Source organism: Pantoea sp. PSNIH1, assembly GCF_007680655.1.
Taxonomy (GTDB): Bacteria; Pseudomonadota; Gammaproteobacteria; order Enterobacterales; family Enterobacteriaceae; genus Pantoea; species Pantoea eucrina.
The window spans coordinates 1-115,343 of sequence record NZ_VEIP01000002.1 but is presented as its reverse complement, the minus strand read 5'-3'; the positions used below and the strand labels follow the sequence as shown (position 1 = coordinate 115,343).

The 115,343-nt window shown below is 57.3% G+C and carries 99 protein-coding genes and 1 riboswitch (1 of these 100 running past the window's edge); of the genes, 31 read left to right on the top strand and 68 right to left on the bottom strand.

Annotated elements, in window-relative coordinates; genetic code table 11:
- Positions 1–817, top strand: the 3' portion of a protein-coding gene (locus FS690_RS08100; RefSeq protein ID WP_145339374.1) for a nucleoside-specific channel-forming protein Tsx. 47 nt of this gene lie to the left of the window's left edge; the window shows 817 of its 864 coding nt (coding positions 48–864); its start codon lies beyond the left edge, outside the window; it ends in the stop codon at positions 815–817.
- Between the two features lie 54 nt (positions 818–871).
- On the opposite strand, the gene yjdN is transcribed toward FS690_RS08100, so the two are convergent.
- The 4 genes from yjdN to FS690_RS08080 form a co-directional block, all read right to left on the bottom strand.
- Complete coding sequence (gene yjdN, locus FS690_RS08095; protein ID WP_039382083.1) at positions 872–1,309, bottom strand: VOC family metalloprotein YjdN; 438 nt, start codon at positions 1,307–1,309, stop codon at positions 872–874.
- A 162-nt stretch (positions 1,310–1,471) separates the two neighbouring features.
- The gene (locus FS690_RS08090; RefSeq protein WP_039382082.1) at positions 1,472–2,788 is read right to left on the bottom strand and encodes a cytochrome c; all 1,317 of its coding nucleotides are present in this window, start codon (positions 2,786–2,788) and stop codon (positions 1,472–1,474) included.
- Positions 2,789–2,799: 11 nt separating this feature from the next.
- Entirely contained in the window at positions 2,800–4,584 is a 1,785-nt protein-coding gene (locus tag FS690_RS08085; RefSeq protein WP_071668433.1) for a GMC family oxidoreductase, read from the bottom strand.
- Between the two features lie 2 nt (positions 4,585–4,586).
- Positions 4,587–5,315, bottom strand: coding sequence for a gluconate 2-dehydrogenase subunit 3 family protein (locus FS690_RS08080; protein ID WP_094111316.1), 729 nt, complete (start codon positions 5,313–5,315; stop codon positions 4,587–4,589).
- Between the two features lie 296 nt (positions 5,316–5,611).
- Between FS690_RS08080 and sbmA the strand changes: the two genes are divergently transcribed.
- Complete coding sequence (sbmA, locus tag FS690_RS08075; protein ID WP_039382072.1) at positions 5,612–6,862, top strand: peptide antibiotic transporter SbmA; 1,251 nt, start codon at positions 5,612–5,614, stop codon at positions 6,860–6,862.
- 75 nt (positions 6,863–6,937) lie between these two features.
- Here sbmA and FS690_RS08070 read toward each other — a convergent pair whose 3' ends face one another.
- Both FS690_RS08070 and FS690_RS08065 read right to left on the bottom strand, forming a co-directional pair.
- Positions 6,938–8,578, bottom strand: a complete 1,641-nt coding sequence (locus tag FS690_RS08070) for a dihydroxyacetone kinase subunit DhaK (protein ID WP_094111314.1) — start codon at positions 8,576–8,578, stop codon at positions 6,938–6,940.
- 131 nt (positions 8,579–8,709) lie between these two features.
- The gene (locus FS690_RS08065) at positions 8,710–9,897 is read right to left on the bottom strand and encodes an MFS transporter (RefSeq protein WP_094111313.1); all 1,188 of its coding nucleotides are present in this window, start codon (positions 9,895–9,897) and stop codon (positions 8,710–8,712) included.
- 105 nt (positions 9,898–10,002) lie between these two features.
- Here FS690_RS08065 and FS690_RS08060 point away from each other — a divergent pair, with 105 nt between their 5' ends.
- Positions 10,003–10,959 (top strand): AraC family transcriptional regulator, encoded by a 957-nt coding sequence (locus tag FS690_RS08060; protein ID WP_094111312.1) that lies wholly within the window; start codon positions 10,003–10,005, stop codon positions 10,957–10,959.
- A 3-nt stretch (positions 10,960–10,962) separates the two neighbouring features.
- On the opposite strand, the gene FS690_RS08055 is transcribed toward FS690_RS08060, so the two are convergent.
- The 4 genes from FS690_RS08055 to gltP all read right to left on the bottom strand — a co-directional run bounded on the left by FS690_RS08055 (position 10,963) and on the right by gltP (position 16,550).
- Positions 10,963–12,507: a PAS domain-containing methyl-accepting chemotaxis protein gene (locus FS690_RS08055; protein WP_094111311.1), complete on the bottom strand. Its 1,545-nt coding sequence runs from the start codon at positions 12,505–12,507 to the stop codon at positions 10,963–10,965.
- A gap of 247 nt (positions 12,508–12,754) precedes the next feature.
- Positions 12,755–14,188: a PTS N-acetylmuramic acid transporter subunit IIBC gene (gene murP, locus FS690_RS08050; protein ID WP_071668439.1), complete on the bottom strand. Its 1,434-nt coding sequence runs from the start codon at positions 14,186–14,188 to the stop codon at positions 12,755–12,757.
- Complete coding sequence (gene murQ / locus FS690_RS08045; protein WP_094111310.1) at positions 14,188–15,099, bottom strand: N-acetylmuramic acid 6-phosphate etherase; 912 nt, start codon at positions 15,097–15,099, stop codon at positions 14,188–14,190. Before murQ ends, murP begins: the two co-directional genes overlap by 1 nt.
- A gap of 149 nt (positions 15,100–15,248) precedes the next feature.
- Positions 15,249–16,550: a glutamate/aspartate:proton symporter GltP gene (gene gltP, locus FS690_RS08040; protein WP_071668440.1), complete on the bottom strand. Its 1,302-nt coding sequence runs from the start codon at positions 16,548–16,550 to the stop codon at positions 15,249–15,251.
- A 579-nt stretch (positions 16,551–17,129) separates the two neighbouring features.
- Here gltP and acs point away from each other — a divergent pair.
- The 3 genes from acs to FS690_RS08025 all read left to right on the top strand — a co-directional run bounded on the left by acs (position 17,130) and on the right by FS690_RS08025 (position 21,237).
- On the top strand, positions 17,130–19,085 hold the full coding sequence (gene acs / locus FS690_RS08035; protein WP_145339372.1) for an acetate--CoA ligase: 1,956 nt from the start codon (positions 17,130–17,132) through the stop codon (positions 19,083–19,085).
- 173 nt (positions 19,086–19,258) lie between these two features.
- Positions 19,259–19,588, top strand: coding sequence for a DUF485 domain-containing protein (locus tag FS690_RS08030; protein WP_094111309.1), 330 nt, complete (start codon positions 19,259–19,261; stop codon positions 19,586–19,588).
- Positions 19,585–21,237: a cation acetate symporter gene (locus tag FS690_RS08025; RefSeq protein ID WP_104085609.1), complete on the top strand. Its 1,653-nt coding sequence runs from the start codon at positions 19,585–19,587 to the stop codon at positions 21,235–21,237. The genes FS690_RS08030 and FS690_RS08025 overlap by 4 nt, the downstream gene beginning before the upstream one ends.
- 530 nt (positions 21,238–21,767) lie before the next feature.
- On the opposite strand, the gene FS690_RS08020 is transcribed toward FS690_RS08025, so the two are convergent.
- The 3 genes from FS690_RS08020 to FS690_RS08010 all read right to left on the bottom strand — a co-directional run bounded on the left by FS690_RS08020 (position 21,768) and on the right by FS690_RS08010 (position 23,554).
- Positions 21,768–22,313 (bottom strand): YfaZ family outer membrane protein, encoded by a 546-nt coding sequence (locus tag FS690_RS08020; protein ID WP_039382044.1) that lies wholly within the window; start codon positions 22,311–22,313, stop codon positions 21,768–21,770.
- A 130-nt stretch (positions 22,314–22,443) separates the two neighbouring features.
- Positions 22,444–23,139 (bottom strand): LrgB family protein, encoded by a 696-nt coding sequence (locus FS690_RS08015; protein ID WP_104085610.1) that lies wholly within the window; start codon positions 23,137–23,139, stop codon positions 22,444–22,446.
- Positions 23,132–23,554 carry a CidA/LrgA family protein gene (locus FS690_RS08010; protein ID WP_145339370.1) on the bottom strand — a complete coding sequence of 141 codons (423 nt, stop codon included), beginning with the start codon at positions 23,552–23,554 and terminating at the stop codon, positions 23,132–23,134. The genes FS690_RS08015 and FS690_RS08010 overlap by 8 nt, the downstream gene beginning before the upstream one ends.
- 102 nt (positions 23,555–23,656) lie before the next feature.
- On the opposite strand from FS690_RS08010, the gene FS690_RS08005 reads away from it, so the two are divergent.
- On the top strand, positions 23,657–24,559 hold the full coding sequence (locus tag FS690_RS08005) for a LysR family transcriptional regulator (RefSeq protein ID WP_071668445.1): 903 nt from the start codon (positions 23,657–23,659) through the stop codon (positions 24,557–24,559).
- 23 nt (positions 24,560–24,582) lie between these two features.
- Here FS690_RS08005 and FS690_RS08000 read toward each other — a convergent pair whose 3' ends face one another.
- From FS690_RS08000 to soxR, 4 genes are all read right to left on the bottom strand, one after another.
- Positions 24,583–26,232, bottom strand: coding sequence for a Na+/H+ antiporter (locus FS690_RS08000; RefSeq protein WP_039382034.1), 1,650 nt, complete (start codon positions 26,230–26,232; stop codon positions 24,583–24,585).
- A gap of 141 nt (positions 26,233–26,373) precedes the next feature.
- Positions 26,374–27,723, bottom strand: coding sequence for an NCS2 family permease (locus tag FS690_RS07995; protein ID WP_145339368.1), 1,350 nt, complete (start codon positions 27,721–27,723; stop codon positions 26,374–26,376).
- An 883-nt stretch (positions 27,724–28,606) separates the two neighbouring features.
- Positions 28,607–29,272: a glutathione S-transferase family protein gene (locus FS690_RS07990; protein WP_039385684.1), complete on the bottom strand. Its 666-nt coding sequence runs from the start codon at positions 29,270–29,272 to the stop codon at positions 28,607–28,609.
- A gap of 43 nt (positions 29,273–29,315) precedes the next feature.
- On the bottom strand, positions 29,316–29,795 hold the full coding sequence (gene soxR, locus FS690_RS07985; RefSeq protein ID WP_039382028.1) for a redox-sensitive transcriptional activator SoxR: 480 nt from the start codon (positions 29,793–29,795) through the stop codon (positions 29,316–29,318).
- Positions 29,796–29,891: 96 nt separating this feature from the next.
- On the opposite strand from soxR, the gene soxS reads away from it, so the two are divergent.
- Positions 29,892–30,320, top strand: coding sequence for a superoxide response transcriptional regulator SoxS (soxS, locus tag FS690_RS07980; protein WP_039382026.1), 429 nt, complete (start codon positions 29,892–29,894; stop codon positions 30,318–30,320).
- A gap of 217 nt (positions 30,321–30,537) precedes the next feature.
- A complete protein-coding gene (locus FS690_RS07975) occupies positions 30,538–30,819 on the top strand; it encodes a YjcB family protein (RefSeq protein WP_039382023.1) in 282 nt (93 codons plus the stop codon).
- A 52-nt stretch (positions 30,820–30,871) separates the two neighbouring features.
- Here FS690_RS07975 and FS690_RS07970 read toward each other — a convergent pair whose 3' ends face one another.
- Together FS690_RS07970 and FS690_RS07965 are read right to left on the bottom strand one after the other, a co-directional pair.
- Positions 30,872–31,822, bottom strand: a complete 951-nt coding sequence (locus FS690_RS07970; protein ID WP_039382021.1) for an ATP-grasp fold amidoligase family protein — start codon at positions 31,820–31,822, stop codon at positions 30,872–30,874.
- A gap of 8 nt (positions 31,823–31,830) precedes the next feature.
- Positions 31,831–33,087 carry a polysaccharide biosynthesis C-terminal domain-containing protein gene (locus FS690_RS07965; protein ID WP_039382019.1) on the bottom strand — a complete coding sequence of 419 codons (1,257 nt, stop codon included), beginning with the start codon at positions 33,085–33,087 and terminating at the stop codon, positions 31,831–31,833.
- Between the two features lie 527 nt (positions 33,088–33,614).
- Here FS690_RS07965 and FS690_RS07960 point away from each other — a divergent pair.
- Complete coding sequence (locus FS690_RS07960) at positions 33,615–34,010, top strand: transposase (RefSeq protein WP_039382017.1); 396 nt, start codon at positions 33,615–33,617, stop codon at positions 34,008–34,010.
- A gap of 1,208 nt (positions 34,011–35,218) precedes the next feature.
- Here the strand turns inward: FS690_RS07960 and FS690_RS07955 are convergent.
- Positions 35,219–35,779: a single-stranded DNA-binding protein gene (locus tag FS690_RS07955; RefSeq protein WP_039382009.1), complete on the bottom strand. Its 561-nt coding sequence runs from the start codon at positions 35,777–35,779 to the stop codon at positions 35,219–35,221.
- A 226-nt stretch (positions 35,780–36,005) separates the two neighbouring features.
- Between FS690_RS07955 and uvrA the strand changes: the two genes are divergently transcribed.
- Positions 36,006–38,834 (top strand): excinuclease ABC subunit UvrA, encoded by a 2,829-nt coding sequence (gene uvrA / locus FS690_RS07950; RefSeq protein WP_145339367.1) that lies wholly within the window; start codon positions 36,006–36,008, stop codon positions 38,832–38,834.
- A gap of 258 nt (positions 38,835–39,092) precedes the next feature.
- On the top strand, positions 39,093–40,157 hold the full coding sequence (locus tag FS690_RS07945; protein WP_039382002.1) for an NAD(P)-dependent alcohol dehydrogenase: 1,065 nt from the start codon (positions 39,093–39,095) through the stop codon (positions 40,155–40,157).
- 4 nt (positions 40,158–40,161) lie between these two features.
- Here FS690_RS07945 and FS690_RS07940 read toward each other — a convergent pair whose 3' ends face one another.
- The 6 genes from FS690_RS07940 to dnaB form a co-directional block, all read right to left on the bottom strand.
- On the bottom strand, positions 40,162–40,512 hold the full coding sequence (locus FS690_RS07940) for an MmcQ/YjbR family DNA-binding protein (protein ID WP_039381999.1): 351 nt from the start codon (positions 40,510–40,512) through the stop codon (positions 40,162–40,164).
- 3 nt (positions 40,513–40,515) lie between these two features.
- A complete protein-coding gene (locus FS690_RS07935; protein WP_071668448.1) occupies positions 40,516–40,932 on the bottom strand; it encodes a secondary thiamine-phosphate synthase enzyme YjbQ in 417 nt (138 codons plus the stop codon).
- 150 nt (positions 40,933–41,082) lie between these two features.
- On the bottom strand, positions 41,083–42,276 hold the full coding sequence (locus FS690_RS07930; protein WP_108570134.1) for an amino acid aminotransferase: 1,194 nt from the start codon (positions 42,274–42,276) through the stop codon (positions 41,083–41,085).
- A gap of 47 nt (positions 42,277–42,323) precedes the next feature.
- Entirely contained in the window at positions 42,324–42,938 is a 615-nt protein-coding gene (locus FS690_RS07925; protein ID WP_039381991.1) for a YitT family protein, read from the bottom strand.
- Between the two features lie 228 nt (positions 42,939–43,166).
- The gene (locus FS690_RS07920; RefSeq protein WP_039381989.1) at positions 43,167–43,658 is read right to left on the bottom strand and encodes an Lrp/AsnC family transcriptional regulator; all 492 of its coding nucleotides are present in this window, start codon (positions 43,656–43,658) and stop codon (positions 43,167–43,169) included.
- A gap of 128 nt (positions 43,659–43,786) precedes the next feature.
- Positions 43,787–45,193: a replicative DNA helicase gene (gene dnaB / locus FS690_RS07915; RefSeq protein WP_039381986.1), complete on the bottom strand. Its 1,407-nt coding sequence runs from the start codon at positions 45,191–45,193 to the stop codon at positions 43,787–43,789.
- A 73-nt stretch (positions 45,194–45,266) separates the two neighbouring features.
- Between dnaB and FS690_RS07910 the strand changes: the two genes are divergently transcribed.
- Positions 45,267–46,250 (top strand): quinone oxidoreductase, encoded by a 984-nt coding sequence (locus FS690_RS07910; protein WP_039381983.1) that lies wholly within the window; start codon positions 45,267–45,269, stop codon positions 46,248–46,250.
- Between the two features lie 180 nt (positions 46,251–46,430).
- Here FS690_RS07910 and pspG read toward each other — a convergent pair whose 3' ends face one another.
- The 3 genes from pspG to FS690_RS07895 form a co-directional block, all read right to left on the bottom strand.
- On the bottom strand, positions 46,431–46,694 hold the full coding sequence (gene pspG, locus FS690_RS07905) for an envelope stress response protein PspG (protein WP_039381981.1): 264 nt from the start codon (positions 46,692–46,694) through the stop codon (positions 46,431–46,433).
- Between the two features lie 181 nt (positions 46,695–46,875).
- Entirely contained in the window at positions 46,876–47,871 is a 996-nt protein-coding gene (gene dusA / locus FS690_RS07900; protein WP_071668450.1) for a tRNA dihydrouridine(20/20a) synthase DusA, read from the bottom strand.
- A gap of 90 nt (positions 47,872–47,961) precedes the next feature.
- Positions 47,962–49,224 carry a conjugal transfer protein TraF gene (locus FS690_RS07895; protein WP_166714333.1) on the bottom strand — a complete coding sequence of 421 codons (1,263 nt, stop codon included), beginning with the start codon at positions 49,222–49,224 and terminating at the stop codon, positions 47,962–47,964.
- Positions 49,225–49,612: 388 nt separating this feature from the next.
- Here FS690_RS07895 and zur point away from each other — a divergent pair, with 388 nt between their 5' ends.
- A complete protein-coding gene (gene zur, locus FS690_RS07890) occupies positions 49,613–50,134 on the top strand; it encodes a zinc uptake transcriptional repressor Zur (RefSeq protein ID WP_071668451.1) in 522 nt (173 codons plus the stop codon).
- Positions 50,135–50,184: 50 nt separating this feature from the next.
- Here the strand turns inward: zur and FS690_RS07885 are convergent, their stop codons facing one another.
- The 4 genes from FS690_RS07885 to FS690_RS07870 form a co-directional block, all read right to left on the bottom strand.
- Positions 50,185–50,397 (bottom strand): CsbD family protein, encoded by a 213-nt coding sequence (locus tag FS690_RS07885; RefSeq protein ID WP_071668452.1) that lies wholly within the window; start codon positions 50,395–50,397, stop codon positions 50,185–50,187.
- A 145-nt stretch (positions 50,398–50,542) separates the two neighbouring features.
- The gene (gene dinF / locus FS690_RS07880; RefSeq protein ID WP_039381969.1) at positions 50,543–51,865 is read right to left on the bottom strand and encodes an MATE family efflux transporter DinF; all 1,323 of its coding nucleotides are present in this window, start codon (positions 51,863–51,865) and stop codon (positions 50,543–50,545) included.
- A gap of 129 nt (positions 51,866–51,994) precedes the next feature.
- Positions 51,995–52,609: a transcriptional repressor LexA gene (lexA, locus tag FS690_RS07875; protein WP_039381966.1), complete on the bottom strand. Its 615-nt coding sequence runs from the start codon at positions 52,607–52,609 to the stop codon at positions 51,995–51,997.
- Positions 52,610–52,717: 108 nt separating this feature from the next.
- Entirely contained in the window at positions 52,718–53,083 is a 366-nt protein-coding gene (locus FS690_RS07870; RefSeq protein ID WP_104085617.1) for a diacylglycerol kinase, read from the bottom strand.
- 127 nt (positions 53,084–53,210) lie between these two features.
- Here FS690_RS07870 and plsB point away from each other — a divergent pair, with 127 nt between their 5' ends.
- On the top strand, positions 53,211–55,634 hold the full coding sequence (gene plsB / locus FS690_RS07865; RefSeq protein WP_039381961.1) for a glycerol-3-phosphate 1-O-acyltransferase PlsB: 2,424 nt from the start codon (positions 53,211–53,213) through the stop codon (positions 55,632–55,634).
- A 35-nt stretch (positions 55,635–55,669) separates the two neighbouring features.
- Here the strand turns inward: plsB and ubiA are convergent, their stop codons facing one another.
- From ubiA to psiE, 3 genes are all read right to left on the bottom strand, one after another.
- The gene (gene ubiA, locus FS690_RS07860; protein WP_211049635.1) at positions 55,670–56,563 is read right to left on the bottom strand and encodes a 4-hydroxybenzoate octaprenyltransferase; all 894 of its coding nucleotides are present in this window, start codon (positions 56,561–56,563) and stop codon (positions 55,670–55,672) included.
- On the bottom strand, positions 56,560–57,075 hold the full coding sequence (gene ubiC / locus FS690_RS07855) for a chorismate lyase (protein ID WP_039381957.1): 516 nt from the start codon (positions 57,073–57,075) through the stop codon (positions 56,560–56,562). Before ubiC ends, ubiA begins: the two co-directional genes overlap by 4 nt.
- A gap of 88 nt (positions 57,076–57,163) precedes the next feature.
- Positions 57,164–57,574, bottom strand: a complete 411-nt coding sequence (gene psiE, locus FS690_RS07850; protein WP_039381954.1) for a phosphate-starvation-inducible protein PsiE — start codon at positions 57,572–57,574, stop codon at positions 57,164–57,166.
- A 285-nt stretch (positions 57,575–57,859) separates the two neighbouring features.
- Here psiE and FS690_RS07845 point away from each other — a divergent pair, with 285 nt between their 5' ends.
- Positions 57,860–59,485 carry a Na/Pi cotransporter family protein gene (locus tag FS690_RS07845; RefSeq protein ID WP_039381952.1) on the top strand — a complete coding sequence of 542 codons (1,626 nt, stop codon included), beginning with the start codon at positions 57,860–57,862 and terminating at the stop codon, positions 59,483–59,485.
- 155 nt (positions 59,486–59,640) lie between these two features.
- On the opposite strand, the gene gntU is transcribed toward FS690_RS07845, so the two are convergent.
- From gntU to ggt, 4 genes are all read right to left on the bottom strand, one after another.
- Positions 59,641–60,981, bottom strand: coding sequence for a gluconate transporter (gene gntU / locus FS690_RS07840; protein WP_039381950.1), 1,341 nt, complete (start codon positions 60,979–60,981; stop codon positions 59,641–59,643).
- Positions 60,981–61,520 carry a gluconokinase gene (gene gntK / locus FS690_RS07835; RefSeq protein WP_039381948.1) on the bottom strand — a complete coding sequence of 180 codons (540 nt, stop codon included), beginning with the start codon at positions 61,518–61,520 and terminating at the stop codon, positions 60,981–60,983. Before gntK ends, gntU begins: the two co-directional genes overlap by 1 nt.
- A gap of 141 nt (positions 61,521–61,661) precedes the next feature.
- Positions 61,662–62,657 (bottom strand): gluconate operon transcriptional repressor GntR, encoded by a 996-nt coding sequence (gene gntR / locus FS690_RS07830; protein WP_145339365.1) that lies wholly within the window; start codon positions 62,655–62,657, stop codon positions 61,662–61,664.
- Between the two features lie 160 nt (positions 62,658–62,817).
- Positions 62,818–64,569: a gamma-glutamyltransferase gene (ggt, locus tag FS690_RS07825; protein ID WP_104085620.1), complete on the bottom strand. Its 1,752-nt coding sequence runs from the start codon at positions 64,567–64,569 to the stop codon at positions 62,818–62,820.
- A 201-nt stretch (positions 64,570–64,770) separates the two neighbouring features.
- On the opposite strand from ggt, the gene FS690_RS07820 reads away from it, so the two are divergent.
- Complete coding sequence (locus FS690_RS07820) at positions 64,771–65,067, top strand: DUF2756 domain-containing protein (protein WP_039381941.1); 297 nt, start codon at positions 64,771–64,773, stop codon at positions 65,065–65,067.
- Here FS690_RS07820 and ugpQ read toward each other — a convergent pair.
- The 10 genes from ugpQ to FS690_RS07770 all read right to left on the bottom strand — a co-directional run bounded on the left by ugpQ (position 65,064) and on the right by FS690_RS07770 (position 75,159).
- On the bottom strand, positions 65,064–65,807 hold the full coding sequence (gene ugpQ, locus FS690_RS07815) for a glycerophosphodiester phosphodiesterase (protein ID WP_108570121.1): 744 nt from the start codon (positions 65,805–65,807) through the stop codon (positions 65,064–65,066). The two genes, FS690_RS07820 and ugpQ, sit on opposite strands and share 4 nt — an antisense overlap.
- On the bottom strand, positions 65,804–66,877 hold the full coding sequence (locus FS690_RS07810) for a sn-glycerol-3-phosphate import ATP-binding protein UgpC (protein WP_145339363.1): 1,074 nt from the start codon (positions 66,875–66,877) through the stop codon (positions 65,804–65,806). Before FS690_RS07810 ends, ugpQ begins: the two co-directional genes overlap by 4 nt.
- Complete coding sequence (gene ugpE, locus FS690_RS07805; protein WP_039381934.1) at positions 66,878–67,720, bottom strand: sn-glycerol-3-phosphate ABC transporter permease UgpE; 843 nt, start codon at positions 67,718–67,720, stop codon at positions 66,878–66,880.
- Entirely contained in the window at positions 67,717–68,607 is an 891-nt protein-coding gene (ugpA, locus tag FS690_RS07800; protein WP_039381930.1) for a sn-glycerol-3-phosphate ABC transporter permease UgpA, read from the bottom strand. The genes ugpE and ugpA overlap by 4 nt, the downstream gene beginning before the upstream one ends.
- 55 nt (positions 68,608–68,662) lie before the next feature.
- On the bottom strand, positions 68,663–69,979 hold the full coding sequence (ugpB, locus tag FS690_RS07795) for a sn-glycerol-3-phosphate ABC transporter substrate-binding protein UgpB (protein WP_071668456.1): 1,317 nt from the start codon (positions 69,977–69,979) through the stop codon (positions 68,663–68,665).
- 223 nt (positions 69,980–70,202) lie between these two features.
- Positions 70,203–70,916: a high-affinity branched-chain amino acid ABC transporter ATP-binding protein LivF gene (gene livF / locus FS690_RS07790; RefSeq protein ID WP_039381926.1), complete on the bottom strand. Its 714-nt coding sequence runs from the start codon at positions 70,914–70,916 to the stop codon at positions 70,203–70,205.
- A 1-nt stretch (position 70,917) separates the two neighbouring features.
- Positions 70,918–71,685, bottom strand: coding sequence for a high-affinity branched-chain amino acid ABC transporter ATP-binding protein LivG (gene livG, locus FS690_RS07785; protein WP_039381923.1), 768 nt, complete (start codon positions 71,683–71,685; stop codon positions 70,918–70,920).
- Positions 71,682–72,953: a high-affinity branched-chain amino acid ABC transporter permease LivM gene (locus tag FS690_RS07780; protein ID WP_039381921.1), complete on the bottom strand. Its 1,272-nt coding sequence runs from the start codon at positions 72,951–72,953 to the stop codon at positions 71,682–71,684. The genes livG and FS690_RS07780 overlap by 4 nt, the downstream gene beginning before the upstream one ends.
- Positions 72,950–73,876 (bottom strand): high-affinity branched-chain amino acid ABC transporter permease LivH, encoded by a 927-nt coding sequence (gene livH / locus FS690_RS07775; RefSeq protein ID WP_071668458.1) that lies wholly within the window; start codon positions 73,874–73,876, stop codon positions 72,950–72,952. Before livH ends, FS690_RS07780 begins: the two co-directional genes overlap by 4 nt.
- A gap of 155 nt (positions 73,877–74,031) precedes the next feature.
- On the bottom strand, positions 74,032–75,159 hold the full coding sequence (locus tag FS690_RS07770) for a branched-chain amino acid ABC transporter substrate-binding protein (protein ID WP_071668459.1): 1,128 nt from the start codon (positions 75,157–75,159) through the stop codon (positions 74,032–74,034).
- Between the two features lie 401 nt (positions 75,160–75,560).
- Here FS690_RS07770 and panM point away from each other — a divergent pair, with 401 nt between their 5' ends.
- A complete protein-coding gene (gene panM, locus FS690_RS07765; protein WP_039381914.1) occupies positions 75,561–75,956 on the top strand; it encodes an aspartate 1-decarboxylase autocleavage activator PanM in 396 nt (131 codons plus the stop codon).
- A 71-nt stretch (positions 75,957–76,027) separates the two neighbouring features.
- On the opposite strand, the gene rpoH is transcribed toward panM, so the two are convergent.
- From rpoH to ftsY, 4 genes are all read right to left on the bottom strand, one after another.
- A complete protein-coding gene (gene rpoH, locus FS690_RS07760) occupies positions 76,028–76,885 on the bottom strand; it encodes an RNA polymerase sigma factor RpoH (RefSeq protein ID WP_039381911.1) in 858 nt (285 codons plus the stop codon).
- A gap of 240 nt (positions 76,886–77,125) precedes the next feature.
- Entirely contained in the window at positions 77,126–78,121 is a 996-nt protein-coding gene (gene ftsX, locus FS690_RS07755; RefSeq protein WP_104085623.1) for a permease-like cell division protein FtsX, read from the bottom strand.
- Positions 78,111–78,779 (bottom strand): cell division ATP-binding protein FtsE, encoded by a 669-nt coding sequence (ftsE, locus tag FS690_RS07750; RefSeq protein ID WP_065650521.1) that lies wholly within the window; start codon positions 78,777–78,779, stop codon positions 78,111–78,113. The genes ftsX and ftsE overlap by 11 nt, the downstream gene beginning before the upstream one ends.
- Before the next feature lie 5 nt (positions 78,780–78,784).
- Positions 78,785–80,437, bottom strand: a complete 1,653-nt coding sequence (ftsY, locus tag FS690_RS07745; protein ID WP_145339361.1) for a signal recognition particle-docking protein FtsY — start codon at positions 80,435–80,437, stop codon at positions 78,785–78,787.
- A gap of 228 nt (positions 80,438–80,665) precedes the next feature.
- On the opposite strand from ftsY, the gene rsmD reads away from it, so the two are divergent.
- Together rsmD and FS690_RS07735 are read left to right on the top strand one after the other, a co-directional pair.
- Positions 80,666–81,265, top strand: coding sequence for a 16S rRNA (guanine(966)-N(2))-methyltransferase (gene rsmD / locus FS690_RS07740; RefSeq protein ID WP_145339359.1), 600 nt, complete (start codon positions 80,666–80,668; stop codon positions 81,263–81,265).
- Entirely contained in the window at positions 81,255–81,524 is a 270-nt protein-coding gene (locus tag FS690_RS07735) for a DUF1145 family protein (RefSeq protein ID WP_039331733.1), read from the top strand. Before rsmD ends, FS690_RS07735 begins: the two co-directional genes overlap by 11 nt.
- 39 nt (positions 81,525–81,563) lie before the next feature.
- On the opposite strand, the gene FS690_RS07730 is transcribed toward FS690_RS07735, so the two are convergent.
- Positions 81,564–81,920, bottom strand: a complete 357-nt coding sequence (locus FS690_RS07730) for a DUF2500 domain-containing protein (RefSeq protein ID WP_039381903.1) — start codon at positions 81,918–81,920, stop codon at positions 81,564–81,566.
- 159 nt (positions 81,921–82,079) lie between these two features.
- On the opposite strand from FS690_RS07730, the gene FS690_RS07725 reads away from it, so the two are divergent.
- Positions 82,080–82,709: a lysoplasmalogenase gene (locus tag FS690_RS07725; RefSeq protein WP_039381901.1), complete on the top strand. Its 630-nt coding sequence runs from the start codon at positions 82,080–82,082 to the stop codon at positions 82,707–82,709.
- Between the two features lie 92 nt (positions 82,710–82,801).
- Positions 82,802–85,084, top strand: coding sequence for a zinc/cadmium/mercury/lead-transporting ATPase (locus FS690_RS07720; RefSeq protein WP_145339357.1), 2,283 nt, complete (start codon positions 82,802–82,804; stop codon positions 85,082–85,084).
- Here the strand turns inward: FS690_RS07720 and tusA are convergent.
- Positions 85,062–85,313 (bottom strand): sulfurtransferase TusA, encoded by a 252-nt coding sequence (gene tusA / locus FS690_RS07715; RefSeq protein WP_039381895.1) that lies wholly within the window; start codon positions 85,311–85,313, stop codon positions 85,062–85,064. The genes FS690_RS07720 and tusA overlap by 23 nt on opposite strands.
- Before the next feature lie 248 nt (positions 85,314–85,561).
- Between tusA and FS690_RS07710 the strand changes: the two genes are divergently transcribed.
- Positions 85,562–86,227: a 7-cyano-7-deazaguanine/7-aminomethyl-7-deazaguanine transporter gene (locus tag FS690_RS07710; RefSeq protein ID WP_039381893.1), complete on the top strand. Its 666-nt coding sequence runs from the start codon at positions 85,562–85,564 to the stop codon at positions 86,225–86,227.
- A 113-nt stretch (positions 86,228–86,340) separates the two neighbouring features.
- Positions 86,341–86,895 carry a DcrB family lipoprotein gene (locus tag FS690_RS07705; RefSeq protein WP_039381890.1) on the top strand — a complete coding sequence of 185 codons (555 nt, stop codon included), beginning with the start codon at positions 86,341–86,343 and terminating at the stop codon, positions 86,893–86,895.
- 70 nt (positions 86,896–86,965) lie between these two features.
- On the opposite strand, the gene glgP is transcribed toward FS690_RS07705, so the two are convergent.
- The 6 genes from glgP to asd all read right to left on the bottom strand — a co-directional run bounded on the left by glgP (position 86,966) and on the right by asd (position 97,868).
- Positions 86,966–89,413 carry a glycogen phosphorylase gene (glgP, locus tag FS690_RS07700; RefSeq protein WP_039381888.1) on the bottom strand — a complete coding sequence of 816 codons (2,448 nt, stop codon included), beginning with the start codon at positions 89,411–89,413 and terminating at the stop codon, positions 86,966–86,968.
- A gap of 22 nt (positions 89,414–89,435) precedes the next feature.
- Positions 89,436–90,869 (bottom strand): glycogen synthase GlgA, encoded by a 1,434-nt coding sequence (gene glgA, locus FS690_RS07695; protein WP_094112166.1) that lies wholly within the window; start codon positions 90,867–90,869, stop codon positions 89,436–89,438.
- Between the two features lie 65 nt (positions 90,870–90,934).
- Positions 90,935–92,227, bottom strand: a complete 1,293-nt coding sequence (gene glgC, locus FS690_RS07690; RefSeq protein ID WP_094112167.1) for a glucose-1-phosphate adenylyltransferase — start codon at positions 92,225–92,227, stop codon at positions 90,935–90,937.
- Positions 92,228–92,237: 10 nt separating this feature from the next.
- Complete coding sequence (glgX, locus tag FS690_RS07685) at positions 92,238–94,217, bottom strand: glycogen debranching protein GlgX (protein ID WP_039381885.1); 1,980 nt, start codon at positions 94,215–94,217, stop codon at positions 92,238–92,240.
- Positions 94,217–96,403, bottom strand: a complete 2,187-nt coding sequence (gene glgB / locus FS690_RS07680; RefSeq protein ID WP_145339355.1) for a 1,4-alpha-glucan branching enzyme — start codon at positions 96,401–96,403, stop codon at positions 94,217–94,219. Before glgB ends, glgX begins: the two co-directional genes overlap by 1 nt.
- Positions 96,404–96,758: 355 nt before the next feature.
- Positions 96,759–97,868, bottom strand: coding sequence for an aspartate-semialdehyde dehydrogenase (asd, locus tag FS690_RS07675; RefSeq protein ID WP_108570113.1), 1,110 nt, complete (start codon positions 97,866–97,868; stop codon positions 96,759–96,761).
- A 220-nt stretch (positions 97,869–98,088) separates the two neighbouring features.
- On the opposite strand from asd, the gene FS690_RS07670 reads away from it, so the two are divergent.
- On the top strand, positions 98,089–98,682 hold the full coding sequence (locus tag FS690_RS07670) for a YhgN family NAAT transporter (RefSeq protein WP_108570112.1): 594 nt from the start codon (positions 98,089–98,091) through the stop codon (positions 98,680–98,682).
- Between the two features lie 46 nt (positions 98,683–98,728).
- Here the strand turns inward: FS690_RS07670 and panS are convergent, their stop codons facing one another.
- Both panS and lysC read right to left on the bottom strand, forming a co-directional pair.
- Complete coding sequence (gene panS / locus FS690_RS07665) at positions 98,729–99,649, bottom strand: ketopantoate/pantoate/pantothenate transporter PanS (RefSeq protein ID WP_108570111.1); 921 nt, start codon at positions 99,647–99,649, stop codon at positions 98,729–98,731.
- A 295-nt stretch (positions 99,650–99,944) separates the two neighbouring features.
- Positions 99,945–101,300, bottom strand: a complete 1,356-nt coding sequence (gene lysC / locus FS690_RS07660; RefSeq protein ID WP_094112172.1) for a lysine-sensitive aspartokinase 3 — start codon at positions 101,298–101,300, stop codon at positions 99,945–99,947.
- A 112-nt stretch (positions 101,301–101,412) separates the two neighbouring features.
- Positions 101,413–101,607: riboswitch (Lysine riboswitch) on the bottom strand.
- Between the two features lie 454 nt (positions 101,608–102,061).
- On the opposite strand from lysC, the gene pgi reads away from it, so the two are divergent.
- The 6 genes from pgi to iclR all read left to right on the top strand — a co-directional run bounded on the left by pgi (position 102,062) and on the right by iclR (position 109,044).
- Positions 102,062–103,708 carry a glucose-6-phosphate isomerase gene (gene pgi / locus FS690_RS07655; RefSeq protein WP_065650404.1) on the top strand — a complete coding sequence of 549 codons (1,647 nt, stop codon included), beginning with the start codon at positions 102,062–102,064 and terminating at the stop codon, positions 103,706–103,708.
- 508 nt (positions 103,709–104,216) lie between these two features.
- Positions 104,217–104,471: an exopolysaccharide production protein YjbE gene (gene yjbE / locus FS690_RS07650; protein WP_039381876.1), complete on the top strand. Its 255-nt coding sequence runs from the start codon at positions 104,217–104,219 to the stop codon at positions 104,469–104,471.
- 75 nt (positions 104,472–104,546) lie between these two features.
- Positions 104,547–105,194, top strand: a complete 648-nt coding sequence (locus FS690_RS07645) for a YjbF family lipoprotein (protein ID WP_094112274.1) — start codon at positions 104,547–104,549, stop codon at positions 105,192–105,194.
- Positions 105,191–105,928, top strand: a complete 738-nt coding sequence (locus FS690_RS07640; protein WP_039381872.1) for a capsule biosynthesis GfcC family protein — start codon at positions 105,191–105,193, stop codon at positions 105,926–105,928. Before FS690_RS07645 ends, FS690_RS07640 begins: the two co-directional genes overlap by 4 nt.
- Entirely contained in the window at positions 105,928–108,018 is a 2,091-nt protein-coding gene (locus FS690_RS07635) for a YjbH domain-containing protein (protein ID WP_104085632.1), read from the top strand. Before FS690_RS07640 ends, FS690_RS07635 begins: the two co-directional genes overlap by 1 nt.
- A 192-nt stretch (positions 108,019–108,210) precedes the next feature.
- Positions 108,211–109,044 (top strand): glyoxylate bypass operon transcriptional repressor IclR, encoded by an 834-nt coding sequence (gene iclR / locus FS690_RS07630; protein WP_039381868.1) that lies wholly within the window; start codon positions 108,211–108,213, stop codon positions 109,042–109,044.
- Here iclR and aceK read toward each other — a convergent pair.
- The 4 genes from aceK to metA all read right to left on the bottom strand — a co-directional run bounded on the left by aceK (position 109,041) and on the right by metA (position 114,952).
- Positions 109,041–110,777 carry a bifunctional isocitrate dehydrogenase kinase/phosphatase gene (aceK, locus tag FS690_RS07625; protein ID WP_108570109.1) on the bottom strand — a complete coding sequence of 579 codons (1,737 nt, stop codon included), beginning with the start codon at positions 110,775–110,777 and terminating at the stop codon, positions 109,041–109,043. The two genes, iclR and aceK, sit on opposite strands and share 4 nt — an antisense overlap.
- 67 nt (positions 110,778–110,844) lie before the next feature.
- Positions 110,845–112,146 (bottom strand): isocitrate lyase, encoded by a 1,302-nt coding sequence (aceA, locus tag FS690_RS07620; RefSeq protein WP_039381861.1) that lies wholly within the window; start codon positions 112,144–112,146, stop codon positions 110,845–110,847.
- A gap of 17 nt (positions 112,147–112,163) precedes the next feature.
- Entirely contained in the window at positions 112,164–113,762 is a 1,599-nt protein-coding gene (gene aceB, locus FS690_RS07615) for a malate synthase A (protein WP_039381859.1), read from the bottom strand.
- A 260-nt stretch (positions 113,763–114,022) separates the two neighbouring features.
- Complete coding sequence (metA, locus tag FS690_RS07610) at positions 114,023–114,952, bottom strand: homoserine O-succinyltransferase (protein ID WP_108570107.1); 930 nt, start codon at positions 114,950–114,952, stop codon at positions 114,023–114,025.
- Positions 114,953–115,343: the final 391 nt, after the last annotated feature.

The window sequence follows — 115,343 nt, the reverse complement described above, 5'->3', positions numbered from 1 at the left end:
AATGGGCGCAGCGCAGGCAGAGAGCGACACGCAATATCTGTCTGACTGGTGGCATCAGAGCGTAAACGTGGTGGGCAGCACCCATACCCGTTTCGGGCCGCAGTTTAATAACGACGTCTACCTGGAATATGAAGCCTTTACCAAACAGGAGTGGTTCGATTTTTACGGCTACATCGATTTGCCAAACTTCTTCGGTGCGGGCAACAGCAACGCCAATGGCATCTTCGATCACGGCACGCCGCTGTTTATGGAAATTGAGCCGCGCCTGTCGCTCGACAAGCTGGCGGGCACCAGCCTGGCATTCGGTCCGTTTAAAGAGTGGTTCTTTGCCAACAACTATATCTACGATATGGGCCGCAACAGCGACAACCGGCAGAACACCTGGTATATGGGTCTCGGTACCGATATCGACACCCACAGCGATGTCGGCCTCTCGCTTAACGTTTACGCCAAATATCAGTGGGAAAACTACGGCGCGGCCAACGAGAACAGCTGGGATGGTTACCGCTTCAAGGTAAAATACTTTGTGCCAATTACCGACCTGTGGGGCGGCAAGCTTAGCTATATCGGCTTCACCAACTTTGACTGGGGCTCCGATCTGCGCGATAAATCTGACCGCTCGCGCACCAGTAACTCTGTTGCCTCAAGTCATATTTTATCACTGAACTACGACCACTGGCACGTCTCTGCCGTTGCGCGTTATTTCCATAACGGCGGTCAGTGGGCGGATGGTCAGGAGCTGAATTTCGGCAATGGTCCGTTTGAAGTGAAATCAACCGGCTGGGGTTACTATCTGGTGGCAGGTTACAACTTCTAAGCATGGCAGTTTTGCCCCGCCGGATGCAGCACCGGAGGGGCAAAAACAGAGGCGTTAATCCTGCGACTTCACGACGTTGATACGCCACGGAATGTTGAACTTATCGATAAACATGCCGAAGCCGTCTGACCAGAATGTCTTCTGCCATTCGGTCGTGATTTTGCCGCCAGCAGAGAGTTTATCAAACCACTCTTTGCCCTCTTTCTCGTCAGTGGTTGCCAGGCTTACCGCATAACCCGCGTGCTCAGACGCCGGTGGCTTGCTGGTATCGCCGTCGCTCAGCATCAGCTCGCCCTGACCAATCTGCAGATGTGCATGCATGATTTTTTCCGGTGGCAGCGGCGGTGCGGATTTATCGCCCACCTGCTCTCCCTGCTCCGGATTATCGCCGAAGGTCATTTTTTGCAGCACTTTGCCGCCGGTGGCCTGCAGGTAAAATTCGATGGCTTCTTCACAGCGACCATACAGAAACAAATAAGGACTTACTTGCATCGTTCCCTCCGCTTATCAGTTAGTGAGCTTTTGCACTCACCACTAAGTGTAGACGATCGCGTTCAGCCCCCGCCCGCGCTGGCTTTGGCTGATCCGTCGCTGTTTTTCGCCCATAAAAAATCCGGGCACCAGGCCCGGATAATTAACGCTCCGCAGGCACGCTTACTTCTCTAATGCGTGGATATCCGCGCTGCCCTGATAAGGCTGTACCGTTTTATCCTTACGCTGCTTCGCCACGTCGCCAGCCGTTACGCGGGTGGTAACGCCGTTGCCCCAGCTGCTGCGAATAAAGTTCACCACATCCGCAACCTGCTGGTCGCTGAGACGCCAGCCAAATGCCGGCATGGTGATGGCCGTCGGCGCGCCTTTCACGCCTGGGAGCGTACCGCCCACCAGCACAATGTGGATCAGCGAAGCCGGATCGTCAGCCATCACGACCGGGTTGCCGCGCAGCGCCGGATAGAAGCGCTGATAGCCTGAACCGTCAGTTTTATGGCAGGCAGCACAGCTGTCTACGTAGACTGACGCGCCCGGCTGGCTGTCATCGCCGTGCCACAGCGCTTTCGCTACCGTATCATCCGGGGTAAATACCGCCTGCTGCGGATCTTTGGCGCCCAGCGACTTCAGATACTTCGCAATCGCGCTGATATCCTCATCGCTGAGATGCTGCAGGCTGTGTTCCACCACCTCGGTCATACCGCCAAACGCCGCGGTGTGATCGTTACGGCCAAAGCGCAGGAACTGCTTCAGCTCCTCTTCGCTCCAGCGGCCCAGCCCGTCACGGTTGTCACCGCGCAGATTGCTGGCGGTCCAGCCATCAATCGGTGCGTTGCTGCCGGCAAGGTAGTCGCTGCCGTCACCGTTGTTCAGCGCTTTCTCCTGCATCGTAATGCTGCGCGGCGTATGGCACGCTCCGCAGTGTCCGAGCCCTTCAACCAGATAGCGTCCGCGCGCCAGCGCCGGATCTTCCTGTGCGGCAGGCTGGAACGCTTTCACGTCCGGTGCAAAGATGCCGCGCCAGATCGCCAGCGGCCAGCGCATGGAGAGCGGCCAGGGAATGTCGCTCTCTTTGTTCGCCTGGCTGACCGGCGCCACGCCGTGCATAAAATAAGCGTAAAGCGCTTTCATATCCTCGTCGCTGACAACCGCATAGGAGGGATAAGGCATCGCCGGATAGAGCGTATCGCCATTTTTCGCTACGCCATGACGCACTGCTTTCTGAAAGTCGTCATAGCTGTAGTCACCAATGCCGGTCGCTTTATCAGGTGTGATATTGGTGGAGTAGATGGTGCCAATCGGCGTCGCCATTGCCAGTCCGCCTGCAAACGGCTTGCCGCCGGCCGCGCTATGGCAGGCCACGCAGTCCCCGGCGCGCGCCAGATATTCACCGCGTTTGATCAGTGATTCGGCGGCCACATCGTCAGCCAGCGCGCTGAACGTCAGGGTGCCCAGCATCAGGGCCAAAACTGATTTCATCATCGTCATGTTCCTTATGCCTGTACCAGCGGACCCGGGTTTTTCAGATACTGTTCGCGGATCGCTTTCGCTGACCAGTAGCTCAGTGCAGCGACCATACCGGTCGGGTTATAGCCCAGCCCCTGCGGGAAAGCTGACGCCCCCGGCACAAAGACGTTGGGCACATCCCAGCTCTGCAGATAGCGGTTGACCGCGCTGGTCTGCGGATCTTCACCCATGATCGCACCGCCGCTCATATGTGTGGTCTGATAGGAGGTCGTATCAAAATGGGTTCCCGGCGCTTTGGCGGAGCCGATAATGGTTTTCGGGTTCATCGCCTCGGTGATCTTGCGCATCTTGCCAATCATAAACTGCGCCATTTTGATGTCGTTATCCTGCCAGTCAAAGGTCATACGCAGCAGCGGCTGGCCGTACGCATCTTTATAGTTGGGATCGAGATCGAGATAGTTAGCGCGATAGGACTGGTGCGCACCGTGCGCATCCATGGAAACATGGTGCGTATAGGTATCGGCTACCGCCGCTTTCCACTGGCTGCCCCAGCCTGGCGTACCGGCTGGCACCGGCACGCCGGAGATAGGCTTTGTGCCGGCCTGGTTAACCCAGAAAGGAGACCCGCCAACAAAACCGTGCGGCCCGTGATCAAAGTTGTCCGCGTTAAAATCATCTACCGCCACACCCGCCCCGCCTGCGCCGATAAACGGGTTGGTGGTGGTGTTTTTATCAAACAGCGCTTTCAGCGTGGAGAGGTTCTGATAGGCGAAGTTGCGCCCCACCACGCCCTCATTAGTGATCGGATTGTAAGGTTTGCCGATCCCGGAGAGCAGCATCAGGTGAACATTGTGGAACTGGAACGCGGAGAGGATCACCAGATCGGCCGGCTGCACCACTTCACGTCCCTGACCATCAAGGTAGGTCACGCCGGTAGCGCGCTTTTTATCATCGGTCAGATTGACGCGCAGAACGTATGAATTGTTGCGCAGCTCAAACTTCGGCTCCTGACGCAGTGCCGGCAGGATATTGACGTTAGGCGACGCTTTGGAATACATGTAGCATGCGTAGCCGCTGCAGAAGCCGCAGAAGTTGCACGGCCCCATCTGTGCACCGTAGGTATTAGTATAGGGTCCGGAGGTGTTCGCTGACGGCATATCATAAGGGTGATAGCCAACCGACTCCGCCGCCTGCGCAAACAGCTGCGCAGAGTAAGTACGCTTCTGTGCCGGCAGCGGAAAGTCGCTGGAGCGATCCGGCGCAAACGGGTTGCCGCCGTGTGCGTTATTGACCACTTTGCCCTTGATTGACCAGGCGCTGCCGGAGGTGCCAAACACCTTTTCGGCTTTGTCGAAGAACGGTTCCAGCTCATCGTAGCTGACGCCAAAATCCTGAATGGTCATGCCTTCCGGAATAAAGCTTTTACCGTAGCGCTGCTCATAGTGGCTGCGCAGATTCAGCTCAACCGGATCGACGCGGAAATGCACGCCGGACCAGTGCAGGCCCGCACCGCCGGTGCCGGTGCCGGGCAGAAAAGCGGCCAGCTGGCGATAAGGTACCGCGGTCTGCGACGCATCGTGACGGATAGTCACGGTGCTTTTAGAGAGGTCCTGAAACAGCTTTTTGCGAACGTTGTAGGTCAGTTCATCAATCGACTGCGGATAAGAGCCGTCCGGATAGGTGTCGCGATGCGGACCGCGCTCCAGCGCAACGACGTTAAGACCCGCTTCGGTCAGCTCTTTTGCCATAATGGCGCCCGCCCAGCCAAAGCCCACAATCACTGCATCAACTTGTTTTAATTCGTTTGCCACGCTTACGCCCTCGCTCCGCGAATGTCGACTGACGGGAACGGATAACGTTCACCGCGCTCTACCCAATCCATAAAGTCGGCGCGGGCGCCCGGGAAGCCAATCAGCTTCCAGCCCACCATGCCCTGGTTGCCGCCATGAATCGGGTCGCAGAAAAAGCCTTCGCGGGTATTCTGCAGCAGGTAAGAGAAAAAGGTTTTTGCCGGCAGCTGGGCAAACTCAGCCTTACCGGTTTCGAAGGCGCTCAGCAGCGCATCCTGCTGTTCGCCGCTCAGGCTGGCGAACACCTTGCCATGCTGTTTCTGACTCCAGGCATTGGCGTCGGCAATGCCTAAGCGATAAATCTGCTGCGGCACCAGCGGCAGCTGGTAGCCCAGCTCTTTCGGCATATCCGGGTGAAAAGGTCCCTGCATATACCAGTTGCTGCCGGTGGCGTAGGGCGTATTCATCTGACGATCGATAAATTCCGGTACGCCTGCTTCCAGCGCGCCTGGCCCGCGCTCGTCGCTGGGGATCAGCCGCGCCACGGCGGCGGTGATGAAGGCAAACTCTTCGGCGGTAAACCAGCCTGGCTGATAGTCGCGTGCCGGCTGCGCTGGCGCTGCTGCATCGCTGGCAGCAGCAGGCGCGACCAGCACGCCCATGGCGGTTGAACCGACCGCCATAGCGGGTGCGAGGGTGATCGTCCTCAGCAGGAAATCACGACGTGAATGACCCTTTTTTTGTTCTGACATGACATTGCCTCAGTACCGCATATAATGCGGCATGGAAGGTTAAGTAGTTGCGTTGTAATGGTTTTTATTCTTGACTTAAGGGATACAGCACGTTTGTTACCGGTAACAAGATGACAATTGTAACACCGAAACGGTAACGAATTTAGTTTTCCGAAACAATTACGCACAAAATACTTAACATTTTCCCGCGCTGGTTTACATTCCGGCGACGGAATTGTCATGCCCGGAAACAACCCACTACAGACAGATAAACAGAAATAGCGGTATAAACGTGTCTACACCACAGCGGAGTGCTTATGTTTAAATCCTTTTTTCCGCGGCCCGGCGCATTTTTCAGCTCGGCAGCGATTTGGAGCGTGCTTGTTATTTTTGCCTGGTTTGGCTTTTTCAGCGACCTGCCGGCGCGCTGGCCCGCACTGCAGGCCGCGATGCAGCAGCCGCTGCCTACCAATGCCAGCCGGTTTATTCACGCCAGCCAGCTCTGGTTTTACGGCTACTACTGGTCTGCGGTTGCGCTGTTTGCCCTGGCGTGGATGATAATCGATCGCCATCCGTGGCAGCGCTGGTCGGTCTGGGGCACGGCGCTCATCATCTTTGTCACCTGGTTCAACGTTCAGGTCAACGTGGCGGTCAACGCCTGGTATGAGCCGTTTTACGATCTGATCCAGAAAGCGCTGACCAAAGCGGGTGCCGTACAGATAACCCAGTTTTATAGCGAAATCAGCGACTTTCTCGGTATAGCGCTTATCGCCGTGACGATTCTGGTCGCCAACGTCTTTTTCATCAGCCACTGGATTTTCCGCTGGCGTACCGCGATGAACAGCTACTACATGCACAACTGGCAGCGTCTGCGGCATGTGGAGGGGGCGGCACAGCGTGTGCAGGAAGATACGATGCGTTTCTCCACCACGCTGGAGGACTGGGGCGTCAGCTTTATTAAGGCGATCATGACGCTGGTAGCGTTCCTGCCGGTGCTGCTGGCGCTGTCGAAACATGTGAAAGATATACCGATTCTCGGTTCGATACCCTATGGCCTGGTGATCGCCGCTATTCTCTGGTCGGTGTTCGGCACCGCGCTGCTGGCGCTGGTCGGCATTAAGCTGCCGGGACTGGAGTTCCGCAATCAGCGGGTGGAAGCGGCCTACCGTAAAGAGCTGGTCTATGGCGAAGACGATCCGTCGCGCGCGTCACCGCCCACGGTGCAGGCGCTGTTCAGCCGGGTGCGCTACAACTATTTCCGGCTCTACTTCCACTACCTCTATTTCAACGTCACGCGTTTTCTCTATCTGCAGGTAGATAATGTCTTTGGCGTGTTTCTGCTGTTTCCGGCGATCGTGGCCGGTGCGCTGACGCTGGGCCTGATGAATCAGATCCTCAACGTGTTTGACCAGGTACGCTCCTCCTTCCAGTATCTGATCACCTCCTGGTCGACGCTGGTCGAGCTGATGTCTATCTACAAGCGTCTGCGCAGCTTTGAGCAGATCCTGCAGGATATCCCGCATCAGGAGATGCTGCGCGAGGCGGCGAAAGAGCCAGCCGGCGAGTAACGGCATCCTGCGCCCGCCTTCTGCATGGCCGGGAAGGCGGGCGCAGCCTGGTGCGGTGTCACCCTGGCAGGCAACTCACCCTGCCATCACCTGAAACACTTTCTCTACCGCATACGCACCGGGATCTTTTACCCCATCCAGACTCTGCTGGTTGAGATAGGCTGAGCGTCCCGCTTTCGCACTGTTCATCTGCGCCGTAGCCTCTGCGCCCTGCGCCGCCGCCTGCGCGGCCGCCGTCAGCGATTCGCCCGCCACCAGTTTTTCCAGCGCCGGCTGCAGCGCATCAATCAGCGTGCGATCGCCCGGCTGCGCGCCGCCATAGTGCTTCATGCGCTCCAGCCCCTGCATCAGCGCCTCCGGCAGTGAGCTGCCCTCTTCCAGATGCTGTCCGGCGGAGGTAAACAGAATCGACATCAGTACGCCGCTGGAGCCGCCCATCGCCCCTGCCAGCTGCTCGCCAATCAGCGCGATCAGCGTCGGCAGCTCGTTCAGCGGCAGCTGCTTCTCCTGCAGCGCGCGCTGAATACGCTTTGCACCCGCAGCAAACGTGGAGCCGGTATCACCATCGCCGACCTTTGCGTCCAGCGCATTCAGTTCACTCTCCAGATCGATGAGCGTCTGCGTAACGCGCGTGATCCAGCCCGCCACCTCATCATTTTCAGAGGGATCGAAGTCGAGCGCGCTACTGACTTTCTCTGCCGTCTGCAGATTGATGGGCGCAAACTCATAGGGCGCAACCCAGCCCTGCACCTGAACCGGTGCCTGCAGCGCCAGCAGGAACGGCTCTTCCAGCGCCAGCACGGAGAGTGAAAAGCCTTTCATATCCAGCGCGCTGACCAGCGTAGCGGGACCGATAAGATGGGTAATACGCGCGGCCAGCGGCGTGCGCAGGACTTCACGCGTCAGCAGCGCCAGCTCCAGCTGCGAAAAACCGCCTAAATTGTTGATAAGCAATAGCGCCAGCTTACCGTCCGGCAGCGCCTGCGCCAGTTTATCCGTCATCAGAGCGGTGATTTTTCCGCTGTCCTGCGTATCCAGCGTAATGACCCCCGGCTCGCCGTGGATCCCCATACCGAGTTCACTGTGGCCTGGCGCCACGCGCGCTTCGCGCTTCTCACCCGGAAGATGGCAGGTCGCAAACGCCAGACCAATAGAGAAAACAGACTCAATCGCCCGCTGCGCCAGCGCCTTCACCTCCTGCAGTGAATGCCCGTGCTCAGCCGCGTAGCCCGCAATCTTATGCACCAGTGCGGTGCCGGCGAGACCGCGCGGCTGCGGGTTTTCAGGCAGCGCAATATCATCCTCGACCATGACCAGTTCTACGTGATAGCCCAGGTTTTTGGCTTTCTCAGCCGCCAGACCAAAATTAAGGCGATCGCCGGTATAGTTTTTAACGATCAGCAGACAGCCCGCGTCACCGGTCACGTTGATAATGGCGTTAAGCACCGCCTCCACGCTGGGCGATGCGAAAATATCACCGCAGACGGCCGCAGTCAGCATCCCTTTGCCGACGAACCCGGCGTGCGCCGGCTCATGGCCCGATCCGCCACCTGAGATCAGCGCCACCCGGCTTTTATCCCAGTCTGAACGCACCACAACGCGGATATCATCGCCCAAATCGAGACGACGCAGGTTACGCCACGGCGTGCTGAGTAAAATACCTTCGATGGCTTCGTTAATCAGATCGTTCTTTTCATGCATAAAAAACTGGCTCATCGCTTTTTTCCCCCTGGTGTAGTTGTCACTAAAGGTAGCGCATCTGTGCAGAAAACCGTCAAAGCAACGCGCGGAAATGCAAAGGGCGGCACACGCCGCCCCTGAATCAGAAAAAGCCCTGCCGCTGCACCTTAGCCATGCTGCCTGACGCGCGTATAGATGGTTACCGCCGCCAGCAGCATCATGACGCCGCTTGCCATAAAGACGCCGCCCGCGCCCTGCAGGTCAAACATCCAGCCGCCGGCCGCCGCGCCCGCCGTGATCGCCAGCTGAATGGTCGCCACCAGCAGTCCGCCGCCCGACTCTGCATCATCAGGCACGGCACGCGAAATCCATGCTGACCAGCCGGTGGGCATGGAGCCAAATGCCAGTCCCCATAGCGCCACGCCGGCTCCCACCAGCCACGGCAGCTGCGCCATTGCGGAGAGTACCACCGCCGTCACGCTCATCAGCAGCGCCATGCCGGTCAGCGTCAGCGAGACGCTGCGCGTAACCAGCACGCCCGCCAGCGAGGTGCCAAAGAAGTTAGCTATTCCAAACGCCAGCAGCGCGAGCGACAGCTGATTAACGTTAAGCTGCGCGCTGCCCTCCAGATAAGGTCGCAGGTAGGTAAAGAAAGCAAAATGTCCGGTAAACATCAGGATCACCGCCAGCATGCCCCAGCGCATGACGCCCTGGCGCAGCAGATCAAGCACGCCGCCGCTTTGCGTCCGGTTTTCCGGCGGCATTGCCGGCAGCGTGAAGAACTGCCACAGCAGCGCCAGCACGCCCAGCAGCCCCGTCATCAGAAAAATGTTGCGCCAGCCAATCACATCGCCGAGATAGCTGCCGAGCGGTGCCGCAATAATTGTCGCCAGCGAGATGCCGCTAAAGACAATTGATAGCGCGCGCGGCACCTGCTCCGCCGGCACCAGTCGCATGGTAATGGCGGTTGACAGCGTCCAGAAGCCGCCAATCGCCATACCCAGCAGCACACGTGCCAGCAGGATCATCGGCAGACTGTCCGCCAGCGCCACCAGCAGCGCCGAGGCGATAAGCAGCAGGGTAAATGCCAGCATCACCAGACGACGATCAAACCGCCGCGTAAGCGTGCCGATCACCAGACTGGTGAGCAGCGCAACCAGCGCGGTTACCGTCACCGTCTGCCCCGCCTGACCTTCGCTGACCTGCAGCGACGCGGCTATCGGCGTCAGCAGGCTAACCGGCAGGAACTCAGCGGTGATCAGGCCAAACACGCCAAATGCCATGGCAAATACCGCGCCCCACGCGGGTTTTTCTGCCACCGCACGGGCAGCTGTCAGTTCAGTTTCCAGACTCATTTGCGATCCCCATCACAAAAAAATAGTTTCGCTAAGGATAGAGCGCTGCGGTAAGACGATCTATGATACAGAAAGTTTATTAGTTGATAATTCGTCTGGATTGCGATGAGCCGTTATGAAGATTTAACCAGCGAGCTGCTGATGGGCATGCGCCTGTACGGCGTAAAATATCAGCGTATTGCGCTGCATGCGCCTTTTGGCCTGCAGTATGACGACGCGCCTGGCCGGGCGCAGCTGCATTTTGTCGGGCGCGGTACGCTGCTGCTGCGCGCCGCTTCTGGTACGATCTATCCGCTGCAGGCGGGCGATGCGTTACTGATCCCGCACGGAAAAGCGCATGCGCTGATCTCAGATGAGACGGCGCACTGTGAACCGATCACCACGTTTAACAGTAAGCCCATCTGCCCCAGCGTCTGCGCGATCAACGATGCGGCAGATGCCGATCTCTGTCCGGCGGATAGCGATGTGATCCTGTTCAGCGCCTGCATGGCGTTTGAACTGGGCGGTATGCAGCCGCTGGTACACACCATGCCGGATGTCATGCTGGTCAGCACCCTGCTGGGACAGTATCCGGAAATCCAGCCGATTCTGGACGCGATGGAGCGGGAAACCCGCCAGCGCAAAGCGGGCTTCGCCGGTATTCTGTCGCGGCTGGCGGATGTGGTGGCCGCGCAGATCGTGCGCGGCTGGGTAGAGAACGGCTGCGGCGCCGGCAGCGGTCTGGTCCAGGCGCTGCGCGATCCGCGCCTGAGCCTGGCGATGGCGGCGATGCACCGTGCGCCGGGAGAAAACTGGACGGTGGAGCGGCTGGCGCGTGCGTCCGGCAGCTCGCGCTCGGTGTTTGCTGCCCGCTTTCAGAACGCCACCGGCATGACGCCGCTGCGCTATCTTACCGAACTGCGTATGCGGCTGGCGAAAGAGCGTATCGTTGATCAGGGCGAGGCGGTAGAGAGCGTTGCGTTTGAGCTTGGCTACGGATCGCTGGCTGCGTTCAGCCGCGCCTTTAAACGGATTACGGGCACGTCACCCGGCGCGCTGCGCGCCGGGCGGGAAGTGGCATAAGCGTTAGCGAAAGACGCTAATCGCCTCAACCAGGCGGTTCGCCTGATGCGCCATGCGGGTTGAGGCTTCTGCGCCTTCAGCCACGCGCGCGGCGTTTTGATGGGTGATATCATCCAGATCTTCTACCGCCGTGCTGACCTCGCTCAGCGCCGTGGCCTGCTCGGCGGTGGCTGCGCTGATCTGCGCAATCAGCGTCGTCACGTTCTGCACCTGGCTGACAATATCCTGCATGGTGCGGCCGGCGGCTGCCGCATAGTCGTTGCCTGACGCTACGCGGCTGGCGCTGGTCTCTACCAGCGTTTTGATTTCGCTGGCGGCTTTTGCGCTGCGCTGCGCGAGATTGCGCACTTCACCCGCGACTACGGCAAACCCTTTACCCTGCTCACCGGCCCGCGCCGCCTCTACCGCCGCATTGAGCGCGAGGATATTGGTCTGAAAGGCGATGCTGTCGATCACGCTGGTGATGCTGGCGATGCGTTTCGCGCTGTCGGCAATATCGCCCATCATGCCTGCCATCTCCTGCATCACCTCGCCACCTTTGATAGCAGCGTGGCTGGTGGTGCCCGACAGCGCATTGACCTCGCTGGCGGTTTCCGTGTTGCTCTTCACGGTGGCCGTCATCTCATTCATGGTGGCGGCCGTCTGCTGCACGTTAGCGGCTGCCTGTTCAGTCCGGCGGGAGAGCTCACTGTTACTGCGCGCCATCGCATCACTGGCACTGAGGACGTTGATCGCCTGGCCGCTGACGTCATCCACCAGCCAGCGGAACATCAGCCCCAGCTGGCCGATGGCGCGCAGCGTCATGCCGATTTCATCCACGCGGTCGGGCTGATCGACTTTATGGCTGTTGCCGGTCGCCACGCTCAGCGCCTGCTGGCACATCCGCTCGATGGGGCGTGAAATTTGCTGCTCCAGCCAGAGGCTCGCCAGCAGCAGGCAGAGGGCCGTCGCAACGCTGAAGCCGCCGAGTGCCAGCGCCGTCAGGCCTGCCCCCCAGGCGCTGCCCGCTATCAGCGGCAGCAGCAGCGCCAGCGCTGAACGAATGCGCCAGCGCAGCGGCAGCGTTTTCAGCAGTGAGGTGGCGCGACGCCAGCCGCTGCCGATAATCAATCCTTTGTAAAAACAGCGTCCTTTGCTGCGCCCTTCGCGAAAATCGCGGTACAGGGTTTCAGCCTGCTGCACTTCCGCTGCTGAAGGTTTGGTCCGCACCGACATATAGCCGCGCACGCATCCTTCGCGTACCACCGGCACCGCATTGGCCCGCACCCAGTAGTGATCGCCATTCTTACGCCGGTTTTTCACCAGCGCGCTCCAGGGCTGCCCCTGCTTCAGGGTATGCCACATATCGGCAAAGGCTTCGGGCGGCATATCCGGATGGCGCACCATGTTGTGGGGCTGACCGTTTACCTCTTCCGGCGTGAAGCCGCTGACCTCAATAAAAGCGTCGTTGGCGTAGGTAATATGGCTGCTGAGATCGGTAGTCGACATCAGCGTCGCATCGTCATTGAAAACGAATTCACGCTGTGTCACGGGCTGGTTATTGCGCATACAGAGATCCCTGGTCAATTCAGGCTGATAAACATTATTCCGGATCTATCGGCTGATTAGCGGAACGACTTAAGCGCTGATGATTTATTTCTTGCTGCTAAAAAAGAGCAATTTTTATAAATAACTGTATTGAAGGGTAAAAACTGAAAGATGAAAACAGGATTATGCGTTGCGGCTCACACCATTATTTAGCCAGAATGGAGGAAACGGTAAATATTTACGGGCGCAGCAGCGCCCGCAGCGGGCGTTAACCCAAATCGATATTTTTCATGCCCCACCACCAGGTGAAGAGAAACCCGCCCGTCCAGGCGACCAGCAGACCGGCAAGATAGACCGCCATGCCGGCAAAAATGCCCTGTGCTGACGTCATCAGCGGCAGCGTCACCAGGCCGGAGGGGCCAAACACCGTATTCATCCCCACCGGCAGGCCGAGCCAGGCCACCAGACCGATAAAGAAGCCGCCCAGTGCACCCCCGCAGCAGGCGGTGATAAAAGGCTTGAGGCGCGGTAGCGTGACCCCGTAAATCAGCGGTTCCCCCACGCCCAGCAGCCCCGGCACAATAGCTCCTTTGATCTGGCTGCGCAGCAGCGACGCTTTTCCGGCTTTGCACCACAGCGCCAGCGAGGCACCGACCTGCCCCGCTCCCGCCATAGCCAGTATGGGAAACAGCGAATTAAAGCCCTGCGTCTCCATCAGCGCGAAATAGACCGGAATAAAGCCCTGATGGATACCAAACATCACCGCAATTAAAAACAGCCCGGCCAGAATGGCACAGCCAAACGGATTGTTATTGAGGTGAATAAACAGCCACGACATTCCTTTAAACAGCTCCCCCCCCACCGGCATAATGAGCAGAAATGTCACGGCGCCGGTAATAAGCAGCGTCAGCAGCGAGGTGAGGATCATATCCAGGTTATCGGGAATGATTTTACGCAGCTGCTTCTCTGTCCAGGCACCAAATATCGCGGCCAGCAGCACGCCGATAATGTTGCCGCGCGGATCGATCGTCAGCCCGAAAAAGTTCTCCATCCCGCTGTAGTACCCGACGGTGGCTTCCGGGCTGTAGCCAAGCACAAACAGCGAGGCGATAATCGCGCCGTTGACGCCGGTGCCGCCAAACGCTTTCTGCGCGTTATAGCCGATCAGAATGCTGAGAAAGGTAAACAGTCCTTTGCCAAACACTTTCATGTAGGCCACGGTCGCCAGCAGCCACGGGGCGTGCTCACCCGGCTGATTAAGGTGAAACAGCTGCTCGGTCAGGGTGGCAAAACCGAGCAGCAGGCCAGCTCCGATAAATCCCGGAATAAGCGGCGTAAAGATGGTGGCAAAGCAGGCGAGAAAGCGGTGCAGCGCACTGCTCTGTTTCGCTTTTAACTGCTGCTTTTGCGCCTGGGCGATCGCCTGCAGATCCTGCGCCGGAGTGCCGTCATTGAGCAATAGCTGCATCTTTTCCGCCGCGGTTTGCGCCTTGCCCGGCCCCAGAACAATCTGCAGCTGGGCGTCGCTGACAATCACGCCCAGTACGCCCGGCAGCTGTTTCAGCTGCGGGCTATCCGCCAGCGCAGCATTCACCAGCGTCAGGCGCAGGCGGGTCATGCAATTGCCGCACATCGCTACGTTACCCGGCCCGCCCACGGCCCGCAGAATATCGCGCAGCAGCGTTTCAGTGATTGCGGCCATCAGCGTACTCCTGAGTCACGTAATGCGGCGCGGATAAACCCGCGGTTCTGATCCAGCAGCGCGCGCGCCTCCTCCGCCGTCAGGCCCGCCAGCACCATGACGATAGCGGTTTTGCAGTGGCCGCCGCACGCCGTCAGCGCCTGCTGTGCCGTGGCGTCGTCGCATTCGGTGGCCTGCTTAACAATGTTTATCTGACGCTGAACCAGTTTCTGGTTGGTGGCTTCCACATCTACCATCAGGTTGCCATACACCTTGCCGCTGCGGATCATCGCGCCGGTGCTCAGCATATTCAGCACCAGCTTCTGTGCCGTGCCCGCCTTCATGCGCGACGATCCGGTGACGATCTCCGGCCCCACAACCGGCGTCAGCGCGACATCAGCCGCCTGCGCCATCGCGCTGTCGGGATTGCAGGTCAGCGCGGCGGTAAACGCGCCCTGTTCGCGTGCGTAAGCGAGCGCGCCCAGCACATAGGGGGTGCGGCCGCTGGCCGCAATTCCGACCAGCACGTCCCGGGGGCTGAAACCGATATCCGCCAGATCCTGTGCGCCCTGTCCGGCGTTATCTTCCGCGTTCTCAACCGCCTGCAGGATCGCCGTATGCCCGCCGGCAATCAGCCCCACCACCTGACCGCGCGGCGTACCAAAAGTAGGCGGGCACTCACTGGCATCCAGGATACCGAGCCGGCCGGAGGTACCGGCGCCGCAGTAAATTAGTCGCCCGCCCTGGCTAAAGGCGTGCGCAATCGCCTCCGTAACCTGTGCGATCTGCGGCACAATCGCCTCTACCGCCAGCGCCACTTTTTTATCTTCGTCATTAATGACGCGCAGCATCGCTTCCGTGCTGAGCTCGTCAATATTCTGGCTGGCCGGATTGCGGCTCTCGGTGATCATCTTGTTGAGATCAAGGGTCATAATACGCTCCTGCAAATGAATAATTTATTCTGAAAAACTTATATCACAAAGAATTGTTAATTCATGTGCAGCGGCGCAGAATTTTTTTATTTTTACTGCAGGCATAAAAAAACCCGCCAGCGGCGGGTTTTGTTCTGCTTAGTAGCAGATCAGGTGGCGCTTTGCATACGCAGCTGCAGCTCGTAGGCGGCGGCCTGCTTAGCATCAAACTGATTTTCCCAGCGTGCAATGACCAGCACAGCGAGCGCATTTCCCACCACGTTCAGCGCCGTACGCGCCATATCCATGATGCGGTCAACGCCTGCGATAAACGCCAGCCCTTCAAGCGGGATCCCCACACTGCCCAGCGTCGCCAGCAGCACCACGAAGGAGACGCCCGGAACACCGGCAATCCCTTTTGAGGTTACCATCAGCGTCAGCACCAGGATGATCTCATCGGTCAGCGACAGGTCAATGCCGTAAAGCTGGGCAATAAAGATGGCGGCAATACTCTGATAGAGCGTAGAGCCATCCAGGTTGAAGGAGTAGCCGGTAGGCACCACAAAGCTGGTGATCGCTTTCGGCGCACCATACGCCTCCATCTTCTGCATAATGCGCGGCAGCACCGTCTCTGAACTGGAGGTAGAGTAAGCCAGAATCAGCTCATCCTTCAGAATACGCATCAGGGTCGTAATACGCAGCTTGCAGAAGCGCGCGACCGCACCGAGCACGACAAAGGCGAAAAACAGGATGGCGGCATAAACCAGCAGTACCAGTTTCGCCAGCGGGTAGAGCGATGCAAAACCGAAGTTCGCAATGGTCACCGCAATCAGTGCAAATACGCCCACCGGCGCATACCGCATGATCATATGAGTCACTTTGAACATGGTTTCTGATACCGAGCGGAACAGGCCGACCAGCGGATCGCGATGTTCCGACGGCAGCGCCGACAGACCCAGGCCAAACAGCACTGAGAAGAAAATAATCGGCAACATATCGCCTTTGACCAGCGAGGCGAAGATGTTCTGCGGGATCAGTGACAGGATGGTACTGACCAGGCCATGAGGAGCGCCCTGAACCGCTTCGGTGGTAGCTTCATATTTAGAGATGTCCACCGTTGCCAGCGTTGACATATCAATGCCGCTGCCGGGTTGGAATACGTTAGCCAGCGTGATGCCGACCACAATGGCAATGGTGGTGATCACTTCAAAATAGATAATGGTTTTCACCCCGATACGCCCGAGTTTTTTCGCGTCCCCGACGCCGGCAATGCCAACAATCAGCGAGGAAATAACAATCGGCACCACAATCATCTTGATCAGATGAATGAAGATATCACCGGCAGGAGTAAGAATATTGGTGATTAACCATTCACGATCGTCTGGCTGATTATGCAGCACGGTTCCTGCGATAATGCCGAGGATCAGGGCAATCAGGATCTGCCAGGCGAGGGTGAGTTTAAAACCTTTCATAACGCGTTATTTCCTCAGTTAAAACCCCTTTGCTCTGCTGCGAAGGTGCAGGAGATGGTACACACAGGGAAGTGAGCAAAAGCCCGATAAAATAGAGGGTTATAATGGGCTGTATTCCGCTTTGTTCTGCCGGCGGTTTGCGCCAGCGCAAGGATACAGCCTGAGTTGATACCTGCTGAACAGCGGCCAGATAAGTACCATTTTCACTACGGTAAATGCAACCCCCGGCGCGATAGCTTAAATCGTGCGCAGCTCAGTAGCATAAAATGCTGCTGTTATCCTGTGGCTATAACCCGCTGTTATGAAAAGCGTTAATTCGATAATTTTCCGCATAGCTATTCAGATCTGACGATTTTATCGCCCGGCGCGTTTGCTTAACATTTAATCACAAAACCCTCTGTTGCCTGCTGACAGCCGCTTTCAGCACGCTGCTTTTTTGCCGCAAAAAGCGCCGTTTTTGCGCGCTTTAGCGCATGCCGGCAGGCCGTGATCCAGACTGCAAAACCGAAACAAAGCCCCTGTCCCCTCTTCAATTAACCTTTGATTGACATATGATTAACATCTTCAAGGAGGTCAGCCATGAGCCAAATTCACAAGCATCCTGTACCCGCTGCCATCGCAGCGAACGCCCTGATTAATGCCGACGAGTATGCGGCGCGCTATCAGCAGTCCGTGGACGATCCTGAAGCCTTCTGGGGTGAGCAGGGAAAGATTCTCGACTGGATCACGCCTTACAGCACGGTGAAAAATACCTCGTTTGCGCCGGGCAATATCTCTATTCGCTGGTATGAAGATGGCACGCTGAATCTTGCGGCTAACTGCCTGGATCGCCATCTGGCGACGCGGGGCGATCGCCCGGCCATTATCTGGGAAGGGGATGACGCCAGTGAAAGTAAAACGCTGACTTTCCGGGAGCTGCACGCTGACGTCTGCCGCATGGCAAATGTATTAACGCAGCTTGAGATTAAAAAAGGCGACGTGGTGGCCATTTATATGCCGATGGTGCCGGAGGCCGCTGTCGCCATGCTGGCCTGCGCGCGTATTGGTGCCGTGCATTCAGTGATTTTTGGCGGCTTTTCGCCGGAAGCCGTGGCGGGACGCGTGGTCGACAGCAACGCGAAGCTGGTGATCACGGCGGATGAGGGTATCCGCGCCGGACGTGCCATTCCGCTGAAAAAGAATGTTGATGACGCGCTGGCAAATCCGCTGGTGACCAGCGTGAAGCAGGTGATCGTATTTAAGCGCACCGGAAAAACCACGGAGTGGCATGAGGGACGCGATCTCTGGTGGCACGATCTGGTCAGCCAGGCCAGCGCAGAGCACGAAGCGGTGGCGGTTGAAGCGGAACACCCGCTGTTTATTCTGTACACCTCCGGTTCGACCGGCAAGCCAAAAGGCGTATTGCATACCACCGGCGGCTATCTGGTCTATGCGGCCAGCACCTTTAAATATGTCTTTGATTACCATGACGACGACGTTTACTGGTGCACCGCAGACGTCGGCTGGATCACCGGTCACAGCTATCTGCTCTACGGGCCGCTGGCCTGTGGCGCAACCACGCTGATGTTTGAAGGGGTGCCCAACTGGCCGAAGCCGAGCCGGATGGCGGAAGTCGTCGACAAGCATAACGTTACCCTGCTCTACACGGCGCCCACCGCGATTCGCGCGCTGATGGCGGAAGGCGATCGGGCGATTGAAGGCACCCGGCGCAGCAGCCTGCGCATCATGGGCTCCGTGGGTGAACCGATCAATCCGGAAGCCTGGGAGTGGTATTACAAAAAGATTGGCGACAGCCGCTGCCCCATCGTCGATACCTGGTGGCAGACTGAAACCGGCGGCTTTATGATCACGCCGCTGCCGGGCGCAACCGAGCTGAAAGCGGGCTCGGCCACCAAACCCTTCTTTGGCGTACAGCCGGCGCTGGTGGACAACGAAGGCAATCAGCTTGAGGGCGCAACCGAGGGTAACCTGGTTATTAATGACTCCTGGCCTGGTCAGGCGCGCACGCTGTTTGGCGATCATGAACGCTTTGAACAGACCTACTTCTCCACGTTTAAGCATCGCTACTTCAGCGGTGACGGCGCGCGGCGCGATGAAGATGGCTACTACTGGATCACCGGACGCGTGGATGATGTCCTGAACGTTTCCGGACATCGTCTGGGCACGGCAGAGATTGAGTCCGCGCTGGTTTCACATCCGAAAATTGCTGAAGCGGCCGTGGTCGGTATTCCGCACAGCATTAAAGGGCAGGCCATTTACGCCTATATCACCCTGAATCAGGGCGAAGAGCCGTCAGCGGAGCTGTATACGGAAGTGCGCAACTGGGTACGCAAAGAGATCGGCCCTATCGCCACGCCGGACGTGCTGCACTGGACCGACTCGCTGCCGAAAACCCGCTCCGGTAAAATTATGCGGCGTATTCTGCGCAAAATTGCAGCGGGCGATACCAGCAACTTTGGCGATACCTCTACGCTGGCCGATCCAGGTGTAGTAGAGAAATTACTGGAGGAGAAGCAGTCGATCGCCATGCCGTAATCGTTGCCCTTATCAGCGGAGAGCATCAGCCTGTCCCCGGCAGGCTTCTCTCCGTTAGTTCACCTTACGCCGTATGCTGTTCACCATCGCACAACCCTGATAACCAGAATATTCAATCCGTTAAATCACATTAATGTGAGATTTCCGTCTGCTTTGCCTCTGGAGAAACTGTGATGAATGACACCCTGAATCAACAGGAAGCCGTCTGGCAACAAATAGAAAATAACCCCCGTTTTCAGGAGCTGGTCCATAAGCGCCAGTCTTTTGCGCTGCTGCTGAGCATTATTATGCTGGTCCTGTATGTCGGGTTTATCCTGCTGATCGCGTTTGCGCCCGGCTGGCTCGGCACGCCGCTGCATGCCGGTACCAATGTGACGCGCGGTATTCCGATTGGCGTGGGCCTGATTGTGGTCTCTTTTCTGCTTACCGGCGTCTATGTCTGGCGCGCAAATGGCGAGTTTGATCGCCTGACTAAACAGATCGTCAGCGAGGTAAAATCATGAAGCGCGCGCTCCCGATTCTGCTGGCGCTGGCGCCAGCGGGCGTACTGGCGGCCGATGCGCTGACCGGCGACGTCCAGCAGCAGGCGACCAACTATGAAGCGATAATCATGTTTGTGGTGTTTGTCGCGTTCACGCTGGGTATTACCTGGTGGGCATCAAAGCGCACCCGCTCACGCAGCGACTACTACACCGCAGGCGGCAATATTACCGGCTTCCAGAATGGCCTGGCGATGGCGGGCGATTTTATGTCCGCCGCCTCATTTCTCGGTATTTCGGCGCTGGTCTATACCTCGGGCTATGACGGGCTGATCTATTCGCTCGGCTTTCTGGTCGGCTGGCCGATGATCCTGTTTCTGATCGCTGAGCGGCTGCGCAATCTCGGACGCTATACCTTTGCCGATGTGGCCTCCTACCGGCTGCAGCAGAAGCCGATCCGCACCCTCTCTGCCTGCGGTTCGCTGGTGGTGGTTGCGCTCTATCTGATTGCGCAGATGGTGGGGGCCGGCAAGCTTATCCAGCTGCTGTTCGGCCTTGATTATCATATCGCCGTGGTACTGGTTGGCATTCTGATGGTGCTCTATGTTCTGTTCGGCGGCATGCTCGCGACCACCTGGGTGCAGATCATCAAAGCGGTGCTGCTGCTGTTTGGTGCCAGCTTCATGGCGATTATGGTAATGAAAGCTACCGGTTTCAGCTTTAACGCGCTGTTTACGGAGGCGATGGCGGTCCATCCTAAAGGCGCGGCGATTATGCAGCCCGGCGGACTGGTGAAAGATCCTATCTCCGCCCTGTCGCTGGGGCTGGGGCTGATGTTTGGTACAGCGGGACTGCCACACATTCTGATGCGCTTCTTTACCGTGGCGGATGCGCGCGAGGCGCGTAAAAGCGTGTTCTGGGCCACCGGCTTTATGGGTTACTTCTATTTCCTGACCTTTATTATCGGCTTTGGTGCGATTCTGCTGGTGGGTGCAAACCCGCTGTTTAAAGACGCCAGCGGCGCCCTGATTGGCGGCACCAATATGGCAGCGGTGCATCTATCGAATGCGGTAGGCGGCAGCCTGTTCCTCGGCTTTATCTCGGCGGTAGCTTTCGCCACGATTCTGGCCGTTGTCGCCGGGCTGACGCTGGCGGGCGCGTCGGCAGTGTCGCACGATCTCTACGCCAGCGTGATCCGCAAAGGTCAGGCAACGGAGCGTGAAGAGCTGCGCGTCTCTAAAATTACCGTGCTGGTGCTGGGTGTGGTTGCCATTGCGCTGGGGATCCTGTTTGAGAAGCAGAACATCGCCTTTATGGTCGGTCTGGCCTTCTCTATTGCAGCCAGCTGCAATTTCCCGATTATTTTGCTCTCCATGTACTGGTCGAAGCTCACCACACGCGGCGCGATGGTGGGCGGCTGGCTGGGACTGCTGACGGCGGTGGTGCTGATGATTCTGGGCCCTACCGTCTGGGTTCAGGTGCTGGGTCACGCTACCCCGGTCTATCCTTACGAGTACCCGGCGCTGTTCTCCATGCTGGTCGCTTTTGTCTGCACCTGGTTCTTTTCTATCACCGATCACTCCGCTCAGGGTGCACAGGAGCGTGCACGGTTCCGCGGACAGTTTATTCGTTCGCAAACCGGTATCGGTATTTCACAGGGGAAATCGCACTGATCGCAGCCGCACCGGGTTCGACACGGTCGCCATAAATGGCGTCATCGGATCCGGTGCGGGAATTGACCAGGGCGCCATTAATGCGCCCCCTGGTTTATTGCGTGCACCGCATCAACCGCCATAAATCGCGCTATTCAGTCACGTGCGGGAATTAACACGGGCGCCATTAATGGCGCCCCTACGGGATGACGTAGGGGGCGCATTTATGCGCCCCTGGTTTATTGCGCGCGCGATATCAACCGCCATAAATCGCGCTATTCAATCACGGGCGGACATCACCCCCGTAGGGGCGCCATTAATGGCGCCCCTACGGGGGTGATGTGGGGGGCGCATTTATGCGCCCCTGGTTTATTACGCGCACCGCATCGACCGCCATAAATCGCGTCATTCAGTCACGGGCGGGAATCGGCCAGGGCGTCATTAATGATGTCATCGGAACCGGGGCGGATATCAACCAGGGCGCCATTAATGGCGCCCCTGCGAGGTGATGTAGGGGGCGCATTTATGCGCCCCTGGTTTGCAGCGGCAGATCAGAAGCGGAGTGAGGCACCTACGTATGGGCCATCTACCAGCACGTTATCTTTGCGGCTGCCTTTATTGTTCAGCTCGATATACTGGTAGCCCACGCGCAGGTTCAGCAGTGAAACTGGCGTAAAGCTCAGGCCGCCTGACGCTTCCTGATAGCTGTCCAGACGATCGGAAAACGCCTCTGGCGCATAGTAATATTCACCATACAGGCCCCACATGCTGTTGAAGCTGTACTGTGCACCTGCACCCACGGCGATGGTGAAGCCATCACGGCCATCTTCCGGGTGCGTAAACAGCGCTTTTGCCGTCGGCGCGACGCGCAGATCGCCAACATCGATGTTATAGCCCAGACCTGCACCGTAGGTGCTGCCGTCATGGTCGCTGCGCAGCCAGTTACCTTTCAGAAACAGACCCGGAGAGGTAGTACCGAGGCCAAGGTTCAGGTTGGTGCTGTGCTCACCCACGTCAACACTGCCCTCAATCGCCTGTACGCTACCGCTCAGCAGTGCAAGGCCCAAAACGCTTCCGGTAACAAGTTGCTTGATCATGCTAATCCACTCCATGAAGTAAAAAATAAGTCGGCGCAAAGAGTAGTTAGCATAGTCGTCAGACACAACTTTTATTGGAAACCTTTACGTAAAATTAAATTACAATGGGAACGATTTATCGATAAACGTGTCATGCCTGCCACAACAGATGGCTCAGAAGCGGCGCCAGCAGAACCGTGACGACGCCCGAAAGCATCATCACCAGGCTGGATACCACCCCCTCCTGCTGACCAATCTGATAGGCGCGCGCAGTTCCGGCACCGTGAGAGGCCGCACCCAGCCCGGCGCCTTTCGCCACCCCCTGTTTTATCGCGATGCGCAGAAAAAGAATATCCCCTGCCGCCATGCCAAACACGCCTGTGATCACCACAAACAGCGCGACCAGATCGGGCTGTCCGCCCATCGGACCGGCGGCGGCCAGCGCAAATGGCGTGGTGATTGAACGCACGGCCAGACTACGCTGAATACTCTCCGGCAGCGCCAGTAATCGCGCCAGCCAGACTGAGCTACACACGGCAACCGTGGTAGCGCACAGAACCCCCGCACTCAGCGACAGCCAGTGACGCCGGATGAGCGCCATGTTTTCATACACCGGCACGGCAAACGCCAGCGTGGCGGGTCCCAGCAGCCAGAGCAGCCAGTGACTCTCCGCAATATAGTTTTGCCAGCTGACATGCGTAATCAGCAGCAGCCCGACCAGTATCAGCGGCGTCAGCACCAGCGGCATCAGCATCAGCCGCCGCCAGCGCCGGTAGAGACGCTTGTTGAGGTAATAGACCAGCAGGGTGAGTGCCAGACAGAGCAGACTGATGATGGCGTTACTCATGGATATCCTGCCTGCGTGCCGCACGCGCCATTTCAAACCGGTAGAGGCGATCAACCACCAGCGATGTGGCCGCCAGCACCAGCAGCGTGCTGATCGCAATCACGATAAAAATACGCCATCCCTCACTGCGCAGCAGATCGCTGTAATTGACCACCGCCACCACCGCCGGAATAAAAAACAGCAGCATTTCAGCCAGCAGCCAGTTTGCCCCGGCCCGGACCCAGCCCAGCGGCAATACGCGCAAAACAATCAATAACAGCAGCATAACCATGCCGAGTACATTTGCCGGTAGCGGCAGGTGCAGCCAGCGCACCAGAAGATCGCAGACGCTGAATAGCCCGATATAAAGCAGCAGCTGCAGCGGCAGTATCAGATGTTGTAACAGACGGGGGCGCGGATTAATGGCGGCAACCATGGCGATCTCCGGTAAGGAATGTGAGAAACGCAGTATAAATCTGCCGCTAACCGTGAAAGAAATGAATTAAAATCATCCGGACTATGCCATTAAGGAATGATCATGGATATACGTGCCCTGCGCTACTTTGTCGCCGTAGTACAGCAGCAGAGCTTTACCCGTGCAGCAGAGCAGCTTTATGTTACGCAGCCCACCATCAGCAAAATGGTGCGCCAGCTGGAAGAGGAGCTGGGGTGCGCGCTGCTGCGGCGGGAGGGACGCCGTCTGCATCTCACCGACAGCGGTCAGGCGGTCTACCAGCGCGGTCTCGCGATCCTGCAGGAGTTTCATCAGTTGGAGGCGCAGATTGGTGATATCAATCAGCTGAAAACCGGTGAGCTGCGCCTGGGTATTCCGCCGATGGTGGGCATGCAGATTGCCGGCTCAATTTCAGCATTTCAGCGCCGCTATCCCGGCGTGCAGCTGCATATTGCAGAATCAGGCGGGCTGACCGCACAGCAGGCGGTGCTGAGCGGCGCGCTGGATATTGCGCTTACCGCCCTGCCGGTTGAGCCCGATTTACCGCTTAACACGCTGGAGCTGATGCGCCATCCGCTCTGCGTGCTGGTGTCGCGCAGCGCGGCCTGGCACGCCCGCCCGCATCTGACGTTGACAGAACTGGCGCAGCATCCGCTGCTGATCCTGAATGAAGAGTTTGCCCTTAACCGCCAGCTGATGCAGGCATTTCAGCGTGAAGGCGTAACGCCTCAGATTGCGCTGCGCAGCGGTCAGTGGGATTTTCTGGCTGCGATGGTGCAGGCGGGGATGGGCGTAGCCGTACTGCCGGAACCTATCTGTCAGCGGCTGGATCCGCAGTCGCTGGCGTGGCTGCCGCTGGCATCTGCGCTGGAGTGGCGTATCGGGTTGATCTGGCGTGAAGGGAGCTATCTGTCGCGCAGTGCGGAAGCCTGGATCAGCTGCTGTCGCACACACTGGCCGGATGATGCGCCGCGTCTGCAGGTGTGAGACGCGGCGGCATGCAAAGGAGGTTACTCCTCTTTCTCGATCAGTAGCGCTTCCAGCAGATCGAGATCGCGCAGCAGGCGCTGCATCGTTTCATTGGAAATCTGCTGCGTTGCGCGCAGGTGATACACTTCAGCACGTTCGGCGCGCAGCGCGGTCAGACGGAAACGACGCTCCAGGTTCTCAGCAAACAGCGCCTGATCCACGTCATCCTTGCCATCCACGCGGCGGCGCAGGTTGCCAATCACCCGCAGGCTGACCTCTTTAAGCAGCTCCGGATCGATATTCTCTTCGGTATCACTCTCCAGCCGCTGCTCCATCTTATGCAGGCTTTCAATCGCCACACCCGCCATCGCGGCTCGCGCATGCTGCAGTTCATGACGGTGGCCTGCTTTATCATGGCTGTCGATACCGCGCAGCAGGAGAGGCAGCAGGATAACGCCAACAAACAGCGAGAAGAGGATCACGCCGGTGGCGATGAATACCAGTTCATAACGCGCCGGGAAGGGCTCGCCATTACTGAGAAACAGCGGAATAGAGAGCACGCCCGCCAGCGTAATCGCACCGCGTACGCCCGCAAAAGAGGCAATCAGCAGCTCGCGCAGCGAGTAGTTTGAGAATTCCAGCGGTTTTTTCTTCAGCAGGCGCATGCTGGCGCGCTTCATGATCCAGAGCCAGCCAAAACGCACAATCATCAGCGCCGCATACACCAGCGCGACATCGGTAAACAGCATCCACAGCTCGACGTTGGGATCGGCATTCGCCTGCTCAACGGACGTCGCAAGGATATCCGGCAGCTGCAGGCCGAGCATCAGGAACACCATGCCGTTGAACACAAACTCCAGCATCTGCCAGACGCTGTTTGCACGCAGGCGCATCGCCAGCGGCGCCTGACGGATGATGCCGGAGCGCGTGATGGTCATCCCGGCCGCGACGGCGGCAAGGATACCGGAGACGCCGAGATGTTCAGCAATCAGGTAGGAGGCAAACGGCAGCAGCAGCAGCAGCACGGTCTGCGTCGCCGGATCGTCTCCGCTCCAGCGGCTCAGCAGGCGCAGCGAGCGGCCATAGAGCCAGCAAACGGCCACGCCGGCAATCAGTCCGCCAATGGCCACTTTAAGAAACTCCACGCTGGCGCCGCCCCAGGTAAAGACCATGGTGCCCATCGCCACGGCGACCGCAAATTTCAGCGATACCAGGCCAGAGGCGTCGTTCATCAGCGCCTCACCCTGCACAATCGACATGATTTTCTTTGGGATGCGCCCTTCGCCAACGATACCCGACAGCGCCACGGCGTCGGTCGGTGACAGCACGGCTGCCAGTGCAAAAGCCGGGATCAGCGGAATACCCGGCACCAGCCAGTAGATCAGGTAGCCGATACCGACCACGGTGATGAGCACCAGTACCAGCGCCAGCCCGAGGATCTCGCGACCGTGGCTCAGAAACTCATTGATAGGCGTCTTCCAGCCGTCAGCAAACAGCAGCGGCGGGATAAACAGCACCAGAAAGAGTTCCGGATCGAAATCGACATGCAGGCCAAACGTGGGCCAGGCAAGTAAGGCACCCGCTGCGATCTGCACCAGCGGCAGCGGAATTTGAAACGGCAGGATTCTTGCCGCGACGCCGGAGAGTGACACCACCAGCGTCATAATGAGAATAGTAAAAAAGATTTCCATGCTTTCCTTAGGCGAATCGAAATGGTTAAAAGCGAGGGTGGTTACGCTAAAAAGTGTAAAACAAAACGCCGCACATAGGGGGACCCGATGTGCGGCGCTGGCAAAGTCAGGGGATTATCTGAAAATTACTGGAACCTGTGGTCAGATAGCCCAGCCTGCCGCATAAAAGGTGACCAGTGCAACAGCGATCGCTACCGTCCCCACGTTGAGTTTGCGCCACTCCCCGGCAAACAGACGGCCAATCACCAGCGAGGCGAAGCCCAGCATAATGCCGGTCACGATGTTACAGGTCAGCACAATAAACACCGCGGTCAGCAGGCCTGACATGGCATCTACAAAATCGCTGAAATCAATTTTTGCCACGTTGCTCAGCATCAGTAGCCCGACATACATCAGCGCCGGCGCGGTCGCATAGGCCGGCACCAGACCGGCAAGCGGCGACATGAACAGCATCAGCAGAAACAGTACGCCCACGACGATAGCGGTTAAGCCGGTTTTGCCACCCGCTGCCGTACCGGCTGCTGATTCAATATAGACTGCTGCCGGAGACGCACCGACCAGGCCGGCAAACAGGCTGCTGAGGGAGTCGCTGGTCAGCGCCCGGCCGCCATTGAGGATCTGCCCTTCTTTATCCAGCAGATTGGCCTGCCCGGCAACCGCACGAATGGTGCCGGTCGCATCGAATACCGCTGTCATAACCAGCGCCAGAACGCTGGGCTGTACGGCTGGCTGCAGCGCGCCTGCGATATCCAGACTGAACATCGCTGACTGACCGCTGGCATCCTTCAGGCTTGGCATCGCAAACAGCCCCTGCCAGGTCACCGCCGGATCAAACACAAGCCCAATTAGTGAGATAGCCAGTATAGTCAGCAGGATGCCGCCAGGTATGCGGCGTTTTTCCAGGCCAAAGATTGCCGCCAGACCCACCAGCGACATGATGACCGGAAACGCGGTAAAATCGCCCAGCGCCACCGGCAAGCCTGCGGCCGGGTTTTTTACCACCAGGCCAATACCGTCTGCTGCAATCAGCAGTAAAAACAGGCCGATACCAACCCCGGTACCGTGCGCCACGCCCATCGGCAGATTGCGTAAGATCCAGGCGCGGATACCGGTTACCGAGATAAACGTAAACAGTAATCCCATCAGGAATACGGCGCCCAGCGCGACCGGTACGCTGATGTGCTGCCCAAGTACCAGGCTGAATGCAGTGAAGGCGGTCAGCGAGATAGCACAGCCGATAGCCAGCGGCAGATTGGCCCAGAGTCCCATCAGCAGGGAGCCAAACCCGGCGACCAGGCAGGTGGCAACAAATACCGCCGTAGGGGAAAAGCCCGCTTTACCAAGCATGCCCGGTACCACAATAACCGAGTAGACCATGGCCAAAAAGGTGGTAAGCCCCGCCAGCACTTCCTGCCGCACGTTGCTGCCGCGTGCTGAAATGTGGAACCAGGCGTCCAGTTTTCCACTGGCCGGGCGTGAGTCGCCAGACATAATTATTCCTCTGCATATTTTAGATGTAAGTCGCCGCACAGCTGCCGCTTACGCATCACCCTGGTGGGGATTTCTCAAAGAGAAAAGAGGCGCAAACGATTACGCAGCTATGTACTTCCCGTCAAAGAGGGGGAGATAAAATGGCAGGCGATTATCTGGCGTTTGGGGTAACGTTTTCAACTGTTAATCGTCACCGGACTGGAGAAAGCACGCCTGCGGTGACGGCGGACCAATTCGGGGCGCATTAATGCGCCCCCTACGATTACCGGATTCCGGGCCGCAACGGTTTTGTAGGGGCGCCATTAATGGCGCCCTGATCCGCGTGGTTATTCGATCCGGGGCGCATTAATGCGCCCCCTACGGTTATCGGATTCCGGGCCGCATACGGTTTGTGTAGGGGCGCCATTAATGGCGCCCTGATCCGCGTGGTTATTCGATCCGGGGCGCATTAATGCGCCCCCTACGGCGGCATCGTCGCCCTGGCCCGCGCGGTTATCGGATTCGGGCCGCATGCGGTTTTGTAGGGGCGCCATTAATGGCGCCCTGGCCCGCGCGGTTATTCGATCCGGGGCGCATTAATGCGCCCCCTACGATTACCGGATTCCGGGCCGCATACGGTTTTTGTAGGGGCGCCATTAATGGCGCCCTGGTTCGCGCGGTTATTCGATCCGGGGCGCATTAATGCGCCCCCTACGGTTATCGGATTCCGGGCCGCAACGGTTTTGTAGGGGCGCCATTAATGGCGCCCTGGCCCGCGGTGGTTATTCGATCCGGGGCGCATTAATGCGCCCCCTACGGTTATCGGATTCCGGGCCGCAGGCGGTTTTTGTAGGGGCGCCATTAATGGCGCCCTGGCCCACCATTACCGGATTCCGGGCCGGCGTCAGTCGCTGAATTTAATCGGGCCGCCCTGCTTCAGCGCCCGCTGCCAGGCGGCGCGCTGCTGCATCTCTTCCAGCCAGCGGGTGGTGGCAGGCAGATCGTGCAGGCCGCCACGCATCTGAAGCGCCAGCAGCGGAAAACTCATCTGAACATCAGCGATGCTGAAACGCGAACCGGCAAAAAACGCATGCTGACTTAAATGCTGTTCAATCACGCGGGTATGCAACGCCAGCTGCTTATTCAGCCAGGCTTTCTCCATTCCTTTACGCATGGCGCCACCGATCGGGCGCAGCAGCCAGGGAACCGGTTTTTTGCTTAGCTGCGCAAAAACCAGCTTGATGATCAGCAGCGGCATCAGCGATCCCTCGGCATAATGCAGCCAGTAGCGTCCCTGAATCTGTTCATCTTCATTGCTCAGCGTCAGCTGCTGCTCGCTGTCATACTTCAGCTGCAGATACTCCAGAATGGCGCCGGATTCAGCAATAACGCGGTTGCCATCGGTTATTACCGGTGATTTCCCCAGCGGATGCACCTTTTTCAGCTCATCGGGTGCCAGCATCGTATTTTCCCGCTGATAACGTTTGATCTGATACGGCACCGCCAGCTCTTCCAGCAGCCATAACACACGATGCGAACGGGAGTTTTCCAGATGATGAACGGTGATCATGTACAGCTCCTTGCTGATAAAGGTATCGCACCAGTATAGCGGATTAACGCCCCTGCTCATCCTGCTCCGGGTCAAGCAGCACGGCGCCTGAACCCTGCTGCGCCAGCCGGTCGCCGGGGTTGCGTAACGGACAGTCGCGCATCGACAAACAGCCACAGCCAATACATCCGTCCAGATCGTTCCGCAGCCGCGTCAGCGTCTCAATGCGTTTATCCAGCTCCTCACGCCAGTGCTGCGTCAGTGCATCCCACTCCTGCGTCGACATCCGTTTATTCGCCGGGACATGCATCAGGCTCTCACTCACCGTCGCCAGCGGAATACCGATACGCTGCGCAATTTTAATAATCGCCACGCGGCGCAGTACATCACGGCTGTAGCGTCGCTGATTGCCATTATTACGGGTGCTGGAGATCAATCCTTTGGTTTCATAAAAGTGCAGTGCCGAGACCGCTACGCCGCTACGTTTTGCCACTTCTCCTGGCGTCAGCACCGGCTTTGGATAGTTACGCTCTTTTTTTACCATCAGCCTTTACCTCAAGTTAACTTGAGGAACTATACTCGCTCACCATCAAAAGTACGAATTTCTCACCGGGTAATACCCCTTCAGAAGGATGAGGCTATGATGCAACAGGAAATCATTCATTCACTGACTAACTGGATCGATCAGAATCTGGATAAAGCACTGTCGATTGATGATGTGGCAGCAAAATCGGGTTACTCAAAATGGCACCTGCAGCGTATGTTCCGTACCGTGACGAAACAGACGCTGGGTGGCTATATTCGTGAACGGCGTCTGACGATGGCGGCAGAAGCGCTGCTGCAGACGCAGCGACCGGTTTTTGATATCGCTATGCAGTATGGTTACGATTCGCAGCAAACCTTTTCGCGCGTGTTCCGCCGGCAGTTTTCGCAGACGCCTACGGCCTATCGTCACGCCATGCGTCGTCAGGCGATTGCGCAACGGCCTCGCCTGCTTAGCTTTGACTGCAGCGACAATATGAACAGCTTCGCCCAGCGCACCACCGGTGAATGCTGCCCTGTCCGGTAATCAGCGCGCCTGCTTCAGGCGCTCTCTTCCAGCTTTAGCCGCGCGTCCCAGCCCGCCTTCGCGGGTACAAAATTTGTTCAAAAATTCAAATCCGCTGATATAATGTGATCCAAATCACACTCAATCCGACGTGAGAGCGTTTCCTGACGCGCTCTTTGCCGTCAGTGATGTCCGGTTAATGTCAGGGATATCACTGATTCGAAGAGGTTTTGCGTTAATGGCTACGTTAACAACCAGTTTACTGGTAATGCGCTGGGGTATTCTGAGCGCCGTTCTGATGTTTCTCGCCAGCTCAATGAAAATAAAACTGCGGCAAAAGAGCCATCCGATTATGGCGCTGCTGTGTGGCGGTCTGGGCGTGGGGATGTCGTGCTGGTTTGTGACCGGACTGCTGGGTATTACGCTGAGCATGGAGAACGTGCACAACTTTATGCAGATTGGCAAACAGGCTTTTATCGATGTGATGAGTCAGGCGCCGACTGAGTGGCCAATTCCCTGAATAGTATGCATAAAAAACCCCGCGCTGCGGGGTTCTTTATATTGCTGTGCGATCAAATTTTCTTCAACACGGCGGGAATACCGACTTCCGCAACCGAAACGCCCGGTCTCTTCGTACCGCGACGATCCTGAATCCACATATCACCCATCATCTGGTCCAGCCCGCGGTCCAGACCCGTTACCAGTCCGGCACCCGGCGTGAAGGTCAGCTCACCAAAGTAGATCTCTTCACCGTGGATATACCAGTCAACGCGGACATAGTCGAAATCGCTGGCCAGCGTCTTGCTCAGCGCCAGCGCCTTCTGCAGCTGCGGCAGAATAGGCTCAACATCCAGACCGGTATCGCGGATTTTATGATACGCCTCGTTCAGATTGTTGACGTAAAAGTTCATCGACAACAGCGGGTTGCAGCGGTTGTAGATCACCTGCAGCACATATTCAAAACTGCCATCGCGCTTATTGAACATGTGAAATTTGTAGTCAATCGGCGCACTTTTGCCATCGCCAATGTACTGCTCTACCAGAATCCGCGGCTTGATGTAGCGATAGTGGATCTCACGCGCTTCATTAGCGAAGTCCGTTTTCAGCCAGCGATGACAGTCGCTGATGATCTGCTGCTTCTTCAGCGCATCCGGCTCTTCCAGCAGGATCTCAACCATGTTGGAACCATGGTTAGGCTTGATCACAGTATTCTTCCACTGCGACAGCGTGTGAAGCGAATGCGGATCGCTGGTCTCGTAAACCAGCGGGATCAGATACTCACTGCCTACCTTCTCAGCAATGTATTCGCGTACTGAATACTTGTCCGACAGGCGACCATAGATTTGATAGTCGCCATACACAAATTTGCGATACAGCACCTTCTCGTTAAACACCTTTGGCTCGCGCAGATTAGGCAGCTTACGGAATTTACGGAAGTAGTAGATGCGATCCTGCGTAGCCCAGGGCATCTTCTTGATAAAATACTGAACGCTTCTTCTGAGTTCTTCTTTCAACCTGAGCATATCTGACCTCATTTGTAGGTTTTGTAGTTGAGTGAGGAAACCTGAATTTTTTGAATGACGCCGTTTTTAAAGAAGTAATTCATTACGGTAAGGGAGAGCAGCTCAGTGATGAAGACGCTCCAGGCGGCACCCATAATGCCGTACCCCTGGATCAGCCACCATGAGAGCGGCAGGCTGATAACCATCAGGCAGAGGATCTTCTTCAGCAGATAGTTAAACCCGCCCTCTTTGACCATGTAGCGGTAAGCTACGGTCCCCATTGCCGAAAAGCAGGTTGCTAACGACAGTAACGTAACGAGACTTCCCGATTGTGTGTACTCGTGACCATATAACGCGATGATGATCTTCTCGCCAAACATGGCGATCACCGCCAATAACAGCAATGAAACTCCCATGACATAGCCGTTCAGCCGCGCGGTGAGTTTGATTGCGGCTGCTCCACGCTCACGGAAAATTTCCGAAAAGCAGGAAGTGATGATGGCAACCGGGATAAAAATCCAGGAAGCCGAAATGGTGTTAGCCGCGGCGAACAGGCCCAGATCGCGGGCGGAAGCGATACCGGCCAGAAACATCTGCGCCGCTTTTACCTGCACGGAGATAAAAATGCTGGAGATAGCGAGCGGCAGACCGGCATACATCAGGTAGCGCAGATAGGTAGTGCGTTTCTGCTGCGGCGGCGCAATGTCCTGATGCTCACGGTAAAAATTGATGCGCTTGATGAGATAAGGCACCAGCGTTACCGCCACGATGGATACGGTCAGCCACAGCGGATTGAGATGCAGCCACGCGATGGTAAAGCTCAGCGCGAAGCCAAGCAGCAGTCCCACTGAGTTAGCCAGCGTATTGAGCCGCGACGCGAGACGCGCATTGTTGTAGACGCTAAAAGTGTCCTGCGTTACAAATACCGAGGAGATAAATGAGGCCAGTGCAAATGCGAGAAAATTCTCCTGCATGTTGTACCAGACCCAAATCAAGACCGGAATGGAGGTCAGCAGCAGCAGCGCGAGGCGCATGGTGCGCGCCACGGCCATCAGACGCAGACCTTTAGGCGCACTTTTGCTTATGCGCTTAAACAGGATGGTTTCGGTACCGAAAATCGCCACGGTCTGCACCATGGAGAATAGCGAAGCTGAAAATGCCATCTGGCCAAATATGGTCGGGCCAAACGATTTTGCCACATAGGAGGTGACAAAGATGACGCCGAACACCGAGACGACTTTTTCAGACATCATCCAGACGGCATTAGACATTACGCTCAATTTCATTGACTGGTCCTTAGTATTACTTACAGCAACTGCCTTGCGGTAAAACGTCCTTGAAATGAATTAACAAGCGCTCAGTGGGCCTGACAAAAATTAATAACTTCAAACCAGGCTGGTCCGAAAAATGAGACTCGCGTCAGGATTTAGAAGAGAAATTCAGGAAAATTCTGATTAAATCTGGTGCGAATTTCAGCGGATGTAAACGATTTCAACCCGAATTCGAGACAAAAGTTTACTGGCACGCCCTCTCTTTTTTGCAAGAAAGCTGTACCGAATATCCAATGTTTGTCGTATTTTTCTGCATTTGGGATGGAATGAATCTATATCAAAAAGCCAATGCCAGGAAGATGTTCATTGGCATTCATAATAAAATAAGATTTATCCCATGATGATATTTATTCTAAATATCTTAATTTATCCCTCGCAATTCAAATCGCGCACTTTAATACTGCATTAATACCGTTTTTGCAGTACCAGATATTAATACAGTAATTCTCATCCACTAATTGATAAGAAAGGTAAGAGCATTTATGAGAAAGTCACGATATAGCGAAGAGCAAATCACAAATGCCATTAAAGCTTCTGAAACAGGAGTAAAAGTCAGGGAGATTTGTGAAGAGCTCGGCATTTCAGAGGCTACCTTCTACAGCTGGAAGAAGAAATTTTCAGGCCTTTCTTCTGAAGAAGGAAGAAAGATCAAAGAGTTAGAGGACAAACTACAGAACCTTACCCGCGAACTGCAAACGCTGAGTTCCGATAAAGAGATGCTGCAGAGCGTGCTCAAAAACTTCTTTACCACCAATGAAAAGCGTCAGGCAGTCAACTTTTTGCAGACAACCTTTGATATTGGAACCCGCCGCAGCTGTCGTTTGCTCGACATCAGCCGCAGCGTTTACCACTATCCGTCAGGTTCGGAAAATCGCTAATAGTTGTAAGGCCGCTGTTATTTGACTAAATGCTGAGATTTGTTCTTACCAGAAGAGATGAAGATCATTTAATCCGGCGTTCACAATATAACAATTCGCACCTCTTTTTCCTGATGAGTAATGGCAGGAAAATGCTTCTTTTTTTGCGGTAAAATTGATTCACACCAGCAAAAGTCTTGTAGTTTAAGCCATTTAGACGTTGCCCAATCTCATTGCGGTGAGATTGGCGCTTCGTTTATTGCATTAATGCCGCTGTTGCTGGCCTTAAATCACAGTTGTTTTTAGTTAGCACAACTGAACATCTCCTCCGGCTGCACCACTTTTCCCCTCTCATTTATCCTGGCCCTGACGGTTGCGCTTAAAAATCGGCGCGTCGCGTGGGATAAACAATTTATGATTTAATTTCTCCAGGAATTTTCCCGCCCAAAAACGTAATGAGCTTTAAACTATGTAAGATAAAAAGCGATATGATCGATAAATAACATTCGGTTATTTGTCGCTGGTTTTAATATTTTTATGCGGAATGTGACCGGGATCATTCTTAACCGCAGCGCTCTCGCTTGATACCTGAATGGTTTTTCTTACCATTAAACAGGGCCATTCTCTGATTAAAACCGGGGGCAGCAGAGCGGTTCCAGCCAATTTTTATTCTCATTTCGTCTCATCAATATGCAACTGCTGCTCTGTTTTGCATAAAAAACAGACGTCCTGACACATTTATCATCGGGGTAAGCACGCCATAGCAGCCGGGCTTTATGTCAAAAGGTGATTAAAAGACAACCTGTCTGCCTGCTCAGGAGCATATAGCAGCGGATGTGCAGGCGATAAGGCGGGTAAATCAGGCAAAAGCGGGTGGGCTAAATTCTTAAAAACGCCGGTATAACGCTACAAATCAACGCCGGTTGGACATCGCTGGCCGTGGTCACAGAATGAGGAGGCATGAACGCCAGCAACCTCAGCAAAAGCTGTTAGCGGCATAATAAGCAGAGCAACATCGGCACAGCTTTGGCTGTAAAAAGCGCGTCACGGCTGACAAGCTACCCCGCAGCGTAAACCTGCCGGGCTGACGCTACGGCACCGTGCTAAACGCCCGTCATCTTCAGGCTAAGAATGCGCTGCAGTCAGAGCACTCTGCTGCATGGCAAAGGTTGCTGCATTTCATCAAAAAAAAAGCCTCGCAGGCGAGGCTTTTTTAACGAAACAGAGAATCAGAACGGGATATCGTCGTCGAAATCCATTGGCGGTTCGTTGTTCGCCGGTGCGCTCTGCTGCTGTGGACGCTGCTGCGCGCCGCCGCTGAACTGATTGCCGCCCTGAGACTGCTGCTGCTGCGGCTGCTGTGGCTGACCCCAGCCGTTGTTATTTCCGCCGCCGCTCTGGCCGCCCATCGGTGCGCCACCTGCATTCGCACCGCCCTGCTGACGTCCGCCCAGCATCTGCATGGTGCCGCCTACGTTGACAACAACCTCGGTGGTATATTTTTCCTGACCGCTCTGATCCTGCCACTTGCGCGTACGCAGCTGACCTTCAATATAGACCTGTGAGCCTTTACGCAGATATTCGCCGGCAACTTCAGCCAGTTTGCCAAACAGCACAACGCGGTGCCATTCGGTGTTCTCTTTGTTTTCACCGGTCTGCTTGTCACGCCAGCTTTCAGACGTGGCCAGCGTGAAGTTGGCTACAGCGCCACCGTTTGGCATGAAACGCACTTCCGGATCCTGACCCAGATTCCCGACAAGAATCACTTTGTTTACGCCACGACTGGCCATGTTGCTCTCTCCCGATGAGTTGATGCTATAAGTCTAAACGACAAAGTTTAACACGTCCTGATCTATGATGGATACTTTGGAGCGTGCTTCCAGTTTTGCGTCTCTAGTGTACCAAAGGATAAAACTACTGGATATTTATTCAGGTTATTTTTTGTGCCATAATGATGCGTTTCTATCCGTTATGCTTTGCTGGCATAGCGGGTGTAGTTCAATCCGGGAAAGGTGAATGGATAAGATCGAAGTCCGCGGTGCTCGCACCCACAATCTGAAAAATATTAACCTGATCATTCCACGCGATAAGCTGATCGTTGTCACCGGTCTCTCAGGTTCCGGGAAGTCATCGCTGGCGTTTGATACGCTCTATGCCGAAGGTCAGCGGCGCTATGTAGAGTCCCTCTCTGCTTACGCGCGCCAGTTTCTCTCGCTGATGGAGAAGCCGGATGTCGATCACATCGAAGGCCTGTCGCCCGCCATTTCCATTGAGCAGAAATCGACTTCGCATAACCCGCGCTCGACGGTGGGTACTATTACTGAAATCCACGACTACCTGCGCCTGCTGTTTGCCCGCGTGGGTGAGCCGCGCTGTCCCGATCACGACGTCGCGCTTGCGGCGCAGACCGTAAGCCAGATGGTGGATCAGGTGCTGGCGCAGGAAGAGGGTCGCCGCCTGATGCTGCTGGCACCGGTGGTGAAAGATCGCAAAGGTGAGCACACCAAAACGCTGGAAAACCTGGCGGCGCAGGGTTACATCCGTGCCCGCATCGATGGCGAAGTGTGCGATCTCTCCGATCCGCCGAAACTTGAGCTGCAGAAAAAGCACACTATTGAAGTCGTCATCGATCGTTTTCGCGTGCGCGACGATCTCGCGACACGTCTGGCGGAGTCGTTTGAAACCACGCTTGAACTCAGCGGCGGCACCGCGATCGTGGCGGACATGGACGATCCTGACAGCGAAGAGATGCTCTTCTCCGCCAACTTCGCCTGCCCGATCTGCGGCTACAGCATGCGTGAGCTGGAACCGCGCCTGTTTTCGTTCAACAACCCGGCCGGCGCCTGTCCGACCTGTGACGGCCTTGGCGTGCAGCAATACTTCGATTCCGATCGCGTGGTGCAGAACCCTGAGCTGTCGCTGGCGGGCGGTGCGATTCGCGGCTGGGATCGCCGCAACTTCTACTATTTCCAGATGCTGCGCTCGCTCGCTGAGCATCTCGATTTTGACGTAGAGGCGCCGTTCAGCAGCCTGAGCGACAAAGCGCGTCAGGTGATCCTGTATGGCTCGGGCAAAGAGAATATTGAATTCAAATATATCAACGATCGCGGTGACACTTCCGTGCGGCGTCATCCGTTTGAAGGGGTGCTGCATAATATGGAGCGCCGTTATAAAGAGACGGAGTCCAATGCGGTGCGCGAAGAGCTGGCGAAGTTTATCAGCAACCGCGCCTGCACCAGCTGTCACGGTACCCGCCTGCGCCGCGAAGCGCGCCACGTATTTGTTGAAGATACCAATCTGCCTACCATCTCTGAAATGAGTATTGGTCATGCGATGGAGTTTTTCACCAACCTTAAATTGAGCGGCCAGCGCGCAAAAATTGCTGAGAAAGTCCTGAAAGAGATCGGCGATAGGCTGAGTTTCCTGGTCAACGTCGGCCTGAACTATCTCTCCATGTCACGTTCGGCTGAAACGCTCTCCGGCGGCGAGGCGCAGCGTATTCGTCTGGCCAGCCAGATTGGCGCGGGCCTGGTTGGCGTCATGTACGTTCTTGATGAGCCCTCTATCGGGTTACACCAGCGCGATAACGAACGCCTGCTCTCGACCCTGATCCACCTGCGCGATCTCGGCAATACCGTGATTGTGGTAGAGCATGACGAAGACGCGATCAGAGCGGCTGACCATATCATTGATATCGGTCCGGGCGCGGGCGTGCACGGCGGACAGATAGTGGCTGAAGGTGATGTACACGCCATTATGGCGCATGAAGAGTCGCTGACCGGCCAGTTCCTGAGCGGCAAGCGCGAAATCGCAGTGCCGGCCGAGCGGGTGAAAGGCGATCCGGCTAAAGTGCTGAAGCTCACCGGCGCGCACGGCAATAACCTGAAGGATGTGACGCTGACGCTGCCGGTTGGCCTGTTTACCTGCATCACCGGCGTCTCCGGCTCCGGGAAATCAACGCTTATCAACGATACGCTTTTCCCGATCGCGCAGCAGCAGCTTAACGGTGCAACCAGCGGTGAAGCGGCACCTTATCGTGAGATCGCCGGCCTTGAACACTTCGATAAAGTGATCGACATCGATCAAAGCCCGATCGGGCGTACGCCACGATCTAACCCGGCGACCTATACCGGCATTTTTACGCCGGTGCGTGAACTCTTTGCCGGTGTGCCGGAGTCGCGCTCGCGCGGCTACAATCCGGGCCGCTTCAGCTTTAACGTGCGCGGCGGACGCTGTGAAGCGTGCCAGGGCGATGGCGTGATCAAAGTGGAAATGCACTTCCTGCCCGACATCTATGTGCCGTGCGATCAGTGTAAAGGCAAGCGCTATAACCGCGAAACGCTGGAGATCAAGTACAAAGGCAAAAGCATTCACGAAGTGCTGGAGATGACGATTGAAGAAGCGCGCGACTTCTTTGAAGCGGTCCCGGCGCTGGCACGCAAGCTGCAGACGCTGATGGATGTCGGCCTCTCCTATATCCGTCTCGGCCAGTCCGCCACCACGCTCTCCGGTGGTGAGGCGCAGCGCGTCAAGCTGGCGCGTGAGCTGTCGAAGCGCGGTACCGGACAGACGCTCTATATTCTGGATGAGCCGACCACCGGCCTGCACTTTGCCGATATTGCGCAGCTGCTGGAAGTCCTGCATCAGCTGCGTAATCAGGGCAATACCATTGTGGTGATTGAGCATAATCTGGATGTGATTAAAACCGCAGACTGGATCGTGGATCTGGGTCCCGAAGGCGGCAGCGGCGGCGGTGAGATCCTGGTCGCCGGTACGCCGGAAACCGTGGCAGAGTGTGAAAAGTCACATACCGCACGCTTCCTGAAACCGATGCTGAAGAAGTAAGCCTTTTCTGTCTGCGCCTTTACCATTATCAGGCCGCCCTCCGGGGCGGCTTTTTATTTGCCGGTTATTCAGACGTGCCTGATTACGCAACAAAATGCAGAAACAGGCAAGAATCAGACAACTTCAGGCATGGTCGCATCCAGGCGAGCTGACTACGCTTATAGCGGTCTGCTTGCAACGCTGCCTCAGCGTTGCGGCCTTTCGAACTCCGTAAGGCGTTTGCATACCCTACTCACGACACATCCGACTGGAGACACCATGAATATTACCCATGCCTGGGCTGCACAGGACGCCAAATCAAAACTCGCCCCGTTCGACTACAAACCGCGCGAACTGCGTGAGCATGATGTGGAGATTGAAGTGCTCTATTGCGGCGTCTGCCACTCCGATCTGCACCAGGCGCGCAACGAATGGAACAACACAATTTTTCCGGTCGTACCGGGCCATGAAATTGTCGGTCGCGTAACCGCCGTGGGCGCGCACAGCCATAAATATCAGCCCGGTGACCTGGTGGGCGTTGGCTGTATGGTTGACTCCTGCCGCAGCTGTCCGAGCTGTCAGGAAGGGCTGGAGCAGTATTGCGAAGAGGGCATGACAGGCACCTACAACGGCCAGGATCGCGAAACCGGCGCGGTCACCTACGGTGGCTACTCCACCAGCATGGTGGTCAACGAAGATTTTGTGCTGCGCGTGCCGGAAAACCTCGACCTGGCAGGCGTTGCGCCGCTGCTGTGCGCGGGGATCACCACCTATTCGCCGCTGCGCCACTGGAATGTCGGGCCGGGCAAAAAAGTGGGTATCGTAGGCCTCGGCGGCCTGGGCCATATGGGGGTGAAAATTGCCCATGCGATGGGCGCGCAGGTCGTGCTGTTTACGACATCGCCATCAAAAGTCGAAGATGGCAAACGTCTTGGCGCTGATGAAGTGGTGATATCTAAAGATGCCGATCAGATGGCGGCCCACGCTAACAGTTTCGATTTTATTCTGAACACGGTAGCCGCACAGCACGATCTCAACCCGTTTATCACCCTGCTGAAGCGTGATGGCAATATGACGCTGGTCGGTGTGCCCGAGCACGATCATCCGGCACCTCAGGTGGTTAACCTGATTTTCAAACGCCGCAGTGTCTCTGGCTCGCTGATCGGCGGCATCGCTGAAACGCAGGAGATGCTCGATTTCTGTGGCAAGCACGGCATCACCTCAGACATTGAACTGATTGCCATGGATCAAATTAATGAGGCGTATGAGCGCATGCTGAAAAGCGATGTAAAATATCGCTTTGTCATCGATATCAATACCCTGCGCGATACGCCTGCGGCGTAACGGCTCAGGCGTTGTGCTGGCTGGCGCCCGCCGCGTGCGTGGCGTCGGCCTGCTGGTAAGAGGCGTCAACCAGATAGTAAATCTGCGAATCCTTCAGCGATCCATCCAGCCACAGCGTGCTCCAGCAGGATTTATTCAGGTATTCGCTGGGAAAGACGTCGCTGTGCTCTTCACGCAACAGTTCAGCCAGTGCGGGAGAGGTTTTCAGCGTCACCGCCGGCCGCCCTGCTTTCTCATAAAGCATGGCAAACAGCACACCGTGGCTCTTAATCTGCGTTGCATCCCACGCCTCTTTAATGTCCTGTTCTGCGGCGGGTTTGCTCATGCAGTAGGTCAATAGCTCAGAAATCGTCATTGGTTATTCCCCTTGTAAAGTCGCGACGATGCGTCTGGCACCGCCCTGTATGCGATGTTCGCCCAGCCAGATGCCCTGCCAGGTCCCCAGCATCAGCCGCCCGCGACTGACCGGCAGCAGCAGTGAAACGCCCAGCAGTGACGACTTGATATGGGCAGGCATATCGTCTGCGCCTTCATAATCGTGCTGCCACCCTGCGTTTTCAGGCACCTGGCGTAAGAAATGCTGCTCCATGTCGCTGCGCACGGTGGGATCGCAGTTTTCATTCAGCGTCAGCGACGCGGAGGTATGCTGTAACAGCAGATGCAGCTGGCCGATGCGCACGCCATTGAGGCCGTTAAGCTGGCTTAAGATCTCATCGGTAATGAGGTGAAACCCGCGCGCTTTTGCGCTCAGGGTGAGGGTCTGTTGCTGCCACATAGCAAAGTCCTAAAAAAACAGGTCTCTTAAGTGTGCAGCATGTTGGCGAAAGGTAAACCCTGCCGCAGGAAAAAGCATCAGCCTGCCTGGCAGACGCAAAAAAAAACCATCCGCATTAAAACGGATGGTTCGTGGTGTCGCGTCCGACGGTTACATAACGGCAGCAAACGCCTCTGCAACGCGTTTAACGTTACTGCGGTTCAGACCAGCAACGCACATACGCCCGCTGGCGATAAGATAGATCCCGAACTCATCGCGCAGGCGATCAACCTGCTGTGCGCTGAGACCGGTGTAGCTGAACATACCGCGCTGCTTCAGCAGATAGTCGACATTTTTACCCGGCAGAATTGCCTGCAGCTCGCTGACCAGCGCCTGGCGCATCTCCGCAATACGCAGGCGCATCGCTTCAACTTCTGCCAGCCACATGTTCAGTAATGCGGCATCATTCAGCACGCAGGAGACTACCTGCGCACCAAAATTTGGCGGACTGGAGTAGTTGCGGCGCACGGTGGCTTTCAGCTGACCCAGCACCCGTCCCGCTTCTTCAGCGCTGTCGCAGACCACAGAGAGCCCGCCCACGCGCTCGCCATAGAGCGAGAAAATCTTGGAAAATGAGTTGCTCACCAGCGCCGGCAGACCCGCGGCTGCGATAGCGCGAATGGCGTAAGCATCCTCTTCCATTCCTGCACCAAAGCCCTGATAGGCGATATCGAGGAACGGGATCAGCTCCTGCGCTTTCAGCACGGCGGTGGTCTCATCCCACTGGGCGTCAGTGAGATCGGCGCCGGTCGGGTTATGGCAGCAGGGATGCAGCAGCACAATGGCATGCTTCGGCAGCGATTTCAGGCAGCGGATAAATGCGTCAAACTTAACGCCGTTGGTCTCAGCATCGTACCAGGGGTAGGTGTTTACCGCGAAGCCCGCGCCGTTAAAAATCGCTACGTGATTTTCCCAGGTCGGATCGCTGACCCAGACCTCTGAGTGCGGAAAATAGCGCTTCAGAAAATCAGCCCCCACTTTCAGCGCACCGGAACCACCCAGCGTCTGAATAGACGCGATGCGTCCCGCTTTCAGCACCGGGTGTTCGTGACCAAACAGCAGCGGCGCAATGGCGTTGCGGTAAGGGCCTAAACCTTCCATCGGCAGATAGAGTGATGCCTGATGCGGCTGCGCCTGCAGACGCTCTTCAGCTGCCGCAACGGCCTGCAGCTGCGGAACGATCCCTGCTTCGTTGTAGAACAGGCCGATACTGAGATTGACTTTATGCGCGCGCGGATCTTGTTTGTAGGTTTCCATCAGCGACAGAATCGGATCGCCGGCGTAGGCATCAACGTTTTGAAACACGGTGCAGATCTCCATAAAAATGCATGAGTAAGCGTAAGACGGCGCTTTTATACCTGATAGCGGCCAGGACGATGGTTCAGCGCAATGATAAGGTTGAGGATCGCCGCGCCCGCAACAGAGGCCAGCAGCATCGGTAGCGGTACGACAAACAGCGAGGCGCATACCACACAGGTATCAACCATCATCTGTAGCTTCCCGGCACGCAGACCGGTGCGATCCTGCAGCCAGAGCGCCAGAATATTGATACCACCCAGGCTGGCTTTGTGACGAAACAACACTATAAACCCGATCCCCATGACCACGTTACCGAACAGTGTCGCATAAAAAGGATTTAATGCCGAAAAGTGGATAAACAGCGGATGCAGCTGTGTGAACAGGGAAACCAGCGCCACGGCACCAAAGGTTTTGCAGGTAAACTCCCACCCCATGCGGCGTATCGCCAGCCAGTAAAACGGCAGATTGATGGCAAAAAAGGCGGCGCCGAAAGAGGAGGATGAAAGGTAGCTGATTAAAAACGCGATACCGGCCGTTCCGCCGGTCAGCGCGCCCGCCTGCTTCAGCAGCATGACGCCAAATGAGACCATCAGCGTTCCCAGCACGATAGCCAGCGCATCTTCGATACGGGAGTGAGGAGCCGCCACTGGCTGAGCGATGTTGTCCATCAGGAGTTCTCTGTGCAAATAAAAGCGATATAGCTGCAAAAAACGCACCACTCCGGCCTCGCTGCTGCTTAGCCGGAGGGTGCCAGCGAATATCCCATTGATATCTAAGGCGCTTTATTGCACAGTTTTATGCATGAATCAGAATAAAACCGTTGATTCATGCACAAATTCGGTCTTAATCGCGAGAAATAAGCAGAGAGAGGGAGTCTGATGCACTTTTATGGCGCATTATGCACCTTTATGGCGCACTTTGTGCGCAGGCTTCATCATCAGGCCATTCTCTTTCAGCCGGTTGAGTACCACCGCCGTTTTAACGTGCGACACGCTCTGATGGCCCGCCACCAGCTGGCTGATCAGCGCGCTCAGCGAGGCGAGATCGGCCACCGCCACTTTCAGCAGATAGTCAGCGTCTCCGGTGGTTTTAAACGCGTCAACAATGGCGGGTTCTGCTTCTACCATCTGCAAAAAGTTATCTTCGTAATCGGGCGTATGGTTTTTCAGCCGCACTTCAATCAGTCCGACCATGCCGAGACCCACCGCATCAGGCGACAGCCGGGCATGATAGCCAAGGATTAAATTCGCCTGTTCAAGGTTGATGCGGCGGCGTGAGCATTGTGATGCGGATAACCCCACCAGATCGCTCAGTTCCTGATTGGTAAGACGGCCGTTAGATTGTAATAGCGTCAATATCTTAAGATCGTAATCATCTACCTGCGTCATTCTGATCCCACAGCGTTGTCACATTCGCTTTGGCACAGATAACCTGATAGCGGGTCGCCTTGTCCAACACTATTTTCTGATGACGTGAGATGCATGCACAAAACGTGCATGCAGTGGCAGGCAAAGGCTTATTCGTCGTCGTATTGCGGGCCGGCGTAGTTGTCAAAGCGCGACCACTGGCCGTTGAAGGTAAGACGCACGGTACCGATCGGCCCGTTACGCTGCTTGCCGATGATGATCTCAGCGATGCCTTTCAGATCGCTGTTTTCGTGATAAACCTCATCGCGGTAGATAAACATGATCAGGTCAGCATCCTGCTCGATCGATCCTGATTCACGCAGATCGGAGTTAACCGGACGTTTGTCGGCGCGCTGCTCCAGTGAACGGTTTAGCTGCGACAGCGCCACGACCGGCACATTCAGCTCTTTGGCCAGCGCTTTCAATGAACGCGAAATTTCGGCGATCTCCAGCGTACGGTTCTCGGAGTGCGACGGCACGCGCATCAGCTGCAGATAGTCGATCATGATCATGCTCAGACCGCCATTTTCGCGGAACACGCGGCGGGCACGCGAGCGTACTTCGGTTGGCGTCAGGCCGGAAGAGTCATCAATAAAGATGTTTTTCTTCTCCAGCAGAATACCCATCGTGGCGGAGATGCGCGCCCAGTCCTCATCTTCCAGCTGGCCGGTACGAATACGCGTCTGGTCCACGCGCGACAGGGATGCCAGCATACGCATCATCAGCTGCTCGCTGGGCATCTCCAGACTGAAGATCAGCACCGGTTTCTCATTGAGCATCGCGGCGTTTTCGCACAGGTTCATGGCGAACGTGGTTTTACCCATTGAGGGACGCGCCGCCACGATAATCAGATCGGACCCCTGCAGGCCGGCCGTTTTTTTGTTCAGATCCTGATAGCCGGTATCTACGCCGGTTACGCCATCGTGCGGCGTTGAGACCAGCGCTTCAATACGGGACACGGTGGCTTCAAGGATCTGCTCAATGTTCTGCGGGCCGTCATCTTTATTCGCGCGCTGCTCGGCGATTTTAAAGACGTTGGATTCGGCAAAGTCGAGCAGATCTTCACTGCTCCGCCCCTGCGGATCGTAACCGGCGTCGGCAATCTGATTGGCAACCGCGATCATCTCACGCACTACCGCACGTTCGCGCACGATATCTGCATAGGCGCCGATGTTAGCCGCACTTGGCGTATTTTTCGCGAGTTCGGCCAGATAGGCAAAGCCGCCCGCCATCTCCAGCTCGCCGCGCGTTTCCAGCGACTCTGACAGCGTGATCAGGTCGATAGGCTGGCCCAGCTCCAGCAGCCGCTGCATCTCAGCAAAAATCATGCGGTGTGAGCGGTTAAAAAAATCGTCTGCGACAACGCGCTCAGAGACGTTGTCCCAGCGCTCGTTGTCCAGCATCAACCCACCCAGCACCGACTGCTCCGCTTCTATGGAGTGCGGCGGCATTTTTACGCCTTCCAGCTGCCGATCGCGGGGTTCGTTCGATTTGTTGGTGGGTTTGTTTCCTGCCATAGTGAATGCATTACCGATCGTGAAAGGGACGCGCAAGTATACCGCCCCCGGATGAACATTCACAGGAGTCAGCATGGCAAAGCGTATTCAGTTCAGTCAGCACGGTGGCCCGGAGGTTTTGCAGTGGGCAGATTTTGATCCTGCCGATCCGGCTGAGCATGAGGTGCAGGTAGAAAACCGGGCGATAGGCATCAACTATATCGACACCTATGTGCGCAGCGGGCTCTACCCGGTTTCAGCCTTTCCTTCCGGACTCGGTACCGAAGCGGCAGGCGTGGTCAGCAAAGTGGGCGCAGCGGTCACGCGTTTTCAGCCTGGCGATCGGGTGGTTTACTGTCAGGCCGCTCTGGGCGCTTACAGTGAACTTCACAACGTTGCGGAAGAGCGGCTGGCGCTGCTGCCGGAGAGTATCTCTTTTGAAACGGCGGCTGCCTCATTTCTCAAAGGGCTGACGGTCCAGTATCTGCTGCGACAAACCTGGAAAGTCAAAGCGGATGAGACGTTTCTGTTTCATGCTGCCGCAGGCGGTGTGGGTCTGATTGCCTGCCAGTGGGCCAAAGCGCTGGGTGCACATCTTATCGGCACGGTGGGTTCTGCCGAAAAAGCGCAGATTGCCAAAGCGGCTGGCGCATGGGCCACCATCAACTATCGCGAAGAGGATATTGCACAGCGCGTCAGCGAACTGACGCAGGGGAAAAAAGTGGCCGTGGTGTATGACTCTGTCGGTAAGGATACCTGGGAACCATCGCTCGACTCTCTGCAGCGCCACGGGCTGCTGGTCAGCTTTGGCAACGCTTCCGGCCCGGTAACCGGCGTGGATTTAGGAATTCTTAATAAGAAAGGCTCTCTGTTTGTCACCCGCCCGTCGCTGTTTGGCTATATCACAAACCGTGAGGAGCTGGAGCAGGCGAGCAGTGAACTCTTTTCCCTGATAGCCAGCCGCGCCATTCAGGTAAACGTACCGGAGCAGCAGAAGTTCCCGCTGCGCGATGCCATGCGCGCGCATCAGATACTGGAGAGTCGTGCGACCCAGGGTTCCAGCCTGCTGCTGCCCTGATGCAGGCAAAAAAAGAGGGCTTCCTGAAGGAAGCCCCTGATTCTTTTTTTAGTTCGCGCTGGTGTAGGGACAGCGGTACTGAATCTGTATACGTATAGTGGCAGAAAACATAAGTAAAAAATATGTTTACGTTTTATTTAGCGCCAGCGGAATTCAGCGCTGTGATCTGAGCCGCATTTTTTACCAGCCGCGTCGCTCCATCCTGCTGATTTTTCTCCTGAGCCGGTTCAGTCTGGTGCTGCTACCCGGTGTGGTAACGCTGCGCCAGACCCAGACGGCGACCACGGCCAGCAGCAGCCAGGGTAACAGTTTTATAACAAAGGCAAACAGGCCGGTTAAAAACATCAGCGCGGTGGCAACGGCTAAAGCCGCAATCACCCCCAGCAGGGAAACGCCGGTCAGCAACAGCATTAAAAAGAACCCAAGCACAAATACAATTTCCACGTCTATTCTCCTCTGTCAGGACTCTGCTGACAGATACAATTTTCGTGCCAGAACGGTTAATTTATAAGATATTGATTTAAAAGTATTTATTCAGGGCACTGCGGTAGAAGTGGTGAAAAAAACCAGGTTTCAGGCAAAATAAAACCGCACCATTTCTGCTGCGGTTTTCAGAGCGCGCTGATTACGCTTCCTGGGGGATGCGATCGGCCACCAGCGCCAGCGCGGCTTCCAGCACCCGCACATCAGCACCCGGTTTATGGGCATTTTCGCTCAGATACCGTCGCCACTGACGGGCACCCGGAATACCCTGAAACAGCCCCAGCATATGCCGGGTGACGTGCCCCAGATAAGTGCCCTGCGTCAGTTCCGCTTCGATATAGGGATACATTGAACGCACAACGGCGACCAGATCCACTGCCGGCGTTGTGCGGCCAAAAAGCTCGCGGTCAACCTGCGCCAGCACGGAAGGATTTTGATACGCTTCGCGGCCCATCATCACGCCATCCAGATGCATCAGGTGCGTCTTGGCCTCTTCCAGCGTTTTTACCCCGCCGTTGATCGCCATGGTCAGCGCCGGAAAATCACGTTTTAGCTGATAAACGCGCGGATAGTCCAGCGGCGGGATCTCCCGGTTCTCTTTGGGGCTCAGGCCTGACAGCCAGGCTTTGCGAGCGTGAATGATAAAGGTGTCGCAGCCGCCCCGCTCTGCCACGGTGCCGGTAAAGTCGCGCAGAAACGCGTAGCTGTCCTGCTCATCAATACCGATGCGGGTTTTTACCGTGACCGGAATAGAAACCACATCGCGCATCGCTTTAATGCAGTCAGCCACCAGGTTCGCATCCGCCATCAGGCAGGCACCAAAACGACCGTTCTGTACGCGGTCGGAAGGACAGCCCACGTTAAGGTTGATCTGATCGTAACCGCGCGCTTCAGCCAGTCGGGCACACTGCGCCAGCGCCGCCGGATCGCTGCCGCCCAGCTGCAGCGCAACCGGATGCTCCTCTTCGCTATAGGCAAGGTAATCGCCTTTGCCATGAATAATCGCGCCGGTCGTCACCATTTCGGTATAGAGCAGCGTATCGCCGGTCAGCTTGCGATGAAAATAGCGGCAGTGACGATCGGTCCAGTCGAGCATCGGCGCGATAGAGAAGCGTTGCGAAGAGAAGTTATCAGTCATGAAGCGCAGTAGATCCGGAGTTAAATGATGAGAAACTGCGCAATGATACCACAGCCGTCACGGACGACACAGCCGCCCGTGACAGACCCGTCAGAAGTTAAAGCCGAGCTGTACCATCGCACCCCAGGTACGATCTTTACCGGCGGAGCCCGCGAGATCCAGATGCACCGCATTATTAAACGGCGACAGCCCGAGGCCGGCTGTAACCACATTAACGTCATTTGATTTCAGATCGGCGCGATAGCCTGCCCGCAGTGCCAGCCAGTCGAGCACGCGATATTCCGCGCCTGCGCCCGCATACTGGCTGCTCTCCTGCGACTTAAAGCGTTTGGTTTCCGTCAGGTCCACATCGCCGGTCAGGGTAACCGGCCCGCGCTCCCATGCCAGTCCGGTTGTCACCAGCGGACGGATTTGATAGGTATCGCGATAGCCATTGACGACTTTGGTTTCCAGATCGCGTGAGATCAGGTTCTGCCCGGTCAGACCAAACGTCCAGTTTTCAGCAAACGCGGTTGCGAGACCGGCATCAACGTTAAAGCCGGTGTCTGAACTGCGATAGCGTCCGTTTTTAAGATCGTTTTTATCGTAGTTATAGACGCTGGCGCTGTAGTTATAGAGCCAGGTCTTCTGCAGCTTGGGCGTAATACCGAGCGAGACCGGATGACCGGCAACCGTGAACTCATGCGCCATGGCGATACCATAATCGGTGACCAGCGCTGCCAGTCCGTTCGCGCTGGAGCGCAGGTTATCCTGATCGCCCGGCTGCGGAAACGCCCCGTTTGCCAGACTATCCAGATAATCGATATCGCTCTGAGCCACATTGGCCCGGATATGGGCGGTGCCATAGGCTTTGGTAATAAAAGCAAACGGCAGCGTCGCATTGGGAACGGTGACGGCCAGCGCAACGCCAGCGGTGGCATCCGCTTTGTTACCTTTAAGCCCGCGCAGCTGATCGGCCATATCACCGGCTGCGGCACGCAGTTGCGGTACCGCATTGATGGCGGCAAACGGATCCGAGATGAGATTCGCGTTGATGTTATCAATCACGTCGCGATAGCGATCAACCGTATCGGTGATGTCATCAATGCGATCGACCAGCTTGTCTTTATCCGTCACCTGTAACCCGGCAGAGGGAAAAATAATGCCGGCGTTCTCTTCCGGCTGCGCGCGTGTCATCAGCGCGGGGTTAGCCAGCACGGCAGAGCTCCAGTGCGACGATGCGACACCGGTTCCGCCCATCGCATCATTGCGCGCATCATACCAGGTTCCCGCGGCCAGCGCTGAAGAGGAAACCAGCAGCGCGTTTAAACCAGCAAAATAAGCCACCCGGGCCAGCGTAAAGCGTGTTGTCATCATGAGGCTGCTATCACCTTAAAAAATTATTGAGTGTCGCGTAGGCGAAATAATGGTGTTAACCGCTATTCTGAATGGCGGCTAACGCTTCATTGCTGTGAACTGAAAGGGATAAGCACTGCTGTTCGCAGAATTGGACACAATTGCGTCACACTGCGCTTTTTTTAGCCACTCAGGCGAATTATTGCTCTTATAAGGCCAGTGATAACTTTAGCCTGCCTGAACCATATCGGGAATCTGGTCACTTGCAAAGCAAAAATAGCGCGCTAAACACGCTTAAAATTGCCGGATAAGTGTGATCGACAGCACGCTTCGGCCTGGGCAGGCAAAAACAGCATGGGCGGATGGAGTGTGATAAAATAACATCACCTGTTAGCCGGAGAACATTATGTCAACTCTTACCCCAGCGCAGCTGCTGACCCAGGTCGAGGCGCTCTGTCTCGATCGCGGCGTGCGTCTTACGCCACAGCGTGCCGAAGTACTGCGCCTGATGGCTGAGCAGAAAGGTTCTGTCAGCGCCTACGATCTGCTGGATCAGCTGCGTATGAGTGAGCCTCAGGCGAAGCCGCCCACGATTTACCGCGCCCTCGACTTTTTGCTGGAGCAGGGATTTATCCACCGCGTGGAGTCCAACAACAGCTATGTGGTCTGCCATCATTTCAATGAGCCGGCCCACAGCTCTGTCATGCTGGTTTGCGACAGCTGTGCCGCAGTGAGTGAACAGCAGGCGCACGGCGTGGAAAAAATCATTGCGGGACTGGCTGACCAGGCAAACTTCAGCCTGCGCCATACGGTAATTGAAGCGCACGGCCTGTGCGAAAACTGTGCGGAAATTGCCGCCTGTACACAGCACGCCAGCTGCGCGCACGATCATGAAGCGATGAGTAAAAAACGCGGCAAAAAGGGCTGAGCGCACGCCTGAAGGCATGCGGGCGGGTTATGCTCTGAAGCGGGGTGGCACTAGCTGTGTGGATCGTTGTGCCGGCTTTCCCATTCGTTTACTTCGCGCTCCGCTTCTGCTCTGGCATAGCCGTAGCGCTCCTGAATTTTGCCGATCAGCTGCTCGCGTCTGCCTTCGATCACGCTCAGGTCATCATCGGTCAGCTTGCCCCACTGCTCTTTGCATTTTCCTTTAAACTGTTTCCAGCTGCCACTCGCTTCATCTCTGTTCATTGCATCTCTCCCCGGTTTGCTGAGCCAGACGGTATGCCACCACAGCGCGGGCTGAACCGCCATATAACCCGCGTGCTGTCACGTTAAGGTTAACCGCTGCAGCACAAACTGCCAGTTTTGTGGGCTACCGCCTGACCGGCTGCTATCACACGCTGAACCAGCTGTCGCGCTGCCAGTGATGACGCCAGATCAGCCCGAGCGTAATGCCTCTCAGCGCGAGAAATACGGTAATAGCCAGCCATAAACCATGATTCCCGAGCCACGGCAGCGTCAGCAGCGTCAGCGCATAGCCCAGCGCCGCCAGCAGCATGCTGTTGCGCATATCCCGGCCGCGCGTGGCTCCGATAAACATCCCATCCAGCAGATAGCACCAGACGCCAGCCAGCGGCAGGATCACCTGCCAGATCAGATAGCGGTCAGCCGCCTCACGCAGCGACTCAATCGAGGTCAGCAGCGCGATAATTGCCGGACCGCAGAGGGCGTAAATCACAGCGAACAGCAGCGCCACAATGCCCGCCTGCCGGCAGGCGGCATACCAGATCAGCCGCAGCCGGCTGCGATCGCCTGCGCCGGTCGCCTCACCGGAGCAGGCTTCCACCGCATACGCAAAACCATCCAGCGCATAGGCAGTAAAAGTCAGGAACATCAGCAATACCGCATTGACGGCGACCACGTCAGCGCCGAGTCGCGCGCCCAGTAGCGTCAGCGAGGCGAAGCAGAGCTGCAGCAGCAGCGAACGCAGCATGATGTCGCGGTTAAGCCGGAACAGGCGCGCGGCGTCGCCGCGCCAGCTGGCTTTAAGCAGCGAAAATGATATGCCGCGCAGCGCCAGCACCCGCGCCACCATCCATAGCCCCACGGCCAGCGTCACATAGTCCGCGACGGCGGTGGCCGCTGCGGCACCCGCCACGCCCCAGTGCCACTGCAGAACAAACAGCAGATCGAGCAGGATATTCACGACGTTGCCGGTAATAAGCAGCACCATCGGCGCGCGCGCATACTGTACGCCGAGCAGCCAGCCGAGGATCACCAGATTTGCCAGCGTGGCAGGCGCGCTGAGCCAGCGGATAGCGATAAAGGTTTGTGCCTGCTGCTGCACCGCCTCGCTGCCGCCCATCAGCGCGGCTGCCAGCTCGCTGACCGGCGTTCGTAGCGCAATGAACAGCACGCCTGCCGTCAGCGCAATCAGCATCGGCTGGATCAGCGCCCGCGCCAGCGCTGGCTTATCGCGGGCGCCGAACGCCTGCGCCGTCAGGCCAGTGGTGCTCATCCGCAAAAAGAGCAGCAGCATAAAGACAAAGCTGGTGGCCGTTGCACCCACGGCTACGCCGCCGAGGTAAACCGGGCTGTCGAGGTGGCCAATGATAGCCGTATCCACAATGCCCAGCAGCGGTACGCTGATGTTAGAGAGGATCATGGGCAGCGCCAGGCGCCAGAGCGTGCGATCAGAAGAGGTAAACAGCGGCATCAGCCAGTCCTGTTATTGCGGGCAACGCGCCTCATGCAGCTGCACGGCGCCACGGTTGGAAGCAGAGGGGTAATATAGCAGACCGCGGCCTGTGCAAGCACAGACCGCAGCGGGGGGACTAACCAGGTATTACAGCCATTCACCGGTACGGACAATACCGACAGCCAGACCTTCAACGGTCAGAGACTGCTGGCGCGTATCCACTTCGATAGGCTGAAAATCGCTGTTTTCCGGCAGCAGATGCACGATAGCACCCTGCTTTTTCCAGCGTTTTACGGTGACCTCGTCGTCAATGCGCGCCACCACGACCTGGCCATTACGCACATCCTGGGTTTTATGCACGGCAAGCAGATCGCCATCCATAATCCCGATATCTTTCATCGACATGCCGCTAACGCGCAGCAGAAAATCCGCGCTCGGCTTGAACAGGTTAGCATCGACCTGATAGTGGGTCTCGATGTGCTCCTGAGCCAGCAGCGGCTCGCCGGCAGCGACACGCCCGATTAACGGCAGTCCGCCGCTTGTCTCTTCTTCCATCAGCAAGCGAATGCCGCGCGAGGCGCCAGAGACAATCTCAATGACCCCTTTACGCGCCAGCGCTTTCAGGTGCTCTTCAGCTGCATTGGGTGAGCGGAAGCCCAGCTGTGAAGCGATTTCAGCACGCGTTGGCGGCATGCCGGTTGTATTAATATGGTCGCGAATCAGGTCATAGACCTGCTGCTGCCTGCTGGTTAACGCTTTCATCCCGCCCCCTGGTTGTTTATACAGTCGCTGTGAGTATATACAGGTATTGGCGAAATGAAAACCGCAGCTGCGGCAAAAATCAGCGATATATCGGTACGGGCGGCCTTATTATGCGTGCGGCCAGAGCAGCGTTATCCAGACAAACAGCGCGAGAAGGATCGTCAGCAGTACGGCGGCAGAACCCATATCCTTAGCGCGGCCCGCCAGCGGATGACGCTCCTGGCCGATTCGGTCGACCACCGCCTCAATCGCGCTGTTGAGGATCTCCACCACCACCACCAGTATCACCGAACCAATTAGCAGCACGCGCGTCACTGCGTCCACATCCAGCCAGCAGGCGACAACTACCGCAATCACCGCTGCAACGGCTTCCTGACGAAAGGCCGCTTCATGTTGCCAGGCTGCGCGTATTCCCTGCCAGGAGTAGCCCGCCGCTTTGATGATACGCAGCAGGCCGGTAACGTTATTTGCCATGAATAGGGAACCCTTGAGTAATTTTGGCGTCAATGAGTGCGCAGCGTGCGATGGCACAGCCACAGATCTCCGCTGCACTTTCTGGTATGCTTGCCGCGCTTTGCTAACAAGAGGCTTCAAGTTGTCTATGTCAGGTTGGCGTAAACTCTATTACAAATTATTGAATTTACCACTCTCTATTTTGGTAAAAAGTAAGGTCATACCGACCGATCCGGTTTCGGAGCACGGTATCGATCCCACTCGTCCCGTGATGTATGTTTTGCCTTATGATTCAAAGGCGGACCTGCTTACATTACGCAACCAGTGTCTGCGGCTTGATCTGCCCGATCCGCTCGCGCCGCTGGAGATTGACGGCACGCTGCTGCCGCGCCATGTGTTTATCCATGATGGCCCGCGTGTCTTTCCTTACTACGTGGCGAACCCGGAGTCAGTGAAACTGTTTCACGACTATCTGGATCTGCATCGTAATAACCCGCAGCTGGATGTCCAGATGCTGCCGGTGGCGGTGATGTTTGGCCGTGCGCCGGGTCGTGAAATTCAGGGCGAGCCTACGCCGCATCTGCGCGTACTGAATGGCGTACAGAAGTTTTTCGCCATTCTCTGGCACGGTCGCGACAGCTTTGTCCGCTTCTCTTCCACCGTCTCGCTGCGCCAGATGGCGACCGAACACGGCACGGATAAGTCGATTGCGCAGAAGCTGGCGCGCGTGGCGCGTATTCACTTTGCCCGCCAGCGTCTCGCCGCGGTAGGACCAAGCCTGCCCGCCCGTCAGGATCTGTTCAACAAGCTGCTGCAGTCGAAGGCGATTGAAAAAGCGGTTGAAGATGAAGCGCGCAGCAAAAAGATTTCGCATGAAAAAGCGCAGCAAAACGCCGTTGAGATGATGGAAGAGATCGCGGCAGACTTCTCATATGAGGCGATCCGCGTTACCGACCGCATCATGGGCTGGCTCTGGAGCCGCCTCTATCAGGGCATTAGCGTCAACGGCGGCGAGCGCGTGCGTCAGCTGGCGCAGGATGGTCATGAAATAGTCTATGTGCCCTGCCACCGCAGCCATATGGATTATCTGCTGCTCTCCTACGTGCTTTATCATCAGGGGCTGGTGCCGCCGCACATCGCTGCCGGTATCAATCTTAACTTCTGGCCAGCCGGGCCCATTTTCCGCCGGCTGGGGGCCTTCTTTATTCGCCGTACCTTTAAGGGCAATAAACTCTACTCCACCGTATTCCGCGAATATCTGGGCGAGCTGTTCAGCCGCGGCTACTCGGTTGAGTACTTTGTTGAGGGCGGACGCTCGCGCACCGGTCGCCTGCTCGATCCCAAAACCGGCACGCTTTCAATGACGCTGCAGGCGCTGCTGCGCGGCGGCAGCCGTCCGATTACGTTTGTACCGATCTACATCGGCTATGAGCACGTAATGGAAGTGGGTACTTACGCCAAAGAGCTGCGCGGCGCAGCGAAAGAGAAAGAGGGCTTTGTGCAGATGGTGCGCGGCCTGCGTAAGCTGCGCAATCTCGGTCAGGGCTACGTTAACTTTGGCGAACCGCTGCCGCTGGTTAACTACCTGAACAAGCATATTCCCGAGTGGCGCGAGGCGATCGACCCGATCGATCCGCAGCGCCCCGCGTGGATGACGCCAGCGGTAAACGATATCGCTGCCCGCCTGATGGTGCGCATTAACGAAGCGGGTGCGGCCAACGCCATGAATCTGTGTGTGACCGCGCTGCTTGCGTCCCGTCAGCGCTCGCTGACGCGTGAGCAGCTGACGGAGCAGCTGGAGTGCTACACCCAGCTGCTGCGCAACGTGCCCTATTCACCGGAAGCGACGGTGCCCGATCTGAGCGCCGAAGCGCTGCTGGATCACGCGATGGGCATGAATAAGTTTGAAACCGAGCAGGACAGCATCGGCGATATCATTATTCTGCCGCGCGAGCAGGCCGTGCTGATGACCTACTACCGGAATAACATTCAGCACATGCTGGTGATGCCGTCGCTGATTGCCGCGATTGTGCAGCAGCACCGCGAAATCAGCGAAGCAGAGCTTCTGCGTCAGGTAAGCCTGGTCTACCCGATGCTGAAAAGTGAACTGTTCCTGCGCTGGGAAAGTGCCGAACTGCCGGCGCTGCTTAGCGCGCTGTGCGCGGAGATGGCGCGACAGGGGCTGGTAACGCAGCTGGATGGGCAGATTAAGCTGAGCGCCGCGCGCTATCGCACGCTGCAGCTGCTGGCAGCCGGTATTCGCGAAACGCTGCAGCGCTTTGCGATCACTTTCGCCATTCTCAGTGCCAAACCGACGATCAACCGCGGCACGCTGGAGAAAGAGAGCCGCACGCTGGCGCAGCGTCTGTCAGTGCTGCACGGTATCAATGCGCCGGAGTTCTTTGATAAGGCGGTATTTACCACGCTAGTGCTGACGCTGCGCGATGAGCGCTATATCAGCGACTCAGGTGATGCCGATGCGGAGCGCACGCACGCGATGTGGCAGATGCTGGCGGAGCTGGTCACCAGCGATGTGCGTCTGACAATTGAGAGTGCAGTCGCACACGAGTAAGGCAAGGCAGGGACGCAGGATGCGTCCCTGCCGGTTCAGAACAGCGCCAGAAACGGCTGCGTATTCAGCAGCACGCCAGCAAACAGCACCAGTCCCACATAGTTGTTATTCAGAAAGGCCTGAAAGCAGGCGTCGCGTTCGCGGCGGGCGATCAGGCTCTGCTGATAGACAAACAGCGCGCCGGCAGCCAGCAGTGACCAGTAGAATGCCCCGTTCAGATTCAGCATACTTCCCACCAGCGCCATCAGCCCCAGCGTGGCCAGCTGCAGCAGGCCAATAATCAGCTTGTCAAAACGACCAAACAGAATCGCCGTAGATTTAACGCCTATCTTCAAATCGTCATCGCGATCCACCATGGCGTACTGGGTATCGTAGGCCACCGTCCAGCAGATGTTAGCGAAGAACACCAGCCAGCAGACTAAAGGTAAGGACTCACTTACTGCAGCCCACCCCATCGGGATCGCCCAGCCAAAGGCTGCGCCGAGCACCACCTGCGGCAGATGGGTATAGCGTTTCATAAAGGGGTAGACCCAAGCCAGCGCCAGCCCGCCGAAAGAGAGCAGGATGGTCATGCGATTCATGGTCAGCACCAGCATAAACGCCAGCAGGCCCAGCGCAGCAAACAGCAGCTTTGCCTCTTTCTCTGAAACCGCCCCGCTCGCCAGCGGCCGGCCGGCGGTGCGTTTGACGTGACCATCCACTTTGCGATCGGCGTAATCATTGATGACGCAGCCGGCAGCGCGCATAACGATGACGCCAAGCACAAACACAATCAGCACCGGCAGCGGCGGCACCGCCATGCCAGCCAGCCACAGCGCCCAGAGCGTAGGCCACATCAGCAGCAGCGTGCCGATAGGTTTGTCGATGCGCATCAGGCGGCTGTAAGCCTGCCATTTGCTTACGGATAATGATTTTTGCACGGGTCTCATCCTTGCTGCAGCGCGCGGTAAAGCGGCGATGCCGGTAAAAAAAGTTCAGTTAACAGAAGGGGCTTATCCGACAGGCGCAGGCGCGAACGCCGTCCCCACAGATCGCCGGCCTGGCCGGGATGAATAAAATCGCGGCTCAGCGCTGAAGAGGCAAAAAGATAGCGCCCCAGCGGGCGTGTGCCAAGTTGCTGCAGCATCTGCTCCGGTCCCTGCAGCGTACTCTCGGGCACTACGGTGCGGCCCAGCAGCCACGGCTCGCCGTCGCCGCACAGCACGATTTCGCGCAGCCAGAAGCGCGTATCGTTCGGCAGAAAAGCCGCTTCTGCTGCGACCTCCGCCGCGCTGACAAAGCCTTCACGGATGGGTTGAACGGTAACCTGCCGGCAGTGCTGCTCAAAACGGCGCGTCATGGAATCTTCTTCCATCAGCCAGTCGGTCAGCGGTGCGGGCAGCAGCGAGGAGGCGGGTAACCACTGCAAGGCATATAACTGGCGCAGCGCATCGTGCGACATCAGGCGATCTCCGGCAAAAAAGTTGCCTTAGTTTACCGCAGAGCGCGGCCGCTGGCACGGCCGCGAGCGCCGGAGATGATAAGGGACGTTATTCGCGCTTCAGCCGGTTGCTGTTTGCCAGCCACAGCGTGACCACCAGAATCAGGATCGCAGCGGAATAGCAGAGCGTGTCGAACGGGTTTTTGTGGTCAACGATAATCAGCCGGATAATGGCGGTGATCCCGATATAAACAAAGTAGCGCAGCGGAAAGTGATAGCCCGACTGAAAATATTTCACAATCAGCGCGATAAATTCAAAGTAGAGAAAGTAGATCACAATGCCTTCAATCAGCAGATAGGATGACGCTTGTTCACCGGTGCTGAACAGCACGTTAGCCAGATGAATCGTCTCCTTGCCGAGAAACACCACCAGGATCACGGCCAGGATTAACAGGCCGAGGTTAAGTACCCACTGCAGCACCGTCGCGATGAGCTGACCGGCGGCTGATTTATCTGTCATTGCTGCGTCCTTAATGCGCAAATGAGAAGAGCGCTATCATGCTGCAATGTGATCTGAATCACAATATGACGTTAAGGTGGCGGTTCTCCGGCAGGGGCAGCGTAAACGCCGTGGATATCTCATCGCAGTGAACCGGATTCAGCTACAGTTAACAGGTCGACGCCGCTTCAGGTTATTTATATCTAACGAAAAATTCATGCGGTGCGCTACCGGTCTTCCCCCGCTGCCGTGTTTGCCAGGCAGGCAGCTGGCTGCTTTTTGCCTGGCATACAGGAGCCTGCGACCGTGCTAACTCTGCTTAATCTGCTTTCTGCTGTCGCACTGCTGGTCTGGGGCACCCACATTGTGCGTACCGGCATCATGCGCGTGTACGGCGCCGATCTGCGCCGGGTACTGAGCCGCAGCGTGGAAAAAAAACCGATGGCTTTTCTGGCCGGCATTGGCGTTACCGCTCTGGTACAGAGCAGCAACGCCACTACGCTGCTGGTCACCTCGTTTGTGGCGCAAAACCTGGTCAGCCTGACACCTGCCCTGGTGGTGGTACTGGGGGCTGACGTCGGCACGGCCATTATGGCGCGCGTGCTGACCTTCGATCTCTCCTGGCTCTCCCCGCTGTTTATCTTTTTTGGCGTGGTCTTTTTTCTCAGCCGCAAACAGACGCGCGTCGGACAGATGGGCCGTGCTGCCATTGGTCTCGGGCTGATCCTGCTGGCGCTGCAGCTGATTGTCACCGCAGCACGTCCGATAACGCAGGCTTCGGGCGTGCAGGTGCTCTTCTCCACCCTGACCGGCGATACGCTGCTGGACGCCCTGATTGGCGCCGTTTTTGCCATCATCAGCTACTCGAGCCTGGCGGCGGTGCTGATCACCGCGACCCTGACGGCCGCCGGGGTGATCTCATTTAAGGTGGCGCTCTGTCTGGTCATTGGTGCCAACCTCGGCAGCGGCCTGCTGGCGATGATCAACGCCAGCGGTTCTAATGCGGCTGGCAAGCGGGTGGCGCTCGGCAGCCTGCTGTTCAAGCTTATCGGCAGCATTGCGGTACTGCCGTTTGTTGATTTTATTGCTGAGCTGCTGGATCGGCTGCCGGTGAATGATGAAGAGCTGGTGATCTTTTTCCACGTTTTCTACAACCTGGCACGCTGCCTGATCATGGTGCCGTTTGCGGCACCGATGGCGCGACTCTGCCAGCGTATGATTTCTGACGATGCAGAGCATCAGGCGCATCTCAAGCCCAGACATCTGGATAAAAGCGCGCTGGATACGCCTGCGCTGGCGCTGGTCAATGCCGCGCGTGAGACCCTGCGCATGGGCGACGTGCTGGAGCAGATGCTGGAGTCGTTCAGCCGCGTAGTCCGGGGCGAACTGCGTGAATCGCACCGGGTGCGGCAGCTGGATGATGATGTTGACGTGCTCTATACCGCGATCAAACTCTATCTGGCCCGCATGCCGCGCGAAGATCTGGCAGAGGAGGATGCGCGGCGCTGGGCTGAAATTATTGAGATGGCGCTGAATCTTGAACAGGCGGGTGACATCATTGAGCGCATGAGCGGTGACGTTGCGGATAAATCGTTGCAGGCGCGGCGGGCCTTTTCGGCAGAAGGGCTGGAAGAGCTGAATACACTGCAGGAGCAGGTGCTGAATAACCTGCGCCTGAGCCTCTCGGTATTTCTGTCGCATGATATCACCAGCGCGAAACGTCTGCGGCGGGCCAAACATCGCTTCCGTATTCTGATCCGCCGTTTCTCTCACTCGCACGTGGAGCGGCTGCATCTGAATAATGTGCAGAGCATTGAGACCAGTTCGCTGCATCTGGGGCTGCTGGGAGATATGAAGCGCCTTAATTCGCTGTTCTGCGCGGTGGCTTACACCGTTCTCGACCAGCCAGATGATGAGCGGGAAGTAGATTAAGGTAAGCACGCAGAGGCGCATTTATACGCCCCTGGTTTAGGGTGTGCACGGTATCAATCGCCATAAATGATTCGGTGCGGGCATCGGCCAGGGCGTCATTAATGACGCCCCTACGAGGGCGATGTAGGGGGCGCATTTATGCGCCCCTGGTTTATTTACGATAACAAACTAAACGCAATCATGCCGACGATGGCGCCGGTGGTGCCGAGGATGGTCTCCATCAGCGTCCAGGTCTTTAGCGTCTCGCCCTCGGTGGCACCGGTAAAGCGGCCAAACAGCCAGAAGCCGGCATCGTTGACGTGGCTGATAATAATTGAGCCACCGCCGATACAGATTGAGAGCGCCGCGAGCTGCGCGCCGCTGTAGTGCAGCGGTTCGATCACCGGCATCACCAGCCCTACGGTGGTCAGACAGGCCACGGTTGCAGAGCCCTGAATAACCCGGATAGCGCCCGCCAGAATAAAGCAGGCCAGCGCGATCGGCATACCGGCGCCGGTCAGCGCGTGACCCAGCACCGGCCCCACGCCAGAGTCAACCAGCACCTGCTTAAAGACGCCGCCGGCACCGATAACCAGCAGAATAATGCCGGCGGGCTGCAGCGCGCTGCCGCACACCTGCATCACCTTCTCTTTATCCATGCCCTGCCGGTACGCCAGGCCATAGATCGCCACCAGCAGCGCCAGCAGAATCGCGGTAAACGGATGGCCAATAAATTCCAGCCATTCGTAAAGCCGGGTATCCGGCGTGGTAAAGCGCGCACCGATGGTTTTCAGCCCGACCAGCAGCAGCGGAAACAGGATCAGAGAGAGGCTGAAACCAAATGAGGGCAGCCTGCCCTCGTCCACATCCGGCTGATGATCTTCCGGCGGCGCGCTGAAGCTGACGTGGCGGGCGATCAGGCTGCCAAACAGCGGCCCGGCGATCAGCATCCCCGGAATGGCTGCGCAGAGTCCCAGCAGGATCATCCAGCCAAAATCAGCGTGCATTTGTGCCGCCAGCAGCATCGGCGCAGGTCCCGGCAGCAGAAACGCCGCCGCCGCCGCTACGCCGGCAAACAGCGGGATCACCAGCTTCACCAGGTTGTCATGCGTGCGGCGCGCCACCGCAAAGGCGATGCTGATCAGCAGCACCACCGCAACTTCAAAAAACAGCGGCAGCGCGCAGATCAGCCCGGCGATCCCCATCGCATAGTGCGCCCGGCTCTCGCCAAAGGTTTTCAGCATCCGGATAGCGATCTGATCCACCGCACCGGTTTCATGCAGAATTTTGCCGAACATTGCGCCAAGCGCTACGACGATGGCAAGAAAGCCCAGCGTGCCGCCCATGCCTTTCTGCATCGTATCGGCGATCTGATCGAGTGGCATACCGGAGAAAAGTCCGGCGCCAATAGAAACTAACATCAGGGCGACAAAGGCGTGCATCCGCGCTTTCATTACCAGAAACAGCAGCAGCAGGACAGAGCCTGCTGCGGTTAACACCAGCGTTGCGGTACTCATTACTCGCCCTTGTTGATTGCATCCCTGATGGTCGCAACCGTAGCTGCAACAACGTCATCCAGCGAGTGATTGATATCCACCATCAGGACATCTGCCTCATCTGTGCCAGGTTCCTGCAGCGTGGCAAACTGCGTTACCAGCATCTGCGGCTTGAAGAAGTGACCCTTACGGGCTTTGAGGCGGGTTTCAATGGTTTCGAAATCGCCTTTCAGATAGATAAATTTCAGGTTGTGATTGCCCTGGCGCAAAATGTCACGATAGGACTTTTTCAGCGCCGAGCAGACGATAATCGACACCGCCTGAGTGCGCTGCATGGCAAAAGCCGCGTCGTTCAGCGCCTGCAGCCACGGCTGGCGATCGTTGTCATCCAGCGGATGGCCTTCCGCCATTTTCATGATGTTGCTGCGCGGATGAAGGAAATCTCCATCCAGAAAAGCGGTATTCAGTTCGTGTGATACCCGATTAGCAACGACAGACTTTCCGCTGCCGGATACACCCATCAGGATAAAAACGTGATGTGATGAAGATGGCGTGATCATAGTTTTGCGCTCCGGCAGCTTATTCTGCCAATGTTACCGATAACAAATCTGTCATTCATTGTCGGAGTGCGTCCCGATGCTGACAACCCTCGTCAGCCGGAAAAGCGTAAAAGTGTGAAGTGGCTCATACAATCGCCAAAATCAGATGCTGTCACCTTCAGCAATCTCAAAGCCGATATCGAGCGGGCCGCTAAATGAACGATCGCCACCAATGCGCGCCAGCAGCATGGCAGCCGCCTCGCTCCCCATCCGTTCGCGCGGTGTCAGCACGGTTGCCAGCCGCGGCGTCACGACCTGCGTAATATCGTGACCATGAAAGCCCGCGATCGCCATCTGCTCCGGCACGCGCAGCCCCTGACGCTGGCATTCAAACATGGCGCCTACGGCCAGGTCATCGTTAGTACAGAACAGACTGTCGGTTGCCGGATAGCGCTTTTGCGCCTCGCACAGCAGCTGCGCGCCGGCGCTGAAGGAAGAGGCGTCTTCCATCATCACGCTGTGCGGCGTCAGCCCCGCCTCGCGCATTGCCTGTTCATATCCCTGCTGCTTCTGCAGCGTACGTTCATCGAGCCGCGCCCCCAGGTAGACCGTATGGCAATGCCCTTTCTTCAGGATAGCCTGCGTCATCTGTCGCGCCGCTTCGACATTATCAAATCCCACCGCCATATCCAGACATGGCGTGACGCTGTCCATGATCTCAATGACCGGGATCCCGGCTACCTCCAGCATGCGCAGCGTACCGGTGGTATGGGTGCGTTCGGTTAAGATCACGCCGTCAATATTCCAGCCCAGCAGCGAGCGCAGCTGCCGCTCCTCTTTTTCCGGATTGTAGCCAAAGTGCGCGACCAGCGTCTGATATCCCGCCTCATCGGTCACGGTTTCAATTCCGCGCAGCACGTCAGCAAAGACCTGGTTGGTCAGGGAGGGCAGCAGCACGCCAATGGCGCGGCTGGTGGCGTTTGAGAGCATATCGGGTGCACGATTAGGGATATAGCCCAGCTCATCCAGCGCGACGGCAATTTTGTCACGCAGCGCGGCGGAGACCCGCTCCGGGTCGCGCAGATAGCGACTGACGGTCATTTTGGTGATGCCGACGCGATCGGCGACGTCCTGTAATACCGGTCTTTTCTTCTTCATCGTATGCACCTGAGGCCAGAGATAGGCTGAGTTTATCACTATTTTTACCGCTTCCGTGTCTGGTGCCCGCCCGCATGCCGGATGGGTCGATCGGCGATAAAAAAAGCCAGCACGCAGGCTGGCTAAACAATACCGGAAGCAGTATCGGACTTACCGGCGATTAATAACCGGCGCTGAGATCGTCAACCGAACGCGGATCGGAGGCGCCGTAGCGCATGCCATCAGGACCGATCATGATGCTCTGCGTGCTGCCCATTGCCGGCAGCACCTTCACGTGCTGGCCTTTCGCTTCCAGCAGGCGCAGCGTATCGGGACTGAAGCCTTTCTCCACGCGCAGCTGATCGGGCAGCCACTGATGATGAAAACGCGGCGCGTTAGTCGCTTCCGCCACGTTCATCCCGAAATCGATGCTGTTAACCACCATCTGCAGCACGGTCGTGATGATCCGGCTGCCGCCCGGGCTGCCGGTGACCAGCCAGGTTTTCCCCTCTTTGGCCACAATCGTCGGTGACATGGAGGAGAGCGGACGCTTCGCCGGCTGAATCGCATTCGCCTCGCCGCCGACCAGACCGTAAACGTTTGGCGTACCCGGCTTCGCGGAGAAATCATCCATTTCGTTGTTCATCAGGATGCCGCTGTTGCCTGCCACGATCCCGCTGCCAAAGTAGGTGTTCAGGGTATAGGTTACCGCCACAGCGTTGCCCGCTTTATCCACCACCGAGAAGTGGGTGGTCTGATTGCTCTCGTACGGTGCCAGCTTACCCGGTTTGATCTCTGACGACGGCCGCGCTTTGCTGACATCGATCTGCTGCGCCAGGGTCCTGGCATAGGCTTTGCTTGTCAGCGCCTGCTGCGGCACTTTAACGAAATCGGGATCGCCAAGATACTCTGAGCGATCGGCGTAAGCGTACTTCTCCGCTTCTGCCATGACCTGCATGGCGTCTGCGCTGCCAAAGCCCCACTTCGCCAGATCGAAGTTCTCCAGGATATTCAGGATCTGCACAATGTGGATCCCGCCCGATGAGGGTGGCGGCATAGAGAACACTTCATAGCCGCGGTAGGTGCCGCTGACCGGTTTACGCTCTACGGCACGGTAAGCGGCGAGATCCGCTTTGCCAATCAGCCCGCCGTGCTGTGCCATCTCGCTGGCGATCTCATCAGCAATGCGGCCGGTATAAAACGCATCGGCTCCCTGCTGCGCAATCAGCTGCAGGCTGCGCGCCAGGTTCTTCTGCACCAGCCGATCGCCTTTCTGGTAAGGTCTGCCATCCGCTTTGTAAAAAATTGCCCGGCTGGTGGCGTGATTGATCAGGTTCTCTTTGCCATAGGTGGCGAGATCGTCCGCCAGCGCATCGTTGACGATAATGCCGTCACGCGCCAGCTTTATAGCCGGGGCCAGCAGCGTGCGCAGCGGCAGCGTGCCATACTTCTTTGCCGCCAGCGCAAATCCCGCAACCGTACCCGGCGTACCAGACGCCAGGTGAGAAGTAAGTGATAACTTACTATCCGCATTACCCTGCTTATCAAGGAACATATCGCGCGAGGCGCGCGCCGGCGCCATTTCACGAAAGTCGATAGCAGCAGTCCGCCCGGACGCCGTGCGCAGCAGCATAAAGCCGCCACCGCCGAGATTACCCGCCTGCGGATGAGTAACGGCCAGCGCAAAGCCCACGGCGATCGCCGCATCCACCGCATTGCCGCCCTGTCGGAGAATATCCACGCCCACCTGCGTTGCCATCGCATCCACCGAAGCGACCATGCCGTGCTGCGCCTTTACCGGATGAAAGGTGTCGCTGTCAACGCCATAGGAGATCGGCGGCGCGCTTGCGGGCGCCGCAGCAGCCCCCTGCACCACGGTAAAACTCATTAACATCGCCCAGCTCAACTGGCGCAACCTGCCTGCTGTCCTCATCCTGCCACCATCCTTTTCAGTTGTTTACATTTGTTATTTATCGATGCAAGTGTTTGCTAAAGCAGTAAAAACATAACACTTAACGCAAATTGCACGCACGCCCGATTTCAGGCTTTGTGATATCGCATAAACTTATGATTAAGAGGCAGGCGGCCTGCGGGCCGCCTGTTTACACAGCAGGTCAGACGATCGGAGGGAATAATGAAAACATGGCTTATTGCGCTGGCAGCCCTGCTGCCGCTGAGCGGTATGGCAAATACGCTGAATAACAATAATGTGAATCAGCCCGGCTATAACCCAAGCCAGCAGCGTATGCAGACCCAGATGCAGACCCAGCAGCAGCAGCAGCAGCGCCTGCTGCATCAGGATCAGCAGCGGCAGACGCAAAATATGCAGCGGCAGCTGCAGGAAAAACGCGACAGCACCCGGCAGCAGGTACTGCAGTCGCAGCCGGGTCAGAATACGCAGCAGAACGGCACCATGCCGAATAACAACTAACTGAAATCGGGACCGATAATGTCGATGCGGTCGGTGCAGATGGCATCCACACCCCAGCTCAGCAGCTCGCGGGCACGCGCGGGCTGGTTAACCGTATAGGCCAGGATACGCAACCCGGCTGCCTTCAGCAGCGCGGTGCGCTCCGCGTCGAGCAGCCGGTAATTCAGGTGAATCGACACACACTTCAGCTGGCTGGTCAGCGTCTGCCATGCGTCATCCCACTCATCCAGCAGCAGACCGCGCGGCAGCTCTGGCGCAGCCTGCTGTGCTGCCGCCAGCGCTTCAGGTGAGAATGAGGAGAGCAGCGGAGGTGTCTGCCCCTGCCAGAGCTTACGGGCGGCGAGCGCCACGGCAGCGCCCGTCTCCGCGTCGGTGCCGGTGGTGGGTTTAATTTCGATGTTCGCCATCATTCGGTGCTGACGACAGCGCGCCGCCACGTCCGTCAGCAGCGCCAGCGGCTCGCCCGTAAACGCCCCACTGAACCAGTCGCCGGCATCGAGCTGTGCCAGCTGCGCCCACGTCTGTTCGCCCGCCACGCCCCAGCCGCTGCTGGTGCGATCGAGCGTGTCATCGTGCAGCAGAAAGATCTGTTTATCCTGCGAGAGTTTGGCATCAAACTCAATCATGGTATGGCCATAACGCGCGCCGGTATCAATTGCCGCCAGCGTGTTTTCCGGCGCGAGTTTACCGCCGCCGCGATGGGCCACAATTTTCGGGTAGGGCCAGTTGTTGTTACTCATTCCAGACGTTTTCCATGAACAGCATCGAAGAAGTGTAACGCATCCGGCGGCAGATGCAGCCACAGCGTGCTGCCCGCCTGCGGACGTTCGCTGTGCGGCAGCCGTACCACCAGCCGCGCCTGACCAAGATGGCTGTGTGCCAGGTTATCCGCGCCGAGGATCTCCAGCGTATCGACCACCAGCGGCACGCCGCCTGCTTCACGCGAAGAGAGATGAATATGCTCAGGACGGATGCCGAGCGTCAGCGGCCTGTTAGCCCACTGCGGCCGTCTCTCGCCCAGCGGCAGGCTGTTCAGCGCATCCAGCGTAAAGTGCAGGCCATCGCGGCTGATCTCTCCTGGCAGCAGGTTCATCGCCGGGGAGCCGATAAAGGCGGCAACAAACTGGCTGGCCGGACGCTCATAAACCTCTACCGGCGTGCCAACCTGCTCCACAATCCCTTTGTTCATCACCATCACCCGCTCCGCCAGCGTCATCGCCTCAACCTGATCGTGCGTGACGTAAAGGCTGGTGGTTTTCAGACGGCGGTGCAGCTGCTGCAGTTCAAGACGCATCTGCACGCGCAGGCGCGCATCAAGGTTGGAGAGGGGTTCATCGAACAGGAAGACAGCCGGTTCACGCACGATAGCGCGTCCCATCGCCACACGCTGCCGCTGCCCGCCCGAGAGTTCACGCGGTCGCCGGTTCAGCAGGTGGTCAAGCTCCAGACTACGCGCGGTCTCCAGCACGCGCTGGGCGATCTGCGCTTTGCCCATGCCGCGGATTTTCAGGCCATAGCCCATGTTTTCGCCTACCGTCATATGCGGGTAGAGCGCGTAGTTCTGAAACACCATCGCAATGCCGCGATCTTTCGGCTCCATCTCCGTGACCCGCTGCTCAGCAATAAAAATGTCGCCGGAGCTGACGCGCTCGAGTCCGGCCACCATGCGCAGCAGCGTCGACTTGCCGCAGCCGGAGGGCCCCACCATCACCATAAACTCGCCCTCGTTGATGGTGATGGTTAGCGGCTGGATCACCGCATTTTTGCCGTCATACGATTTCGTCACGCTCTGTAAGGTTACGCCTGCCATCTATTTCTCATTCTCCACCAGGCCACGCACAAACGCGCGCTGCATTACAAGAACCACCACAACCGGTGGGATCAGGGTTAATAACATCGCCGCCATCACTTCATTCCACTGCGTCGGGCCGCCGCTGGTGTTGATCATGCTTTTTACCCCCGCCACGGCGGTGCTCAGACTGGCATCATTGATAATCAGCAGCGGCCAGAGATACTGATTCCAGCCGTAGATAAAGGTGATCACAAACAGCGCGGCAAGATTGGTTTTTGACAGCGGCAGAACAATGTCCCAAAAGAAGCGCATCGGCCCGGCACCGTCAATGCGCGCGGCTTCAATCAGCTCGTCCGGCAGCGACAGGAAGAACTGGCGGAACAGAAAGGTGGCCGTTGCCGACGCCATCAGCGGCAGCGTCAGCCCGCTGTAGCTGTCGAGCAGATTAAGGGTAGCGATCACCTCAACCGTCGGGAAGATACGCACTTCAACCGGCAGCATCAGCGTAATGAAAATCAGCCAGAAAAAGAGCGTGCGCAGCGGAAAGCGAAACCAGACCAGCGCAAAAGCTGAGAGCATAGAGACGCTGATTTTGCCGATCGTAATCGCCAGCGCCATGATAAAGCTGTTCAGCAACATCATGCCAAACGCGGCGCTGCCGTTAACGCCCTGCGTCCAGATACGCGAAACGTTCTCCCACAGATGCGTGCCGGGCACCAGCGTCATCGGGACCTGATAAACCGCCGTGTTATCCAGCGTGGCGGCGACAAAGGCGACATAGAGCGGAAACAGAATGGTCAGCACGCCCAGAATCAGCAGCGTGTGGCTGAAAATATCCAGCCCGCGTCGGTTCTCAATCATTGATATTGCACCTTACGCTCAACAAAGCGGAACTGCAGAATAGTGAGGCCAATCACCAGCAGCATCAGCACGACTGACTGCGCGGCAGATGAGGAGAGATCGAGACCGGTAAATCCTTCCCGATAAATTTTGTAGATAAGCGTGGTGGTGGACTGTACCGGCCCGCCACCGGTGGCGGCATCAATGACCGGGAAGGTATCAAAGAAGGCGTAGACCAGGTTGACCACCAGCAGAAAGAAGCTCACCGGCGTAATCAGCGGCAGAGAAAGATGAAAAAAGCGCCGTACCGGCCCGGCCCCGTCGATAGCGGCCGCCTCAGTCAGCGACTTCGGAATCGACTGCAGCGCCGCGAAGAAAAACAGAAAGTTGTAGCTCATCTGCTGCCAGATAGAGGCGAGCACGATCAGAAACATCGCCTGACCGCTGTTCTGCGCATAGTTCCAGTTATAGCCCATCTGATTAAGCAGATGGCTGAGCAGCCCAAGCCCTGGATTAAAGAGGAACATCCACAGCACTGCGGCGACCACCGGTGCCACCGCGTACGGCAGCAGCAGCAGGGTCTGATAGAGCTTCTGCAGACGCACAACATAGTCAACCAGCGCGGCCAGCAGGAGCGAGAACAGCATCCCCAGCACCGTGACCAGCAGGCTGAACACTATCGTGGTCCAGAAGGAGTCGAGATAGTAGGGATCGCTGAACAGACGGCTGAAGTTCTCCAGCCCGACAAAGGTGCTGGAGATGCCAAACGGATCGATGCTCTGCAGCGAATACCAGAGGGCCTCTCCGGCAGGCCAGAGAAAGAAGATGGCGGTGATAATCAGCTGCGGTGCCATCAGCAAATAGGGCAGCAGCCGGGCACGAAAGACCGGACGAGACGATGAGGGCATAGCGAACTCACGCTGAAAGCGGGAGCGACCCAGCGTCGCTCCCGGTGGATCGGATTTATTTCACCTGCTGTTCAAAGCGGCGCAGCAGTGCATTACCGCGCTTAACCGCGTTATCCAGCGCTGCCTGCGGCGTCTGCTTGCCGGTCCAGACGCCTTCCAGCTCTTCATCTACCACCGTGCGGATTTGCGGCATATTGCCGAGACGCATCCCTTTGGTGTATGGCAGCGGATCTTTGTTGAGCATCTGCCGGGTAGCGATATCCGCGCCCGGGTTCTTCTCATAGAAACCCTGCTTTCTGGTCAGCTCGTAGGCGGCGGTAGTGATCGGCAGGTAGCCGGTTTTCTGATGCCATTCGGCGGCAATCTCCGGCTGCGCGAGGAACTTCATAAACTCCGCCGCCCCTTTATAGGTGGCCGCATCTTTGCCTTTCATCACCCACAGGCTGGCGCCACCGATGATGGCGTTCTGCGGTGCTTCAGGCACGGTCTCGTCATACGGCATCATGCCTACGCCGAAGTTAAATTTGGCGTAGTGCTTGATATCCGCCAGCGAGCCGGAAGAGGCGGTCGTGATCCCACAGTCGCCGTTATAAAACTTGGCGGTCGGCTCATCCTTGCGTCCAAAGTAGGTAAAATCACCTTTTTTGTTCATCTCTTCGAGCATCTGGATATGCCGCACCTGCACCGGCTTGTTGAACTCCAGCACCGCATCCGTGCCGTCGAAGCCGTTGTTTTTACTGGCTACCGGCAGCGCATGCCACGCGCTGAAGTTTTCAATCTGGATCCAGCCCTGCCAGCCGCTGGCATAGCCGCAGCTCATGCCGGCTTTACGCAGCGCAGCGGCGTCTTTTGCCAGCTCCTGCCAGGTTTTCGGCGGCTGCTCCGGATCCAGCCCCGCTTTTTTAAAGGCATCTTTGTTGTAGTAGAGCACCGGCGTTGAGCTGTTAAACGGCTGAGAGATCAGCTGACCGCTGCTGTCGCTGTAGTAACCCGCCACGGCTGGCACAAACTGCTTCGCATCCATCTGCACGCCAGCCTGGCTGAACACGTCGTGCACCGGCACAATCGCTTTCGAGGCCATCATGGTTGCCGTACCGACTTCATAGACCTGCAGCAGCGCAGGCGCTTTACCGGTGCGTACCGCTGCGATCCCCGCCGCCAGGCTCTGCTCGTAGTTACCTTTGTAAGTGGGCACAATTTTGTAATCGGGATGCGCCTGGTTAAAACGCTGTGCCAGAGAGTCAACTTCTTTGCCTAACTCCCCTTCCATTGAGTGCCAGAAAGGGATTTCGGTCGCAGCCAGCGCGTTACCGCTGAGCGCCAGACCAAGCAACACACTCATCAGACGGGGACGAAGCGTTAAAGCGGTCATAAAGTTTTCCTGTGCTGTTAGGTACGCGCAATATCACGCATTTTTTGTTCGCGGAGTAACATGACACGGGAAGATGATAGAAAAATAACCGAAATATGACAGAGATATGACACACAGAAACGCGCCAGCCGGGCGGTAAAACGTGAACGTTGTGCACATTTTTCAGCAAAAAAGCGGCAGGCAGGAAAAAGGCGGCCCGGCAGGATACCGGGCCGCAGGCCGATCAGGCACCGAGATAGGCGCTGCGCACCGCTTCGTTAGAGAGCAGCGCCTCACCGCTGTCCTCCAGCACCACGTGACCGTTCTCCAGCACGTAACCGCGATCGGCAAGCTTCAGCGCCTGATTGGCGTTTTGCTCAACCAGAAAGATGGTCATCCCCTCTTTACGCAGCTGCTCAATAGTGTCAAAAATCTGCTGGATGATGATAGGCGCCAGCCCGAGCGAGGGTTCATCCAGCAGCAGCAGACGCGGCTGGCTCATCAGCGCACGACCAATCGCCAGCATCTGCTGTTCACCGCCGGACATGGTACCGGCACGCTGCACTTTGCGTTCTGCCAGCCGGGGAAAGAGCTGGTAAACCCGCTCAATACGCGTCTGATACTCATGCCGGCTGGCAAAGAAACCGCCCATCGCCAGATTCTCCTCCACCGTCATGCGGGAAAACACCCGACGCCCTTCCGGCACGATCGCGATCGCCTCCCGCATGATTTTTGCCGTCTGCCAGTCGGTAATGTTTTTTCCGTCAAACACAATGGTGCCGCTGGTGGCGCGTGGCTCGCCGCACAGCGTACCCAGCAGCGTAGTTTTACCGGCGCCGTTGGCACCAATCAGCGTGACGATCTCCCCCTGACTGATATGCAGATTAATATTGTGCAGCGCCTGGATCGGACCGTAGTGGGCGCTTACACCCTGCAGCGTTAACATCGGGTTTGCCATCTTACGCCTCACCTAAATAAGCCCGGATCACGTCCGGGTTGTTGCGGATCTGTTCCGGTGTACCGTTCGCCAGCGGCGTTCCCTGATTGACCACGTAGATGCGGTCGGAAATGCCCATCACCAGCTTCATATCGTGTTCAATCAGCAGTACTGATACCTTGTGCTCGCTGCGCAGCTCGGCGATCAGCGCATCCAGCTCATGCGTTTCACGCGGGTTAAGGCCCGCGGCCGGTTCGTCCAGCATCAGGATCTCCGGGCGCGTGACCATGCAGCGGGCAATTTCCAGCCGGCGCTGCTGGCCGTAAGCCAGATTACCCGCCTGGCGGTTTGCCAGCTCCAGCAGGCCGATACGCTCCAGCCAGATGGCTGCGCGATCGAGCGCCTCGCTCTCACCGCGGCGAAACGCCGGTGTTTTTAACAGGCCGGAAAAGACGCCGCTTTTCAGATGCTGATGCTGCGCCACCAGCAGATTTTCAATCACCGTCATCTCACGGAACAGCCGCACGTGCTGAAACGTGCGCACAATGCCCATGCGCGCGATTTTCTGTCCCGGCAGGCCCTGCAGCGGCCGATCGCGCAATTTAATGGTGCCGCCGGTCGGCTTATAGAAGCCGGTCAGGCAGTTAAACACGGTGGTTTTACCGGCACCGTTGGGTCCGATAAGCGAAACAATTTCCTGCGGATGCAGCGCCAGTGCCACATTGTTGACGGCCAGCAGGCCGCCAAAACGCATCATCAGGCCTTCAACGGCTAATAAAGGCTGACTCATGCCTGCTCTCCCTGTTTGCTCTTTTTCAGTTTCAGATGCGGACGCTTCATCGGTAGCAACCCCTGCGGACGCCAGATCATCATCAGCACCATCAGGCCGCCCAGCACCAGCATGCTGTACTCATTAAGATCGCGCATCAGTTCACGCGATACCACCAGCAGGATCGCCGCGAGGATCACCGCCAGCTGAGACCCCATCCCGCCCAGTACCACGATAGCCAGCACAAAAGCGGATTCAACAAACGTAAACGACTCCGGGCTGACAAAGCCCTGGCGCGCTGCAAACAGCGTCCCGGCAAAACCGGCAAATACGGCGCTGATGGTAAAGGCGGTCAGCTTGATGCGCGTCGGGCTCAGCCCCAGCGAGCGGCAGGCGATCTCATCTTCGCGCAGCGCTTCCCATGCGCGCCCCAGCGGCATACGCAGCAGGCGATTGATCACAAATAGCGTCAGTACCACCAGCAGCAGCGCGACCAGATAGAGGAAAATCACGCGGTGATTGGGGTTGTAGGCAAGCCCGGTCAGCTCGTGGAACGTCGTCCAGCCCCCTTCGCTGACGCGGCGGCCAAACTCAATGCCAAACAGGCCGGGTTTGGGGATTTGCGCGATACCGTTCGGCCCGCCGGTAATCGACGTACTGTTCAGCAGCAGAATACGCACGATTTCACCGAAACCGAGCGTGACAATCGCCAGATAGTCGCCGCGCAGGCGCAGCACCGGAAATCCCAGCATCAGGCCAAAGGCGCCCGCCACGATGCCCGCCAGCGGCAGGCTCTCCCAGAAGCCAAAACCGTAGTAGTGGTTCAGCAGCGCAAAGGTATAGGCGCCAATGGCATAAAAACCGCCGTAGCCCAGCACCAGCAGTCCGGAGAGGCCAACCACCACGTTAAGCCCCAGTCCCAGCATGACGTAGATCAGCGTCAGCGTAGCAATGTCGATGCTGCCGCGTGAGGCAAACAGCGGCCACGCAACGGCAGCGACGATCAGCAGCGCCATCAGCAGTTTCTGCTTCGCGGTAGATCCATCAAACGCCGGCAGCACAAAGGCTTTACCGCTGCGGTGAAACCGGCCTGAAAACAGCGGACGCAGCAGCTGAAAGATAAAGACCACCGCGCAGCCGGCGAAGATCCAGTTCCAGCGAACCTCGCCCGCGCTGACCACAATCAGCCGGGTGCCATCCAGGTCGAGACGCATGCCCATAAAGAAGCTGGCCAGCACCAGCAGCATTGCCGCGGAAAGCACGGCGTTAAGCAGCCCGAGACGCTTCATACTTTCTCTACCTCCGGGCGGCCCAGGATACCGGTTGGCATCACCAGCAATACCACGATCAGCAGCGCAAAGGAGACCACATCTTTATATTCCGTCGAGAGGTAAGCTGACGTCAGCGCTTCCGCAATGCCGAGTACCAGCCCGCCAATCATAGCGCCCGGAATACTGCCGATACCGCCCAGAACCGCTGCGGTGAATGCTTTCATGCCGGCCATAAAGCCGATAAACGGGTTGATTGAGCCGTAGAACTGCCCCAGCAATACGCCCGCGACCGCTGCCATCGCCGCGCCGATCACGAAGGTCAGCGAAATAACGCGATCGGTATTGATGCCCAGCAGGCTCGCCATTTTCAGATCTTCCGCACAGGCGCGACAGGCGCGACCCATACGCGAATAGCGGATAAACAGCGTCAGCGCCAGCATTGCCAGAAACGTCACTACCCAGATCACCAGCTGCATGGTGGTGAGCGTGGCGGCGAAGCCGTTGCTTTCACCCAATGTCCACTGGCCGGTGATCAGACTGGGCAGCGCCAGATCGCGCGAGCCCTGGGTCAGGCTGACGTAGTTTTGCAGGAAAATAGACATCCCGATGGCGGAGATAAGCGCAATCAGCCGCTTGGAAGAGCGCACCGGCTTATAGGCAACGCGTTCAATACTCCAGCCGTAAGCGCTGGAGATGATCACTGCCATGATAAAACCGGCGGCGATCATCAGCCACGAGGTATCAATGCCCATCATCATCAGGGCGGCAATGACAATAAAAGAGACATAGCTGCCGATCATGTAAACCTCGCCGTGGGCGAAGTTGATCATGCCGATAATGCCATACACCATGGTGTAGCCAATCGCGATCAGCGCATAGGTGCTCCCGAGGGTGACCCCGTTGAACATCTGCTGAATAAAATAGAGAAACTGCTCGGACATAATGAGGACCTGCAAGTGGATCAGAGATTCCCTCTCTGGGGTAAGAAAGGGTCAGGGCAGCAAACCGCTCGCGGCGCGTCTGCCAGCTCCCTGCCCCCGCCCGCGCACGGGAGGGGGAGATAGTTACGCTATGCGGTAGAACCGGTTAACAGCGCTTATTTCACTGCGGTTGATGAGCCATCTTTGTGCCATTTAAACACGCCGAACTCGAACCCTTTCAGATCGCCTTTCTGATCCCAGCTCAGGTTGCCCATCACGGTTGGCACCGGTGCGCCCTCTTTCAGGTTTTTTGCAATCGCATCGGGCTCATCGCTTTTGCTGCGCTCAATGCCCGCCACCAGCGACTGGATTGCGGCATAGGTGGTCCAGACAAACGGGCCGGTCGGATCTTTGCGGTTTGAAGCGCTGTTGCCCTTAATGGCATCAACGATCGCTTTGTTCTCCGGCAGCTGGTCATAACGCTTTGGCAGCGTGACGTACAGCCCTTCTGATGCATCGCCAGCAATATTGGAGAGTGAGGCGTTACCCACGCCCTCTGGTCCCATAAAGCCCGCTTTCAGGCCGGCAGTTTTTGCCTGGCGCAGGATCTGCCCCAGCTCCGGGTAGTAGCCGCCGTAGTAAACAAAATCGACGTTCTCTTTCTTCAGGCGGGCAATCAGCGTGGAGAAATCTTTATCGCCGGCGGTGATGCCCTCAAACAGCACCACGTTGCCACCTTTGGCCTTCAGGGTTTTCTGCACGGACTCCGCCAGACCCTGGCCGTACTGCTGCTTGTCATGCACAACGGCAATACGCTTCGGCTTGATCTGCTCCAGAATATAGGTCGCTGCCGTCGGCCCCTGATCGGAGTCGAGACCGGTAGTGCGCATAACGTCAGCATAGCCACGCGCCGTCAGTTCAGGGGCGGTGGCGGCCGGCGTAATCATCAGAATGCCTTCATCGTTATAGATGTCAGATGCAGGCTGCGTAGAAGAGGAGCAGAGATGGCCGATAACATATTTAATGCCGTCGTTAACCACTTTGTTCGCCACCGCAACCGCCTGCTTCGGGTCACACGCGTCGTCATACTCCACGCCAACCAGCTTGTCGCCGTTTACGCCGCCTTTGGCATTAATATCTTTGATCGCCTGCGCTGCACCCGTGAACTGCATATCACCATATTGCGCGACCGGGCCGGTTGCTGCACCCACGATAGCGATTTTAATATCGGCAGCCAGCGCGGCATGGCTCATTGCCAGTGCAACGCAGCCCGCCAGTAACGCGCGTCCTTTACTCATCTTCATGCGTACTTCCCCATCTATTATGTCGTGTCTGTTGTGATTGGTTTTATTTCAGCCAGTGAAAGAGGAAACTGATTCAGATAGAAGGAGTTAGCGTTCTTATCTGGCTTTTTTTGTTAAAACAGCTTTATTTTCAGGTTATTAAACAGGAATTTTCTGCTGTAAATCAACTGACATATTCAGTAATGAGCGGCCTGAACAGCATAATACTCTGGAGGTTATGGCCGTAATTTGTGCACCAGGGTAGCGTGTTATGCTGGCTTATTCGGCAATCGTTGCGGGCTTACTCCACAATCCTGGCAAAGTGTCTGCCATTTGACCTGTTTTTATCGCAAAAAAGTGACAGCGCTCTGACTGTATAAATTCGCTACACTATGCCCTTTCTGCCAGTACAGGTACGGGTTATGAAACTCACTATTCAGCGTATCGTTTCACTTACGCCGCAGGATCGCATCGACCTCGCTAAAATCTGGCCACAGCAGGATATTGCGCAGCTGGAAAAGACATTGAGTGATACGCAGCGGCTCTATGCCGCGCGGTTTAACGATCGGCTGCTGGGCGCGCTGCAGCTGGAAATCCGCGGTACCCACGGCAAAATCACGCACTTTGAAGTCCGTGAGGCTACGCGCCGGCGCGGCGTCGGGCGTTACTTACTGGAGGAGACTCTGGCGCAGAATGGTTCGCAGGATCACTGGTGGATTGCGGATGATGGCTATGCTGACCAGGGGATCCGGGCGGCGTTTATGCAGGCGTGTGGCTTCCGCGCGCAGGCAGATGGCTGGGTAAAAGTGGCAGAGTAGCGTTACGCGGCCGGATGGCGGACATAAAAAAGGGCAACCCTGAGGTTGCCCTTATTACCGTCTGCGAACTGTCAGGCTTCAATCGCCATGCGCAGCTTTTTCATCGCATTCTTTTCCAGCTGACGCACGCGCTCCGCTGAAACGCCATAGCGGTCGGCCAGCTCCTGCAGTGTGGTTTTATTGTCATCATCCAGCCAGCGGGCACGGATGATATGCTGACTGCGTTCATCCAGGCTGAGCATCGCATCACTCAGCTTATCCGCTGCGTGGGCGTCCCAGTTATCCTCTTCGATACCGTCAGCGAAGTCTGATGTTTTATCCTGCAGGTAGAGTACGGGAGCCATTGGCTTGCCGTCGCCCGCCTCATCGTCAGAGGACATATCAAAGGTCATGTCCTGTGCCGCCATACGCGACTCCATCTCCAGCACATCTTTCGTGCTGACGCCGAGTTCACGCGCCACCATGTCAACTTCATCCTGATTAAACCAGCCCAGACGCTGCTTGGTTTTACGCAGGTTAAAGAACAGCTTACGCTGCGCTTTGGTAGTAGCGACTTTGACAATGCGCCAGTTGCGCAGCACGTACTCGTGGATCTCTGCTTTGATCCAGTGCACTGCAAATGAGACCAGGCGCACGCCCACTTCCGGATTAAAACGGCGCACCGCTTTCATCAGGCCGATATTGCCTTCCTGAATCAGATCCGCCTGTGGCAAACCATAACCTGCATAGTTACGTGCGATGTGAACAACAAAGCGCAGGTGTGACAGGATCAGCGTTTTCGCTGCATCCAGATCGCCCTGGTAATGCAGCCGCTCAGCCAGTGCTTTTTCCTCTTCTGCCGTCAATACCGGCCAGTTGTTGGCAGCCCGAACGTAAGATTCCAGGTTGCCCAGAGGAGCAATCGCTAAAGTTTGCATTTCTTTGGTCATTCAAACCCTCACAAATTCAATGGAGTTGCTGCGCGTGTCCTTACGCAGACGCTACAGTATGTCAACGTCAGGCGAAAACCAACAGCAATCTGTGCTAATTAGACGCCAGGGTTATCCACAAGTTCAATTATAGCAGTGAATATTTTACACACAGGTGACAGCGGGGAAAATCGGAGCATTCCTCTGCGCCTGCATTGCTGGCGGCAGAGGAAGAGTATATCAAAAAATCGTTGCCATGGGTTACTGCGGCGTAAATCGGCGTAAATGTTGTACAGTGGCAAGCCAGGCAGCAATCCAGCCAATAATGGCGGCAATCAGCAGCAGCAGCAGGCCTTCGTCCCACGCAAAACCTTCCAGCGTAAAGGCGGTGCCAAACACCGACGCGACCTGCGCCACCACCGACTGCAGTCGCAGCACCAGCACTTCAGACAGCACCAGCGACAGCAGCGCACCGGCAAAACCGAGCAGCGCACCGCCATAGAGGAACGGCCGCAGGATAAAGCCATCCGTTGCGCCAATCAGCTTCTGGACGTTGATGGTGTCACGCCGGGCAAAGATGCTGAGCCGGACGCTGTTACCAATCACCAGGAACACTGCCACAATCATCAGCAGACCGATCATAGAGGCCACCTGCCCGACCAGACCGGTCAGCGCCGCCAGACGGGCAAACCAGCTGTCATCCATCCGTACTTCATCCACGCCCTGCACTTTTGCCACCCGATCGCGCAGGCTTGCCATAGTGTCTGAGTTCTGGAAATTAAGCTTCGGCGTGATGATGGCCACCGCCGGCAGCGGATTCTGCTCCAGCAGATCCATCGCGCCGCCAAAACCAGACCAGTTGCGAAACTCACTCTGCGCCTCGTCGCGCGTCAGGTAGTTCACACTGTCGACGCCTTCCAGCTGCTTAAGCTGTGCGGTGACGTTTTCTGCCGCACTGTCGTCCAGCGTCTTGTCGAGATAGACCGTCAGCTGCGGCGCCGGATACCACTGGGTGGCCGCCTGGCTGACGTTTTTCCACACCATGTAACAGACGCTGGGCAGCGTCAGTGAAATCGCGATAACCATAACGGTAAGCAGCGTTGCCAGCGGCTGGCGCCACATATCAGACAGGGTGCCGCGCAGGGCGTAGCGCCACTGCTCCTGCCAGCCACCTTTTAGCGCTTTGCGCTTTGACGGCGTTTTAGGCTGCTTTGCCGCTCTGGCCGCCGCCGGGCGCTTGTTGCGTTTATTGACCATCGTGGCCTCCGTGCAGACGTCCCTGATTCAGCGTCATCACGCGGTAGTTACGCCGCGCGATCAGCCCCAGATCGTGGGTTGCCATCAGTACCGTTACCCCGACCCGGTTGAACTCTTCAAACAGGCGCAGGATATCTTCTGACAGTGCATTGTCGAGGTTACCGGTGGGTTCATCTGCCAGCAGTACGGCGGGTTTATTAACCACCGCGCGCGCAATACCCACGCGCTGCTGTTCACCGCCGGAGAGCTGAATCGGGTAACTTTTCGCTTTGTCGAGCAGGCCGACTTTATCCAGGGCCGCTGAAACACGACGGCGGATATCTTCGCCGCTGGCGCCGGAAATAATCAGCGGGATAGCCACATTGTCATAGACAGAGCGATCCATCAGCAGATGGTGATCCTGGAAAATCATGCCAATCTGGCGCCGCAGAAACGGCACTTCGCTGTGACGCAGGCGGGAGATATCGTGCCCGCTGAACCAGATCTGTCCGGCGCTCGGACGCTCAATGCCGCAAATCAGCTTCAGCAGGGTACTTTTACCCGCGCCGGAGTGTCCGGTCAGGAAGGACATCTCGCCGGGACGCAGATGAAAATCAACGCCCTGCAGCGCCTGGCGCCCTCCCAGATAAGCCTTACTGACTTCTTCAAAGCGAATCATGCCAATCATTCCTCTCGGGCAAACAGTGCCTCAATAAAGTCTTCGGCCTTAAATGGCCGTAAATCTTCGATGCCTTCTCCGACACCGATATAGCGAATAGGAATGCCGAACTGATCGGCAATGGAGAAGATAACGCCCCCCTTCGCCGTGCCGTCCAGCTTGGTCAGGGCGATACCGGTCAGCCCTACCGCTTCATTAAACAGTTTTGCCTGACTCACCGCATTCTGTCCGGTGCTGGCATCTAACGTCAGCATCACTTCATGCGGCGCATCCTCATCCAGCTTCTTCATCACGCGGGTGATTTTTTTCAGCTCTTCCATCAGGTGCGATTTGTTCTGCAGGCGACCAGCGGTATCGGCAATTAACACATCCACATTGCGCGACTTCGCCGCCTGAATAGCATCGAAAATCACCGAGGCGGAATCCGCACCGGTATGCTGTGCCACAACCGGAATATGATTGCGCTCTCCCCACACCTGCAGCTGCTCGACCGCAGCGGCACGGAAGGTATCGCCGGCAGCCAGCATCACCGATTTGCCTTCCGCCTGATACTGGCGCGCCAGTTTACCGATAGTGGTGGTTTTGCCGACGCCGTTTACGCCGACCATCAGGATCACAAACGGCGTTTTGCCACTGACATCCAGCGGCGCATCGACTTTATCGAGAATGCCGGCCATTTCCGCCTTCAGCAGACCATAGAGCGCTTCAGCATCGCGCAGCTGTTTGCGGCTCGCCTGCTGAGTCAGGCTGGTGATAATCCGGCGAGTAGTTTCCACGCCCACATCCGCAATCAGCAGCTGCTCTTCCAGCTCGTCAAACAGGTCGTCATCAATCTTTTTACCGCGAAACAGGCTGATAAAACCTGAGCCAAGGTTGGTGCGCGTTTTAACCAGGCTGCGCTTGAGGCGCGCAAAAAAGCCCTCTTTAGTCGGGCGCTCCTGCTCCTGCGCCACAATAGGCGCGGCCGCCAGCGGAAGATCGCTTACGGTGTCTGCAGAGTCTGCAGCGGCGTCTTCAGCGTAGGTTTCCGCCAGCGCCAGTGCCTCCAGCTCTTCATCGCTGAGCGGCGCATCCTCATCTGCCAGAGGTTCCGCTTCCGCCAGCTGGCTTTCATCGCCGGGCAGAACCGGTTCCGGCGCGACGGCGGCTGTCAGCGGTGGCTCCCCGGCAGTGGCAGCCGGTATCTCTCCCGGCAGCGGCGCCAGTTCAGGTTCTTCTTGCGGCAGGGTCTCTTCAGCAACCGGCAGCGGCGCCCGTTCAGGCTCCTCTTCCGGCAGGATCTCTTCATTAACCGGCAGCGGCGCCAGCTCAGGCTCCTCTTCCGGCAGGATCTCTTCATTGACCGGCAGCGGCGTCAGCTCAGGCTCCTCTTCCGGCAGGATCTCCTCCGGCTGCGCGGTGATGATGGCCTCTTCAGGTGGCAGCGCATGCCGGGCTGCCTGATCTGCTGCCGCCTGCTCTTTCGCCAGTTGCTCCGTCAGCGCAACGGTTTCTGCTGCCTGCGCTTCGGCACGCTCTGACGCACTCTCTTCAGCGGCAGCGGGCTGAGCCTCCTCTGCAGGCTGCTCTTTTACCTGCTCTTCAGCCGGGGCGGGTGCCTGCTCTTCCTTGCCAAATCCCAGCCAGGAAAAAAAGCCGCGTTTTTTCTCTTTTGCCATTGTGTAACTACACTCCTCGATGGCTTATTCCCGGTAGCACGCTGTCCCCAGGGGATATAAATTCAGTTTTTTAGCTTTCTGCGGCGTAAAATCAGCGAATTACGCACGCTTGTATCGTTCAATAGTCTAACACTTTCCGGCCAGCGCACCACAGCACCCTTTTTTACGTTTCTTCTGCCTGTCGCGCCCGTTAAACTACGCAACAAATTATGACGAGTTGTGAGCAAAATGAGTAAATCACCCCGCAGCGGCGGCGGCGCTGGCCAGATCCGCATCATTGGCGGCCAGTGGCGCGGCCGTAAACTTCCGGTGCCGGATAGCGCAGGCCTGCGCCCCACGACCGATCGCGTACGCGAAACCCTGTTTAACTGGCTGGCACCCGACCTTCCGCAGGCGCGCTGCCTCGACTGCTTCGCCGGCAGCGGCGCGCTGGGTCTCGAAGCGCTGTCGCGCTATGCGGGTTGCGTCACGCTGCTGGAGCTGGAGCGCAGCGTAGCGCAGCAGCTGTCACGCAATGTCGACACGCTGCGCGCCACGCAGGCGACGGTGGTGCAGACCAGCGCGCTGCAGTGGCTGGCTCAGCCTGGCGAAGCTTTTGATATCGTATTTGTCGATCCGCCCTTTCGCAAAGGGTTGCTGGCGGAGACGCTGGCGCTGCTGGAGCGCAATCAGTGGCTGAGCGCAGACGCGCTGATTTACGTGGAAAGTGAAGTGGAACAGGGGGCGCCTGACGTGCCCGCCAGCTGGCTGCTTTACCGGGAGAAGATCGCCGGTCAGGTCGCCTATCGACTCTATCAACGCCAACAGGAGGCGCATGATGTGGCTTAATCTGGGACGGTTACTGATGATTTGCGTCTGGGCTTTTCTGCTGCTTAATCTGGTGCACCCTTTCCCCACACCGCTGCGCTATTTTGTGCATGTCGCCCTGTTTTTCATGGTGATTATGCATGGACTGCAGCTGGTGCTGCTGCGCGCCACCCAGCCCAAAGAGGCGCCGAAGCTGAGCGGCGCCACGCAGGCTAAGATTTTCTTTTTCGGGGTATTTGAGCTGCTCGCCTGGCAGAAAAAGCACTATCCGAAGATGTGATCCGGCGCTAACCGGGGCACCTTTGCCGGCGCTCCGGTTTCAGCGCGCGGGGGTAAAGCTGACAAAACGGCTGCCCTGCATCTTCAGCTCGCCTTTTACGCCCTTATCCATCTGGTGATAATCGCTGGCGCTGACCGCGGTTTTAATGTCGCTCGCCCCGTTCAGCGGATGAAACCAGGCTTCATATTTCATCTCTTCACCGGCAATCTCTTCGCGCTGACGCGAACGACGATTCGGTGCCGGATATTCACGCTTGGTTTTTACCTGCACGGTCAGCGATCGTACCGGGGAGGCGTCGTTAACCGCAGCTTCCCGCCGCTGCTTGATAAACTGCCGGGTCGCCAGAATGGCGATAATCGCCAGGACGATAAAAAAGATTAGCGGTGGTTTGCTCATGTTTTTGCTCGCACTTCACTTCATTTGATCATTAAAAAAGAAGCTAAAGCATACAACCAGAGTTGCCCGATTGTCACATTTACCAGCGGTAACTTAAACTCAAAGAGAGTCTGGGATATTTCAACAGTGTGGACATCTCGTCTACAAAAGGGAGAAAAAATGCTTTGGTCTTTCCTTGCAGTACTTTTTTCCGGCTGGCTCTATGTGGATGCCTCCTATCGCGGTCCGCAGTGGCAACGCTGGCTGTTTAAACCTGTTACCCTGCTGCTGCTGGTTGCCTGGGCCTGGCAGGCACCGGCCGTGAACACCACTGACTATCTGATCCTTGCCGGACTGATTGCCACGCTGGCAGGCGATGCGCTGATGCTGCTGCCCCGACAGCAAATGCTTTATGCGCTGGGCGCGTTTTTCCTTTCGCATCTGCTCTACACCATCAGTTTTACCGCCCATATGACCATGAGCTTCTACTGGCCTATTCCGCTGACGTTTCTGATTATCGGCGTTGCGGTCATTGCGCTGCTCTGGACGCGGCTGGAGGAGCTGCGCTGGCCCATCTGTACCCTGATTGGCATGACGCTGGTGATGAACTGGATGGCGGCTGAAAACTACTTTTTCCGTCCGACCGACTACAGTTTCTCGCTGCTGATTGGTGCGGGCCTGCTGCTGCTGGCCAATATCATCTGGTTTATTTCACACTATCGCCGCCGCTTCAGCGCTGACAGCGCCATTGTCGCCGCCTGCTATTTTGCCGGTCATTTTATGATCGTGCGTTCACTCTGGCTCTCCTGATAATCCGGCCATTCCGGGCTTGACTCTGGAGCTGACTCCAGAGTGTAGCCTTCAGTAACGGGCAGCTGCCCGTTACTGATACCGGAGGCTCCATGCATCAACAGATTTCCCCCTGCGGCTGTGACCGGCCGGGCAGCAAACTGCGGCCACACGCTGCTGTGCGCCCCCTGCCCGCGGCCCGCTTCACCCGTCTGACCACGCCCGTCACAACCGGCACCGCCTGCTGTGCCGGAAGCGCGGCGTCAGCTGACGCGGATGAAAACAGAGACTCTGCTAACGGGCTGCCTGCACTGCGCTGGCGAATTACCGGGATGGACTGCCCGGGCTGCGCGCGCACTATCGAAACCGCCGTGCAAAAGTTGCCGCAGGTCACGCAGGCGCGCGTGATTTTTGCCAGTGAAAAGCTGGAAGTCTGTGCCCCCACCGCCATGCAGGCCGCTATAGAACAGGCGGTAAAACAGGCGGGCTTCAGGCTGCACGCCGCTGATGCCCCCGCTCCCCCGCCGGCGACTTCATGCTGGCGCGATCGCGCCGCGCTGCTGCTGCTGGCACTGCTGATGCTGACGAGCTGGCTGATAAGTCAGCAGTCACCGATCTGGGGCGATCGCCTGTTTGTTGCGACCGCGCTGGCCGGTCTCCTGCCGGTCGCGCACAGCGCCTGGCAGCGGATCCGCAGCGGCTCGCCTTTCTCAATCGAAACGCTGATGACGGCGGCGGCAGCCGGCGCGCTGGTAACGGGCGCTCATGCCGAAGCTGCGATGGTGCTGCTGCTGTTTTTAATCGGTGAGCGGCTTGAGGCCTGGGCCGCAGCGCAGGCGCGACGCGGTGTGACCGCTCTGATGGCGCTGCGTCCGGAGCGTGCGACACGGCTGCAGGGCGCGCAGCGCGTTGCGGTCCCGCTGGCGGCGCTGCAGCCGGGCGACATTATTGAAGTTGCCGCCGGCGGCCGCCTGCCGGTTGATGGCGAGCTGCTGCAGTTCAGCGCCAGTTTTGATGAAAGCGCATTAACCGGTGAGTCCCTGCCGGTGAGCCATCAGCCCGGCGATCGGCTGATGGCCGGCGCCACCAGCGTTGATCGGCTGGTGCAGATAAAAGTGACCTCTCTGCCGGGAGAGAGCGCTATCGATCGTATCCTGCAGCTCATTGATGAAGCGGAGAGCCATCGCGCACCGGCAGAACGCTTTATCGATCGCTTTAGCCGCATCTATACGCCGGCCATTATGCTGCTGGCGCTACTGGTGATGGTGGTCCCGCCGCTCTCTGGCCTGGGAGAGTGGCAGCCGTGGATCTATAAAGGGCTGACGCTGCTGCTGATTGGCTGCCCCTGCGCGCTGGTGATCTCAACGCCGGCGGCGGTGACTTCAGCGCTGGCCTCTGCCGCGCGTCAGGGCGTGCTGCTTAAAGGTGGCGCCGCGCTGGAGCAGCTGAGCCGCGTGCAGGTTATCGCCTTCGACAAAACCGGCACGCTGACCCTGGGTAAACCGCAGGTTACGGCGATCCGCGCTTTTGGTCAGACTGACGAAGCGGCGCTGCTGCGCCTCGCGGCGGCGGCAGAGCGCGGGTCCGGGCATCCGCTGGCGCAGGCAATTGTCGCAGAAGCCGCGAAACGGCAGCTGACTCTGCCGGATGCGCAACAGCAGCAGGCGCTGGCGGGCAGCGGTATTCGCGCGAGCATTGACGGCGTCCCTTATCAGCTGCTGACACCGCGTGCCGCGCCGGGATTGAGCGATCAGCAGCGGCAGCGTGTGATGGAGTACGAGCGCGAGGGCAACACGGTAGTGATCCTGCTGCAGGCAGATCGGCCGCTGGGGCTGCTGGCGCTGCAGGATCGGCTGCGTGAAGAGGCTGCGGCGGCTATCGATCAGCTCAGAGCCGCGGGGATCGCCAGCGTCATGCTGACCGGAGATAACCCGCGTGCGGCCGCCGCCATAGCGGCAGAACTTAATATTGAATATCGGGCGGGTTTGCTGCCGGCAGACAAAGTCAGTGCCGTACGCGCGCTGAGCCAGCAGCAGCCGCTGGCGATGGTGGGTGACGGCATTAATGATGCGCCAGCGATGAAAGCGGCGGCTATCGGGATTGCTATGGGCAGCGGCACTGACGTGGCGCTGGAAACGGCTGACGCTGCGCTGACGCAGAATCGCCTGACTCTTCTGCCGCAGACTGTCGCGCTGGCGCGGCGCGCCCGCGCCATCGTGCTGCAGAATATTACGCTGGCGCTGGGGCTGAAGGCGCTGTTTCTGCTCACGACGCTGCTCGGCTTAACCGGCTTGTGGCTGGCGGTGCTGGCCGATTCGGGTGCTACGGCGCTGGTGACCGCAAACGCTCTGCGTCTGCTGCGCCAGCCCCCCGTCAGGCCTCCGCGCCTTTCCTGATCAGATACTGGTACGGCAGCGCTTCCGTCTGCTGTGCCAGTAAATCGTGATCCATAAAGCGGCAGAAACCGGGGATATCGCGCGTGGTCGCCGGATCGTCGGCAATAATCAGCAGCGTTTCACCCGCCTGCATTGTGCGTACCGTCTTGCGTACCATCATCACGGGTTCAGGGCAGCGCAGGCCCAGCGCATCCAGCGTATGGTCGGGTGCGGAGAAAGGATCGCTCATGATTCTCTTATCGGTCAGTAACAGGGATGCTCATTCTAGCTCGCCATTTCCGCAGCGCAAGGCGACAACGATTGCGTTAAAATTAACCGTTGCATAAATTGCGCAACGGGTTAAGATGCCGTCCGATTTTTCAATACCGTTGCTTAGTCCCCAAAATCCTTCGCCTTTTGGCACGCGCAGTCAGCGCAGCAAAAATGCGAACGATGAATGGATGGGTTCCCTCACCCCATTGTTTAAAAAGGCTCACTATGATCGCTTTTTCTGCGCGTCAGCGCATGCACGCCCTTTTCTGGCTGTCGCTGTTTCATCTGCTGGTGATCACCTCCAGCAATTATCTGGTTCAGCTGCCGGTCGCTATTTTCGGTTTTCATACCACCTGGGGTGCGTTCAGCTTTCCCTTTATTTTTCTCGCAACCGACCTGACCGTGCGTATTTTCGGCGCTCCGCTTGCGCGGCGCATTATTCTCGCAGTGATGATCCCGGCGCTGTTTATCTCCTACGCTATCTCCTGCCTCTTTTATCAGGGGGCATGGCAGGGCTGGGCGTCGCTGCAGCAGGTCAATCTCTTTGTCGCCCGTATCGCCTGCGCCAGCTTTATGGCCTATGCGCTGGGTCAGATCCTCGACGTTCACGTCTTTAACCGTCTGCGCCAGCTGCCGCAGTGGTGGATAGCGCCAGCCTGCGCCATGTTTCTCGGCAACGTCAGCGATACGCTGGCCTTTTTCTTTATCGCTTTCTATAAGAGCCAGGATCCCTTCATGGCAGCGCACTGGGTCGAGATTGCCCTGGTGGACTACAGCTTCAAGGTGCTGATCTGCCTGATCTTCTTCCTGCCCGCCTACGGCCTGCTGCTGAATGCCGCCCTGAAGCGCATGGCGGAACGGCATCAGGCGCGCCAGATCAATTTCGGCTAATGTGCCATAGACGAAATGGCGCGGTGCGCTAAGATTTCCTGACACATCGGCGGTTGCTTTTGACCGCCGATTCCGTTTGTATAAGCCAGACTGGAATTGTAAAAGGGAACAGAATGCGCAACGTAGTGAAGTATGCAGGTATCGGCCTGCTGGTGCTGGGCCTGGCGGCGTGCGATCAGAAAAAAGAGGATGCTGCTGACAACAGCGGCACCAGCGTCAGCCAGTCCGCTCAGACGGTGAATCTGATGGAAGGGAAACTGAGCTTTACGCTGCCTGCAGGCATGTCTGATAAGAGCGGTAAACTCGGCTCTGAATCCACCAATATGCACGTCTACGCTAATGAAACCGGCCAGCGCGCCATTATTGTGATCGCCGGCGACCCGACCAGTGACTCACTTGAGACGCTCTCAAAACGTCTGGAGCAGCAGCAGCGCAATCGCGATCCGCAGCTGCAGGTGGTGTCGAATAAAGCGGTAACGCTGAAAGACCAGCCGGCACAGCAGCTGGATACGGTGATTTCCGCTAACAATCAGACATCGTGGTCAACGGTAGTGCTGGCAAAAGTCGATAACCAGCTTTTGACGCTACAGATCACCCTGCCGGCGGAGAATCAGCAGCAGGCGCAGAGCGATGCAGACAGCATTGTGAAGAGCATTACGCTGAAGTAAGCCGTTACCCGATGCGCATTGATGCGCACCGGGCCATATTTCCCAGGGTCGCCATTCATGGCGACCTTTTTTATAACCTTACCGGCGAAATATGCCAGATCTCATCCGCATACTCCTGAATGGTACGATCTGACGAGAAGTAGCCCATACCGGCGATATTCAGCGCTGCACGGCGCTGCCACTCATCCGGCTGCCGGTAAAGCTTATCCACTTTATCCTGCGTATCCACATAGCTGCGGTAATCCGCCAGCAGCTGATAGTGGTCACCAAAGTTCACCAGCGCATCAAACAGGTTACGATAACGTCCCGGCTCCTGCGGGCTGAACACGCCGGTGGCAATCTGCGTCAGCACCTGATGCAGCTCAGCATCTTCCTCAAAGTATTTGCGCGGGTTGTAGCCCTCTTTGCGCAGCTGCTCAACCTGCGGCGTGGTGTTGCCGAAGATAAAGATGTTCTCTGCGCCCACGTGCTCGCGCATCTCCACGTTTGCGCCATCCAGCGTGCCGATGGTCAGCGCGCCGTTTAGCGCAAACTTCATGTTACTGGTGCCGGAGGCCTCAGTACCCGCCGTGGAGATCTGCTCGGAAAGATCGGCTGCCGGAATGATGATCTGCGCGAGGCTGACGCCGTAGTTAGGGATAAACACTACTTTCAGCTTGTTCTTTACCTGCGGATCGTTATTGATCACGTCAGCCACATCATTGATCAGATGAATAATATGTTTTGCCACGTAGTAGGCCGAGGCGGCTTTGCCGGCAAAAATATTTACGCGCGGTACCCAGCTGGCATCGGGATCGGCTTTGATCCGGTTATAGCGGGTGATCACATGCAGCACGTTAAGCAGCTGCCGTTTATACTCGTGAATACGCTTGATCTGTACATCGAACAGCGCGTGCGGATTGAGCACGATATCCATATTTTTGGCGACCCATGCCGCCAGCCGCTGCTTGTTGGCAAATTTGGCATCGGCAACCTGGCGAATAAACGCCGGGTAGTCGATATGCGGCTGCAGCTCGCTGAGCTGTGACAGATCGGTGCGCCAGGTGCGGCCAATGGTTTCATCCAGCACGCCGGAGAGCGCCGGATTCGCCAGCGCCAGCCAGCGACGCGGCGTCACGCCGTTGGTCTTGTTGCAGAAACGTCCCGGAAAGAGCCGGGCAAAGTCGGCAAACAGCGACTGCACCATCAAATTGGAGTGCAGCTCAGAGACGCCGTTTACTTTGTGACTCACCACCACCGCCAGCCACGCCATACGGATGCGGCGGCCATCATTCTCATCGATAATCGAGATGCGCGACATCAGATCCCAGTCGTCGGGATAGTGCTCCTGAATCGTCTTCAGGAAGTAATCGTTGATCTCGAAAATAATACTCAGGTGACGCGGCAAAATTTTGCCGATCATATCTACCGGCCAGGTCTCCAGCGCCTCGCTCATCAGCGTATGGTTGGTATAGGAGAAGATCTGACAGGTGACTTCAAACGCGTCATCCCAGCTGAATTTATACTCATCAATCAGCAGCCGCATCAGCTCCGGGATCGCCAGAACCGGATGCGTGTCGTTCAAATGGATAGCGACTTTGTCAGCAAGGTTGTCCCAGGTTTCATGCATTTTCCAGTGGCGATGCAGAATATCCTGCACCGTAGAGGAGACAAGAAAGTACTCCTGACGCAGCCGCAGCTCGCGTCCTGAGTAGGTTGAATCATCCGGATAGAGAACCCGCGAAACGTTCTCGGAATGATTTTTGTCCTCGACGGCCGCAAAGTAGTCGCCCTGGTTAAACTTGCCGAGATTGATCTCATTGCTCGCCTGCGCCCCCCACAGCCGCAGGGTATTGGTGGCATCGGTGTCAAAACCGGGAATGATTTGATCGTACGCCATCGCGACAATCTCTTCCGTTTCAATCCAGCGAACGCGCGCGCCCTCATGCTGCAGACGACCGCCGAAACGCACTTTATAGCGGGTATTATGGCGCTGAAATTCCCACGGATTGCCATACTCCAGCCAGTAGTCCGGCGACTCACGCTGCTGGCCGTCGACAATGTTCTGCCGGAACATACCGTAGTCATAGCGGATGCCGTAACCGCGTCCCGGCAGGCCTAATGTTGCCAGCGAATCTAAAAAGCAGGCGGCCAGACGACCAAGGCCGCCGTTGCCGAGTCCGGGATCGTTTTCCTCTTCCATCAGTTCGCTGAGATTGAGTCCCATCTCATCCAGCGCCTGATTGAGATCGTCATAAATGCCCATCGCCAGCAGCGCATTGCCCAGCGTGCGGCCCATCAGGAACTCCATCGACAGGTAGTAAACCTGACGCACATCCTGCGACAGCTGCGCACGGCTGGAACGCAGCCAGCGCTCCACCATACGGTCGCGCACCGCGAGCAGCGAGGCGTTCAGCCACTCGTGTTTATTCGCGATTGAAGGATCTTTGCCAATCGTAAACATCAGCTTATAGGCGATTGAGTGCTTCAGCGCTTCAACCGTCAGCGTGGGTGAGGCGTAGGTGAAAGGTGCATTCATATCCGGACTCCCAATCTCTCAATTACAGCATACGTTGATAAAGATCGCGGTAGGCCTGCGCAGCCACCTGCCAGCTGAAATCCATCGCCATGGCCTGGCGCTGAACATAGCGCCACAGTGAAGGCCGTGACCAGAGTACAAAGGCGCGACGAATAGCCCGCAGCAGTGACCAGGCATTGCTGTCTTCAAAACTGAAGCCGCTGGCAACACCATCTGCCAGGTTCTCCAGAGAGCTATCCTGTACGGTATCGGCCAGGCCACCGGTACGACGCACCAGCGGCAGCGTGCCATATTTCAGGCCATAGAGCTGCGTCAGCCCGCAGGGTTCAAAGCGGCTGGGAACCATAATCACATCGGCACCGCCAACAATGCGGTGTGAGAACGCTTCGTGATAGCCAATCTGTACGCCCACGCTGCCAGGATGCTCCGCCGCGGCTGCAAGAAAACCCTGCTGCAGTTCGGCGTCGCCCTGACCCAGCAGGACCAGCTGCCCGCCCTGTGCCAGCAGACCCGGCAGCGCTTCCAGCACCAGATCGAGCCCTTTCTGTTTTGTCAGCCGGCTGATGACGCAGAAAACCGGCACTTTATCATCGACCTTCAGTCCCATAGCGATCTGCAGCTGACGTTTGTTTTCCGCTTTGCTTTCCAGGGTTTCGCGGTCATAACGGGCGGTCAGCAGCAGGTCATGAGCCGGATCCCAGATGCCCGGATCCACACCGTTGAGAATACCGCTCAGACGACCTTCACGCAGACGCTGCTCCAGCAGCGCTTCCATGCCATAACCAAACTCCGGTCGGGTGATCTCCAGCGCGTAGGTCGGACTGACCGCTGTGATGTGATCGGCAAAGAACAGACCAGCCTTGAGGTAAGAGATCTGGCCGTAAAACTCCAGGCCATGCATGCCAAAATATTCGCGCGGGATCTGAATCTCATCCAGATGCCGGGCGTTAAACAGCCCCTGATAGGCAAGGTTGTGTACGGTAAAGACCGTTTTAGCCGGATTGCCGCGCGCGGCGATATAGGCGCAGGTCAGACCGGCATGCCAGTCATGCGCGTGCACAATCTGCGGACGCCACAGGCCATCTACTCCGCTGGCCAGCTCGGCACCCATCCAGCCCAGCAGTGCGAAACGCAGATAGTTGTCTACGTATGCGAACTGCGACGTGTCGTGGTAGGGGCTGCCGGGACGGTCATACAGTCCTGGCGCATCAATCAGATAAATACCGACACCGTTGTACTGCCCGAACAGCAGGCGCACGGGCCCGGCAAAAGTTTGCAGCTCCGCCACCACGTCAGTATCAGGAATTCCTTTACGCAGATCCGGAAACGCCGGGATCAGTACCCGCGTATCCGTACCATCGGCTATTTGCGCCTGCGGTAATGCGCCGACGACATCAGCCAGCCCGCCCGTTTTCAGCAGCGGAAAAAGCTCTGAACAGACATGTAAAACCTGCATCCTGAACCCCTATTATGTTATCGCGCGCGTTCCACGCGGCGGTTTTTTTGTATGCTTGTCGCCACTCACTGACCCGCGGTGGCCAGCCTGGCCAGCATGGCGCGCGTCACCAGTACGATGCCCTCTTCCGATCGGTAAAAACGCCGGCTGTCTTCATCCGGATTCTCTCCAATCACCATGCCCTCCGGGATTGCGCAGGCACGGTCAATTACACAGCGGCGAAGCCGGCACGAACGGCCTACCACAACATCCGGTAACAGCACCGCTGAATCAATATTGCAAAATGAGTTTACGCGCACGCGCGGAAACAGCACTGAATTCACGACTACGGAGCCGGAAATAATACAGCCGCCCGATACCAGCGAGTTCATGGTCATGCCATGACTGCCGGAGCGATCCTGCACAAATTTAGCCGGCGGCAGTGGCTCCATATGGGTCCGGATGGGCCATTCATGGTCATACATATCCAGCTCTGGCGTCACGGATGCCAGATCAAGATTCGCACGCCAGTAGGCCTCCAGCGTACCTACATCACGCCAGTAGGGTTCTGCATTCTCATCGTTCTGCACGCAGGAGAGCGTGAATGAATGTGCATACGCCTCACCGCTCGCCACAATTTTTGGCAGCAGATCTTTGCCAAAGTCGTGGCTGGAGTTCTCTACCAGCAAATCTTCTTCCAGTAACTGATAAAGATAGTCGGCATTGAAAACATAGATACCCATACTTGCCAGCGCCTTATCTGCGTCGCCAGGCATAGCGGGAGGAGTCGCGGGTTTTTCAACAAAATCGACCACGTTGTTGTCAGCATCTACCGCCATCACGCCAAAGGCGGTCGCTTCCGCCAGCGGAACCGGCAGACAGGCGATAGTGCACTTCGCCCCGCGTTCAGCGTGGTCGAGCAGCATACGCGAGTAGTCCATTTTGTAGATGTGATCGCCGGCAAGGATCACGATGTACTGTGCGTTATAGCGCCGGATAATATCGAGGTTCTGCGTCACCGCATCGGCGGTGCCGCGATACCAGTACTCCGTCGCGGCGCGCTGCTGAGCGGGCAGCAAATCGACAAACTCATTCATCTCTTCGTTAAACAGTGACCAGCCGCGCTGAATATGCTGCGTCAGCGTATGCGACTGATACTGGGTAATGACGCCGATGCGCCGGATGCCTGAGTTAATGCAGTTGGAAAGGGCAAAGTCGATGATACGAAACTTGCCGCCAAAGTGAACGGCAGGCTTCGCGCGTTTTGCGGTCAGATCTTTCAGACGCGTGCCGCGTCCGCCAGCAAGGATCAGGGCAACTGTCTGGGTAGGGAGCTGGCGCGCCAGCATCAGAGGATCGTTTCTGTCTAACTTCACCATGTCTGACTCCTTATGATTGCTTTAGGAACACACACACGCCGCGTGCGGGCCCGTGCCAGACAGTTGTCAAAATGGGATTATCTTCCCCGGCGAAAGGAGGTATGGCATGCCATTCTCCGTCTGGTAAGGCTAGGTCACTGATTGCATCTGTTGCATTTATTGTTATCAGCCAGCGATCCGACAGCAGGATTTGCATCTGATGCGCACCCCGCTCCCACTCTTCTGGTTCCAGTGGTTTGCCGCTGGCATTGAACCACTGCACCTGACCATCACCTTCCTGCCACCAGCAGTCTGCCGTCAGCGCCGGAATGCGCTGGCGCAGCTGGATCAGCGCCGCAGTAAAGTCGACCAGCCCTTCATCATCCTGCTGCCAGTTGAGCCACGTCAGCAGGTTATTCTGACAGTAGGCGTTGTTGTTGCCATACTGGCTCTGGCCGCGCTCATCGCCCGCCAGCAGCATCGGCGTGCCCTGTGCCAGCAGCAGCGTGGTCAGCAGCGCATGCGCGCTGTGCCGCCGCCGCTGCAGGACATCCGGATTCGCTTTCAGCCCTTCATGCCCGTGGTTATGACTGAAGTTGTCACTGCTGCCGTCGCGGTTATCCTCGCCGTTAGCCTGATTATGTTTATGGTTATAGCTCACCAGGTCGCGCAGCGTGAAGCCATCATGCGCGGTAATAAAATTAATGCTGGCGTGCGGCCGGCGCCCTGCCTGCTGAAACAGATCGGCTGAGGCGGCAAACCGACGCGCCAGCTCGCCGTTGTTCAGTTCGCCATGCAGCCAGTAGCGGCGTGCGGCGTCGCGAAAATGGTCGTTCCATTCGGCAAAGCCTGGCGGAAACCGGCCCACCTGATAGCCGTTTTCGCCGATATCCCACGGCTCAGCAATCAGCTTGACCTGCGACAGAACCGGACAGGCGCGAATCGCCGCCAGCAGCGGTGCTTCAGCGCAAAAGTCCGGCGTACGCCCCAGCACGCTGGCGAGATCAAAGCGAAAGCCATCAACGTGACAGTGCTGTACCCAGTATCGCAGCGCTTCCAGCGCCCACGCCACCACCTGCGGATCGCTGAGATTTAGCGTGTTGCCGCAGCCGGTCCAGTTCTGGTAATTCCCCTGCTCATCAAGCCAGTAGTAGCTGGCGTTATCCACCCCGCGCAGCGACAGCGTCGGGCCAATCTCTTCCAGCTCTGCGGAGTGGTTAAAGACCACGTCCAGGATCACTTCAATACCTGCTGCGTGCAGCGTTTTCACCGCCTGCTGAAACTCCTGCAGCGCTGTGACGCCCGCTTCCCCTGACGCATAATCCGGGTGTACCGCCCAGAGCGCGTAGGGGTTGTAGCCCCAGTAGTTTTGCAGCCCTGTCCGCTGCAGCCGCGGCTCGCTGGCAAACGCCGCCACCGGCAGCAGCTCCAGCGCGGTAATGCCGAGGTCGCGCAGGTACTTCACCATAGCAGGGTGGCCGAGCGCCGCATACGTCCCGCGCAGCGTTTCAGGAATTTCCGGATGCAGCTGCGTCAGACCGCGCACGTGCGCTTCGTAAATGACCGTTTTGCCCCAGGGCGTACGCGGTGGCCGATCGTCTTCCCAGTCAAAGTCTTCAGCGATAACCAGCGATTTGGGCATGCAGCCGGCGCTGTCCTGACTGTCAGGCTGCGCGATGCCGCCATACAGCGCGGCGTCATCCGCAACGCTGCCGGTAACGGCTTTGGCGCAGGGGTCCACCAGCAGTTTAGCCGGATTAAAACGGTGTCCCCGCTGCGGATCCCACGGACCATAAACGCGATAGCCGTAGCGCTGACCCGGCTTCAGCCCGGCAATATAGCCGTGCCAGATATCGCCGCTGCGGGCGGGCAGCGTCAGACGCTGCTCCTCTCCTTCACAGCTGAACAGGCAGAGCTCCACCTTCTCTGCGTGACGCGAGAAGAGCGTGAAGTTGACGCCGCGTCCATCATAGCGGGCCCCGTGCGGCGCAGGCTGGCCCGCTTCGATCATCAGTCCGCCTCCCGCACCAGCCAGATGGTCGACAGCGGTGGCAGGGTCAGACTCAGCGACTGCGCGCGGCCGTGGCTGGCAATCTCGTCGGTGCGGGCGATGCTGTGGTTACGCACGTCGCTGCCGTGATAGTCGTGCTGATCGGTATTCAGCACTTCGCGCCAGCTGCCCGCCTGATTGACGCCAAAACGGTAATCCTGGCGCGTGACCGGCGTAAAGTTGCTGGCAACAATGATCTCATTGCCTTCGCGGTCGCGGCGTACAAAGACAAACACCGAGTTATCGTGGTCATCCACTACCAGCCACTCAAAGCCCTGCGGATCAAAGTCGAGCTGATAAAGTGGCGCATAGTGGCGATAGGTGTGGTTGAGATCGCGTACCAGACGCTGCACGCCGTGATGCCAGTTGTCATCGCCTTCCAGCAGGTGCCAGTCGAGGCTGACGTCATGGTTCCACTCGCGCCCCTGAGCAAACTCATTGCCCATAAACTGCAGCTTTTTACCCGGAAACGCCCACATCCAGCCGTAGTAGGCGCGCAGGTTAGCGAACTTCTGCCAGGCGTCACCCGGCATGCGATCGAGAATAGAGCGCTTGCCGTGCACCACTTCGTCATGGGAGAGCGGCAGCACGAAGTTTTCGCTGTAGTTGTAGGCCATGCCAAATGTCATCAGATTGTGATGATAGCGGCGATGTACCGGGTCGAGCTTCATGTAGTCGAGGGTGTCGTGCATCCAGCCCAGGTTCCACTTAAACCAGAAGCCCAGCCCTTCATTTTCGCTCGGGCGCGTGACGCCAGGGAAGTCGGTTGACTCTTCCGCCACGGTGATGCTGCCAGGTACCGCCGTGCCCAGCGTCTGGTTGGTATGACGCAGAAATGCAATCGCTTCCAGATTTTCGCGCCCGCCCAGATGATTCGGGATCCACTCGCCCGCTTTACGGCTGTAGTCGCGGTAGATCATTGAAGCCACCGCATCCACGCGCAGGCCGTCAATGCCAAACCGCTCCAGCCAGTAAAGCGCGTTACCGGAGAGATAGTTGCTGACTTCACGCCGCCCAAAGTTATAGATCAGCGTATTCCAGTCCTGATGATACCCTTCGCGCGGATCGCTGTGTTCATAGAGTTCAGTGCCGTCAAATTTCGCCAGACCGAAGTCGTCGTCAGGAAAATGGCCCGGTACCCAGTCCAGCAGTACGTTGATACCCGCCTCATGTGCCGCTGCAATAAACTGACGGAACTCATCGCGCGTGCCGAAGCGCCGCGTCGGCGCATACATGCCCAGCGGCTGATAACCCCAGCTGCCGTCAAACGGATGCTCATTAATCGGCAGCAGCTCGATATGGGTAAAGCCCATCTCTTTGACATAGGGGATAAGCTGCTCAGCCAGCTCTTTGTAGCTCAGCCAGAAGTTGTTATCGGTGTGGCGTCGCCATGAGCCGAGGTGCACCTCATAAATAGAGATAGGCTGATCAAAACCGTTCGCCGCTTTGCGCACTGGCTGCATCTCAACCTTCGGCGGCAGGCCGCAGATCATCGATGCCGTCTGCGGGCGCATCTGCGCTTCAAACGCAAACGGGTCAGCTTTGATACGCATCTGCCCGTGTAAATCGACAATCTCATATTTATAGAGCTGTCCGTTTACCGCACCCGGCACAAACAGCTCCCAGATACCGAGTTCGCGCCGGAAGCGCATCGGATGACGGCGGCCGTCCCAGAAGTTGAAGTCGCCCACCACAGAGACGCGCCGGGCATTCGGCGCCCATACGGCAAAGCGGATGCCGCTGACGCCATCAATGGTCGCGCCGTGCGCACCCAGGGTTTCATACGGACGCTGGTGCGTACCTTCAGCCAGCAGCCAGGCGTCCATATCGGCCAGCAGCGGGCCAAAACGGTAGGCGTCATCAATCAGATTCTGCTGACCATGCCAGTTCACCGCCAGCTGATAGCGAAACATGTTCTTGCGGCGCGGAATCACTCCGCTGAAAAAGCCGCGTGAATCCAGACACTTCAGCTGACCACATTTGCGGCCGGTTTTGGTTTCAATCACCCAGACTTCAGACGCATCCGGCAGCAGCGCGCGGACTTCAAGGCCCTGAACGGTCTGGTGCATTCCCAGGACAGAAAAGGGGTCGGCGTAATCCCCGGCAAAAAGCGCATTGATCGCATCGCGATCGGGAAACTCTGACATGACTTTCTTCCTATGATTTTGTGCAGGCGACCGCAGGGGCAGCTGTGCCGCTGTAAGTGCGCTGCTTTTCATTGAGTCATACGTACGCTGGCAAGAGAGGCCACCCTCCATGGGAAAATTCGTTGCCAGGTACCACTACTAATTCGCTTACAAAGTACAACCTGTTAACAATCGGTACTTCTCAGTTAAATCATAGCTTGGGGTTGGCAGAAGCCAGGGAGGAACGTGAAAAATTGTTATCGGAAAAACAAAAAAGGGAAGCCGATCACTCGCTGGCGGCAATTTGCCTTAGGTTTTGCCCGTCAGCTGATTAAAAAAAAGCCGGGAAACCCCGGCCTGTCTGATGTCGCTGCGCTTAGTCGATAAGCAGACGCAGCATGCGACGCAGCGGTTCTGCGGCACCCCACAGCAGCTGATCGCCAACGGTGAAAGCGGAAAGATACTCCGGTCCCATGTTGAGTTTGCGCAGGCGGCCAACCGGCGTGGTCAGGCGACCGGTAACCGCAGCGGGCGTCAGCTCGCGCATCGTGATCTCGCGATCGTTTGGCACCACTTTTACCCACTCGTTATGCGCCGCGAGCAGCTGCTCAATCTCTGCCAGCGGCAGATCTTTTTTCAGCTTCAGCGTAAACGCCTGGCTGTGGCAGCGCAGCGCGCCGACGCGCACGCAGAGGCCGTCAACCGGAATGATGTTGCCGGTATTGAGGATCTTGTTGGTCTCCGCCTGCCCTTTCCACTCTTCGCGGCTCTGGCCATTGTCGAGCTGCTTGTCGATCCAGGGAATCAGGCTGCCCGCCAGTGGCACACCAAAGTTATCCGTCGGCAGCGTGCCGGAACGGGTAAAATCAGTCACGCTGCGCTCAATCTCCAGAATAGCGGAAGCGGGATCCTGCAGCGCCGGAGCGACATGGTCATGCAGCATACCCATCTGCGTCAGCAGTTCGCGCATATGACGCGCGCCGCCGCCGGACGCCGCCTGGTAAGTCGCCACCGAGGCCCACTCTACCAGATCGTTCGCAAACAGGCCGCCCAGCGACATCAGCATCAGGCTGACGGTGCAGTTGCCACCGACAAAGGTTTTGATGCCGTTGTTCAGGCCGTCGCGAATCACCTGATTGTTGACCGGATCGAGAATAATGATGGCGTCATCTTTCATGCGCAGCGTAGAAGCTGCATCAATCCAGTAGCCCTGCCAGCCGCTCTCGCGCAGCTTTGGATAGACTTCACTGGTATAGTCGCCGCCCTGGCAGGTAATAATGATGTCGAGCGCTTTCAGCGCGTCAATATCAAACGCATCCTGCAGCGCGCCGGTTGACTTACCGCCAAACGCGGGCGCAGCCTGACCCAGCTGCGACGTAGAGAAGAACACCGGATTGATCACGTCAAAATCGCGTTCTTCGCTCATTCGTGACATCAGCACAGAGCCGACCATGCCACGCCAACCAATAAAACCTACATTCTTCATTTTCTGTCCGTCTCAGGAGCTCGGGCCGAGGCCTGTATAGTGCATGTATCAGACCCGGCGCTAACGATGCGCGAGCCTGCGTAATATTCAGGTTTACCTGCGACCTTCAACTCTACAAAATGCTGCACTTCTGGCAAGTGAATTAATTCGATTACACCTGTTTTTTCAGCAACAGAGCTAATAATAGTGAACACCAACAGAAAGGAGTGGTTTACCGCCCATGACTGAAATGATATCTGCGACCGTGCTGCTGCTGCTGATCATGGATCCTCTCGGCAACCTGCCTATTTTTATGTCGGTGCTGAAACATCTGGAACCCAGACGCCGTCGCGTGGTGCTGATGCGCGAAATGCTGATTGCGCTCGGTCTGATGCTGCTGTTTCTGTTTGCCGGTGAACGCATTCTGATGTTCCTGAACCTGCGCACCGAAACGGTCTCTATTTCCGGCGGCATTATTCTGTTCCTGATCGCGATTCGCATGATTTTTCCCTCCGGCGACACCGGCAGCAGCGGCCTGCCGGCTGGCGAGGAGCCGTTTCTCGTGCCGCTGGCCATCCCGCTGGTCGCCGGCCCCTCACTGCTGGCCACGCTGATGCTGCTGTCGCACCAGTACCCGCATCAGATGAGCCATCTGGTCGGCGCGCTGCTGATCGCCTGGGGAGCTACGGTTATCATTCTGCTGCTGTCGGGGCTGTTTCTGCGCCTGCTGGGCGACAAAGGCGTTAACGCGCTGGAGCGGCTGATGGGACTGATCCTGATTATGCTGGCGACGCAGATGCTTCTGGATGGGATCCGGGCGTATCTGAAGTTATAACCGCATGCTATGGCTGCGGGCGACTGGCATCGCCCGCATCAACCATTCAGGATTTTTTCTTTATGGGTTTGCCAGACCAGTAGCCTGCCAGCAGTGAGCCGGAGAGGTTGTGCCAGACCGAGAAGAGTGCACCCGGCAGGGCAGCAAGCGGTGAGAAATAGAGTTTGCCGAGCGTAGCCGCCAGCCCCGAATTCTGCATCCCCACCTCCAGCGCCAGCGTGCGGCAGGTCGACTCATCAAAGCCAAACAGCTTGCCGCCCCAGTAGCCGCCGAGCAGACCAATGGCGTTATGCAGGATCACCGCCAGAATCACCATCAGGCCCACCGATCCGATAAAGCTCTGGCTACCCGCCACCACCGCGCTGATAATCAGCAAAATGCAGAGCATGGAAAACGCCGGCAGCCAGGGTTCAACGCGGCGCACCACGCTGTTCATGGTGTGATGAATAATCAGCCCGAGTGAAATCGGGATCACCACAATTTTCACGATGCTCAGCAGCATCCCCACCACGTCGACCTGAATATGCGTATCAACGTAAAAACGGGTCAGCAGCGGAGTGGCAAACACGCCCACCAGCGCAGAGACGGAAGAGATCGTCACCGAGAGCGCCACATCGCCCTTCGCCAGGTAAATCATTACGTTTGACGCGGTTCCGCTGGCGACGCTGCCGACCAGAATCATGCCGGCAGCCAGATCGGGCGGCATCTGAAACAGCTTTGCCAGCGCCCATGCGGCCAGCGGCATCACCAGATAGTGCAGAAAGGTGCCGGCAATCACCGGAGCCGGACGCACCAGCACGCGTTTAAAATCGTCAATATTTAGCGTAACGCCCATGCCAAACATGATCAGCATCAGCAGATAAGAGACCCACGGACCGATACCGGTAAAGGTGGATGGCGAGTAGTAGGCGGCGACTGAGAGCAGTACAGCCCAGAGTGGAAACAGGCGGGTGATACTGGCGAGCATGAAACACTTCCTTTTTCAGAGACCTTTGTCCGCTACAAAAACGAGCCGGAGAGGTTTTAGATAATGTGCCACAGGTGAAAGATCGCACGGGGAACGACCGCTGCAATCGGAAGGGATCATAACATTTCGTTATCGCCGACGACGGTGCCGGCGGCAATTGCCTATCAGCTGCTGCGTATTGCGCCCTGAAGCGGGAAATAACACTGCGCTTTGCGGCAAACGCCAGCAGATATGGCGGGATTAGCCGGAAAAAAAGCCGGACAGCGTCCGGCTAATCAGCATCATAAGGGGGGTATCAGGCACCAAACAGATTGTGATGCAGCGCGCGCACCACCGCTTCCGCATCTGGCGTCGGCACCAGGAAACAGAGGTTGTAGCTGCTGGCACCGTAGCAAATCATGCGCAGATTAAACGGCTCCAGCGCACCAAAGACCTCTTTGCCCACGCCGCAGGCTTTCGACAGGTTGTTACCGATAATAGCGACCAGCGCCAGATTCTCTTCAACTTCCACGCGGCACAGCGAAGAGAGCTCGGTAAGCAGCGCCTGCGTCAGCAGGCTATCCACGCTGCTGGTGGAGCCGGTGTTATCCAGCGTCAGCGCCACGCTGACTTCAGAGGTGGTGACCAGATCCACAGAAACATTATGGCGCGCCAGAATCGCAAACACCTCAGCCAGAAAACCGTGCGCGTGCAGCATGTTCAGGCTGTGCAGCGTTAGCAGCGTCTGCTTGCGACGCAGTGCCAGCGCGCGGAACAGCGGCGGATTACGCGTTTCATTGCAGACGCGCGTGCCGCCGGCGGCCGGATCTTTACTGGAGCCAACAAACACCGGGATATCGCTGCGTACCGCCGGCAGCAGCGTGGCGGGATGGAGCACTTTCGCGCCAAAAATTGCCATTTCTGCCGCCTCTTCGAAGGTGATCTCTTCGATACGGCGCGCAGCCGGCACCACGCGCGGATCGGTGGTATAGATACCTGCCACGTCGGTCCAGATATCGATGCGCTCAGCCTGCAGCGCCTCGCCCAGCAGCGCAGCAGTATAATCGCTGCCGCCGCGGCCCAGCGTGGTGGTGCGTCCTTTGCTCTCGCTGCCGATAAAGCCCTGAGTCACCACCAGCGCTTCGGCAATGCGCGGCTGCAGCTGCGCCGCTGCCAGCGTCTGCAGCTCAGCCACCTGCGGCTCGGCCCGGCCAAAACGATCGCTGGTGCGCATCACTTTGCGAACGTCAAACCACTCGGCATTGACACCGCGCTCGCGCAGGATCTCGACAAACAGCAGCGTTGACATCAGTTCGCCGTGGCTGACCAGCTCATCGGTAAGAGCCAGAGAATTGGCCAGTGCCGTGGTATCTGACAGCATGGTGATGTTTTCCAGCACGCGGTCAATTTCTTCACGGATCACATCCGGCGCAGCAAGGCGATCGATAATGGCGTACTGGATACGGCGAATTTCATCCAGCATCTGGGTACGCTCTGCCTGATCCTGGCCCTCGGCCAGCGCGACCAGCAGATTCGTCACGCCAGCAGACGCAGAGAGAACGACCAGACGGGTGTGGGCATCGGACAGCACAACGTCTGCGCTGCGGTTCATGGCATCGAAATCGGCAACGCTGGTGCCACCAAATTTTGCCACAATCAACGGTTGAGACATGTAACAAACCTCGTGTCAGGTTATCTTCCGCCGGGAATTCGGTTCAGAAGACAGGGATAACAGCCTTGGCACAAGAGAAGAGCGGAATTGGACAGACAAGATCAGGAGATGAGTCACCAAAAGCACTTCACCTTGCGAAACGTCCGACTGCGGACGCTTCTGGTGACAACCCAGAGGATTCAGCCCCTGCAGCCGACAGCACAACACTCCGCGTGTTATGCCATCTCGGCGTCGCACCCCCTGATGTGTTTTCGCCGGATACGGATCCTCAAACACACTGCCTGGGCGACGCGCCTCTTCTGGCTTGCACCCGGAGGTGCAAGTCGCGGGCATAAATTATCGACAAATTGTGCTGCTGTCCAGCCTTGTGGCATCCGGAGAAATGATTTTTTAACGCGCGAAGCCCCGCTGTAAATGCGCGCCGCGCCCGATGCGGGATCCCTGATACAAAAGCGCCCGCTTACGCGGCTTTTTACTGACGCGCCGCAGAATTTATCTTTTCCGCATGCGGCATACTGGCGCCTGGATTTCACTGAAACCGTGCGGCCAGGGTCACAAAATTTTTCCTTTCGCCTGCAACTATGGTCATACTGAAATGCGTTTGCGCGATGCCTGTTCGACTGTACCCGACGCGGTTATGCCCCTGATAAACAGGCGCACACCGGGGTATCAGCAGCGCGCCGTAAGAGAAACTAAGCATGCCGGGCCAGCGGAACGCGCCCGGATGAAATGACGGTTCTTATATCAACAAGAGTGTTGCCATGAAAAATATCAATCCGACACAAACCGCAGCGTGGCAAGCGCTGCAGCAGCATTTTGAACAGATGAAATCAGTGCAGATCGCCGATCTTTTTCAGCAGGATGCCGATCGTTTTGCGAAATTCTCCGCTACTTTCGATGACCAGATGCTGGTGGATTTCTCAAAAAACCGTATCACTGAGGAAACCCTCACAAAATTACAGGCGCTGGCTAAAGAGACTGACCTGGCGGGCGCCATTAAATCGATGTTCTCCGGCGAGAAGATCAACCGTACGGAAGAGCGCGCCGTGCTGCACGTGGCGCTGCGCAACCGCAGCAATACGCCGATTCTGGTTGATGGCAAAGATGTGATGCCGGAAGTCAACGCCGTGCTGGACAAGATGAAAGGCTTCTCTGAGCGTATCATCAGCGGCGAATGGAAGGGATACACCGGTAAGCCCATTACCGATGTGGTCAACATCGGCATTGGCGGCTCCGATCTCGGTCCGTTTATGGTGACTGAGGCGCTGCGCCCTTATAAAAACCATCTGAATATGCACTTTGTCTCCAACGTTGACGGCACGCATATTGCTGAGACGCTGAAAGATCTGAACCCGGAAACCACGCTGTTCCTGGTGGCCTCAAAAACCTTCACCACGCAGGAAACCATGACCAATGCGCACAGCGCACGCGACTGGTTCCTGAAAACGGCGGGCGATCAGCAGCACGTGGCAAAACATTTTGCCGCGCTCTCTACCAACGGCAAAGCGGTCAGCGAGTTTGGTATTGATACCAGCAACATGTTTGAGTTCTGGGACTGGGTTGGCGGGCGCTACTCGCTCTGGTCGGCCATCGGCCTCTCTATTATTCTCTCCATCGGATTTGACAACTTCACGCAGCTGCTCAGCGGCGCACACGCGATGGATCAGCATTTTGCCACCGCTCCGGCGGAGCAGAACCTGCCGGTGCTGCTGGCGCTGATCGGTATCTGGTACAACAACTTTTTTGGTGCCGAAACCGAAGCGATCCTGCCTTACGACCAGTATATGCATCGCTTTGCTGCCTATTTCCAGCAGGGCAACATGGAATCGAACGGCAAGTATGTCGATCGTGAAGGCAATCCGGTCGACTATCAGACCGGCCCGATTATCTGGGGCGAGCCTGGCACCAATGGTCAGCATGCGTTTTATCAGCTGATCCATCAGGGAACCAAGCTGGTGCCGTGCGACTTTATTGCACCGGCCATTACCCATAACGCGCTGGCCGATCACCACCAGAAGCTGCTGTCGAACTTTTTTGCTCAGACCGAGGCGCTGGCGTTTGGTAAGTCACGCGATACGGTAGAGAAAGAATTTACGGATGCCGGCAAATCGGCGGAGTCCGTGGCGCACGTTGTGCCGTTTAAAGTGTTTGAAGGTAACCGTCCGACTAACTCCATTCTGCTGCGCGAAATTACCCCTTACAGCCTGGGTGCGCTGATTGCGCTGTATGAACATAAGATTTTCACGCAGGGTGCCATTCTGAATATTTACACGTTCGATCAGTGGGGCGTGGAACTGGGCAAACAGCTGGCAAATCGTATTTTGCCTGAGCTGGAAAATGACGCAGATATTGCCAGTCACGACAGCTCGACCAATGGATTGATCAATCGCTACAAATCCTGGCGTTAATTTGCATCAGGATCATCAGGGCGGCCGCTGGCCGCCTTTTTTTATTCCGCTTATTTGCCGGTTTTAATACGGCCATTCATTGCTGATGAAAATATCCCTTCGGCTGGCTACAGAAAATCTGATGTTGCGCTAAGCCTCTGCAAAAATCACAGATTTTACCGGATCTGATTGCGTGCAACAGGCGCTCAGCCCCCCTGAATCCACGCGGATTTAAATTTACAACCCATCAGGAAAATCCGATAATTCCTATTCCGTGCCAAATTTTACTAAAAAAGTGTAAAATCCTGCCGTATATAATGTCGTCATATTTACGCTTCAGGCAGTAGCAAACGGGCCACGGAAAAAAGCTATTCACGCCGGTTTTTTCTGACTGCAATACCACAGCAGCCGGATACGGGCGCGCTTTTTAGCCTGCTACAGGCTGATATTTTATTGCTCTGACGTAAATGCGCCTGAAACCAGGATAGCTCCTTCATTCATTTTTTTTCTAAATGCAGGAAACGCTGTTATGAAAAAACTCGTGGCTGCCGGTGCAGCCTTGTTATATCTCGCGGTCGCTTCTGCCGCCCACGCCGTACCGGAAGAGACCGGCGCAGCAGCCGGCGCACAGGCGGGCGCGATCTCCTCTGGCGCATCGACCGCGGTGGGGATTGGCGCGCTCGGCGCGCTGGTAGGTCTCGGCCTTGCCGCTGCTGGCGGCGGCGGCGGCGGTGATGGCGCAAATACCGGTACAACAACAACCACAACGGGCACGACCCGCTGATAATACGCTTTGACTCCTGACCACACCGCCGTGTGGTTATTTTTTGCTTTTGTTTTTTAGACAGGGATACACACAGTGCGCCAACTCTCTTTGCTGCTGCTTTGTCTGTTGCTGCAGGCCTGCACACAGACGCAAAAAGGTCTTGAGCAGACCGTCATGCTTGCCGTCAATGGTCCCGACGACGTCACGGTCAGTGCCGAACAGATTCAGAAACTCCCTTACGCCAGTATGTACGCCCGCATCGACAATGGCGCACGTATCTTTGTGGTACTCGGCTACCTTGAAGCGGGTCAGCAAAAGTGGGTGACTCAGGACAAAGCCATGCTGGTGATGCAGCATGGCCGCCTGGTGAAAACGCTGGGACTGCGCGACAACCTGCAGGCGGTCAGCAACCTCGCCGGGGATCCGCTGGCTGATGCGCTGCATCTGCAGAACGGTGCCAGCTGGACACGCGTCGTGCAGTGGCGTGAACAGGATCGGGTACGCGCCGCAACGGCGGTCTCGCAGTTTGAGCGCGGCACCGATGAAGTGCTGACGCTGGCGGGAGAAGCGATACCGTGCCGCGTCTGGCAGGAAAATGTGTCGATGGCGAGCCTGAACCGCACCTGGCAGAACACGTTCTGGATCGACAACCGCGACGGCACGGTGCTGCAGGCGCAGCAAATGCTTGCCGCTGACCAGTTTCCTGTTGTAACCACCCTTCTGAAGCCGGCTAAATCATGAAAAAAATAATAACTCTGCTGGCTGCACTGGCTCTGCCTGCGGCAGGCAACGCGCTGGCCGCAGGCCAGATTACCGTGCACGCTGCGACAGGCGATAGCAGCATGCAGATTGATGACGTTCAGCGTCTGAGCCAGCTGCTGACGCATCCCGGCCTCAATACCTGGTGGCCCGGCACCGTCATAGCAGAGCGCGGTGCTACCGCTGCCGTACAGCAACAGCGCCACCAGCTGCTGACCGATCTGCGCGCCTGGCAGGGCAGCAGCGATGCCGCACTCGGCGCAACCATCGGTGCAGTGATCCGGCAGCTCAACGCGCTGCCGGTTACCGGCCGGCAGTTTACCTCGCTGGATATCGACTGGCTGCGGCTGCATCCGGAAGCGGATCGTGCGCTGCAGGGCAGTTATGACCTCTATACCCTGCCGGAACCGCACCAGGTACTGATTATGGGCGCCCTCGCCCGGCCTGGCGCAGAGAGCTGGCAGCCCGGACGCAGCGTACGCGACTATCTCGCCGCACACGAACGCCTGACCGGCGGCGATCGCAGCGTGGCCACCGTTATTGCGCCATCTGGCGAGGTCCGTCAGGTTCCGGTCGCCTACTGGAATCAGCGTCATGCTGAAGTTGAACCCGGCAGCATTATCTGGCTCGGCTTTACCTCATGGAGCCTGCCGTGGGGCCAGGCAGATTTAAATACGCGTCTGATTTCTGTTCTGACTCACCGGATCCCGCAATAATGAAAAAACAACTACTGCTCAGCCTGCTGGCTGCATCTGTCTCTGCCGCCTGCCAGGTGCAGGCTGAAACCTGGCCGCAGCCGGTGGGTCCTTCACAATCCGATTTTGGCGGCGTCGGCCTGCTGCAGACGCCTACCGCCCGCATGGCGAAAGAGGGTGAATTCAGCCTTAACGCGCGGGATAACGATCAGTATCGCTACTACTCCGCCTCGCTTCAGCTTCTGTCGTGGCTGGAAACCACCGTACGCTATACCGATGTGCGGACCCGTCGCTACAGCGGCGTGGAAGATTTCAGCGGCAACCAGAGTTATAAAGATAAAGCGTTCGATCTGAAACTGCGCCTCTGGCAGGAGAGCTACTGGCTGCCGGAGGTGGCGGTGGGTTCACGCGACCTCGGCGGCACCGGGCTGTTTGACAGCGAATATCTGGTGGCGTCTAAAGCCTGGGGGCCATTCGATTTTACGCTGGGCCTTGGCTGGGGCTATCTCGGCAACAGCGGCACCGTGAAAAACCCGTTTTGCTCTTACAGCGACAGCTATTGCAGCCGCACCGGTGGCGGCACGGCTGGTTCAGTCAATGGCTCACAGCTGTTTCATGGCCCTGCTGCCCTTTTTGGCGGCGTGGAGTATCAGACGCCCTGGCAGCCGCTGCGCCTTAAGCTGGAGTATGAGGGCAACGACTATCAGGATGACTTTGCCGGACGGCTGGAGCAGCGCAGCAAAGTCAACGCCGGTGCGATTTATCGCCTTACTGACTGGGCAGATATCAATGCCAGCTATGAGCGCGGCAACACCTTTATGTTTGGCGTCACCATTCGCACCAACTTCAACGATCTGCGCCAGACGCATATCGATACGCCGAAGCCTGCTTACGACCCGCATCCGCAGGGCGATCTGCTGGATTCTGCCGTGGTCGCCAGCCAGCTTAGCGCACTGAAGTATGACGCCGGATTCAATGGCCCGCGCATTCAGACCAAAGGCGCTACCCTTTACGTCAGCGGTGAGCAGATCAAATATCGCGATACGCGCGAAGGCGTTGATCGCGCCAATCGTATTATGATGAATCACCTGCCGGCCGGCATTGACACGATTGCCGTCACGGAGTCGCGCTTTAATATGCCGCAGGTGACGACGCGCACGCAGGTTGCCAGCCTGCATAATACGCTCAGCGGCTATCCGCTGGGGCATGAGCAGCCGCTGCAGCAGTCGCGCGTTAATCCGGTCGATCCGGGCGCAACCGAGCAGGGCCTGTTTATGCGTAAAGATCGCCTGAACTACAGCCTGTCACCGGTGCTCAACCAGTCAGTTGGCGGGCCGGAAAGCTTCTATATGTATCAGGTTGGCGCGATGGCAAACGCGGATTACTGGCTGACCGATCACCTGCTGGTGGGCGGCAGCCTGTTCGGCAATATCGTGAACAACTATGACCGCTTCAATTATAACGGCGCGCCCTCTGACTCCACGCTGCCGCGCGTGCGTACCCATATCCGCGACTATGTGAAAAACAATGTCTACGTAAACGATCTGCAGGCCAACTATATGCATTACCTCGGTAATAACCTGTATGGTCAGGTTTATGGCGGCTATCTGGAGACCATGTATGGCGGCGCCGGTGCTGAAGTGCTCTACCGCCCGGTAGACAGCAACTGGGCGGTGGGCGTTGATGCCAACTATGTCAAACAACGCGACTGGGACAACATGATGCAGTTCCGCGACTACAAAGCGCCAACCGGTCATCTGACCGCCTACTGGCGCCCGTGGTTTATGCAGGATGTGCTGGTGAAAGCGAGCGTGGGGCAATACCTGGCGAAGGATAAAGGCGCCACGCTGGATATCTCCAAACGCTACGACAGCGGCGTCACCGTGGGCTTCTACGCCACCAAAACCAACGTTTCATCTGAAGCGTATGGCGAAGGCGACTTTACCAAAGGCTTCTATATTTCGGTTCCGATGGATCTGTTTACCGTCACGCCAACGCGCGGCCGTGCACAGGTGAACTGGGTGCCGCTGACGCGTGATGGTGGCCAGATGCTGAGTCGTAAATATCAGCTCTACGATCTGACCGCCGATCGCGACGCGCGGTTTAATTAAGATCGGGCGCGGGGTAACACCCGCGCACTCTATCTGTGCTGATGCTCTCCACCCCTCTTTCCCCTGGCATCAGTCAGACTCCGCACGCTTTCTTTCCTCATTGCTCACAGATCCGACCAGCACAACTGCATTTGCCTCCATAATGGTTAAAACGAAAATGGTTTCCACGTACAACGCTGAAATGGAGCAACTATGGCTACCCCGGTACCGGCTAAACGCGGAAAAAAACCTCGCGTTACCTCCCCTGCGGCTACGCCGCCGGCTGGCGGTCAGGTTCAGTCGCTGACGCGCGGCCTGCGTCTGCTGGAGCTAATTGCCGACGCGCACGGCAGCGTGGCGCTGACCGAGCTGGCGCAGCAGGCGGGCCTGCCAAATTCAACCACGCATCGTCTGCTCTCCACGATGCAGCAGCAGGGCTTTGTGCATCAGGTGGGCGATCTGGGCTACTGGACGATTGGCGCCCACGCCTTTGTGGTGGGCAGCAGTTTTCTGCAGAGCCGCAATCTGCTGGCCATTGTGCATCCGGTGTTACGGCGACTAATGGAGGAAGCTGGCGAGACGGTGAATCTGGCGGTGCTGGACCTGAGTGATTATCAGGCGGTGATTGTTGATCAGGTGCAGTGCACGCAGCTGATGCGTATGTCAGCCCCGATTGGCGGCAAGCTGCCGATGCACGCTTCCGGCGCCGGGAAAGCTTTTCTGGCCCATCTGAATGACGATCAGGTAACTGCACTGCTGCATCAGAAAGGCCTGCACGGCTATACGCCTAAAACGCTGATGTCGCCGCATACGCTGAAAGAGAATCTGGCGCTGATCCGCAAAATGGGCTTCTCGCATGATGATGAGGAGCATGCGCTGGGGCTGCGCTGCGTAGCGGCACCTATTTATGACGAGCACGGCGACGCGTTTGCCGCGATCTCTATTTCAGGCCCGCTGGCCCGTATGACGGACGATCGTATTACCGAGCTGGGTGCGCTGGTGATCCGCGCCGCCCGAACGGTCACGCAGGCGTACGCCGGGCGTTAAACTGCTACCGTGGCGTAGCGCACGCTGAAGCGCCGGGCGTTACGCCACGCCATCGCCTCTTCAACATGGCCATTGCGGATCTGCGCCTGCAGCGATCGCCACCAGCCGGGGTCAAACAGCTGCGGATGCAGCGTCTGCAGCAGCCTGCCGGTCGCGGGTTCGCTGCAGAGCGCGTAACGGAACGTCTCCGGAAATATGTCATCGGGCCCGACGCTGTACCAGGGCTCTGCCTGCAGCTCCTGCTCTTCATAACGCGCGGGCGGAACGTCACGGAATATCAGCTCAGTCATCAGGCGGATTTCATCGTAGTCATAAAACACCACGCGCCCGTGGCGCGTCATACCGAAATTTTTAAACAGCATATCGCCGGGAAAAATGTTAGCCGCCGCCAGCTGACAGATGGCATTGCCATACTCCTCCAGCGCATGCCGACGCTGCGCCTCGCTGGCGTGCTGCAGCCAGAGGTTAAGCGGCTCCATGCGACGCTCCAGCCAGAGATGACGAATGATAACGTTCTCATCGCGCAGCGTGATCTTTTCCGGTATATCGCGCATGAACTCCGCCATCAGCGCGTCCGGGATCCGCGCGCGCGGCAGGGCAAAATAGCGAAACTCCTGCGTATCCGCCATGCGTCCGACGCGATCGTGCTCTTTGACCAGCCGGTAGCAGTCGTGCACCTGCGCTTCCGTTACCTCCTTTTGCGGCGCGAAACGGTCTTTAATGACCTTGAATACCCGATCGTAGCCCGGCAGAGTAAACACCAGCATCACCATGCCGCGCACGCCAGGCGCAGGCGCAAATGCGTCATCATGGCGTGCCAGATAGTGCAGATATTCGCGGTAGCTCTCGGTTTTACCGTGTTTCTGGCAGCCAATGGCGATATAGCGCTCGGCGAGGGTTTTGCCTGGCAGCAGCGGCTGCAGCCACGCCACCAGCGCCGCAGGCACCGGGGCGTAAACCATGAAGCTGGCGCGGGCGAAGCCAAATACGATGCTCGCCTCATCGCGATCCGTCAGGCAGGTATCGATCCACAGCTGTCCATCGCTGTCGCGCTGGATCGGCAGCAGACAGGGCAGGATCTCACCGCTGCGGAACTGCAGCCGCGCGACAATCCACGCGGTTTTGTTACGATAGAAAAGTTCGCTGGCGACCTCCAGCACGGCACCGGCCAGCTGCGCCGCGCTGAACTGCTCCTTCAGATGCCGCTCAATCCAGCGGATATCGCGTGCCCGATCCTGCCACGTCAGCCGCAGAGGAAGATCGGACAGCAGCTGCCGCAGCGCACTCTGCCAGTCCGGCCGGGGAGCATAGCGACGCGACAGTGGACGCTGCGCTTCCGGTTGTTGCAAACCCGGCTGCGAGGAGTGAATAAACAGCCGCTCCGGAAACAGATGGCTGTGCCCCTGCAGCCGGCAGTAAACGGAGTTAAAAAAGCTCTCTGCAATTTCATGGCGCGGATAGCCCGGCAGCAGCGTCTCATAGTGCGCCTTTACCCGCAGCCAGAAGGCGGTATCCCACTCCGCCTGCCCGTTCAGCACGCGCAACTGACTGACTACCAGGGTGACATGATGATCATACAGATGTATGCGCTCCTTCATGGCGCGCTGCGCCGCCGGCCAGTCAGCCTGCTCAAACCGCTGCTGCGCACCGGCGGTGATATCGAGAAAACGACCGTACTGCGCGTCAAAGCCCTGCAGAATGGTATGGGCGATAAGGGATTCTCCGGGTGACATCAGTTATCTCCGGTACGCGGTGGCCACGAGCCGCTGCACAGCAGCGGCGCCTCTCTTGCCGATCCGATCAGAACTGCGCGGTTTCCGTTGAGCCGGTCAGGGCCGTCACAGAAGATGCGCCGCCCTGAATCACCGTGGTGATGCGATCAAAGTAACCGGTGCCCACTTCCTGCTGATGCGATGAAAAGGTGTAGCCTTTGTCGCGCGCCGCAAATTCCGGCTGCTGCACTTTTTCAACGTAGTGGCGCATCCCCTCGCCCTGCGCGTACGCGTGCGCCAGGTCAAACATGCTGAACCACATGCTGTGGATCCCGGCCAGCGTAATAAACTGAAAGCGATAGCCCATGTCGCTCAGCGCCTGCTGAAAGCGTGCGATGGTGCGATCGTCGAGGTTTTTCTTCCAGTTAAATGAGGGTGAGCAGTTGTAAGCCAGCAGTTTGCCGGGATAGCGCGCGTGTATCGCGTCAGCAAAGCGCTGCGCCAGCGCCAGATCGGGCGTGGAGGTTTCACACCATAAAACATCGGCATAGGGCGCATAGGCAAGACCGCGGCTGATCGCCTGCTCGATCCCGGCACGGGTGCGATAAAATCCCTCCGGCGTACGTTCACCGGTGATAAACGCGCTGTCGTTCGGATCGCAGTCAGAAGTAATTAAGTCGGCGGCATCCGCATCGGTGCGCGCAATCAGCACGGTTGGCACATTCATGACATCAGCCGCAAGGCGTGCAGCTACCAGTTTCTGAATCGCGTCCTGCGTTGGCACCAGCACCTTACCGCCCATATGGCCGCATTTTTTTACCGCCGCCAGCTGATCTTCAAAATGCACGGCGCCAGCCCCGGCCACAATCATCGATTTCATCAGCTCAAAAGCGTTCAGTACGCCGCCAAAGCCCGCCTCCGCATCGGCCACTATCGGCAGAAAATAGTCGACATACGCGTCATCTTCCGGCGACAGGCCGCTGGCCCACTGGATCTGATCGGCGCGCTGAAAGCTCTGATTAATCCGCTGCACCACCTCCGGTACAGAGTTAACCGGATAGAGCGACTGATCGGGGTACATCTGCCCGGCGAGGTTCGCATCCGCCGCCACCTGCCAGCCCGAGAGATAGATCGCTTCGATACCGGCTTTCGCCTGCTGCACTGCCTGCCCCCCGGTTAACGCACCAAGGCTATTAATATAACCTTTAGTCGCGCCGCCGTTCAGCAGCGACCAGAGCCTGACGGCGCCCCGTTCTGCCAGCGTGCAGGCGGGCGTTACCGAGCCGCGCAGGCTGATGACCTCTTCTGCCCGATAGGGACGCGTGATACCGTTCCAGCGCGCATCCTGCCAGCTCATTTCCAGTTGTGTGATCTGTTGTGTCCGATTCATAGCACTCTCTCCGGGGGTCAGGCCAGCAGGCGGTAGCCTGGCAGCGTCAGAAATGGAACCAGCTCTTTATCCGTGGTGATTTGCGCCATCAGCGCGGCTGCATCTTCAAAGCGTCCCTGCTGAAAACGTATATCGCCGTAGCGCTGGCGCAGTGCGGCCAGCTCTTCGTCAAGAAACTGCTCAAACAGGGCAGCAGTGACCAGCTGGCCATCACTCAGGATCTGTTTGTGACGGATCCACTGCCAGATAGAGGCGCGGGCGATTTCAGCCGTTGCCGCATCTTCCATCAGTCCCTCAATCGGCACGCAGCCGTTACCGCTAATCCACGCTTCCAGATACTGCAGCGCAACGCGGATGTTTGCGCGCATGCCCGCTTCGGTACGTAAACCGCGGCAGGGACGCAGCAGCCGCTCAGCCGTTACCGGCGAATCAGTATTACGCGTCACGTGCAGCTGATTGGCGCGATCGCCCAGCTGGCGATCAAACACCTTCATGGCAATATCTGCCAGACCAGGATGCGCAACCCATGTCCCGTCATGGCCGTTACCCGCTTCGCGCGCTTTATCTTCCTCAACTTTCTCTTTTACCCACGCATTGCGCGTCTCTTCCTGCGCCGGGATGAGTGCAGACATGCCGCCCATTGCCAGTACGCCGCGCCGGTGGCAGGTTTTAATCAGCAGCCGGGAGTACGTATCCAGAAATGGCTGATCCATGGTGATCTGCTGTCGATCGGGCAGAATGCGATCGCCGTGCTGCCCCAGCGTTTTGATGTAGCTGAAGATGTAATCCCAGCGGCCGCAGTTAAGCGCTACGGCGTGGTCGCGCAGCTCCCACAGGATTTCATCCATCTGAAACACCGCGGGCAGCGTTTCAATCAGTACCGTGGCTTTGATCGTGCCACGCGGCAGATCAAAACGATCTTCGCTGAAGCGGAAGATCTCACGCCACCACGCTACCTCACTGGCGTGCTCGGTTTTAGGCAGATAAAACCACGGTGCATGCCCTTTTTCCTGCAGCGCCCGCACGTTATGGAATACAAAGAGAGCAAAATCAAACAGGCCAGCCGGAATCGCTTTGTCGCGCCACTCCACATGCTTTTCAGCCAGATGTAATCCGCGCACCCGGCACATCAGCAGTGCAGGATCGGAGCGCAGCTGGTAGATCCGGCCATCATCGCGGGTAAAACGCAGCGTACCGGCGACCGCTTCACGCAGCACCTGCTGCCCTTCAATCAGCTTGCTCCAGCACGGAGCCAGCGAATCCTCGAAATCCGCCATAAAAACCTTAACGTTGGCGTTCAGCGCGTTAATGGTCATTTTGCGATCGGGTGGCCCGGTAATTTCGACCCGGCGATCGCACAGCAGCTCAGGCAGCGGGCGCACCTGCCATTCATTTTCACGAATGGAAGTGGTTTCCGCATTAAAGTCAGGCAGCGCTCCGCGATCGTAGTCCCGCTGGCGCTGCTGCCGCGCTTTAAGCAGTCGATCGCGTTCCGGGGCAAAGCGCACGACCAGCGCCTGCAGAAAATCAATAGCCGCCGGCGTCAGCAGTTGCTGCTCCGCGTCTGAGAAGGGCTGAGTGAAGGTCAGCGTAGAGTGAATAATCGTGTCTGTCATGCTGGCTCTCTCCTGAAGCGATCCTGGTTTACTGCCGGGATCAGAATACTGGATGTTTTGTAACCGACAGGATCAGAGCATATGCATTTTAATTTTTATTTCAAAAACTATTTCCATTTTATGAAAAGATAATCATTAACTCTCTGTATATACTGTTATTTAAAGTATCAAAATAAAGGCAATGGTTTCTGCTTTGGAAAAGACATAAAAAAACCGCGATGGCCTGAGGGCGATCGCGGTGGAGAGAAGCTAAAAAGAGATCAGTCGAGAGTCGGATTCATGTGGCGCAGGTCAAACGGCGTGATCTGGTAAACATAGTAGTTCAGCCAGTTAGAGAACAGCAGGTTGCCGTGGCTGCGCCAGGTCGCACGTGGCGGCAGGACCGGATTGTTCTGCGGGAAATAGTTAAACGGCACTTCCGGCTGCAGACCCGCATCATTATCCCGGTGAAATTCACCTGCAAGGGTCAGCGCGTCATATTCCGGGTGCCCGGTTACAAAGGCCAGCCGCTTGTCTTTACTCGCCATCAGATAGGCGCCGGTTGCCTCAGATTCAGCAAACAGTTCGAGATCGGTGTAGTCGCGTATAAGCTGGCTGGGAAAATCCGCATAGCGCGAATGCGGCGCCAGAAAATTGTCATCAAAGCCGCGCGTCAGCAAAGCGTGCGGATGCAGGATCTGATGTTCATAGACGCCTGACAGTTTGTTTTGCCGCGTCTGCTTGGGAATACCATACAGAATGTTCAGCGCAGCCTGTACCGCCCAGCAGACAAACAGCGTAGAGGTGACATGCTCGTTTGCCCAGTGCAGCACGCGCTGGATCTGCGGCCAGTAGGCGACGTCATTAAAGTCAACCAGACCCAGCGGCGCACCTGTCACAATCAGGCCATCGAAGTTATCGTGCTGTATCTCTTCGAAATTGCAGTAAAAGTTATTCAGATGTTCGCTGGGGGTATTGCGCGATTCGCGGCTGTCTATCCGCAATAGCTGCACATCAATTTGCAGCGGTGAGTTAGAGAGCAGACGTAAAAACTGATTTTCAGTCTCGATCTTTTTTGGCATCAGGTTAAGGATCAGTACTTTTAACGGGCGGATCTCCTGAACACGGGCGCGCGATGAGGTCATCACAAACACATTTTCATCACGTAAGAAATTCACTGCCGGTAATTCGTCGGGCACCCTGATTGGCATAACCTGCTCACCTCTTGCTGATAACCATATAAACGTTTAGACATCCAGATGCCCGAGATTAGCCTGGCATACGCGGAATGTCGAGACTTCATGCTATTTATGAAAATGTTTCAGCTTAATGTGGCATAACCGACAGCGACAGAGAAGAAAGGAAATTGCGCCGGCACTAAAAGCGAGACGGTAAGATCTTTTTTGAGGAAAAAAAAGTACCCATAGCATGCTGATGCTTCAGCAATAGCCGTGAGCGAACGTAAAAGTTATTTTCTGCAGACGTAAAAAAGCCCTGAACGCGTGTTCAGGGCTCTTTTACTTGATGGATGCCTGGCAGTTCCCTACTCTCGCATGGGGAGGCCCCACACTACCATCGGCGCTACGGCGTTTCACTTCTGAG

Coding starts and splice junctions, on each gene's coding strand:
- yjdN (WP_039382083.1), bottom strand. CDS start 1,309: ATGCAAGTAAGTCCTTATTTGTTTCTGTATGGTCGCTGTGAAGAAGCC.
- FS690_RS08090 (WP_039382082.1), bottom strand. CDS start 2,788: ATGATGAAATCAGTTTTGGCCCTGATGCTGGGCACCCTGACGTTCAGC.
- FS690_RS08080 (WP_094111316.1), bottom strand. CDS start 5,315: ATGTCAGAACAAAAAAAGGGTCATTCACGTCGTGATTTCCTGCTGAGG.
- sbmA (WP_039382072.1), top strand. CDS start 5,612: ATGTTTAAATCCTTTTTTCCGCGGCCCGGCGCATTTTTCAGCTCGGCA.
- FS690_RS08070 (WP_094111314.1), bottom strand. CDS start 8,578: ATGAGCCAGTTTTTTATGCATGAAAAGAACGATCTGATTAACGAAGCC.
- FS690_RS08065 (WP_094111313.1), bottom strand. CDS start 9,897: ATGAGTCTGGAAACTGAACTGACAGCTGCCCGTGCGGTGGCAGAAAAA.
- FS690_RS08060 (WP_094111312.1), top strand. CDS start 10,003: ATGAGCCGTTATGAAGATTTAACCAGCGAGCTGCTGATGGGCATGCGC.
- FS690_RS08055 (WP_094111311.1), bottom strand. CDS start 12,507: ATGCGCAATAACCAGCCCGTGACACAGCGTGAATTCGTTTTCAATGAC.
- murP (WP_071668439.1), bottom strand. CDS start 14,188: ATGGCCGCAATCACTGAAACGCTGCTGCGCGATATTCTGCGGGCCGTG.
- murQ (WP_094111310.1), bottom strand. CDS start 15,099: ATGACCCTTGATCTCAACAAGATGATCACCGAGAGCCGCAATCCGGCC.
- gltP (WP_071668440.1), bottom strand. CDS start 16,550: ATGAAAGGTTTTAAACTCACCCTCGCCTGGCAGATCCTGATTGCCCTG.
- acs (WP_145339372.1), top strand. CDS start 17,130: ATGAGCCAAATTCACAAGCATCCTGTACCCGCTGCCATCGCAGCGAAC.
- FS690_RS08030 (WP_094111309.1), top strand. CDS start 19,259: ATGAATGACACCCTGAATCAACAGGAAGCCGTCTGGCAACAAATAGAA.
- FS690_RS08025 (WP_104085609.1), top strand. CDS start 19,585: ATGAAGCGCGCGCTCCCGATTCTGCTGGCGCTGGCGCCAGCGGGCGTA.
- FS690_RS08020 (WP_039382044.1), bottom strand. CDS start 22,313: ATGATCAAGCAACTTGTTACCGGAAGCGTTTTGGGCCTTGCACTGCTG.
- FS690_RS08015 (WP_104085610.1), bottom strand. CDS start 23,139: ATGAGTAACGCCATCATCAGTCTGCTCTGTCTGGCACTCACCCTGCTG.
- FS690_RS08010 (WP_145339370.1), bottom strand. CDS start 23,554: ATGGTTGCCGCCATTAATCCGCGCCCCCGTCTGTTACAACATCTGATA.
- FS690_RS08005 (WP_071668445.1), top strand. CDS start 23,657: ATGGATATACGTGCCCTGCGCTACTTTGTCGCCGTAGTACAGCAGCAG.
- FS690_RS08000 (WP_039382034.1), bottom strand. CDS start 26,232: ATGGAAATCTTTTTTACTATTCTCATTATGACGCTGGTGGTGTCACTC.
- FS690_RS07995 (WP_145339368.1), bottom strand. CDS start 27,723: ATGTCTGGCGACTCACGCCCGGCCAGTGGAAAACTGGACGCCTGGTTC.
- FS690_RS07990 (WP_039385684.1), bottom strand. CDS start 29,272: ATGATCACCGTTCATCATCTGGAAAACTCCCGTTCGCATCGTGTGTTA.
- soxR (WP_039382028.1), bottom strand. CDS start 29,795: ATGGTAAAAAAAGAGCGTAACTATCCAAAGCCGGTGCTGACGCCAGGA.
- soxS (WP_039382026.1), top strand. CDS start 29,892: ATGATGCAACAGGAAATCATTCATTCACTGACTAACTGGATCGATCAG.
- FS690_RS07975 (WP_039382023.1), top strand. CDS start 30,538: ATGGCTACGTTAACAACCAGTTTACTGGTAATGCGCTGGGGTATTCTG.
- FS690_RS07970 (WP_039382021.1), bottom strand. CDS start 31,822: ATGCTCAGGTTGAAAGAAGAACTCAGAAGAAGCGTTCAGTATTTTATC.
- FS690_RS07965 (WP_039382019.1), bottom strand. CDS start 33,087: ATGAAATTGAGCGTAATGTCTAATGCCGTCTGGATGATGTCTGAAAAA.
- FS690_RS07960 (WP_039382017.1), top strand. CDS start 33,615: ATGAGAAAGTCACGATATAGCGAAGAGCAAATCACAAATGCCATTAAA.
- FS690_RS07955 (WP_039382009.1), bottom strand. CDS start 35,779: ATGGCCAGTCGTGGCGTAAACAAAGTGATTCTTGTCGGGAATCTGGGT.
- uvrA (WP_145339367.1), top strand. CDS start 36,006: ATGGATAAGATCGAAGTCCGCGGTGCTCGCACCCACAATCTGAAAAAT.
- FS690_RS07945 (WP_039382002.1), top strand. CDS start 39,093: ATGAATATTACCCATGCCTGGGCTGCACAGGACGCCAAATCAAAACTC.
- FS690_RS07940 (WP_039381999.1), bottom strand. CDS start 40,512: ATGACGATTTCTGAGCTATTGACCTACTGCATGAGCAAACCCGCCGCA.
- FS690_RS07935 (WP_071668448.1), bottom strand. CDS start 40,932: ATGTGGCAGCAACAGACCCTCACCCTGAGCGCAAAAGCGCGCGGGTTT.
- FS690_RS07925 (WP_039381991.1), bottom strand. CDS start 42,938: ATGGACAACATCGCTCAGCCAGTGGCGGCTCCTCACTCCCGTATCGAA.
- FS690_RS07920 (WP_039381989.1), bottom strand. CDS start 43,658: ATGACGCAGGTAGATGATTACGATCTTAAGATATTGACGCTATTACAA.
- dnaB (WP_039381986.1), bottom strand. CDS start 45,193: ATGGCAGGAAACAAACCCACCAACAAATCGAACGAACCCCGCGATCGG.
- FS690_RS07910 (WP_039381983.1), top strand. CDS start 45,267: ATGGCAAAGCGTATTCAGTTCAGTCAGCACGGTGGCCCGGAGGTTTTG.
- dusA (WP_071668450.1), bottom strand. CDS start 47,871: ATGACTGATAACTTCTCTTCGCAACGCTTCTCTATCGCGCCGATGCTC.
- FS690_RS07895 (WP_166714333.1), bottom strand. CDS start 49,224: ATGACAACACGCTTTACGCTGGCCCGGGTGGCTTATTTTGCTGGTTTA.
- zur (WP_071668451.1), top strand. CDS start 49,613: ATGTCAACTCTTACCCCAGCGCAGCTGCTGACCCAGGTCGAGGCGCTC.
- FS690_RS07885 (WP_071668452.1), bottom strand. CDS start 50,397: ATGAACAGAGATGAAGCGAGTGGCAGCTGGAAACAGTTTAAAGGAAAA.
- dinF (WP_039381969.1), bottom strand. CDS start 51,865: ATGCCGCTGTTTACCTCTTCTGATCGCACGCTCTGGCGCCTGGCGCTG.
- lexA (WP_039381966.1), bottom strand. CDS start 52,609: ATGAAAGCGTTAACCAGCAGGCAGCAGCAGGTCTATGACCTGATTCGC.
- FS690_RS07870 (WP_104085617.1), bottom strand. CDS start 53,083: ATGGCAAATAACGTTACCGGCCTGCTGCGTATCATCAAAGCGGCGGGC.
- plsB (WP_039381961.1), top strand. CDS start 53,211: ATGTCAGGTTGGCGTAAACTCTATTACAAATTATTGAATTTACCACTC.
- ubiA (WP_211049635.1), bottom strand. CDS start 56,563: ATGAGACCCGTGCAAAAATCATTATCCGTAAGCAAATGGCAGGCTTAC.
- ubiC (WP_039381957.1), bottom strand. CDS start 57,075: ATGTCGCACGATGCGCTGCGCCAGTTATATGCCTTGCAGTGGTTACCC.
- psiE (WP_039381954.1), bottom strand. CDS start 57,574: ATGACAGATAAATCAGCCGCCGGTCAGCTCATCGCGACGGTGCTGCAG.
- gntU (WP_039381950.1), bottom strand. CDS start 60,981: ATGAGTACCGCAACGCTGGTGTTAACCGCAGCAGGCTCTGTCCTGCTG.
- gntK (WP_039381948.1), bottom strand. CDS start 61,520: ATGATCACGCCATCTTCATCACATCACGTTTTTATCCTGATGGGTGTA.
- gntR (WP_145339365.1), bottom strand. CDS start 62,657: ATGAAGAAGAAAAGACCGGTATTACAGGACGTCGCCGATCGCGTCGGC.
- ggt (WP_104085620.1), bottom strand. CDS start 64,569: ATGAGGACAGCAGGCAGGTTGCGCCAGTTGAGCTGGGCGATGTTAATG.
- FS690_RS07820 (WP_039381941.1), top strand. CDS start 64,771: ATGAAAACATGGCTTATTGCGCTGGCAGCCCTGCTGCCGCTGAGCGGT.
- ugpQ (WP_108570121.1), bottom strand. CDS start 65,807: ATGAGTAACAACAACTGGCCCTACCCGAAAATTGTGGCCCATCGCGGC.
- FS690_RS07810 (WP_145339363.1), bottom strand. CDS start 66,877: ATGGCAGGCGTAACCTTACAGAGCGTGACGAAATCGTATGACGGCAAA.
- ugpE (WP_039381934.1), bottom strand. CDS start 67,720: ATGATTGAGAACCGACGCGGGCTGGATATTTTCAGCCACACGCTGCTG.
- ugpA (WP_039381930.1), bottom strand. CDS start 68,607: ATGCCCTCATCGTCTCGTCCGGTCTTTCGTGCCCGGCTGCTGCCCTAT.
- ugpB (WP_071668456.1), bottom strand. CDS start 69,979: ATGACCGCTTTAACGCTTCGTCCCCGTCTGATGAGTGTGTTGCTTGGT.
- livF (WP_039381926.1), bottom strand. CDS start 70,916: ATGGCAAACCCGATGTTAACGCTGCAGGGTGTAAGCGCCCACTACGGT.
- livG (WP_039381923.1), bottom strand. CDS start 71,685: ATGAGTCAGCCTTTATTAGCCGTTGAAGGCCTGATGATGCGTTTTGGC.
- FS690_RS07780 (WP_039381921.1), bottom strand. CDS start 72,953: ATGAAGCGTCTCGGGCTGCTTAACGCCGTGCTTTCCGCGGCAATGCTG.
- livH (WP_071668458.1), bottom strand. CDS start 73,876: ATGTCCGAGCAGTTTCTCTATTTTATTCAGCAGATGTTCAACGGGGTC.
- FS690_RS07770 (WP_071668459.1), bottom strand. CDS start 75,159: ATGAAGATGAGTAAAGGACGCGCGTTACTGGCGGGCTGCGTTGCACTG.
- panM (WP_039381914.1), top strand. CDS start 75,561: ATGAAACTCACTATTCAGCGTATCGTTTCACTTACGCCGCAGGATCGC.
- rpoH (WP_039381911.1), bottom strand. CDS start 76,885: ATGACCAAAGAAATGCAAACTTTAGCGATTGCTCCTCTGGGCAACCTG.
- ftsX (WP_104085623.1), bottom strand. CDS start 78,121: ATGGTCAATAAACGCAACAAGCGCCCGGCGGCGGCCAGAGCGGCAAAG.
- ftsE (WP_065650521.1), bottom strand. CDS start 78,779: ATGATTCGCTTTGAAGAAGTCAGTAAGGCTTATCTGGGAGGGCGCCAG.
- ftsY (WP_145339361.1), bottom strand. CDS start 80,437: ATGGCAAAAGAGAAAAAACGCGGCTTTTTTTCCTGGCTGGGATTTGGC.
- rsmD (WP_145339359.1), top strand. CDS start 80,666: ATGAGTAAATCACCCCGCAGCGGCGGCGGCGCTGGCCAGATCCGCATC.
- FS690_RS07735 (WP_039331733.1), top strand. CDS start 81,255: ATGTGGCTTAATCTGGGACGGTTACTGATGATTTGCGTCTGGGCTTTT.
- FS690_RS07730 (WP_039381903.1), bottom strand. CDS start 81,920: ATGAGCAAACCACCGCTAATCTTTTTTATCGTCCTGGCGATTATCGCC.
- FS690_RS07725 (WP_039381901.1), top strand. CDS start 82,080: ATGCTTTGGTCTTTCCTTGCAGTACTTTTTTCCGGCTGGCTCTATGTG.
- FS690_RS07720 (WP_145339357.1), top strand. CDS start 82,802: ATGCATCAACAGATTTCCCCCTGCGGCTGTGACCGGCCGGGCAGCAAA.
- tusA (WP_039381895.1), bottom strand. CDS start 85,313: ATGAGCGATCCTTTCTCCGCACCCGACCATACGCTGGATGCGCTGGGC.
- FS690_RS07710 (WP_039381893.1), top strand. CDS start 85,562: ATGATCGCTTTTTCTGCGCGTCAGCGCATGCACGCCCTTTTCTGGCTG.
- FS690_RS07705 (WP_039381890.1), top strand. CDS start 86,341: ATGCGCAACGTAGTGAAGTATGCAGGTATCGGCCTGCTGGTGCTGGGC.
- glgP (WP_039381888.1), bottom strand. CDS start 89,413: ATGAATGCACCTTTCACCTACGCCTCACCCACGCTGACGGTTGAAGCG.
- glgA (WP_094112166.1), bottom strand. CDS start 90,869: ATGCAGGTTTTACATGTCTGTTCAGAGCTTTTTCCGCTGCTGAAAACG.
- glgC (WP_094112167.1), bottom strand. CDS start 92,227: ATGGTGAAGTTAGACAGAAACGATCCTCTGATGCTGGCGCGCCAGCTC.
- glgX (WP_039381885.1), bottom strand. CDS start 94,217: ATGATCGAAGCGGGCCAGCCTGCGCCGCACGGGGCCCGCTATGATGGA.
- glgB (WP_145339355.1), bottom strand. CDS start 96,403: ATGTCAGAGTTTCCCGATCGCGATGCGATCAATGCGCTTTTTGCCGGG.
- asd (WP_108570113.1), bottom strand. CDS start 97,868: ATGAAGAATGTAGGTTTTATTGGTTGGCGTGGCATGGTCGGCTCTGTG.
- FS690_RS07670 (WP_108570112.1), top strand. CDS start 98,089: ATGACTGAAATGATATCTGCGACCGTGCTGCTGCTGCTGATCATGGAT.
- panS (WP_108570111.1), bottom strand. CDS start 99,649: ATGCTCGCCAGTATCACCCGCCTGTTTCCACTCTGGGCTGTACTGCTC.
- lysC (WP_094112172.1), bottom strand. CDS start 101,300: ATGTCTCAACCGTTGATTGTGGCAAAATTTGGTGGCACCAGCGTTGCC.
- pgi (WP_065650404.1), top strand. CDS start 102,062: ATGAAAAATATCAATCCGACACAAACCGCAGCGTGGCAAGCGCTGCAG.
- yjbE (WP_039381876.1), top strand. CDS start 104,217: ATGAAAAAACTCGTGGCTGCCGGTGCAGCCTTGTTATATCTCGCGGTC.
- FS690_RS07640 (WP_039381872.1), top strand. CDS start 105,191: ATGAAAAAAATAATAACTCTGCTGGCTGCACTGGCTCTGCCTGCGGCA.
- FS690_RS07635 (WP_104085632.1), top strand. CDS start 105,928: ATGAAAAAACAACTACTGCTCAGCCTGCTGGCTGCATCTGTCTCTGCC.
- iclR (WP_039381868.1), top strand. CDS start 108,211: ATGGCTACCCCGGTACCGGCTAAACGCGGAAAAAAACCTCGCGTTACC.
- aceK (WP_108570109.1), bottom strand. CDS start 110,777: ATGTCACCCGGAGAATCCCTTATCGCCCATACCATTCTGCAGGGCTTT.
- aceA (WP_039381861.1), bottom strand. CDS start 112,146: ATGAATCGGACACAACAGATCACACAACTGGAAATGAGCTGGCAGGAT.
- aceB (WP_039381859.1), bottom strand. CDS start 113,762: ATGACAGACACGATTATTCACTCTACGCTGACCTTCACTCAGCCCTTC.
- metA (WP_108570107.1), bottom strand. CDS start 114,952: ATGCCAATCAGGGTGCCCGACGAATTACCGGCAGTGAATTTCTTACGT.